This window comes from Pedobacter sp. JCM 36344 (assembly GCF_046546555.1).
In the GTDB taxonomy this organism is placed as follows: domain Bacteria; phylum Bacteroidota; class Bacteroidia; order Sphingobacteriales; family Sphingobacteriaceae; genus Pedobacter.
The window spans coordinates 1-115,343 of the sequence record NZ_JBKHKK010000012.1 but is presented as its reverse complement, the minus strand read 5'-3'; the positions used below and the strand labels follow the sequence as shown (position 1 = coordinate 115,343).

Sequence of the window (115,343 nt, the reverse complement as noted above, 5' to 3'; positions counted from 1 at the left end):
AAAACCGCAGTAGCGAAGTCTACTTCAAGATTGTGGTTATTTGTACTGTATAATTTCATGTTGGCTGTGGTTTGACTAGTCCAGTATTACCGGACCTTTTTTATTTACTTCCGAGACGAATGAAAGACTATTGATGGCTAATCCTTTCAAATGACTCTGCAGTTTTTCTGTGATCTTGTTGGCTGTTTCGGCATCTTTTGTTAGCGCAAATACGGAGGGTCCAGAGCCTGAAATACCAAATCCGATTGCACCCGCGCCCAGTGCCAATTGCCGCAAGACATAAAAATCAGGAATCAGGATGGCGCGCGTAGGTTCTACCAGCACATCTGTCATACTACGTCCAATCAGGTCATAATCCTTCATAAACAGACCACTTACCAAGCCTGCTACGTTTCCCCATTGGGTTACGGCATCTTTCAATAATACTTTTGAGCGAATCATTTGCCGGGCGTCTTTTGTTGGCACGTCTACTTCAGGATAGACAATTGCAGCATGCATATCTTCAGGATGGGGCAGACTAATAATATCTAAAGGTTCATAGCTTCTGATCAGCACAAAACCACCCATTAGTGCTGGCGCAACATTATCTGCATGTCCATAGCCACAGGCCAACTCCTCCCCTTTCATTGCAAAAGGAACTAGCTCCTGATTAGTAAGGAGATTATCAAATAGTGAGTTGACGGCAAATAAACCAGCGACAGTACTTGCAGAGCTGGAACCGAGGCCACTCCCTATAGGCATTTTTTTATGAAGTTCGATATCAAGCCCAAAATCCGGTTTACCAATGTGGTTCAGGTAATGTTGAACACTGGCACTCACGGTATTCTTTTCTGGACTTAGCGGAAGTTTACCTCCGTCACCGGTGATCTTTGAAATTATGATGCCTTTGGTTTCTGTAAGGCGCATCACTACTTCATCGCCCGGTGCATTTACAGCAAAGCCTAAAACATCATAACCGCAAACAACGTTGGCAACAGTTGCAGGGGCAAAAACTTTAATTGAGTTTCTCATTTGAATATTATCTTTTACCTACGTTGATGATGTCGGCAAACACGCCGGCTGCAGTAACTTCTGCGCCTGCCCCAGGGCCCTTTACAACTAACGGTCGGTCCTTATATCGGTTTGTAGTAAATGAAATGATGTTATCGCTTCCAGACAGTGTAAAGAATGGATGGTTCTGGTCTACCATTTGAAGGGTAATAGAAACATTACCATTTTCCATTTTACCGATGTAGCGCAATACCTTTTTATCCGCAGCCGCGGTGTTTTTCAAATTCTCAAAGTAATCGGTGTTGTTCTCCAATTCTTTGTAGAAATCTGCAACAGTATCTGCTGCCATACAGGACGGTGGAAGCATATTTTGTAATTCGATATCTTTTTCTTCCAGGGGATATCCTGCATCGCGAGCAAGTATGAGCATTTTACGCATGAAATCCTTTCCATTTAAGTCGTCTCTCGGATCTGGTTCCGTGTACCCTTTATCTTGCGCTTCTTTGACTACCTCGTGAAAGAGTACGCCTTCTTTATAATTATTAAAAATATAAGATATTGTTCCGGATAGGATCGCTTCAATTCTGGAGATCTTATCTCCACTTAGCATCAAATCTCTTAACGTACGGATAATGGGTAATCCAGCTCCAACGTTCGTTTCGTAAAAGAAATCAACACCATATGTTCTTGCTGCTTGTTTAAACGCAGCATATTGTTCATATTCCGCAGAGTTACCGATCTTATTGCAGGTAACCACAGATATACTCGACTGCAGGATGTCCAGATAAAAATCTACCGGATTCTGACTAGCTGTATTGTCCACAAAGACGCAATTAGGTAAGTTCATGGCCCTCATTTTTTTAATAAAATCAGGCAAACTTGCGGCCATATCCTGCTCAAATAACTCTTGTTCCCAGTTGTTCAAGTTAATTCCATTTGGATTGAGCAACATTTTCCTGGTATTACTGATGCCCATGACTTTAACCTGCAAATCATTGTTATCCGCAAGAAAAGACATCTGATTTTCCAGTTGCTGGAATAATGTTTTACCGATGTTACCTGTTCCAAGGCAAAACACATGCAATGTTTTCTTAAGGTCAGCGTAAAAAGCATCGTGGACAGCATTAACTGCTTTGGAAAGATCTGCCTTTGAAATGATTACAGATATATTATACTCTGAAGACCCTTGAGCAATGGCTCTAACGTTAACTCCATTACGACCTAAGGCATTGAAAAGTTTGCCAGACATACCCGGCGTGCGTTTCATGTTTTCTCCTACAATAGCCAAAATAGAAAGGCCGTTTTCTACCTCAGGATATTCTAGTTTTTTCACCTGCAGTTCCAATTCAAATTCCTTATTGATCAAGCTAAGGGCTTTTAATGAATCTGCTGGTTTAACCGCGAAAGTAATGCTATGCTCTGAAGAGGATTGAGTAATCAACACGATGTTGATCTGCTCTCGAGAAAGCAGAGAGAATAAACGTCCACTAAAACCGGCTTTACCAACCATACCGCTACCGGAAAGGTTCAGAATACTAATTTCATCAATAGAAGAAATCCCTTTTATCGGCAAGTTAGAAGGACTAACGCCATGCCTGATGTAAGTACCCGGAAAGTCGACGTTGAAAGTATTTTTGATCACAATAGGGATTCTTTTTAAGAACGCTGGGATCATTGTTGGCGGATAAATCACTTTAGCCCCAAAATAAGAAAGCTCCATTGCCTCTGTATAGCTGAGTTCTGGCAGCGAGAAGGCTTTATTTACAATACGTGGATCTGCTGTAAGCATACCATCCACATCGGTCCAGATTTGAATTTCCTCAGCATTCAATGCGGCACCCCAAATGGCGGCAGTGTAATCGCTTCCCCCGCGACCCAATGTGGTCACGCGACCCTCGTCATTACTTGATATAAAACCGGTAACGAACAACAATTTACCCTTATTGGTAGTATAGAAATCCTTAATCAGCATTTCAGAAAGGTTGGTATTGACCTTCGCTTGTCCGAAGTTGTTATCTGTTTTTATCAGCTCAGATCCGTCAACGTAGATAGCTTCTGGAAACTCTTGTTTTGCTATGTGGCTAATCATTGCTGTTGAGCAACGCTCACCATAGCTCAAAATCAAGTCTTTAGTTTGGGGGCTTAATTCCCTCAGATTGTAGACAGATTGAAGGATATCTTCCAGTTCGTTAAAAAAGATCTTCAGTTTGGTAAGCACTGGATTTTGTGCAGAGGCAGGTAACAGGGCTCGGATAACTTTGAAATGTTTTTCTTCTACTTCTTTAAGATTGGTGCTGTATTCTTGCAGGTTCATGGCATTCTCCGCCATTTCAAGAAGCTCATTCGTGATGCCACTCATCGCAGACAATACGACGACCGGATACTCTGATTCAGCATTTGGCTTTAACAAAGCGATCAAAGCATTTATGCTTTCTTGCGAACCAACAGATGTACCTCCAAATTTTAAAATATTCATAATATTAGGTTATAAAAAAAACGCCTTCCCTTTTTACAGGAAGGCGCTTCTTATGGTGTTTATCTTTTTCAGTTACCACATTAGTTTGCCTTCCTCCGAGTAATCCCGGTGGTGGTGATAATGGCAGTAATTGTTGAGTTGTTATACATTGTATTTTTTACACTAACTGTGCTGTGGCGTAAAGTAAAGTTATATTATTCTAATAAGCAAATGATTATTAAAATATTTAATTCAGTTGCTGAATTCTTACCTTTGCCCATTATATGCAAGGATTAGTTATTAAATCGACAGGCAGCTGGTATAATGTACATGGTGTAGATGGCAACAATTATGATTGCAGGATCAAAGGTAAATTTAGGATCCAAGGCATTCAAACTACTAATCCAATTGCAGTTGGCGACATAGTAGAGTTTGAAATGGAGCCAAACTCTGACAAGGGGGTAATATTTAAACTCCATGAAAGAAAGAATTACATCATCAGGAAATCCATCAATTTATCTAAGCAGGCGCAGATCATTGCCGCCAATATGGATCAGGCGTTTTTGGTAGTTACGCTCGCTTCACCGAGAACCTCATTGGGCTTTATAGACCGCTTTTTGGCAACAGCTGAAGCATACAGCATTCCGGCGGTATTAATCTTTAATAAACTAGATCTTTTCCATAAAGAAGGGTTGTCAATACTTGATGAGTATAAAAGTATTTATGAGAATCTAGACTATCCATGTTATTCTGTTTCTGCTCTTGCAGGAACGAACATATCATTGGTTGAATCCCTACTAAAGGATAAAACTACCTTATTTTCCGGGCATTCAGGAGTTGGAAAATCTAGCCTGATCAACGCTTTACTTCCCGGTCGGTCTATCAAAACTGGAGATGTCTCGGAGGCAACCGACAAAGGGCAACATACGACGACCTTTGCGGAGATGCACACCTTGCCATTTGGCGGTTATCTTATTGATACGCCTGGTATTCGTGAACTGGGAATCTTCGACATCAGACCAGAAGAACTGAGCCATTATTTCAGAGAGATGCGCGCATTAATTAATGAATGTAGGTTTAACAATTGCAGGCACGTAAATGAGCCAGGTTGCGCTGTCGTGGAAGCTGTAGAAAATGGAGAGATTGAAATCAGCCGCTACGAAAGCTACCTTAGCATTTTTCATGGTAACGAAACAAGAGCATAAAATTTTAAGCATAAGTTAAAGATGCGGGCAGTTATACAAAGGGTTACGGAAGCAAGTTGCATTGTGGAAGGTAGAGTTACAGGCAGCATCAGCCTTGGCCTACTGGTACTTCTTGGCATAGAAGATGCCGATACTCTGGAGGACCTGGAATGGCTTGCTGGCAAGATACATGGCATTCGTATTTTTGGTGATGAAAATAACCTGATGAATAAAGCACTATCGGACGTAGATGGGGGCATTTTGTTAATTAGTCAATTCACCTTGTACGCAGCTACAAAAAAAGGCAACAGGCCTGGATTCATAAGAGCAGCAAGACCAGACAAAGCAATACCAATGTACGAAAGGATGATTGAGCGTTTGTCATCACTGCTTGGGAAAAAAGTAGAGACCGGTATTTTCGGGGCAGACATGAAAGTTTCCTTATTAAACGACGGTCCTGTAACAATCATCATTGACACCAAAAACAAGGAGTAAAGCACCATGACTATTAAAGAAGCTCAAGAAACTGTAGATCAGTGGATAACTACAACTGGCGTACGTTATTTTAACGAATTGACTAATACGGCAATCTTAATGGAAGAAGTTGGCGAGGTGGCGAGAATCATGTCCAGAAAATACGGAGAGCAATCTTTTAAGAAAAGTGATGAGGCTGTGGACTTGGGAGATGAAATGGCCGACGTGTTATTTGTATTGATCTGCCTTGCTAACCAAACAGGTATAGACCTGACCAGCTCACTTGAGAAGAATCTGGTCAAGAAAAATATACGTGATTCGGATCGTCACAAAAACAATCCTAAGTTAAAATAGCTTTTACAGTGCTGCTTTAATCCTTAGGGCAGCCTCTTCTAATTCTTCGTTAGAAGGAGAAAGTTTAGGTCTGCTGAAGTTCATGTCATTCACTTCGTTCATAGGAATTAAGTGAATATGCACATGAGGGACTTCTAAACCAATTACGGCTACACCTATTTTTTTACAAGGGAAAGAGTCTTTGAGTCCTTTCGCAACGATTTTAGCAAATAGCGTGAGTCCGAAATAACTTTCTTCATCCATATCAAAGATGTAATCAATTTCCTTTTTAGGAATTACTAATACGTGCCCCATCACCAATGGATTAACATCCAGGAAGGCAAGAAATTCAGTAGTCTCTGCTACGATATGAGCTGGGAGTTCCCCATTAACAATCTTGGAAAAAATGGTTGACATGTCTTTTAAATTATCTGGTTATTTCTAAAATTTCAAACTCAATTTTCCCGGCAGGAACTTGTATCTCCGTTTTGTCACCTACCGATTTACCTAACAAACCTTGGGCTATTGGCGATTTCACAGAGATCTTACCTGTTTTCAGATCAGCCTCTGATTCCGCCACCAGTTGGTAAGACATGGTTGTGCCATTCTTAATGTTTTTAATCTTTACGATGGAAAGCGCAAGCACTTTGGACAAATCCAATTTTGACTCATCTATTAGTCTTGCTGTAGAAAGTGTATTTCCCAATTTTGCTATTTTCGCCTCGTGTAAACCCTGCGCTTCTTTAGCTGCATCGTACTCTGCATTCTCAGAAAGATCACCTTTATCTCTAGCTTCAGCTATCGCTTTAGATATTTGCTGTCTGCCTATGGTCTTCATTTGATGAATCTCTGCTTTTAGTTTATCTAAACCATCTTGGGTATAATATGTTACCTCTGTCATAGCTATTTTTGTTATTGTTAATTCCTATAAAAAGCAAACAAGACTACATCGGCTATTTCGCCTACATAGTCTTGTTTCAATTAAAACGAAGATAATATGGCTATACCACAAAAGCAAATTAAAGCAGAAAATTGTATCTTGACTCTAAACACGATCCTATATTAATCCCTTATCTTAGGTGTATTCAATTAGTATATAGTACTTAATTTGGATGCGAGAACTTCAGATATTTTACGATAGGAGTCAAAGGTCCAGCCTCCAACATGAGGAGTAAGGATTACATTCTTAGCTCTGATTAGATCAGCGTACCAATCCTGTTCTGCAAGTATTGGAAACTTTTCAACTTCTAATACATCTAGTGCAGCTCCAAGGACTTTTTTCTGATCTATGGCTTTTAAAATAGCTCTGGTATTAACAATTTCTCCACGAGCTGTATTAATAAAGAAAATAGGCTTCCGAAAATGGAATAAATACTCTTCATTAACCATTTGTCTGGTTTCAGAAGTCAATGGAACATGAAGGCTGAGTGCGTCGCTTTGTCTTACAATTTCTTCCATGCTAACCTCCTTTGCAAATTTATCAGAAAAACCCGTCTTATATTTGTCGTACGCAATCACATTTACTTCAAAGCCTTTCAATTTTTTTGCAAAGCTCTTACCCATAAAACCATAACCAATTATCGCCACGGTTTTGCCTTTCAATTCGTAGCCTCGATTAGCTTCCCTATCCCATATACCGTTTCTGATCTGCTGATCTGCGATCCGTAAATTATTCATTAAAGACAGCAGTAAGCCCGTAGCATGTTCACCCACTGCATCCATGTTTCCTTCAGGAGCATTAAGCAATTTTATATTTCTTCCTTTGGCTATCACTTCATCTATGTTATCCAGGCCGGCACCAGCTCTGGCCACAAACTCAAGATTTAAAGCCGCGTCAAAGAAGTCCTTATCCAGTCTGAATTTCGTACGAACAGCGATGCCAACATAATCCTTAATCACTTCAAAGATCTCGGCTTTAGTAATCTGGGGGCGGTCATCAACCTCGAAGCCTAATATTTCTGCTTGTTCTTTGAAAGTAGGATGAAGGTCGTCGACTATCAAAATCTTTTTTATCATGGTGCTGTAACTAAAATTAATTTTTCTACTAAAAAAACGCAGAATAAAGGCTAGAGTTGCATGAGTGATGTTAAATGCTGGGTTAAGGAAATAAAGTCTCCAACACTCAACTGTTCTGCACGTTTATCAAAGAAAACATGGTCGTCCATTTTGTCTTTCGGCACCACTCCTGAAAGTGCATTGCGTAACGTTTTTCGCCTTTGATTGAACCCTGCCTTTACGGTTCTCCAAAAGAACTTCTCATCACATGGTAAGGTTTCCACATCATTTCTGCTCAACCTGATTACACCAGAATTCACTTTAGGCGGGGGATTAAACGTCCCTGGCTTTACAGAAAATAGATACTCTATGTTGTAATATGCTTGTATAAGAACACTCAAGATTCCATAATCTTTTGTCCCCTCTTTCGAAGCACAACGCTCGGCAACTTCCTTTTGAAACATACCAACCATCTCCACCACGCTTTCTCTATTTTCCAATATTTTAAATAGGATCTGAGAGGAGATATTATACGGGAAGTTTCCTATGATGCCATATTTACCGGGGAAGATCTCCGATAGGTTGAGTTTTAAAAAGTCTCCGTTGATCAGTCTCTTACCAAGCTGAGGATATTTTTCCTGAAGGAAATGATAGGACTCCACATCGATGTCTATCAGGTAAGTTTCCAGGTCTGTACGCTCAAGAAGGATGTCTGACAAAATTCCCATCCCTGGTCCCACTTCTAGAACCTGCGTATACTGATCGGTATGAACAAGGCCATTGACAATTTTTGCGGCAATCTTTTTATCAGTTAAAAAATGTTGCCCAAGATGTTTTTTCGCCTTTACCAAACTCATAGCTAGAAGTGTTAAAAGCTGCAAAATAACTAAAGTTTTATCAGTATCGGCCTAACATTAGGTTGAAATTCTGTAATTTGCACCATATTTCTATTTGGACATGAGTGATAAAATTAAAATCGGAATTAGCATTGGCGATGTAAACGGCATCGGATTAGAAGTGATCATGAAGTCGTTAGCGGAACTGCAAATTCTTGATTATTGTACCCCAATAGTTTACGGACATACCAAGGTTGTATCCTATCATAGAAAGGCACTTGGGATGGGTGATTTTGTTTTCAACGTGATCAGCAGTCCGGAAACGGCTAACCCCAAAAAGGTCAATATGATCAACTGCTGGGAGGAAGATGTGAAGATCGATCTTGGTGTTGCCAATGAAATAGGCGGTAAATATGCGTTGACCTCTCTTGAAAAGGCAACTGATGACCTTGTTAGTGGAGCGATTGACGCATTAGTTACGGCGCCTATTAATAAACATAATATACAATCAGCAACATTCAATTTTCCAGGGCACACTGAATATCTTCAGGAACGTAGTGGGAGTAAAGATGTTTTGATGTTCTTGTTAAGTGAAGATTTGCGTGTTGGCGTAGTCACCGGTCATATTCCATTGACAAGCGTAGCGCAGAGCATCACGAAAGACAAGATTATGAAGAAGTTGGTTTTGATGAATGAAAGCTTGAAAAAAGATTTCTGGATTGAGAAACCGAAGATTGCTGTTTTGGGGTTAAATCCGCATGCGGGAGACAGTGGACTTCTGGGATCAGAAGAGGAACAGGTTATTATTCCTGCAATAAAGGAGGCTTTCGATAAAGGAATCATTTGTTTCGGACCATATCCTGCGGATGGTTTCTTTGGAAAGGGGAGCTTCAAGCAGTTCGATGCTGTGTTAGCAATGTATCATGACCAAGGTTTGATACCATTTAAAACGCTGGCTTTTAGCACAGGCGTAAATTACACAGCTGGACTGAAGTTTGTACGCACTTCTCCGGATCATGGAACGGGCTATGATATTGCCGGCAAGAATGAAGCTGATCCAACTTCATTCATTGAAGCTATATTTTCTGCAATTCATATTGTGAAACGCAGAAGAGAACAGGAAGAACTTTTAAAGAATCAGCTTCGTAGTGGAGGTAAACTCGTCGAAACTGCTTTTGATTTAAAAGACGATGCAAATTAGACTACAAAACTATTTGCACTAAATGAAATTAATTCTTACATTTGCGGGCTAAAATTTTGTTATCATTGAGACCATTAAAACAATTTTCGATCCCCTTTACAGGCTTAAAAATTGGCAAACATCAGTTTGATTTTGAGATTGATAACAGCTTTTTCGATGCTTATGATTACTCTTTAGTAAAAAAAGGAGAATTAAAAGTAGAAGTTGAATTAGACAAGCAGGAAACCATGCTGATCTTACAGTTCCAGATAAACGGGACTATAGTTTTAGATTGTGATAAATGTTTGGCAGAATTCAATGCACCAATAAGTATCCACGAAAGGCAGATTGTAAAGTTTGCTGAAGATGGCTTGGAAAGTGATGACTTGGAAATCATCATGCTCAATAAAAAAGAAAGTGAGCTTGATATTGCTGACTTAATTTATGAGTTCATCACCGTAGGGGTTCCTTATATTAAAATATGCGAGCAGAATGGCGATGGCCAGAAATGCGACCAGGAGATGATTGCAAAACTGGAAAGCTTCGCGATCGGATCTCATAGTGAAGAAGAAGAAAAACAAGATGAGGACCCACGTTGGTCAGCATTAAAAAAATTAAAATAATAATTAAATAAATCAGCAATGGCACATCCAAAACGCAAGATTTCTAAAAGCAGAAGAGATAAAAGAAGAACTCACTATAAAGCAGAAACTCCTTCTTTATCTACTTGTCAAACAACAGGAGCAATACACACTCCTCACCGCGCATACAACGTTGATGGTAGCTTGTACTACAACGGTAAATTGGTTATTGAAAACACCGCGATAGCTTAATTTCTGAAAATAGTTTGTGTTTTCAGTCTCTTAAGCTTTAACTTAGAGACTAAAATAACGGCACTTATTGCCTCATACACAAACTGATTTTTACTATGAAAATAGGTCTCGATATAATGGGTGGAGACTATGCTCCTAAAGCAAATGTTTTAGGAGCGATAGCGGCCCATCCACTGTTATCTCCTGGTGAGCGAATTGTGCTTATTGGAGACACAGCTCAAATTAAGCCTTTGCTCGCTGAAAACGGATTTAACCCCGATCACTTTGAATATGTACATACCGAAGAAGTAATCGGTATGGGCGAGCACCCCACCAAGGCCATTGTTCAAAAATCCAATTCAAGTATTTCCGTTGGCTATCAGCTTCTTAAAGAAGGTAAGATTGATTCATTTGCTAGTGCCGGTAACTCTGGCGCTATGCTTGTTGGTGCCGTGTTTAGTGTAAAAACTATTTCAGGCATTATCCGCCCCTGCCTTTCCACGTTTCTGCCAAAATTAAGCGGCGGCGTGGGACTGATGGTTGACGTTGGTGCTAATGCAGATTGCAAACCAGATGTATTGCTTCAATTTGGCGTATTGGGCAGCATGTACGCAGAAAATGTAATGGGAATACCAAATCCAAAAGTGGCCTTGATCAATATTGGAGAGGAAGACGAAAAAGGCAATATGTTAAGTCTTGCGACCTTCCCATTAATGAAAGACGCAGGACTCTTTAACTTTGTAGGTAATGTGGAGGGAAGAGATTTGTTTAACGAAAAGGCAGATGTGATAGTTTGCGATGGGTTTACGGGCAATATCATGCTAAAGTTGGCTGAATCGTTTTACGTACTCACTAAAAAGAGAGGTCTGAAAGATGAGTTTTTTGACCGCTTTAATTATGAGAACTACGGTGGTAGTCCAGTACTTGGCGTAAATGCTCCTGTAGTTATAGGGCATGGAATATCAAGTCCTACGGCTGTTAAAAACATGATTCTTCAGTCTAGAGACATGATTATCAATGGCTTAGTAGGGAAAATACAGGCTGCATTTAACAATTAATAAGAAATGAGTAAAATTCACGCTGCGATTACGGCTGTTAATGGCTACGTCCCGGACTACATTCTGACTAATAAAGAAATGGAGTCTATTGTAGATACGACAGACGAGTGGATCACCTCCAGAACAGGAATTAAAGAGCGAAGGATACTAAAGGGGGAAGGTCTGGGAACTTCTGACATGGCGGTTCATGCCGTTAATGGCCTATTGAAAAAGCGTGGAATCGGAGCCGAAGAGATTGAATTGATCATTTTTTGTACAACAACGCCCGACCTACCCTTCCCTGCCTCTGCCAATATCCTTGCTGATAAAATTGGAGCGAAAAATGCATGGGGATTTGATTTACAGGCTGCTTGTTCAGGTTTTATTTATGGTATATCCACAGCCACTCAATTTATTGAATCTGGCAAACACAAAAAGATTTTAGTTGTTGGGGGAGATAAAATGTCTTCCATTGTCAATTACGAAGATCGTACGACATGCATCATTTTTGGTGATGGATGCGGTGCCGTATTGCTAGAGCCAAACTATGAAGGAAATGGAGTAATAGATTCTATACTGAAAAGCGATGGCTCCGGCAAACAATTTCTTCATCAGAAAGCCGGTGGTTCAGCCCGTCCTGCCTCTCACGAAACTATTGACAATAACGAACATTTTGTATATCAGGAAGGTCAGGCCGTATTTAAATTTGCGGTGACCAACATGTCCAATGTCGCTGCTGAAATTATGGAGAGAAACCATTTGACATCTGAGGATGTTGCCTGGTTGGTCCCGCATCAGGCAAATAAGCGCATCATTGACGCGACTGCTTCAAGAATGGGTATTGGGCCTGAAAAAGTAATGATAAATATTGAGCGTTACGGCAATACAACAAATGGAACTATTCCTTTATGCCTATGGGAATGGGAGAGTAAATTGAAGAAAGGAGATAACATCATTTTAGCTGCATTTGGCGGCGGTTTCACCTGGGGATCAGTATACTTAAAATGGGCATATTAATTATAATATCATAAAAAAGCATAACTTAGTTAATTCTAAAAACACATAGTTTTCATAAAATAACACCAAAAAATGGATATTAAACAAATTCAGGAACTTATTAAATTTGTTTCTCGTTCGGGAGTAAATGAAGTTGCTATTGAGCAAGAAAACTTCAAGATCACTATTAAAACAAATCAAGCGCCTACAATAGTTCAGGCTTCTTTACCAGCTCCTGTTGCTACCGTTGCAATACCTGCAGCTGCAGCTCCGCTGCCAAGTTCTGTTACAGAAACAAAAAGTGCTGAAGGTACTGATGCTGAAGTTGCTTCGAAATATATCACCATAAAATCTCCAATGATCGGAACATTTTACCGTTCATCTAGTCCTGATAAGCCATTTTTCTTGAATGTTGGAGATGAGGTTTCTGTGGGTAAAGTAGTTTGTATTATTGAGGCGATGAAACTTTTCAATGAGATTGAAAGTGAAGTTTCCGGCAAAGTTGTTAAGATCCTTGTTGATAATGCATCACCAGTGGAATATGATCAGCCTTTATTTTTAGTAGAACCAATGTAAAAAAGTTAAGTCTTTCTTACACTCAGGAAGACGCTGGTTTGATAGTGCGCTTAGAAAGACTAGCTAAAAGGAAAAATTATGTTTAAGAAAATATTAATTGCCAACAGGGGCGAAATTGCATTACGTATTATTCGTACCTGTAAGGAAATGGGCATTAAAACGGTAGCAGTTTATTCAACGGCCGATAGAGAAAGCTTACATGTACGCTTTGCTGACGAGGCTGTTTGCATCGGCCCCCCACCAAGTAAGGATTCTTACTTAAGTATTCCAAATATTATCTCTGCAGCTGAACTTACAAATGCGGATGCAATACATCCTGGTTACGGCTTCTTATCGGAGAACGCTAAATTCTCTTCAGTTTGCCGCGATTATGGAATTAAATTCATTGGCGCAACACCTGAACAAATCAATTCAATGGGAGATAAAGCCTCTGCCAAAGAAACGATGAAAATTGCAGGGGTACCAACTATACCAGGTTCTGAAGGCTTGCTTGAAAGCTTCAAAGAAGGAATCAAATTAGCAAATGGAATGGGCTATCCTGTAATTTTAAAAGCAACGGCCGGCGGTGGAGGTCGTGGTATGCGCGTTGTTTGGAAAGATGAAGACTTTGAAAATGCCTGGGATAGCTGTAGACAAGAATCTGGAGCTGCTTTTGGAAATGATGGACTTTATCTCGAAAAATATATTGAAGACCCTAGACATATTGAAATCCAAATCATTGGTGATCAGTATGGAAAAGCTTGCCATTTATCAGAGCGTGACTGTTCCATTCAGCGTCGCCATCAAAAATTAGTTGAAGAAGCTCCCTCGCCTTTCATGACTCCAGAGTTGAGAGAAAGAATGGGAGAAGCTGCGATCAAAGGTGCAATTTCGGTTCAATATGAAGGTGCTGGTACCATCGAATTTTTAGTTGACAAACACCGCAATTTCTATTTCATGGAAATGAATACCAGAATCCAGGTTGAACATCCGGTTACGGAAGAAGTTATCAACTATGACCTCATTAAAGAGCAGATTAAGGTTGCTTCAGGTATACCAATATCAGGTAAAAATTACCTACCTAATATGCATGCCATTGAATGTAGAATAAATGCAGAAGATCCATTTAATAACTTTAGACCTTCACCGGGAAAGATTACCAATTTTCATTCTCCGGGTGGTCATGGTGTGCGTGTAGATACCCACGTATACGCAGGTTATACTATACCTTCAAACTACGATTCAATGATTGCAAAGCTAATTTGTGTTGCGCAAACGAGAGAAGAAGCAATCAGTACTATGGAACGTGCTTTGAGTGAATTTGTGATCGAAGGGATTAAAACAACTATACCTTTCCACTTGAAATTGATGAAAGACCCTAACTTCAGAGCAGGGAACTTTACAACCAAATTCATGGAAACTTTTGAATTTTCAGAATAATAAAAATTTTTTATAAGATTTAAAACGTAAATACCATTCTAAATTAAATAGAATGGTATTTTTGTTTCCAAATAAAACGCATGAGTGACAATAAAGCTAAGGACCTTATAGGTGCTATAAAAGAAAAAGGCAGAAAACTTGAGGCAGAAATGTCGTTCTTCGATCACATAGATGCATTGAGAAAGCATTTGCTTCGCGCTTTAGCGGTAGTGCTGGTATTTACCGCGGGAGCTTTTTATTACACAGATTTCATTTTTAATACGGTGATAATGGGGCCAATAAACCCACGTTTCTGGACCTACCGCATGATGTGTAAAATATATGAGCGTTTTCCATCTATTGGAGAGGAATTCTGTATTAAAACAATTGAGGCAAAAATTATCAATACGGAGATGTCGGGTCAATTTACACTCCAGTTGAATGCCTGTGTAATGGCAGGTTTAATTTTAGGGATTCCATATTTGCTTTTCGAGATCTGGCTTTTTATCAGGCCTGCCTTACATGAAACTGAGCGCAAATCTGCTAGTGGTTTTGTTGCCTTTGCTTCTTTGTTATTCTTTACGGGAATTCTTTTTGGGTACTATATCATTTGCCCGCTATCGGTAAACTTTTTAATCAACTTCAAGGTGAGTCCGGATATTGAAAATACCTTCACCATTGATTCCTACTTATCCACTGTCATGACGCTAACCCTTGGTTCGGGAATCATCTTCCAGCTGCCGGTAGTTATTTACATACTATCGAAAGTGGGCATTATGACTCCTGCTTTTATGCGTTCCAGCAGAAGATACGCTGCAGTGATTATTTTAATCGTAGCAGCAGTGGTTACACCTACCGCAGATCCATTTACGATGTTAACAGTAGCTCTTCCACTATTCCTATTGTACGAGATAAGTATCTATATTTCAGCTAATATTGAACGAAAGAGAAAAAAAGCGCTGGCATCATAAGGCAAAAATTAACTAACCAAAGCTTTACAAAACTTTATACTATTTCTGTTTATTTTTGAGATTATGTCAGTTGAACAAAAGATAAGAATCGCTATCGGGTCAGATCATGCTGGCTTCGAGTATAAAGAAATCTTAAAAGCATTTTTAGCGGACAACTATCAGGTGAAAGATTTTGGAACTCATTCATTAGATTCAGTGGATTATCCTGATTTCGCACATCCGGTTGCTTCGGCTGTAGAAACTAATGAGTTCAACTTTGGCATTCTAGTTTGCGGAAGTGCGAACGGTGTAGCTATTACAGCTAACAAACATCAGCATATACGTGCTGCTATTTGCTGGTTGGATGAATTAGCGAGCCTTGCGCGGCAACATAATAATGCAAATATATTGTGTGTGCCTGCAAGATTTGTTTCTGAAGAGCTTGCCAAACAAATGGCTAATACATTTTTAACTACTGATTTTGAAGGTGGCAGACACGGAAATAGAGTCGATAAAATTGCTTGTTAAAAAAAATTACTTATTATTCATGAAAAAACACATTCTATACCTCGGCCTTGTGGCCCTTTTGAGTTGCAATGCTAGTGCTCAAAACAAAAACGCCATTAAGTTCAGCAAAACTATCACTAAAGAAAATGCATACGAGCATCTTTCAGTGCTCGCATCAGACGAGTATGAAGGGAGAGAAACTGGAAAGAAAGGTGCCTGGATGGCTGCTGATTACATTAGAAATCATTTTAAATCTTTCGGATTAAAAGGGCCTGTAAATGGCAATTACTTCCAAAAAATTGATATGGTTAACTATGACCTCGCACAAATACTTACTGTAGATGGGCAGGCTGCGGAGGCAATCAAAGATTTCTACATTCCAGGTCAAACCGTGGCGAAAGACGGTTTTGCGTTTAATACAAATTCAATTCTCTTTGTAGGTTATGGCCTGAATAAGGATGGCTATAACGACTTCGAAGGGCAGAATGTGGCAGGAAAAGTGGTGATGCTATTCAAATCAGGACAACCAATCGGCTCGCCGGCTACCACTCCAGCTACTGTCCGTGCTGACGCATTAGCCTTGAATGGAAAACTAAAATTCTTAACCGAGAATAAGGCAACGGCAGTCATAGTTGTTGACTTGACGATCGACAACATGTCTTCGAACCTTAAAGCCTATTTAGAATCATCTCCATTGGTGATGAAAACTCAGGAAAATATCGATAAGATGAAAGCTATTCAGGGACTGGTCACAATAAATATCGGCTCTGTAGTCGCCGAAAAAATATTCGCGGCAGCTAGCACCAGTATTGAGGGCATAAAAAAGAAAATCGCAGACAGTGGAAAGCCCGCCTCTCAAGAGATCAAAATCAGCGTAAGCGCAAGTGCTCAGAAGGTTGAGCAACCAGTAAGAGCAGAAAATGTGCTGGGCTTCCTAGAAGGTTCTGATCCTAAGTTAAAAAAAGAAGTAGTTGTCGTAACTGGTCACTATGACCATATAGGGTTAACCACCAGTGGTGAGGATAAGGTAAACAACGGCGCTGACGATGACGGATCTGGTACGACTGGCGTTCTTATGCTTGCGGAAGCATTTGCCAAAGCTAAAAAAGCGGGCTATGGTCCAAAGAGGAGTATTCTCTTTATGACTGTAGTTGGTGAAGAAAAAGGCTTACTTGGTTCTGAATGGTATTCTGAACACCCAATATTTCCACTGGAAAATACCATTACAGATTTGAATATAGACATGATTGGTCGCGGAGATAAAGATCATGAAAGTGACAATAACTTCGTTTACATCATTGGTTCTGACATGCTAAGCTCTGATTTGGATAGGATCGGAAAAAAGGCTAACAAAGATTATGTAAATATCAACCTGGATGAGCGATACAATAACAGAACAGATCCCAATCGCTTTTACTATCGTTCAGATCACTATAACTTTGCGAAACATGGCATACCGGTAATCTTTTATTTTAACGGTGTTCATCCTGAATACCACCAGCCAGGGGATGAAATCGCCAAAATCGACTTCCCTATGCTTGCAAAACGTGCCCAGTTGGTTTATTTCACTGCTTGGGAATTGGCTAACGGCCTTAAACGTCCAATCGTTGATAAAAACGATGACGGTACGCCCAAAAAATAGCATACACCATACATCTGTTAAAACCTGCTAGCAAAGCGGGTTTTTTTTAAACTCCATCACAAATTTTTAAAGGCTGCATCCTTATTGAATATAAGCGCAAATTTTTCTAAGTTTGAACATGACTAAGATTGCGGAAGAATTTTTGATAAAGGCAGATGAGAAAGCATTCGATTTAGGACATCGTAAAACGATAAACCACAATATCGGTAAGTATAACACGGCAGTAGAACGTGGGTTATCCAAATTTGAGAACCTAGAAAATTCTAAGAAAAAAGCGCATGTGATCAAGTGGAGGGTAATGGAGAACCTGGATAAGTTTCTTCCAGAATTTGAAGCGAACTTCCAGAAAAGAGGAGGAAAAGTCATTTGGGCCAATGACGCTGAAGAAGCTCAAAAAGAAATCCTTAATATCATCACAAAAGCGGGAGGCAAGACAGTCATTAAATCAAAGTCAATGACTACTGAAGAGATTCACATCAACGACTTTCTTGAAAAGAACAATATCGAGTCTTTAGAAAGTGATCTTGGCGAGTACATAGTTCAACTTCTGGGACAACCACCATACCACATCGTGACGCCCGCAATGCACCTGAGTAAGGAAGAAATTGCTAAGCTATTTCACGAAAAATTTGGTACTCCTCTAGATTTTACCCCACAACAACTTACACAAAAGGCCCGGGAACTTTTACGCGATAAATATTTGAATGCAGACATTGGAATCAGTGGCGGTAATTTTCTAATCGCAGACACGGGAAGCATTGCACTGACAGAAAATGAAGGGAATGCCAGACTCTGTACAACTTTTCCTAAAATTCATATTGCTATAGTTGGGATTGAAAAAGTCATTCCTTCGATGGCAGATCTTGATTTGTTTTGGCCCCTGCTTGCGAGTCATGGTACGGGACAGAACCTTACCGTCTATAATACCATTCTTAGTGGCCCGAGACGTGGGTTAGAAACTGATGGACCGGAAGAAATGTATGTAATTTTGCTTGACAATGGCCGCACTAATCTTCTTGCTCAAAAAGACCAGCGGCAGGGACTCTACTGCATTCGATGTGGGGCTTGTCTGAACGCCTGTCCGGTATATAAAAACATCGGTGGTCATACCTACAACACTACTTACAGTGGCCCAATTGGCTCTATAATTACCCCCCATCTAAAAGGGATGAAAGAGTTCAAGCATTTGAGCTATGCTTCTAGCTTATGCGGAAAGTGCTCAGAAGTATGTCCGGTTAAGATCGATATCCATAAAATGCTTTTGTTGAACAGAAGGGATGCAGCAGCTAATCACGACAATACTAAGATTGAAGAAATTGGCTGGAAAATATGGAAGTTAGGGATGCTCAAGCGCTCAAGAATGGACATGTTAAGTGGCAAGATTAAGAACTTTTTCCTCAAAAGCATGTTTAGGAAGATTTGGGGCAAATACCGTTCTATGCCGGTTATAGCACCAAAATCATTCTCTAAACTTTGGGAAGAACGCAATAAAAATTCTAAGACAGATTAGCCCTTCTTCGATATTAGAAACGCCAAACGCTGCTTGGCACGATAATAGAACTGCAAGTTCTTTAACCTAGCGTATGAGAAATTTGAGTCTACTCTTCCTACTAACTACATTCATTTTAAGTTGCCAACAGGGTCCAAAACATCCACAGGCAGAATTACTGAGTCAACAATCTCCAACAGCAATGAATCCGATGGAAATTGTTCAATACGCAGACTCCATTGAAGCCAGCATTGGCGATCTTGATAAAGCTGTAAGCCTGATTTATTCTTCCGGAGAAAAATCTTTTCATATAGAAAAATACAGTATTAATGGCAAACCTATGGTCATTGTTAAGCAGAGTGGAAATGAGGGTATCAGTTCGTTTACTGAGAAGTATTATTTTAAAAACGATAGCTTAGTGTTAATAAGACAAGTTGCCTCAAGTAGGAAAAGCTCAAATGATGCTGTTAAAAATGAAAGGGTTTTTATAAGGAATAATGTTCCTTTCAAGAAGGATCTCAGATTTGCAGCCAACCAACAAGCACTTGCAAAGCTACCGTTCCAAGAATATCGCAATACGAAATTACCATTTACCAATTATGCAGACTCCCTTATCGTACTAAATGACGCCCTTGAAGGCTCGAATACCTTTGAGATGGTGTTCGACCAATACATAGCGGCAGAAGCTGGAAGCTATGTATTGTTGAAGAGCAAGTTGCCGGGAGGATATACAGCTAATGTTAAAGTGAATGAACGCGACCCTTTTATCGACAGTTTAGAAATGGATCCTTTAGTTTTTAAAGACACTAAGCTCAGTTTCAAATGGGCTCTTAAAAATAACGAAGCAATTTATGTCCCCGTACCGGTCAAAGTTACTTCAGCTAAGGGGTTGAATAGATAAGTGTTTCCATTGTCAAGACTAACGCAACGGTAGCGTTTTCTAAGCCTTTCCCCCTTCTTAAACCTTCGGCCGTCTTTAATCACGAAAGTTGCATTGATTGGTAACTCCTCCAATCTGGACACATCTTCAGCCTGATCATATTTTTTTAACGCTCGGGATAGCTTTAGGTCTGTACAGCTTGCCGCTGATGGATTAGTCAAATAATTTACAATCGCATGCTGAATATCCACTGGAAATATTTGCTTTTCGATGAATGGAATCATCATCTTTTTGAAGTTATTCTTCCATTCTTCGCCATGGGGTTTGACTTTATTCTTGTGATCATTCCAGGTAAGCAAATGTGCAAATTCATGAACAGTTGTTACTAGAAAGGCATACATATTCAGGTTGTTGTTTACCGAGATCTTATGGCCAACACCTCTGAAAGGATGCCTATAATCCCCTAATTTAGTTGCTCTGGATTTGGAAATTTTAAATTCACACTGGAAATAATCTATCCAACGCGCAATAATTGGTGCGGCGCCGACAGGCATATATTTAGCTAAGATATTCTCCTTTTCCACTAACACAAGTTAATGATTTACTTTAAAAGTTGGTAGGCAATTAAGCTGGCAATGTAAGCCATTACAGTCATGTAAACCAACTGAATAACTGGCCACTTCCATGATTTTGTTTCCCTGTACACAACGGCTACGGTACTCATGCATTGCATAGCAAAAGCATAGAATAACATAAGAGAAAATGCAGTCGCGAAGGTGAAAACCGGCAATCCCGTTTCGGGGTTTACAGCTCCTCTCATTTTGTCTCGAATGGTTGCCACTTCTCCATCATTATCTATACTGTAGATTGTAGCCATAGTGCCTACAAAGGCCTCCCTTGCCGCAAATGAGGTGATTAAAGCAATCCCAATTTTCCAATCGTATCCCAAAGGACGAATACCTGGCTCAATAAAGTGTCCCAAAATACCAGCATAGGAGTTTTCAAGTTTCTCAGCTGATTTATCTCGTTCAAGGGTACTTATCTGGACACTATCTTTCTGAAGTTCAATAGCTGCATATTTCCTATCTATCGCTTCAAATCTATTGGACGGCCCAAAGCTTGCTAACACCCATAAAATGATTGAGATTGCTATAATCACCTTACCCGCTTCAAAAACAAATGTTTTAGCTTTCTCATAAACGGTGTAAAGTACATTACTCCAACGTGGCATTCTGTAGACGGGTAACTCCATAATAAAGTAGGATCGCTCTTTAGCCTTTATCAGAAATTTCATTACAAATGCAACAACAACCGCTGCTACAATACTTATGAGGTACATTCCCATCAAGGTAAGTCCCTGCAAATTTATTATACCCCAGATCATCTTCTCTGGCACAACCAGAGAAATCAAAAGCGTATAAACAGGTAAACGCGCAGAACAACTCACCAGCGGCGCAACCATTATGGTAATGATCCTGTCTTTCCAGCTTTCAATATTTCTGGCACTCATGATCGATGGAACAGCACACGCAAGACTACCAATCATCGGTACCACAGACTTTCCACTTAAGCCGAACTTCCTCATTACCTTATCCAGCATGAAGGTTACCCGGGCCATATAACCTGTATCTTCCAAAACGGAAATAAAAGCAAATAAAATAGCGATTTGCGGAATGAAAATAATAATTCCACCTAGACCGGCAACAACTCCGTCCAATAATAAATCGGTCAGCAAGCCTTCTGGGAGAAACCGATGTCCCATTTCGGCAAGCCATACAAAGGCATATTCAATCCTATCCATAGGATACGATGACCAAGAGAAAATGGAGTTGAAAATAATAAATAATAATGCGATAAATATGATAAATCCCCAGAACTTGTTAGTTAGAATAGAATCAAGCCTATCACTAAAGGCAAACTTCTTTTTTGCGCCGGTGTCGGTAACTACGCCAGACAACACCGTACCTAAATATCGATACCTTGCAATAGTTTCCGCTGCCTGTTGCTTTGAAGACTCAAACTCCCAATCCTTTTTTATCTGCTCAAATGCCTCATGCTGTGATTCAGAAAATAGGTGAAGGTATTCATGTTGATGAAGCACCTGTAATGCGAAATAGTTATTAGTTGTATTTAGTTTAGCTTTGGCTAAATCTATTGCCTCAGGTGCCAGCACACGCAAATCAGCTCCTTCAGCCTGAGTAGCAATCGTACCAGCATGGCTCAACGCTGCTTTTAGTTCTTGGATTCCAAGATTTTTTCTTGCTGATATAGATACAATCTGAACGCCAAGCCGCAACGCAAGTTTATCGATGTTTATATCGATACCTTCATTCTTAGCCATGTCCGTCATGTTCAGGGCCAATACTAAAGGTATTCCTAAATCAGCAACCTGAGTATACAGCAGTAAGTTTCGCCTTAAATTAGTGGCATCGACCACCAGGACAATAAGATCAGGATGACTGGGATTACTGGTATCAGCTAGTATCTGAAAAACAATGCTCTCATCCTTACTCTTTGGATATAAGCTATAAGTCCCCGGAAGATCGATTACTTCAGCTTGTCTATTGTCTGCAAGCTTACAGTAGCCAATCTTTTTGTCGACGGTGATGCCAGGAAAGTTTCCTATTTTTTGATTTAAGCCAGTGAGGATGTTAAAAAGGGTCGATTTACCTGTGTTAGGGTTTCCAACAAGTGCAATTTTTATATCCTTAGCCAACTGATTATTGAATTATGATGATTGAAGCTTCGCTTTTACGCAAACAAAGTTGATAACCTGCAACGCGTATCGCTATAGGGTCTCCCAAAGGAGCAAAGCGCTCAACCTCAACAATCTCTCCTGGCAAGCAACCCATTTCCATTAATTTAACAGACATTTCTAAATCTGTAAAAGCTACAATGGTTCCAGATTCTCCAGGATTTAATTGAGAAAGTTTCATCTCTACACGTGTATTAGTTAGCGCGCAATTTACCCTTAATTTATAATAAATCCAAATAGAAATAATGGCAATTGGTTACTACCTATTCGTTGGGTAAGCCTGATAACTCACCTTTGGGCATTTGCAGCCAGAGTTGAAAATACCGCACCCACTCATAAAGCAAACAGATAATAGGACTAAAATTACACTAAGCTTTCTTTTCATGATAATCAGATTTATGTAGTAATACGTAGCTGCAGACAGCCATCATCACTCCAAGCATGTCACAGACGAAATCCCAGGTTTCTGCCGAGCGATACGGAAAGAACTTCCATTGAATCAATTCGATTCCAACACCAATAAAACTGGTAATAAATACAATTTTGAAAATACTAGAAAAACGAAAATCGTATTTTCCTTTCTCTAAAATCCTTCCAAAAAACAATAGTACAGTTAACACAAAAAAGAAGCCTAAATGAACAAGCTTATCAAACCCTTCAAAAAAAAAGCCTGATCCGGAGGAAGCAGGTATTTTCACACAACAAAGCACCAAAATAACACCCGTCCAGGCAATAGCCCAGCCTTGATACCTCAGCTTTCTCATAAATTTCATTAATTAAGCGCCAACAAGTGCTTTATAAGCATCAGCATCTAAGAGATTATCAATCGAAGAAAGGTCTGTAATTGACACTTTAACCATCCATCCGTCTCCATAGGGATCAGAATTCACAAGCTCAGGTGCATTGTTCAATGCATCATTAACAGACAGAACTGTCGCTGTTACTGGCATAAAAAGATCAGAAACAGTTTTTACCGCTTCAACCGTACCGAACACATTATCTTTAGAAACCTCTTCTCCAACAGTGTTAACATCGATGTAAACAATATCTCCTAACTCACGCTGTGCAAAATCTGTAATACCAATAACGGCTTCATTACCCTCAACTTTTAACCATTCGTGGTCTTTAGTATATTTTAATTCTGATGGAAAATTCATTTTCTAGCTTTTATTTAGTCAAAGGTAATTAATCTGAAGCTTTCTACCAATCCTAATTAAGTGTAATCCTTAAACTGAATCCAAAATTACTGAATGAAGTGTTGAATGTTTGCGAGGTATATGGTTTCGTAATGTTCGAGTCGTAAAATAACCTGATATTAAAGCGTTGATTTAATATATAATCTACACTTGGTCTCAAGGTGATGTTTTTGGCACCTGATGAGATCTCTGCTTCCGTAATATCAGCCCGGTAAATAACCGTCTTATTATCTCTTACTGCTACATCGAGCTTAAAGTCCATATTATTGTCCATCTTAAGCTGACTGAACCAGTCAAAGGGAAACCGAAATTTGGTAGTACGGTAACCGACTCCAAAGACTATATTATTTTCAGACAATTGTGCCAGCTGACTGTTTGCAAGACTTAATCCAAGTAATCTGGATCTGCCCAGTTCAAAATTAGCAGTCAAATTATTTTTTAAACGGGTATCTATCCCAATCAAAGGAGAAAACTGTTCTGCAATAGTAACCTGACTGTACTGATAGCTTGGCAGGAAGTTATTGCTGGGATCCCTAACACTAGATGCCTCATTAGTCTCTTGGTACCTGATCAACGAATTGAAGCCGTTGACGCTGTACACCGACCGATACGAATGTTTGATATCTATCGAACTAAATCGTTCTGACAGGAATGGAAACCTTGTTAAACCCCTGTAATTTACCCTCCAGTTTGGTAATGGGATTTTCGGAAACGTGCTCAGGCTTGAAGATCCTGCATCTTTGCCAGTATAAGCAGCCAGAAATGCTGACACCAGCACATCTTGTGCATTCCTATCATACCCGTCTGCAAAGCCCGCAACAATCCCATTTGAATTGGGATTAGTAGCGCCCAGTCGCCTGGAAATAATCTGCCTGTTTTCCATAAACTGACTGTAGACTTTGGACAATGTCGTTCCGTTATTATCAGAAAATGCAGTTCCTAGGCTGATAAATGACACACTATAATCTCCTGTCGTATATGGGCTTAGATTCTGAAAATCACGAGAAAAACTATCATACCTGAAGTTCGTAGAATAGTTCAATGTCCTATTTTTATTTGCAGTCAGGGTAATACTTAAATCTCTTATGGGCTCAACCAAACTCGTTAAGCTTAGATCCTCGCGCAACGTATTAATATACAATTGGGATTGTAGGGTATCGTTCGTGATCCAACCGCTATTTAGCGCCAAACTCCTGATGTCACGCTGACTTCCTAACACAAATCCCAATCCGGGAGCACCTGTTATGTCATCTAAACCAAGGTAACTTGTTTTGAGCAAATACCCTGGCAAAAAGATCCCCCTAGTTTCTGTATAGGCACCGGCAACATTCTTTACACCCGTTAACAGGCCAACTAAAAATCCAGTCCCTGTCTGCTTTTCAACTGCATTACCCGTTGATTTTCGCACAAACCCGAACTTGTTATACAATCCTGTAAGGTTTAGGCTAGGGTTAACCTGGATAACTCTTGAATTCTGAATCGTGTTTCCAAGGTTGATCAGCGGATCTCTCATGGTAGACAGCGGTTCAGTTTGCCAATTAAAACTCGTTCCATAACGCGTGGTAACATTCACCCAATCAAAGCCTGGGATTTTGTTTAACGGTAGGCTATAAGTTAGATTAATGTTATGAGTATAGTCCGTGTTCCTACCCAGGCGCCTCAGGTTCTGCCAAAGCGTATCTCTTTTCATCCCCTCAATTCTGCCCTCCGGCTCGTCAATAATAGAATAGTTAGTAGCATCTAAATCTAAGGTCATCGAGCGGCTTAAATTCCATGAAATTCCATATACTCTGGTAACCAAAAAGTTTTTGTTATAGGTCGTATTTATAGGGATATAATTGTTTGGGTCATTATTACGCAGGCTGTTTTCAGAATAATAACGGTCCAAATCTATCCTGAAATTGATAGCACTTGGGAGTAAACTGAAGTTAAACTCCTTTAACAACGCGAACTTGTTCGATTTAAGGAGCTTATTAAAGGGCTGATAGTTCTTACTTTGCCCTGCATAATTATATGCCAATGAAGCCCTGTAAGTTTGTTGGATATTATTTTGATTAATGAAATCTCTATGAGCAAACTTAGTGTAAGCATAACTGGCATTCAGGTTCTCTACATCCCAAACTCTTGCTGGCTTTTCAGTATTTGTTCTTTCTTTTCTAACGTTGGTAAAACTGATACTGTTTCTGGTAGTGTAGTCTTGTGCATAGTTTAAAATCTCTTTCCTTTCTGCTTTCGTTGATGCATCAAGTGCATTCCTCAATTCAATATCCGGGGTGCGTGGGTCATATTGTGGCGTGCTGATCTGGTTGGAATAACTTACAAACATAGGTACCCTAATACCAGATTTTTTAGGCAGAAATTTACCCAATTCCATACTCGAAGAAGCATCAAAAAATACGTTCTCAGCACGGTTTCTTTCACTTACTCGCTTTTCTAAGGAGCCAAAGCCTATCGTAGATTTACTGGCAGATACATTCACATCAGCAAAATCTGCTAACTGCGCATTCATCCTTGCAGTTGCTGCCCAGCCTCCACGCTCGTCGAACTCGGTCAGTCTAAGTTCGTTAAACCATACCTGAGCATTTTTATCTGCACCATCGTCCCGACCAGGACTTGCAGCATTCCTCAACGGATTTTTTATACCGAGCATATATACGCGTACCTTACTCATATCCGGCTGACCCTTTATGGTAATAAAGCTACCATTCTCAATGTAGTTAAAAGGAAGATTTACAGGCCAGGGCTGTCCATTCAGCATTGCTTTGTTACGGGCAAGTTTGGCGTTTTGAAACAACTCCAGTTTAATGTCCATCTTATTCTGATCAGGCCAGATTGCATAGGGGTCACTTGTACCAGGGTAGGTAACCTTCAAAGGTAAAGTATACTCGTAGTAGTTATCCTGGTTGTCGGTTCCAATTCTAAGGAATGCACTGACATCATTATCATTAATGGACAAATTACCCAATGCCTCCAGGTGAATGTACATTTCTAGGCGTTTGTAAGATCTGAAATCGTTTACAGCCGTCTTAAAAGCGGCTCTGCCATAACCATCCCTTAAGGATCGAATGTTGACAGATAGTGACTGTTCGTTCTGTCTGGTATCTCCACGATAATTGCTAAAATCTTGCTCCCTCTCAATTCCCGGCGGCACTACATAAGGGATAGGTATACGTTTACCGTTTTCTTCAATATTTACGGTAGCTATTTCGATGCTAGAATTATCACCTCCAACGGGCAGCAAAGATTGATCAACAATTACCTGGGCCGGATCATTATTTACATTATACTGTCTCCATTCACCTCTAACCAACTGTATCTTCCCAAACCTAAGAATAGAAGTATCAGTAAAATTTGTCATGAACATTCTAATAAAACGAATGGATTTGAAATCCTGAATGTTACCTACCTTCTGCTGGTATTGTGCCAAAGGTATTCTTAACTGATACCAGGTGACTGGTTGTGTACTACCATCGGCAAGCTTTACCTGGGATGTGATTTTATCACTCACAAAATTCTGACCAACAATCAGATCTTCAGGTCTCATTGAAACCTTGTATTGATAGTATTCATCACTTTGAGTCATGTTATTATCTCTATTAATATCTTCACCGTCAGGCAAAGAAGTAGATGCAGAATTCTCTACTCCGAAGTCTTCCTGCGATTGCTGGGGCGTTTTTGAATTGCCTTCCAGACCATTATATCGCTGATATCTTTTTAAAATGCCCGCGTTCGCCTGATCCAATGCGTTGCTGCGATAGTACGAATAATCATCAGATGATGGGTCATTGTCTAGCACTGCCGCAGCATCAGGATTGAGCTGAGCCTTAATCTGATTAATTAAGGCTGCAAATTTGGTTTTTTCATCTGCATCTGATAGACCATCCAAACCAACATCCTGTACTCTTCGTGCTGTCGGGTCATTGTCGAATGCTTGAACCACTGGTTGCAACTTCGGCACACGGCCCCATATTGTTTCGTCAAATTTATTAGGATCTCCATTCGCCGGCAACCCGTTTTCCAGAGATTTTCTACCGTCTCTTAAAATATCCTCAGAGATATTCCCTAAATTGAAATACAAATCACCACCTGCAGAGTTGGGCTTGTAGATGTACGGGTCCATCACCCAAAGCTCTATAAATTCAATATTATTTGCTTCAAAGTCATTGGTTTCCATTCTTCTAAACAAACCACCCCATCTTGATCTCGGGTTAGTAAGCGTACCATTTGCGTTGAATCCCGTTGGTGTAAAGTTATATGGACCTCTTAATGTTGGATAAAAAGCAAGGTCTAAAGTTGGCAAAGTAACTGCCTGCCCAGTACTTATTTCTTTGAATGGAAAAACTTCCTGCTCAATGATCTCTCTGACATAGTGGTTGGATAGCTCTGTTCTATTTCCTCTTAAACTCGCAGGAAGATTACTTGCAGACCTGTTGTAAAACGTTGGGTCAATATTATAAAACGCAATTTGCGCCCTGTTGTATCCATAGGCTAAATCATTGACCAGTTGAGATTCAGGGAACATCTGAGGAGTTCCTGAAATCTGCCAGGCAATTGCACTTTTTAAGTCAATGATGGAACGAGAGGCCTCGAAATCGTCAAGATAACTGACGCCTCCTTTTGAACCGCCAATATCAAGCGCTTTAGGATGCCCTGGCACTAATTGAGCAAACTCACCAGAAAAAGTGATTGTTGACGGAACCTTAGTCGACAAGAACGGTAACTTATCCACTAGCTTGGTTAAGAACCTTGATGGAGAACTGTAATTCAAGTCCATTCCCCAAATCGTATTGGAGATCGGCTCTTCACCCAAGTTAACCTTCGGTGTCAATGGCTTTTCAGAAAGACTCATAAAGGTACCGCCAAGATTTAGTTTGTTGTTTATCTTGTAATCCAAACGTGTCCCAAAAAGTGACCGTTGTTGTAATCCAAAAAGCTCGCTGTTTTCTGTAGAAATCCTGATTGGCTGACCAGAGATTAACAGTCCAGTATTTAAAATTCTGACTCTCCCACCCTGGTAATCCACGGTATAATCGACGCCCTCTTGTAGAGGTATTGTTCCTGAAAATACTTTTACAGAACCTTCAGGCACATTGATAGAGTTCAAACTAAACTCAGAAGATATATCTGACTGGTAATTTCCTTTGATTACATATCTGTTCTGCCTGGTGAATAATTGTTGGGCTATCACCTTAGTCGAATCGTAAAGCGCGGGGTAAGTATATCTGTCTATAAATGGTTGTTCCGTTGTCAAAAACTGGGCTGCCAAATCCGATCCAAAGGGTTCTAACAGTGGAAATATGATCCTGCCATTTGCCGGGTCAATAGTGATATATCCATTTTTTGTATTCGTTAAAACCACCGCTGTAGAACCTGTGGTGTTTGTTTGTCCCCCTACATTTCCAAAAGGCGCTCTCCCATTGGTACTATTATTCACACTAAAAGGATCGTTGTCAGTTTCAAAGTCGAAGATCCCATCAGGTTTAAGTTCATTTTGCTGATTTAAGCGGTCTAAACCTACAACTTGTAACCAGAGTTTATTTTGCAACGGCTTGTTAAACTGATCTAGCTTTGCTCCCTCAGTGATGACCGGCCTTTCAATTCCCGACGCTTCATCTATTCTAAAGATATCGAGTTTGAAGTTCTGCGGACTAATCTGGAAACCTCCGATGGTGTAAATATTTTTCATCATCAAGTCCCAGGTCGGCAAATTCGTCTTTGTAGTCTCGTTCTTTAAAAGCTTCGTATAAAGTACTCTGGGCGATGCCTGCTCGAATGGGATGTCTGTAGAAAACTCTCCAACTTGATATTCTACGCCGTTAAAAGTGTAGCGATAGGCGACTGTCAATACCTCATCGGTATTTAACGCATTATTTAACGAGATGTACCCCAATTTAGGATGGAAAGTAAACTCTCTATCTGAGAGCTTCCTTGCATAAGTAAGCTTAGCGAAGTTGTCCGTTCCTCCGTTTCCCTGAAAAAATGAGATGACATCATTAGAGTTCGTCTGTCTTGCCCCAGCAGGTATTCTCTCCAACAGGTTATTTGATGCCCGAGGAAATAATGGGTTACTAAATCCGGACGGTAAGGCAGAATAACCAGCCCCACTAATCTGTGCGGTGTTAAAGGGTGTATTTTCTCCTAAATCGATGAAACCTAACACATCTCTTGAATCTTGGGTATTGCCCGCTTTATTAGTTATCCAGACCTCAATTTTGGTAATGATAATGCCAGAAGTGATTATAGGAGGGTTAGATAATGCTTTATTGTAATTATTCCTGAAATATTGAGCTAGGAAATAGTGCTTATTAGCCTCATAATTGTCCCCGCCTATTCTAAATTCATTTTGCTGCGCTCCATTATTTATTTGAATCTCGCGCGATTGGGATTTCTGCTGCGTAAATACTGTATTCACATTTAATTTTCCGAACTGTAGCTGAGTCTTAATCCCAAATAGCGCCTGTGTTCCAGTGATCAGCGTTGTATTCAATGGAAGACTAACGTTACCAGCTTCTATCTTTTTGATAATATCATCTTCTCCACCAGTATAATCAAGCTTTATCTGATTCTCAAAATCAAACTGAGCCTCTGTATTATAGTTCATATTGATCTTCAGCTTGGTACCAATATTACCAATAACGTCCATTTGGATCCGCTGATTGAAATCAAAGTTTCCCTGAACGCGCTGACGCTCGTTAAATAAAGGATTCTCGTTTTTGTTAATACGGCCTAGAAATGTGAGCTCTGCTTCCCCCCGAGGTTGAATATCAATCGTTGTTCCACCAAAGATACGCTCGAAAGCCCTGCTGTTAACCTTCAAACTTGGAATGATTCCTGTTCTTCTCACTTCTTCAACCTCCTGGTTAGATAAGGTTCTCCAGTTCTCTCTTTTTATTTCACTACCTACCAACCTTTGATATTCGTCGATAGTCAAATACTGAGGAAATGAGATTTGTCGTCCGCCAACCAGCTGACGAATCACATATCTTTTATTCACTGCATCATACTCAACCTCACGTGTCACATTTGCGGGTAGGGGACTAAAAGAATTTGTTAATGGCTTAATTCCTAAACGCTGTTTCTCTTTTAAACTGAAAGTATTTTTAGACGTATCGGTAGTTTTTCCGGGAGTGGCGATTTGTGAAAGAACATTTTGCGTGCCAAAGCAAACGACTAAGAGAAGAATAAGCGTTAGAAGTTTCTTCAAAGTTTCAAAGATTATAGATTCTTGAGCGCCAACTTTATCATTTGCTCCACAGATTGCTCTATACCCCCTGTTTTGACAGCATTATCAAGCGCTTTTTCAGAAGCAGGCTTTGCAAAGCCAAGCATCATTAGGGCTGACAATGCTTCTTCTTTGACAGTATTATTTAATGGCGCTGAAATTAGTGACCCAGATCCTTCTTTCTTTAACTTATCCTGTAATTCCAATACAAGCCTTTGGGCAGATTTAGCCCCGATGCCTTTTATGCGTTGTATCAGCGTAAGGTCTGCGTTTACTATCGCTGTTTGTATTTCATTTGGAGTAATAGATGACAACATCATTCTACCCGTATTTGGACCAATGCCAGAAACCGAAATCAGGTGCAGGAAAAGCCTCCGTTCTCCTTCGTCAGCAAACCCATACAACGTATGTCCATCTTCTTTAACGTGCAGCCAAGTGTAAATTTTACACCTTTCTACGTCCCCCAGTAAACTGTAAGTGTTTAAGGATATATTGAGGTGGTAACCCACTCCACCAGCTTCTACAACAATGTAAGCGGGGCACTTAAAAGTTAACTTACCATCAATGTATTCGTACATATCCTTATTTTTTTACTGTTCTTTTTAAAACGCCTCTACGCTTTACATTAGCTTCCTGTTCTTTACCTTGTACATCCAGCACCGCTATGGTTACCATATTCACAATCTCTCTAACAGAACTCCCCAACTGCACGATGTGAACTGGCTTTTTTAGTCCAAGTAAGATTGGTCCAACCGCCTCTGCTTCACCCAGCTCTTGCAAAAGTTTATAGGCAATATTACCTGATTCCAAGTTAGGAAAAATTAAGGTGTTAGCAGGAGCACCAACCAATTTACTGAAAGGGAAATTCTCCTTAAGCAACTCTGCGTTGATCGCGAAATTGCCCTGCATCTCCCCATCTACAACCATTTCAGGATACTGATCATGCAGTATCTTCACTGCCCTTCTAGTCTTCTCTGGGACATCACCTTCATTGGAGCCAAAAATAGAGTAAGAAAGCAAAGCTATGCGTGGGTTTATGTTAAATTTGCTGACTGCGCGAGCTATCAATAAAGTAAGGTCAACCAGCTCTTCTGCTGTTGGATCTACGTTTACAGTTGTGTCACCAAAGAAAACAGGCCCCTTCTTTGTCATCATCATGTACATACCTGCAACACGATTTACACCTTGTTCGGTTCCTATCACATGCAATGCAGGTTTGATTGTAGTGGCGTAATTTTTAGTCAAACCGGAGATCATGGCATCCGCTTCACCAAATTCTACCATCGATGCCCCAAAATAATTTCGGTCACGAAGCAACTTTGTGGCTTCGAGCGAACTAATACCTCGTCTCTGTCTTTTTTTGAATAATGATGCAGCATACTTCTTGGTACGCTCGCGTTCTTCGAAAGGATCAATAATCTCAACGCCGTCTAGCTCCAATGCGTTATCCTCAATAATGCGTTCAATCACCGCCCTGTTTCCTAGTAAAATAGGAATAGCCACATTCTCATCCTTAACAATTTGAGCAGCCTTTAAAATTTTATAATTGTCGGCCTCAGCAAAAACAACACGCTTAGGATCAGATTTAGCCTTATTGGTAATCGCACGCATGATGGCGTCATCTCCACCCAGCCTGCGTTTCAATTCTTCTGCATACGCATCCCAATCGGTGATAATCTTACGTGCCACCCCAGAATCGATAGCCGCCTTAGCGACAGCAGAGGAGACATTGGTCATTAGCCTAATATCCATTGGCTTTGGAATAATATATTCCTTACCAAATTTGATGTTCTTCTCATTATAAGCCATGTTAACCGCCTCGGGGACAGATTTTTTAGCAAGCTCCGCAATAGCTTTTACAGCAGCTACTTTCATATCTTCGTTGATAGCTGTAGCCCTGACATCTAGTGCCCCCCTAAAAATATACGGAAATCCCAGAACGTTATTCACTTGATTCGGATAGTCAGAACGACCAGTAGCCATAATAAGATCCTTACGGGCGCTGATTGCCAATTCGTAAGCAATCTCTGGGTTAGGATTTGCCATCGCGAAAACGATTGGGTTCTTAGCCATCGACTTCAACATATCCTGAGTAACACAGTCTGCGGATGACAACCCGATGAAAACATCAGAATCTTTCATCGCTTCTTCCAAGGTATACAGCTTTCTTGAAGTAGCAAACTCCGCCTTTATATCATCCAGATTCGGACGCGTATCTCTGATCACACCAGATCTATCACACATCACAACATTCTCCTTCTTTACTCCTAAGGAAACGTATAATCTAGTGCAAGATATTGCTGCTGCGCCAGCACCATTCACTACAATCTTGATCTTGTCCATCTTCTTTTTCTGAAGCTCACATGCATTTAATAATGCAGCTGCAGAGATGATGGCAGTACCATGCTGATCATCATGCATCACAGGAATATTCATTTCCTCTTTTAAACGACGCTCAATTTCGAAGCATTCTGGTGCTTTAATATCTTCCAGATTTACCCCGCCAAATGTCGGTTCCAAGGCCTTAACTATCTTGACAAAATCTTCTACATTCTTCGTATCCAACTCCAGATCAAACACATCAATATCGGCGAATATCTTAAACAAAAGCCCTTTGCCTTCCATCACAGGCTTACCCGCTTCCGGACCAATATCTCCCAAACCCAACACTGCACTACCGTTACTAATAACGGCTACCAGATTGCCTTTAGCAGTATATTTGTAAACATCTTCTTTGTTTTCAGCTATCCTTAAACAAGGCTCTGCTACACCTGGTGAATAGGCTAACGCAAGATCTCTCTGCGAGTTTGTAGGCTTTGTCGGTATAACCTGAATTTTACCTGGGCGTCCTTGCGAGTGGTAGTCTAAAGCATCTTGCTTTCTATTGATTTTACTCATAAAATGGTCAATTGTAAAAGGTCAAAGTTACAATTCTTTTGTTTAGCCATAGAATAAAAAAAGGGCGCTAGATTACACAATTATAATCAGTTAAACAGAAAATTGAATGAAATGAAAAGCGCGTTATTAGCCTCTGGATGGCTTTGATGATGCTTTTTCGTCACCGGCATCATAGATCTTAAGTTTCTGCCCAGGCACAATGCTAGCGCCTTTTAAATTATTCCACACCTTAAGATCCTGAACCTCTATATGATACTTGTTGGCAATCACACTTAGGTTTTGTCCTGACGAAACTTTATGATAGAAAAAAGGACTTTTAGCTTTCGTTTTCGCCTTTGGAGAATGGTACCCGTCATTAGACGCGAGCACAACTTTCATCGCTGACTGCTGATCATCTTTATTGAGCACATCATATAATGCAGCAAAATCTGAAAGGCTGACTTTTGGAAGAATTATCCTTTTGGGGATAGCGACAGAACCATTAACGATCTTCTTTTTGTAAGAAGGATTCAATCCAAATAGTTCCTCCTGCTCTAAGTTCATCGCGTTGGCAATGGTTGCCAGCGATATTACTCGATTTACTTGGATGGTATCCGTGTTTTTAAAAAATGCGGATTTCAGGGAACTGATCTGATGTTTATCCGGGCAACTCATCACATAGACCGCAGCAATAAAAGCCGGAACATAGTTTCTAGTTTCTGTTGGCAAAAAACGTCTGATTTCCCAAAAATCTCTGGAATCAGCTTTTTGTATAGCTCTTTTGACACTGCCCATTCCGCAATTGTAGGCGGCAATAGCCAATACCCAATCGCCAAGTTCTTCATATGCATCTCTAAAGTAAGCAGCCGCAGCATAACTAGCCTGTATAGGATCTTTACGTTCATCAACATAATTATCAATGTGCAGACCATATCCCTTCGCGGTACCAAACATGAATTGCCACAATCCAGTAGCACCAACACGAGAAACTGCATGAGGATTCATAGACGATTCAATAATAGGAAGGTACTTTATTTCGTCTGGAATATTATAACTCTGTAGCGCCTTCTCGAAAATCGGAAAATAGTATTCCGATAAACCAAGCATCTTGCCCATCATGTCTTTTCTAACGCTGTAAACATCAATGTACTTTTGTACAAACTCATTGTAGGCTAGTGGGACCGTCTTTTGAATAGAGTCCAGTCTGGTTTTATAGCTAAAATTATAATTAACAAACCGCGGGACTTCAGACACTACAGGAATGGCAGCTGTGTCAATGGTAACCTCAGGGAATTGTTGTGCTACTACAGGCAGGGTGCCGAAAGCTAAAATGCAATACGATAAAAATTGTACTTTTATTTTCATAGGCACTTTCAATTCTTTTTAAGTTTCTTTTAAAAAAGCACGCGACAGTGAAAGGAGTTCTTCCTCACCGAAGTGCTTGGCCATCAATTGCATACTTAACGGCAAACCATCAATATTATTGCCTAACGGGATGGCTATGGCGGGGATACCCGTCAAAGAGGCCAATACAGTAAATATATCTGCAAGATACATCACCAGTGGATCAGACATATTATCTCCAATATTAAAAGCCGGAGTCGGTGAAACTGGCGTAAGTACCACATCATATCTTGAAAGCATGGCTTCCATTTTCTCTCTGATTAGACGTCTAACCTGCTGTGCTTTTGCGTAATAAGCATCATAGTAACCAGCACTCAAAACGAAGGTCCCCAAAAGAATCCTTTTCTTAACCTCCTCACCAAAGCCTTCAGCGCGAGACTTCTTGTAAAGTTCAGTTAGATTTGTGGCTTCGATATTACGATGACCATAATGCACACCGTCATACCGTGACAAGTTTGAGGAGGCTTCGGCAGTGGTAAGCACATAATAAGCAGGAACCAGGTAGTCCAACAAATCGAAGGATACGAAATCCACTGTATGACCATCATCTTTAAATGATTCAATGGCTTCCAGAATCGATAATCTAGTTTCAGGATCCAGTGCATCGCTCTCCAATGTTTCTTTCAATACAGCGATCTTCCTCTTAGATCCACCGTTTAAAAGAGAAGAATAGGTAGGAACAGACTGTCTCGAAACAGTACTATCGTATTCATCTGCACCTGCTAAAACTTCCAGTAACAGCGCAGCATCACTAATGGAAGAAGTAATGGTGCCAACCTGGTCAAAGGACGAGGCATAAGCAATTACTCCATATCTTGAAATCCTACCGTATGTAGGCTTTAAGCCTATACAGCCACAGAAAGCAGCAGGCTGCCTAACCGAACCACCAGTATCGGTACCCAATGCGGAAAGACACATATCCGCCTGAACAGCTACCGCAGAGCCCCCAGATGAACCTCCAGAAACCTTCGCGTGATCTGCCGCATTCTTTACAGCACCATAGTATGACGTTTCATTTGATCCGCCCATTGCGAATTCGTCACAATTAAGTCGCCCAATGATAACGGCATCTTCTTGTAAAAGCCTTTCAGTAACTGTTGCAGAATATGGTGATATAAAACCCTCAAGCATTTTAGACGATGCGGTGACCTCATGATCTTTATAACAGATGTTATCTTTCAACCCGATAACCATACCAGCCAGTCTGCCAGCGGTACCATTATCGATTTTTTCCTGTATCTCTATTGCCTGCCTGGTAGCAGAAAGAAAAAACACCTCATTGAAAGCATTGAGGTGTTGATGTTCTTCTATTTGCTTAAAATAATAATCTAATAACTCAGGCAGTGTTAGAAGTTTCTGCCTAATAAGTGCTTGTATCTCTTTAAGAGAGTTATACTTCTTCGAATTCAAGAATACAATGGTTTAAAAAATGGTTAATGAAAAACCTATAACGGTTTGTTGGCATCGGTACGTTTACGTTCTGCCGGATCATTTTCATCAATACCATCTTTACCATCCTTAAATTCTTTAATTCCTTTTCCTAGTCCTTTCATCAGTTCAGGGATTTTTCTACCTCCAAAAAGCAAAAGTACAATTACAAGAATAACGGCGATTTCCATGCCCCCTAGAGCGGCTAATATTGTTGTGTTTAACATGATAGTTTAGTTAAAGGTTAGTTTTATCAGTTTCAATTCTACTGTTTTCTATAGGAGCAGTCTGAGCAACTGCCGCGCTTTTTTCAAAATTGATGCCTCCCTTATCAGAAGTTACAGTCTCACTTAACGCGTTTTCTGTTGGATGGTATCGCTCTGCCGTGTTGTTCTCATTCATTACAGTATCTATTTCATCAACAATACCAGATGAATTAATATTACGATGGATTTCCCTCTTCACGCCCTCAGAAGCATCCTTAAAATCACGGATTCCTTTCCCCAGCCCCCTCGCAAGTTCAGGTAATTTCTTACCACCAAACAACAAAAGTACCACTACTAAGATGACCATGATCTCACCTCCGCCCATGTTCAGGAATTCAACTAATGTTCCACTATACATCGCTTTTTCTATTTAATAATCTATTACAAATATAACTATTTAATGCTAACTTTTATTTTGCAATCCAGCCTTCAGGATTCTGGGCATTCATCCCTCGCCTGACTTGAAACTGCAACTGAGGTGTACCCTCATTATCCGCAACCGTGCCAATAGTTTGCTTAGTACTCACCTCATCACCCTGCGAAACACTCACGGATTTCAAGTTTTGATATACCGTGAAGTACTCACCGTGTTTAATCAATACGAAATATTTACCGAACTGGTTTCGTATCGTAGTAACTTTGCCATTAAAAACAGCACGAACTGCAGCTCCTTCAGCTGTTTCAATATTCACCCCGTCATTCATGTAAGAAGCCTGACCTTCCATGTGGCTACCAAAACGTTCTGTAATAGAACCTGCAGCAACAGGCCAAGGCAACGACCCACGGTTGCTTTCAAATGCATTGGATAATTTTGCAGCTTCTGGAGTGGCATTCAAATAACCACCACTAGTACGCGTCTTTACAGTTGGAGCCGGTTTATTGTCTGCCTTCGCATTCGCCGCAGCCAACCGCTCTTCCTCTTCAGCTTTCTTCCGCTCAATCTCGATCTCCCTGGCAATAGCCGTACGAATACTCCTGTCCAACTGCACCTGTAGCTTCCTTCTGGCGGCAATGTCGTTCTTATACTGTTTTTCTTCCCTGCTAAATTTATTCAACACCTTCGCCTGCTGAGTTTTACTTTTACCAAGCTTATTACGCTCATTTTCCTGCTCTTGAAGTAAACTGCTTTTTTCTTTTAAATTCTTATCCAGGAGGACAATCTTATAGCTTAGGTCTCTTTCCTTTCCGGTAATATAGTCTGATTGCTTTCTGCGATAATTGCTAAATTGTTGCAAATAAGTGATGCGCTTATAAGCCTGATTAAAATCACGCGCAGCGAAAATGAACATCATCTTATCATAAGCGTTCCTATTACGCTGAGCAAACCTGATCATACTTGCATACTCTTTTCGCAACTGCTCTAGTTGATCTTTCAAAGTATGCACTGTATTTGTGTTTTCGTGAATCTGGTTGTCGAGATTTTTCATTTCAGAATTGATGACCTCGATTTTGCTCTGCATCAGCCTGATCTTCGCATTCAGCGAGTTGATCTGGCTTAAGGTAAGTCTCTTACTTTTTGCAGCAATATTGGCATTCTTTTGCAAAAGGTCTATCTCCCGCTGCAAAGCTTCTTTTTTTCTTTTCAGCTCGGAACTGCTTTGTGCAATAGCACCAGTTGCAAAAAAGATCAGGAGAAGAATTAATAGTAGTTTAAATAGTTTCATCAATTGTAAAAGTATAAAATCAGTTTACAAGTTCATAGTTCTTAGGTACACTGAAAGGGAAATCCAATGGAATATTCCTGTCAACTTTCGTGTAGTCCATTTGCAAATTAACTCTTTTTGTTCCCGCCATTGAATTAATAGTTAAACTAGTTGGAAACAAACCATCATTTACCTGTTGATAACTACCGTAAGCAACTTTTAATGCTTGCCCGCTTTTCAAATCATTAAGGTTATTCTCACTAACTTTCATAATCTCATTAAACAACACTTTAAAGGAAAGTGTCCCTTCTTCACCATTGATTGCCCAAGCACCATTCTGCTGGCTTATCTCAGATAATTCTGTGGTGAAATCGGGAATTGTGTTCCCTGCAAAAATCGCCTGCAGCATTTTAAAATTTACATTCTTACTGGTATATCTGTGTGCATAATTAAAAGGCTTTTTCAAATAAGTACTTTGCAGGTTGTTTCTAACCTTTATGCTGTCCGGAGTAATAACAGCCCTGGCAACTTCAATACCAATTATAGCCGTAATACTCACCCAAATCTGCTTATCACGCTCCATCCTAATATTCATGGTTACGCCATTCTTGTTTCCGGCGAAATCCAGGTTGGCTTTTGCTTTTATTGCCAATGTATTGAATGAAATATCTTTTGCTTTTAGAAGCTTTAGGTTTAGAGCTTTGTCATTATTTACCGGTGTAACTACTGGCGCTATAACTACTGGTGCAACCACTGCCTTTTTTGCTTTACAAGCACCTAATCCTATAATAGCCATCAATACTATCCACTTAATCTTTCCCGTCATATTCATAAATTCTTTCTATTTCAATCCCTCGTATAGCTCTTTATAAACGGCATTATCTACATCTAATTGCAACGCCGCTTTGATTTGCGTCAAGGCCTCAGCTTTTTGCCCATTTCCTTTATAGGCCATTGCCAGGTAATAATATAAAATACCCTGATTTGGGTAAAGTGCCAATGCCTCATCTGCAGTTTTAATTGCCTCTTTAAATGCATTCAGTTTAATCTGAATGTTCAATATCTGCTCCCAAGCTTTATAAAGTTGCGCAGTAATCTTTAAAACCCCCTGAAACTCTTTTAGCGAACCTTGTAAATCTCCTTGCTGATATAAGACTTCTGCATAAACAGCTTTAATAGCCGCATCGTCTGGATGTGCTTTTACTGCAATATCCGCCAAGCCCTTAGCATCATTCATACGCTGCACATTTTTAGTGCCCGTAAATAGCATCATGATTATTTTAATCTTCTGTTCTGGAGACATCGCGGGGTTTGCAAACGCATTTTGTAATGCCGCATTAGCCTCCACACTATTCTTTTGTGCTTTGTAAGCATCCGCAATTGCCAGATCTAATTCGAAATTATCCGGTTCCAGTACTTTTGCTTTTCGTAAATCTTCCAACGCATTACTTTTTGACAATTTCTTGTCTTCTCCCTCGCCTTTCCCAGTCATCCTTTGCCTTGCTGCAGTTAGCTCCAACGAAGGCCCAAACTTCTTCTCCAGTTCGTCATATCCTTTTGCAGCCTCTTCTGGTTTATCCGCAAGTAGCCAAGCGTTAGACCTGTCGTAGTAATAAGAATCGTTACCGGCATCCAGTCTGATCAATTCGTTAAACACAGTGATTAGCGCATTCATATCGCCTTTGCGCTTATACATCTCCACTAAAAACTTCCAATACCAGATGTTGTTAGTTTCTAATTCAGTAGCCTTCTTTATCGCGAACTCAGCCTCCTGCATTCTATTTTGGCGATAATTTACAGTGGCCAGCTCAAAATAAACCGCTGCATTATTTGGGTCTATAGCCAATATCCTATTGAAACTCTCCGCTGCCTTCACATAATTCTCACTTAGTTTATCCTGCAGGCCGGCGAAAAAAAGTGATTTTACAATCGCGGTATCTAGTCGCACATTAGGTTTTGTCTGAGCAAGCCCATCAACCTGAGCCAAAGCAGAGGCAGCAAAACAAATTCCCAAAAACACAAACCACCTAATTTTCATAATCAACCGCTAAATTACTTGACCAATTCAGACTATTTGCCAGTATGACCATATCCACCCTCACCTCTGGCGGTGTCACTTAAACTTTCCACCGCTTCCCAGGCAATCGTTTCGTGCTTGGCAATCACCATCTGGGCAATACGATCCCCATCTTTAATTACAAAATCGGCGTCAGACAGATTTACCAGTAATACCTTAATCTCCCCACGGTAATCTGCGTCAATGGTTCCCGGTGAGTTAACAATACTGATGCCATGCTTATAAGCTAACCCGCTTCTCGGGCGGATTTGAGCTTCATAACCAACTGGCAACTCAATATATAAACCAGTTGGAACTAAAATACGTTGCAAAGGTTTAATCGTGATCTCCGATTCTATAAAAGCACGCATATCCATTCCGGCAGCATGAGCTGTCTCATACTGCGGCAAAGCGTGTGCAGACTTATTTATAATTTTTATGTTCATATTATATTTTCTAACCTATTTCTTTAATAACAATGCCCTCAACTGGTCCTTTTCGACATAAAAGACACCAGCAATAAAAGCAATCAACAAAGCATTCCCAATATAAATATTCCTGTTAAATACCCAAAAAGAAAGGACAACCAATACCACCGAAATAATTAGATAGCTAACAATACGCATAAGGTCGTAAGGTATCGGGTAATTGCGCTGACCAAGCACATAAGAAATCACCATCATCACAAAATAAGCCAGTAATGACACCCAAGCAGAGCCCATGTAACCGAAAACAGGCACTAATACAATATTAAGCACTATGGTGATGACTGCCCCAACCACAGAAATATACAGGCCATATTTGGTCTGATCAGATAAGCGATACCAAATTGACAAGTTACTATAAATACCCAAACAAACATATCCGAACAACAAAATCGGAACCGCATCCAATCCAACCCAATACTCTTTATCAATAAAGCGTTTAAGGATTTCAATATTTGCTACCAGCGCAACAAAGATCAGGGCCAAAGCAACCACAAAATAGTTCAAAATGATAGCGTAGGTTTGTTTGGCATTCTCCGCTTTCGCATGTCCAAAAAAGAAGGGCTCTGCTCCCAATCGGAACGCCGTAATGAAGAGACTTAAAAATACTGCAATCTTACAAACCCCGCCGTAAACGCCGAGATTAAACGCAGAAACTCCCAGAGGCTCAAGCACCATCTTATCCAGATTCTCATTAATTACAAAAGATAAGTTCGCAACTAACACTGGCCAGGAATAAGTAACCATTTTACTAAACAATACCTTATCGAACCGCAGCTGTAATCTTAGCAATTCTGGAATAAGCAGTAGCAAAGTAAGCACACTAGCAACCAGGTTTGAAACGAACACATAGCCTATCCAGTTCCATTGGTACCATATTGCACACCAATCTCCAACTGTTCCACCCGTTTTGATAAGCATAGGTACCAATAGCAAAAAAGTCAAGTTCAACCCAATGAAAGTTCCAATGTTTAAAAACTTAAGTAAGCTATACCGCATCGGCCTGCCTTCTGCACGTAACTTGGCAAACGGGATCACGCAAATCGCATCTATAAATAACAACCATACAAAGTAATGCACATAGTTTATGTAGTCATTAACCTGATCCGGCTCCGTAGAAAAATGAGCCGCAATAGGCTCTGCAAATACCAATCCTGAGATAAGAAACAGTACCGAGATAAAGACAATACTAAAAAAAGAGTTATTGTAGACCTCTTGCTTTTTGTCTTCATGCTTATTCAGGTACCTAAAAAAGGTGCTTTCCATCCCTAAAGCCAATACGGCATTAACCAAGGAGGCAGAGGCATACATCTTGGTAAAGATAGAATATACTGCAGGTTGGAATACCCCGGTGAAAAATGGGGTCAATATAAAATTGAACATTCTTGACACCACTGTCGTGAGGCCGTAGATCGCTGTCTGCCCAAGAAATTTCTTAATCGCAGACATCGTTATTTTTTAATGACAACAAAATCCTGAAAGTTCTTCAGCTCCCCCGCTTCAAAGTCGCAGCTTTCTACCTTTGCCCTGTCCGGCCCATCATTGCACCACTCCAAAAAAGAATCCAATAACCACTGCTCGCCTTCAGCCTCAATATACACCGAGCCATCTTTTTCGTTCCTAATCAACCCTTTTATGCCAGACTGATCCGCCACATACTTAGTCGTCTCTCTAAAAGTCACGCCTTGTACCTTTCCCTTTATTAATATTTTTATATGTTTTTTATCCATAATATAATTTTAAACACTGTTTACCAGGTTAATTTTCCCAAACGATCTTTCTCCATCAAAAACTCTTTCCAAATCTCATGTAATATCTCAGCGGCAGGCTTGATCTCCTTTAACATCGCCGAAACCTGTCCGATCTCTAATTCCCCTTCTGTAAGATCGCCTTCAAACATACCTAATTTTGCTCTTGACCTCCCCAAAAGTTTAAGCAAGTCTTCCGTGGAAGCTCCGTTTGTCTCTGCCTGAGAAACCGCATCAGAAAAGTCATTCTTTAATAACCTTACCGGCACCAGCTTTTTTAAGCGGAGCTTTGTATCACCTTCTCTAGAGGATATAATGCGCTCTTTAAAATTCAGATGCGCAGACGATTCTTTTGCCACTGCAAAAGCAGAGCCTATTTGTACCGCATCAGCACCCAATGCCATTGCTGCCAACATCGCCTTTCCACTTCCGATTCCACCTGCAGCAATCACTGGAATACTAACGATAGCCTTAATCATTGGCACCAGGCACATGGTTGTCGTCTCTTCTCTCCCATTATGTCCACCTGCCTCAAAGCCTTCAGCAACTATTGCATCTACACCACTTTCGGCAGCCTTTATTGCAAACTTTGTATTGGCAACTACATGAACAACTACAATACCATGTGATTTAAACTTGCTGGTCCACAAAGCCGGATTTCCCGCCGAAGTAAATACGATGCCAACTTTCTCTTCCACAATAATGGATATAACTTCCTCCACTTTGGCGTATAATAAAGGAATATTTACAGCAAACGGTTTATTTGTTGCAAGCTTGCATTTTTGAATGTGCTCCCGCAGAACTTCCGGCGACATAGATCCTGCGCCAATAATTCCCAATCCTCCGGCATTAGAAACAGCAGAAGCCAATTTCCAACCACTACACCAAACCATACCAGCCTGAATAATGGGATATCGAATGCCGAAAAGTGTCGTTATGCTCGTCATTCTTTAATATAATCTCCTGCTGAAATCCACCAAACTAATTTTTCCGTCCTTCTCTTCAAAATTCACAAGATTGATTCCCGGTCTTTTACCAATCTCTAAACTACCGAACCGACTTTGAATTCCTAAATATTCCGCACCGTTAAAAGTTGCCCATTTCAACAGATCACCAACAGAAATCTCAAAGTTTTCCTGCAGTGTCATCATCTCAGAAAATATACTTAACCCATCATTGCTCGCCAAACTATCCGTCCCTAAAGTAATTTTCGCATTAGCTTCCACCAACATAGGAACGTCCGGCAACCTGTTCTCAATATAGAGATTGGCATTCGGACAAAGGCACCAGTAAAGTTGCTTGTTTATGGTATTGGCAAATTCGATATCGTCTTTAGTTGTATAGGTATTGTGTACTAAAAGTGTGCGCTGTTGAGTTGAAAGTTGAGGCAAATAAGTCTGAAGGGAGCTCTTTCCAGAAGGCTCAAAGAAGTTGATGTCTAAGCCGAGCATGAAATACAGTTCCAAAAATCCACCCTCTTTCTCCTGAAAGAATGCATTCTCATCTGCAGATTCCTGATTGTGTATACTTACTATGGTATCTTCCTCTTCTGCAATGCTTTTCAAGGCTTCAAATAGCGGAGCTGAAACAGAATACGGTGAATGTGGAGTTAAAGATGCCGGTATTGGCGCGAAATCATTCTTTAAATTTAATGCCCTTTCAAAGGCAGCTTCGTAGGTTTCCGGATTAAACCCTATAGTTTCAACAAAAGTATGGTAGTAAATCAGGCTCCCACGCTTGGTCATGCGCGATGCAATCTGGTTTGAAATATCCCCAACAGCAACTATACCACAACTGAACATCTCCTTATCTGCACGCAACATCGCACTATCTAATACATATTCATCAGCACTGCGCAGGTCTATTACCTCCTGAACAAAAGCAGGTAACCCCGTATGTTTTGGGATGGCCCCTTTCAAATTGGACAGCTCTAGATGGCAATGCGTATTTACAAACCCGGGAACAATTAGCCCCTCATAATGCTTGATGTCAATATGTTGCCTTAGACTTGCCTCATCGGCAGTTAAGATCTCGGCAATTGTCCCATCGGCTTCCAAACCAACAACACCCTTTTTTATTGGCGAACCAATAATCGGATATATGTAGCTGGCAGATATGTATGAAACCATATACAAAGAAAAGGTATTTCAGTGAAAAAAAACAACGTTTGTTGAGCGAGGTAGTTCTCGCCTAAATAGATACATTTGTATAGGAATGCTGACATATAGACTTTAATTCTTACAGATAACTTATATAATGAACCGCATTGACCGCCTATTTGGAATCTTAGTATTATTGCAAACCAGGAAGTACATTACTGCCGATAAAATAGCTGATCAGTTTGAGATCAGTATCAGAACAGTATATCGTGATATCAAGGCATTAGCTGAGCAAGGAATTCCAATAAGCTTTGAACAGCCTAAAGGATATTTCATTGTGCAAGGTTATTTCTTACCACCCGTTTCTTTCAATACAGAAGAAGCAAATGCCTTACTTATCATGGAAAGGGTGGTTTCGGGCTTTACCGATAAATCGATTCAAAAGCACTATACAACAGCTTTGAATAAAGTGAAGGCTGTTTTGAAGACTTCTCAAAAAGAAAAGCTTGAATTATTAAACGACAATATTAAGATTCAACTTCATGATTCCATGAAGAATGAGTTTGAGCATTTATCTATTTTGCAGACAGCTATATCTTCTCAATATATTATAGAAATAATCTATAACACCAAAAGCTCAGAGAATAGCAAGCGAAAAATTGAATCCATCGGATTGATATTTTACGCTTTTAATTGGCACCTTATTGCCTGGTGCCACTTGCGAGAAGAGTACCGTGATTTTCGTGTTTCCAGAATAGAAAAGATCAAATGTATAGAAAGCCCTTTCAGAAAAACGGATCATATGAAGCTCAGTGATTACATGAAACTTCTTCCTGTTAATTATTAGGATTTACTTTTTATTAGTTATCTTTAGCCTAACATCCAGTTCTGGATTAAAGTTAAATGGCATAAATTTTATTTGAGTTCAGCAGGGCCTAAGGGCGTGCTCGGGTTGTGCTTTGAGTCAGGCCGCCTTCCTACCGCAGTGAGGCCGCCCTTAGGCCGCCTTCTGCCTAGGAATAAGGCGGCCTAAGGGCGCAAGCATGGCGACACAACTGCGGCGTAATGCAAAGCACAACCCGAGCCGATCCTGAATTGTAACCAAGAAGAATATTTAGAGATTATAAATCACGCTGCCATAGGGCTGTCAGTCGTTCTAATTTTCTTTGTGGAATAAACTTAAGAAATTATGAACAGAATCAAGATCTTTTTGACAGAATTAGAGGAGGAAGCCTTAACAACACGTAAAATGTTAGAGCGTGTACCAACCGAAAAATTCGATTGGCAGCCTCATACCAAAAGTATGACCCTTAAAAGATTAGCTACACACGTAGCAGAGTTACCTTCATGGATTGCCATGACAATAAATACAGACGAGTTGGATTTTGCAGTTAACAGTTATCAGCCGGTAGAAATTACGCAGACAGAAGGGCTATTGACTTATTTTGAAAATAACATGATCGAGGCCAGGTCGGTACTAATAGATAAGAATGAGATTGTACTGGATGAACCCTGGACAATGAGAAGCGGAGAAGAGATTTATAGTACACGATCAAAGGCTGAAGTTATCAGGATGAGTATAAGTCAGACGATTCACCATCGCGCTCAATTGGGTGTTTACCTTAGGCTATTAGACATTCCAATACCGGGAAGTTATGGTCCGAGTGCCGACGAGATAAGCTTCTAAGTCGGTAGCACTAAATATTTTGATAGCATATGTGGGTATAATTTGATTTCTTTGTAGAATATTTCAATTTATACCCACATCATGCCTGAGTCTAACATCCGATTAAATAAATACATTAGTGAGAGCGGTCTGTGTTCCCGTAGAGCGGCTGACAGGCATATTGAGCAGGGAAATGTATACATTAATAGTAAGAAGGCAAAGGTTGGTGATAAGGTGATCTTTGGCGATATTGTGACCGTAAACGGTCAGACAATTGAGCCTCAGGCAGCAGAAAATACTGTGCTTATTGCCTATAACAAGCCTGTTGGTATCACCAGTACTACGGAAGCTGGCGTAAAAAGCAATATGGTTGACCATGTAAATCATAGCGAAAGGGTATTTCCTATAGGTCGTTTGGATAAAGATTCTCAAGGATTGATCTTCTTGACCAACAATGGAGATTTGGTTAACAAAATACTTCGTGCTGGCAATAACCACGAGAAAGAATACATCGTAACGGTTAGCAAACCACTTACAGATGCCTTCATCGCCGGTATGGCTAAAGGCGTTCCCGTTCTTGGTGTGATGACTAAGAAATGTAAAGTGGTCAAAGAAAGTAATTTTACTTTCAAAATCACGCTGATTCAAGGATTAAACAGACAGATCCGAAGAATGTGTGAGCACTTCGGGTTTGAAGTATCCAAGCTGGAGCGTGTTCGAATTATGAACGTAAGTTTAAAAGGTATCCCTGTTGGAGAATGGAGAGAACTTACTCCGGCAGAACAAACAGATATATACAATATGGTGGCCAAGTCCAGCTCATTAGAAGGCGCTTCTGCGGCACCTAAGAGAGTGGTTAAAAAAATTAAGCCTTCTAAGTTTGAAGAGGATTTGATGGAAAACATTACGCCTAAACGGGCGTCAAGCAGGACTCCTGGTTTCAAAAGTGCTACAGGTAGAAGCGCTGCTGCAGGAAGATCATCGGCCTCTGTGAGCAGAGCAGATAGACCTGTTGGCGGCAAAGGTAAAGCAGGAGCTAAACCTGCTGCAGGGGCAAGGTCTTCATCTTCCGGAAGTTCAAAATCTGCTACAGGATCATCAGATTGGAATAAAAGCGGCGGTCCGAGTAAGCGACCAGTAAAACCAGGAAATGGAAGATCTGGCGCTCCAGGGGCAAAAACAAGAAGTCCGAAACGTTAATACTTATTTTTGGTACCTTTGCGCCTAAATGCTTGCTACAAAGAAAATTGATATTCGTGCGTTAGATTTACCGCAGCTGCAACAACACTTCGTTGCCATGAAGGAACCTTCCTACAGAGCCAAACAAGTTTATCAATGGCTTTGGGAAAAATCTGCACGCTCATTTGAAGAAATGAGTAATTTATCGAAAGACTTAAGAGTTAAACTAGATGAGCAGTATGCCATCAATGTTGTGGAAGTCAATAACTCTCAATTCAGTAATGATCATACCATTAAGAATGCGTTCAGGCTCTATGACGGAAACATTGTCGAAGGTGTTTTAATACCTCTCGAAGACCGTATGACGGCATGTGTAAGCTCTCAGGTTGGTTGCAGTTTGACCTGTAAATTTTGTGCTACTGGTTACATGGATCGCAAGAGGAACCTGAATGCAGATGAAATATATGATCAGGTTGTATTGATTGATCAGCAGGCAAAGCAAAACTATAAGGTGCCGCTCACAAACATTGTATACATGGGAATGGGCGAGCCGCTATTGAACTATGCCAATGTGATGAAATCGATAGAGCGAATCACTGCGCCAGATGGCTTGAACATGTCATACAAGCGTATCACTGTATCCACTGCCGGCATAGCTAAGATGATTAAGAAACTGGGCGACGATGGTGCAAAGTTTAACCTCGCACTCTCTTTACACGCCGCCAACGATAAGAAGCGAAATGAGATTATGCCTATCAATGAGGCAAATTCCTTAAAATCTCTGGAGGAGTCACTAAAATACTATTTCTCAAAAACCAAGAATCCTGTAACCTACGAATACATCGTCTTCCACAATTTTAATGATGAGATTGAGGATGCAGTAGAACTTGCAAGGTTCTGTAAGCATATTCCCTGTAAGGTTAATCTAATAGAGTACAATCCTATTCAGTTTGCCGACTTTACCAACGCTGATGGCGATAAGATTGATGCTTTCTCCAATTACTTGAAAAGTCAGGGAGTTAACACCAACATCCGAAGGAGCCGCGGAAAAGACATCGACGCGGCCTGTGGTCAACTTGCTGTTAAATCGGAAAACTAACACCCTTATGTTTTTTTAGCAGAGCTTAGCGGATGCATCTGTTAAATCGCCTATTTCAAGATTTTATTGGCTTACTATATCCCAACCTATGTAGCGGTTGCTCAAAGCCAATTTATTATGGGGAATCCATGATTTGCACATCATGTCTATTTGAAATTCCGTATACAGATGATCATTTAAACCCAGACAATCGAGTGGCTAAACAGTTCTGGGCTAGAATTCAGTTCGATGCGGCTATGGCGCTTTTACATTTTAAAAAAGGCACCCGTGTGCAGAGTATGCTTCATCAATTGAAATATAAAGGCAAAACAGAATTAGGTCAGCTTCTTGGTACAATGATCGGTGACAAGCTGCTTCTGTCTACACAATTTAGTGAAATTGATCTGATTATACCCGTCCCTATGCATAGAAAAAAGCTTTATCAACGAGGGTATAACCAGAGTTTGTGCATTGCTGAGGGTATCGCACAAGTTTTAGGTTGCCCGGTAAATGATAAGGCCCTCCTAAAAGTAAAGGAAACAGCAACTCAAACGCATAAAGGCAGACTGTCCAGAAACGAGAACATGACAACCGTGTTTGAAGTTTTCCAGCCAGCTGAGCTACAGGGAAAGCACGTCTTACTAGTAGACGATGTGATTACTACCGGAGCAACAATTGAAGCTTGCGGTATCGAACTTTGGAAGGCTGGCATTGGAAATTTAAGTATTGCGGCAGTTGCTTTTGCCGACTAAGTAATCTAAGTTTGTTCATGCGATTAATTATTTCGTTTCTAGCGGTTTGCATGCTTGCTTCTTCGGCCTGCCGCAAGAGTGATGAAATCACTACATCTAAAGACGTGAAGCTTTCCTTCTCAGCGGATACCATTTTATTTGACACCGTCTTTACTACCGTAGGCTCTGTTAACAGGCGCATAAAAATATTTAATGACAATCAAAAAGCAGTCAACATCAGTAACATCAGATTAGGAGGAGGTAAAAATTCCTTGTTTAGTCTCATCATTAACGGTGTCTCAGCAAACGAAAAAAGCAACGTACAGATAGGCGGAAAGGATTCTATAAGTATTTATGTAAAGGCAACCATTAACCCAAACAACCTTAATCAGCCATTTATAGTAGAGGACTCCGTACTATTTAACACCAACGGCAATGATCAGTTCATCGTTCTGATTGCCTACGGACAAAACGCAATATTTGTTAACGGAGAAACAATTAAGTCAAATACCACCTGGAAAGCTGGCCTACCGCATATCATCAATAAATCGGTCACTGTAGCTGAGGGAGTCACATTAAACATTTCTTCAGGCACCAAAGTCTATTTTCATGGAAATTCAACAATGAATGTGAGAGGAAGTCTGCGTGTTAACGGATCGGAGTATAATCAGGCAGTTTTTTCAAGCGATCGTACGGAGGGATTTTATGAAAACGAAGCTGGGCAATGGCTGGGAATCCGGCTTTTCGCCAGTAGCTTCAACAATAAAATAGAATACGCCATGATAAAGAATGCGGTCGTTGGCATCACTGCAGACTCCTTAACCTCCGATGGCAGCACAAAACTGCTGCTTGCAAACACTACGATCAAGAACATGACTGTAGCAGCTTTTGTGGGCTATGGTACGGATCTGATTGGATTTAATAACCTGCTTTATAATAGCGGCCAGTTTTTAGTGTACGGTGTTGGTGGAGGGCACTATAACTTAAAGCAAAATACGTTTGCAGGCTATAACAATGAATTTGGGAGACGAAGCCCTGCGGTGTATTTTAGTGACCTATCCAATTCTTCGTCTTCAGATTTAGCTGTGGACCTGATCAATAATATCATATGGGGTGTTTTGCCTGAAGAACTTCAAATCGAAAGAAAAACCACAGCCTTATTGACAGTTAACGTTAACAACAACATTATTAAAACTAGTTTGCAGACCTATAGCAATCTTAACTTCCTGGGTATCGATCCTAAATTTGCAGACGTCATTGGAGGTAATTTTCGACTTCAGTCTGGGAGTCCTGCAATAAATAAAGGCTTAGACTTGAGTTCGGACCCTTTTTATGGCTCATATTTAAAGAGCGACCTCAACAATTCAGCAAGATTATTCCCTTCAAAATTAGGATGTTACGAGCATTAAATAAAAAATTGAATTTGCTTGCAACAATTAATAAAACATCACGTTTATATTGGTGAGAGCGTTAATTTAGATGGTAAGGGTCGATATTTTCTTCAAAGAGGTATCGGCCCTTTACTTTTAAAAAAAAAATTAATAATAATTTGGAAATTGAAAATAATTTCGTTCCTTTGATTCCGAGAGCGTTAATTTAGGGGTCGATAATTTCATGCAAATGATTTATTGGCCCTTTTTTATTGCCTTCCTATTTCTTAATTGTCTGGAATTGTTGATAGATCACGTCTTTGATCTCGTTAGGTTTAAAAGGCTTTAATACGTGCCCATTCATTCCCGAGGCCTTAAACTTAACCTGGTCTTCTTGACGTGCAGACGCTGTTAACGCAATAATCGGAACCCTTTTGAAATAGTCGCCTTCTAATTCTCTAATGATGCTGGTCGTTTCGTAACCATCGAGTCCGGGCATCTTAATATCCATGAATATCAGATCAAATTTTTTATTCATAATCTTTTGAATCGCCTCCTGACCACTGATTGCAAACTCTAATACAAAGCCCATTTTACTTAGTATTTTGTTTGCGATAAGAATGTTGATCTCATTATCGTCAACTACCAGAATAGATTTACCTGCAAAAGACGCATTCGGCTGGCTATCTTGCACAAGCGTAAAATCAGTGGAAACTTTGCCGAAGCTTAGGGTGAAAGAGAAGGTGCTACCCTTTCCTTCTATGCTTTCTACAAGAATCTCGGAGTTGTACAGCTTTAATAATTTTTTAGTAATTGCGAGACCCAAACCTGTACCTCCGTATTTCCTAGAGATATTTGTTTTGGCTTGCGTAAAAGTTTCAAAAATGTAAGAAAGTTTATCTTCTGGAATTCCTATTCCTGTATCTTTTACTTCGAAGAGGATTTGAACACTTGCGTCATTTTCTTCTACTAACTGAATGTGTAGATTAACTTTACCATGACCCGTAAACTTAATGGCATTACCCAAAAGGTTCATCAGTACCTGGTATAATCTCGTCTTATCTCCCAGAACTAATTCAGGGATGTGTGCGATAGAAAGTTCAAGTTTATTGCCTTTCTTAGCAGCGCTAACCTGAAGGGAACTGACAATGTCTGTAGCCAGAGATTTGATATCTAGAGGCACTGATTCCAATATTAAATTACCGGTTTCTATTTTGGTAAAGTCAAGAATATCATTGATAATGTTCAACAAGTTCTCTGCAGAAAACTTCAATATATTAAGGTCATCTATCTGGGATAACTTTGGGTCGTTTTCTAACAACAAATGGGTCATCCCTATCACAGCATTTAGAGGTGTCCTAATTTCATGACTCATCACAGACAGGAACATCTCCTTGGCTTCGCTCAATTGTAATGCCTGCTCTTTAGCTTCTATTAGATCCCGCTCCACCTGCTTGCGCTCAGTGATATCAGCTATAAGATCGATTTGCCTGATTACTTTTCCTTTATCATCAACAACAGGAGTTGTGGCTACCGATAACCAAATCAGCTTGCCTTCTTTAGTAACAGCTTTTACCTCGATGCTATAAGATTCATTATTTTTTGCCTTGTTTCGGGATTCTGCAAGCAAATCGCGCTGGCTCTCTTCATTTGCGATGATGTTACCTAGCCACTCTCCTTGAATTTCAGCAAGCGTATAACCAATTAGTTTCTCCAGACTATTATTTATCCAGGTTGTGTTCCCCTCCCGGTCAGAAATATTAACTCCCGTATCGGTTTGACTAGCCACTAGAGAGAGCAATTGAACCTCCTCATCTGCCTTTTTCTTTTCTGTGATATCAATAATGATCTCTACCTCAATATCAACTTCACCTTCCTCATTCAACACTACGGTATTGTAGATAGACAACCATATTGGTGTTTTATCTTTCCTGTAAGAAAGCAGATCAACGGTGAAGGACTGATTTTGTTTAATCATCTCTCTAGCTTTTGCAAGAAGATCGAGGTCTGTGTTCGGACCTACTATCAAATCACCCAGGCGCTTTCCTTTAAGATCTTCTAGAGTAAAGCCAGTGATCTTCTCAAACGCCGCATTTACCCAGGTAACATGATTATTAGAATCGTTGATGACCACGGCGTTGTTCACCTTACTGGCTACAAAAGAGAGTTTCATCAGTTCATTCTCCACTCTTTTGCGCTCTGTAATATCTCGACCATAGGTATACCAACGACCACTTTTAATCACCATATTCCAACTTAACCACCTCACTACCCCTGTTTTGCTAACGATTCTAAAATCAACGCTAAACTTCTTGAGCTTATTTCTAAGGCCATTTTCTAACAGTGTTAATAATCGTGTCTTATCTTCGTCGTAACAGAATTCCCACATCGTAAGACCTATAGCTTCCTCGGCAGAGTATTCCAGAATGGGCGTGACCGCATCATTTATGAAAAGAATCTTACCAGTATGGTCTAGAATACAGTGAATCTCCGGAGAAACGGTGGAAAGGTTCAGCAGCTCCTCAAAACGGTTAGTTTTTACTTCAAGGTCCCTACTCTTTTTTCGAAGGGAAAGATGAGTAATGATCTCACGGGCCAGGATTCTTAAGCCTTCTTTCTGATCTTCAGTTAAAGAACCTGGTTTGGTGTCATATACACTGATGACACCTAACTTAAATCCATTGTCATCAATTAGTGGTGCTCCCGCATAGTAACGAATATTAGGGCTCCCCTGAACCCGCGGATGGTTTATAAAACGTTCATCCAACAAGGTGTCTTTGACCTCCATTATCCCATCATGTTGAATGGTATAATGACTAAAGGAAATATCTCTTGGCTGAGTGTGGGCTGAACAGCCAACGATAGCTTTTATGAAGAGCATGTCTTCATCAACCAATGAGATAAAGGCGCTGGGCATGTTGCACACCAAAGCCGCCAGTTTAACGATATTGTTAAATTCCAACTCTTCAGAGGTATCTAATATATCATACTGCCGCAGTGCTTTGATGCGATCATCCTCGTTGGCTGATGAATTTGTGCTGCTTCTAGGTAACATTAGGTAATTTAAGCTAGGTGCTTATTTGTATAATGGGAACTTGCTTACTAACGAAATTACCTGCTCTTTAACCTGCTGTAAGTTTCCTTCATCTTCAGGATTTGTTATTACCTGATCGATCAAATCTACGATCTGTTGCATTTCCGCTTCTTTGAAACCTCTGGACGTGATAGCTGCTGTCCCAACACGAATACCTGAAGTTACAAAAGGACTTTTGTCATCAAAAGGAACCATATTTTTGTTAACGGTAATATCGGCTTTTTCAAGCGCTTGTTCGGCAACTTTACCGGTTATATTTTTATTACGTAAATCGATTAACATCAAATGGTTATCTGTACCTCCAGAGATTATCTGATAACCTTTGGCTACAAATGCCTTAGCCATTGCCTGTGCATTTTCCTTAACTTGAGTGATGTAAGCCAGGTACTCATCGCTTAATGCTTCACCAAAAGCAATAGCTTTTGCAGCAATAATGTGCTCTAAAGGGCCGCCTTGAGTTCCAGGAAACACAGCCATATCTAATACTGAAGACATCATTCTAAGTTCACCTTTAGGTGTTTTTAAACCAAATGGGTTTTCAAAATCCTTACCCATCATGATCATACCGCCACGAGGGCCTCTCAATGTTTTATGTGTTGTTGTGGTTACAATGTGACAATGTGGAAGTGGATTGGCCAGCAAGCCACGAGCAATCATACCCGCAGGATGTGAAATATCCGCCAACACCAATGCGCCGATTTTATCAGCCACGCTTCTTATAAATGCATAATCCCATTCTCTGGAATATGCTGAAGCACCGCAAATAATCAATTTCGGCTTCTCTGCAAGAGCAATCTCTTCCAATTTCGCATAATCAATTAGACCGTCTTCCTTCTTAACTCCATAAAAAAAAGGATGATACAATTTGCCTGAGAAATTAACAGGTGACCCATGCGTTAAGTGACCGCCGTGTGAAAGATCGAAACCCAGTATTTTATCTCCAGGTTGAATAACCGCCAGCATCACTGCCGCATTAGCCTGCGCACCCGAGTGTGGCTGTACATTTGCCCATGCCGCGCCAAATAATTTCTTCGCACGTTCTATAGCAATAGTTTCTATTTCATCTACCACCTGGCAGCCTCCATAATACCTTTTGCCAGGAAGCCCTTCAGCATATTTATTAGTTAAACAAGAACCCGCAGCTTCCATTACCTGCTTGCTTACAAAGTTTTCTGAAGCGATTAGTTCCAGCCCGTTTTCCTGACGGTCCAATTCCCTGTCAATCAAATCAAAAATTAAAGTATCTCTAGTCATTTAGTGAAGTATATTTTTGTAAAATTAATGTTTTTCCTTCTTAATTTGATAACAAAATAGCTTACTTTGTGCTTCTATCCGACAAAAAAAGCTACATGGAAGATCTTAACGGTCCACTTTTACCAAACATCAACTTGCCTGCTGATCTTAAGCAGTACAAGGAGGAAGATCTAGAGCAAATAAGTCAGGAATTACGCCAGTATATCATTGACGTGGTGAGTGTAAATGGAGGCCATTTTGGCGCCAGTCTTGGTGTTGTTGAACTTACCGTTGCCTTGCACTATGCACTAAATACTCCATATGACAAGTTGGTTTGGGACGTTGGTCACCAGGCTTACGGACATAAAATTCTTACTGGTCGCAAGTCAATATTTCATACCAATCGAATTCTCAACGGTATCAGTGGCTTTCCAAAAATAAGCGAAAGTGAGTACGACACTTTTGGTGTTGGCCACTCTTCAACTTCCATATCTGCTGCTTTAGGAATGGCAGTAGCCTCTCACATAAAAGGGGAAACTGACCGTCAGCATGTTGCCGTAATTGGCGATGGCGCGATGACAGCCGGACTTGCTTTTGAAGGACTAAACCATGCAGGCATAGAAGACTCCAACTTATTGGTGATTTTGAACGACAACTGTATGTCGATCGACCCAAATGTTGGCGCACTAAAAGAATACCTGACTAGCATCACTATCTCTAAATCATACAACCGTTTTAGAGATGACATTTCAAGTGTACTGATCAAACTTTCAGAGCTTGGCCCGAATGCGCATAAGTTTGTTAAGAAGATTGAAAAAAGCATAAAGGGGACCTTGCTGAAACAGAGCAACCTTTTTGAGGCATTAAACTTCAGATATTTTGGCCCTGTTGATGGGCATGATGTGGTCAGGTTAGCACAGGTTATTAAGGAGCTAAAAGATATACCCGGGCCTAAGCTTTTACATTGTGTAACTGTTAAAGGAAAAGGGTTTGCGTTGGCAGAGAAAGACCAAACGAAATGGCACGCGCCAGGCTTATTCGATAAGATCACCGGTGAGATTAAGAAATCTGTAAGCAACAAGCCTCAACCTCCAAGATATCAGGACGTATTTGGACATACTTTAGTTGAACTAGCAGAAGAAAACAAGAAGATTGTAGGTATCACCCCTGCCATGCCTTCAGGCTCTTCCATGAATATTATGATGAAGGCGATGCCTGAACGCTCTTTTGATGTGGGTATTGCGGAACAGCATGCGGTTACGTTCTCTGCAGGACTTGCCACCCAAGGACTTATTCCTTTTTGCAACATTTATTCGAGCTTCATGCAGCGGGCATATGATCAGGTTATCCATGATGTAGCGATTCAAAACTTAAACGTTGTGTTCTGTTTAGACCGTGCTGGATTAGCTGGTGCGGATGGAGCTACACACCACGGGGCATACGACCTTGCTTTTATGCGTTGTATTCCTAATATGATTGTGTCTGCTCCTATGAATGAAGAAGAACTGCGCAACCTGATGTACACTGCTCAGCAGGATAACATGGGCCCGTTCGTGATACGCTATCCCAGAGGAAACGGTGTGATGGCCGATTGGAAACGTCCATTCAAAACTATTGAAATTGGTAAAGGCCGTAAGATCTGTGATGGAGAAGATGTGGCCATTCTAACCATTGGTAACGTCGGTAATTTCACTGTTGAAGCTTGTAAAGAACTTAATAGTGAAGGTATCCATCCTGCGCATTATGATCTACGCTTTGTTAAGCCACTCGATGAAGTATTGCTTCACGACTTATGTAAACGGTATAAGACATTTGTTACTGTAGAAGACGGCTGCCTTCAAGGTGGCATGGGTACTGCTGTATTGGAGTTTATGGCAGACAACAATTACAATGTTCAGGTGATTAGGTTAGGTATTCCTGATGACTTCATTGAGCACGGTGAGCAAGCAGAGCTATGGGCTTTATGCAATTACGACACAAATGCAATAATTGATGCTGTACGAAAAACAGCGGTTAGCAGAACGACGAAAATAATGGCCTGCTAAAAGATTAGGGAACAATCTTTAGATAATTCCCTAATCTGGACTTGATTTAGTTTATGCCCATAAGTTCGAAGGATAAACTCCTTCATCTGCAAGCTTCTGCAGTTCAGCTTTCACTACAGGTGCATCTTCCTTAAAAGTTACACCAAACCAGCTTGCTTTGGTAGAAATCATTTTTAATACACCCTTCCCAGAGTTAATCAAGGTATCAGCAACTTCCGGAATTAGAAATTCTGCTTTCAGATCAGTATTCAAGTTCGCGTCTAGAAATTTATAATATTCACCTTCACTCCAGTTTACAAAAGCGGGGGTGAAACAGAAGAAATTCATGCTAACTTTTGTATCAAGTGGCAATTCTTTTTCTTCTTCTCCTTGCTTAGTTATCGCCTTACCATCTTGCTTAAAAATTTCTTTACGCTCAATAATTCCAGTGATGTTACCTTCACTGTTCACACTGATCTCGCCTCTGGTAACAGAGCCATTATCGCTGAGCGTGTTTTTGAGTTCGTATCCTAGGCTTGCGTATTTCCCATCTTCGGCGTCATTCGAAAGAAAACTGTAGGCAAGTTGAAATGCCTCATAACCGTAAAAGTCGTCGGCATTAATAACTGCAAATGGCCCATCTAAGGCGTCCTTGGTGCAAAGTAGCGCATGCTGTGTGCCAAATGGTTTAGTACGATCCACAGGAATTTCCCTTCCGCCTTTAAACTTATCAAGGCTTTGGTAAACGTAATCTAACTCAATCTTACCCATAAGCTTTGGCTCAATGGCTGCTTGGAAAGATTCTGCAAACTCTTCTCTGATAATGAAAATCACTTTACCGAAACCAGCTTTAATGGCATCGTAAATTGAATACTCCATTATAGTTTCTCCCGATGGTCCAAACGACTCCGTTTGTTTGTTTCCACCATAACGACTAGCCATACCGGCTGCTAAAATTACTAACGAGGGCTTTATTCCAGACATGTTAAAAGATTTTGTTTAATAGCTAAATATATATGGTTTTGTGCACATTTAATAGCGGTTTTAGCATAAAAACAAACCAGTTAACTCAATGTTTTAATGATCTCTGTAGCCTTAAAGAAGATCAACTATTTTACTAATTTGAAATGTTTAACACATGTAGTCATTGATAACAATCTGATTATATATCATTCAACGGAATAAATAAATAATTTTTTGAAAATGAACCTGATAAGAGAGATCACTCCAATGACTTAAAGCGATTGCTTTTAAAGAGTATAGGGAAAATAACTTTAGTAAGCGAGTTTTCGTCTGATAAGACTAGTAAGTCTGAAGCTATTTGCTCGAGGTAGTGGTCCAAAAGATGGCATTTTTGAATAATCTGGTATAAGCCTGATTATCAAAAAGCTCAGGCGAATGCCCCATAAAGATGTAGACATTCTTTGCTTTCATAGCCTTATTCGACCATACTACCGGATGATCTCCCATTTTGATGCTACTTTTGGGTAAGTAACTTTGCTCATTAACACTAGCCAAAACACTGATGTTCGCAGATAACCGGGGACTTTTATTATAGATGTACCATTCTTCCTTTGCGATCAAAAATTCCTTTGCAACACCATGCATCACAGGATGCCCTGGTTCCTCCACTTTGACTGTGCCGCTTGCAAAATCGGAAATATAATTTTTAAATAGAATTCCTCCCATAAAATCCGAGTACCAATTCCACAATGGAAACCCATCAAATTCGCCCAGCAACGTCGCGTGATGAAACCCTATCCAGCCTCCTTTACCCTTTTCTATATACTCTTTAAATGCATCTTCAGCGAACTTACCCCAATTATATGGTGGATAGTCCAACTGGATAATCAACTGGTATTTTGAAAGTGCTTTTTCATTGAGGGACTCAGGATTAGCGATATATTCTACTATGAAATTGCTATCTACGGCTAGTTTGTTCAACCATTCCTTTGCCGCCTTTGTGTAGCGCACATGGCGACCGCCATCCTCTCCTATTGCCAAAGCCCTAAACCTTGGTTTTAGTGAGGAGCTGGGCTGGGCTTTCATTTTATCCAAACTGATCACATTGTCTGCCTGGATAAGGGAATTAATCTCCTCCTTGGTATTAAACTTAAAGGTAAGCTCAGACCAGCCCATGAAAAACACCCATTTAGGTTGTGCCTTAAGTAAATTTGCAGTAGGCAGTTTTTGACACTCCCCAATAGCAATAGGTTTTCCTTTTCCTGCTTTGACCATTATTTCATACTTCTCCTTACTGAAGCCTGTTTCGTCATCGTATATATCTAAGGCTGCAATGTCCCAATATGCATCTCCAGGATTATAGTTGACGACATCCTTTGCCAGGCTTGGAAAATCTTGAATATCCCATACCCAAATCAAGTTCGTTAATCCCTTAGTCTTTACGAAATAATCATGAGTTAGCTGATAGAGCTTCCTCGTGCCTAAGGCGCCAGGGCGACCGCCCCACCAAAAAACACTTTGGTTCATCTCGTGGAGAGGCCTGAAAAGAACAGCTATTTTCTTATCTTTTAGTTGTTGAAGATAAGTGGCAACCTCATCCATCATTCCTTTCCACCGAATATTTATAGCTGTTCCATCTGTGATCAATGCGGTCCATTGTGCATCATTCAACTTACTGAGGACTCCATCTTTATTCCAGCCACAAGGCTGATCCAATGCTGGATTGCAGGCATGCCACATCAGGTTTATCACTACACCCTTACTTGCCTGCCTAACTGCCTCATCAATAAGTATCTGCCTATTTGCAATATTTTCCTGTTGAAAAAGAAAGTCACCGCTCCAAAGAGCAGGGTACTTCCCTGTAATCCTGAAAACTTCATCTGTCCATGTGGCTGGCTTTCGGTTGGGCTCTCTATTGTGGATCCCAAATAAGGTTTGATGGCCTGAAATCCTGGAGAAGACCTGTAAAGGATTGATTGTTGTCTGACTGCTACTTGAATTTGAAAAACTTAAAAGTATAGCCGGTATCAGAAGATACTTTAAACAAGTCAGCAAAGAAAATTTGGTCATAAAAGGGAAAATTGTTGAGCTATAAAAACACCGAGCCATCTTTCAGCAATTTAATCATTTTTTAACATAATAAGACAGAGGTCCCAAAATGAAAAAAGTCCCGATGAGCTAACTCAACGGGACTTTCAACTATCGTAATTAAAGGCTAAATGCCTTTACACGCTTCTATCAATAGAGATTTGTTATACTGTGGACTCTTAGTTCCTAAGAAATCATTCTCACCAACCGTTGTAGACATATCAGCAGTAGTGATTGGCCTATTACCAACAGTTTTAATGGTATTACCCCAATATGCTCTGAAGTCATAGCTAGTTCCAACTTTTAACAAAGTAGTTTTAATTGAGCCATTAATAACGGTACCAAGTAAAGTATATTGAGAATCGGGAGTACCAACTGCTTTGTAATAAAGATCAAATCGAGGAACAGTAATCTGACCTTGAGGGCATTTAACATTTAACAACAGCGTGACCAAATCAACAGGTGTTGCCGGATTAGGAAGGGTTACAGAAAGCGCAGTACCATCGCAAGGATTAGTAATGTTACCTGCAGCAATTGCAGTAGTTCCTTGTCTAACAATATAGCTCACTGCAAAAGGAGGAAGATTCTTAAAATCAACCTTTGTACCATCAAATAAAACCTGAGACTTAGTATAATCCAATCGTTTTGTACCGTCCAACGTTAAAATCTCAATACTTACCACAGTACTGTTTGCACCTAACCAAGGAGCTATAAACGTAACCTGAACTATTTTACATGCCTTTTTAGAGAACACTTGACCTACTATAAATTTCGTTAAGTGGTCTGTTGTAAATGGAATCGCTAATTTTCCACCTCCATCAACAATTGCAGCAACCTCAGTTTCATACTTGAACTGACCAGTTGAAACCTGATAGCTGTATACAGAAAGTACATCACCGGCCTTAACAGGCGTTGTTGATCCGTCCAATTTGAAGGTAGGGTCTACCTGGATAGACACGTTGATTGGCGTACTAAACTTTTTAACCTCAACACCACCAACATACATGGTGATGTCAGTAAAACCCGCCGGAGAGAAGAAAGCCTCACCAACTGTACCGTCTTTACCGATTACGTTTGGAGCACTTAAATCTCCACCTGGAAACAAGGAAACCAACTCTGGATCACCAGCATCAAAATTGATCGCCTGCGCAGTAAGTGCACCACCGGTTAAAAGCGTACCATTGGCATCTCTAAAGGTTGTACCAGCTGGTATAGCAATTGACGTAGTTTGAGGAACACCAGCAGTTGAAGGCGTAGAAAATGAGCTGATTGTAGTCGTTGCACCGCCAGTACCTAGTGGAAAATCTTTAACAACTACTGAAGTGTAAGGAGTAGGAACCGCTGTTTTCACCATAGTGATTCCTTTAATTTCCTGACTAAACTGATTAACAGCAATGGTCATTGGAATATTTTTCTCTTCGTATCCAGGGATCTTTACAATGACATTAAAAGAAAGTGTTTTTGAAGCAGTTGGAATTTCTTTTGGATGAACACCCAAAGTGATGACACCGTTTGGAGCGTAGATTTTCTTTGTTCCAGAAAAGTCATAGATACTTCCTGCATCAGTACCTGTCACAGTAACATCTATATTACCAGGTAAGGTACCACCATTCGCATCAGTTAATTGAAGCCCCGCTTTATAAGTAATTACTTGGGCGTCGAATAGTACGTTTACTTCGTACGCCGGGTTACGACAACCGTTGAACACGAAGGCAGTAACCAATAAGAAGCTTAATAATTTAGTAAAATTTTTCATATATTTTTTGTTAAGTAGATTAAAGACCAAAGTTTAAATTAACCTGTATTACCGGCATAAAGCGATAGTATGACATGTTTTTCTGCAATTGCTGCTGATTACTTGTATTTTGTATTAGGTAATTAGTTCCAGTTAATGTAGCATCAGGTGCACCGAGGTAATAGGTACCTACAGCAAACCCAACATTAAATCTCTTCGAAGGGAATACATTTTCAAAACCAAAGCCAAGATAAGGAGCAACTTTATTCCATTCTACATTACCGTACAATTGCCCAAGATCAGAGCTAGGAATTAAGATGTCACCATACTTATAAGTTCCACGGTAGCTTACAACTACATCACCTTTCGCTTCCCAGAAATAACCAGCACCAGCAGTTACTACTACTTTACGGGACAAACTAGTCTCCTGCAAAAATGGATGCCAGTCGAACATTAAATGAGCATTCGCAAAATTTACATCGAAATCAACATCAGTAGGTTCAGATCGAACTTTGTAAACACCACCACCACTTATAGGCAGAATACTTGCACCTCCACGTATAGCGAACTCAGGAGTTGGAGCGTATTTCAAGTCCAACCCGGCCCCTTGAGTTGCTATTGTCATACTTAAAGTTACCTTCCTGCGATTAGTAGAATCAGTTTTAGGATTAATCTGGGCGTTAACCTGAGTAAAAAACGCTAAAAATAGGCACAGACTTAAAATTGTAGTTGTTCTTTTCATATTTTTCGATTTGGAGAGTATAATATTTATTGTTTGTTAATTTATTTTAATTTTTCTGTTAATTAATACCACAATTAAGGGTTTTAATATAATCTAAGTAGCTGTATCTGAGCGCTAAGGTAATCACAATCGCGTTATTTTCATGAAAAATCTTAAAATATTTTGAAATCGTCTTGAATGATCTTTACAGTTAATAATTATTTCAGATTTTAACAAACACTTGTTGTAAAGTTAAAAACTTAATCTTTATATCTTACAACACAGGCCAGTTTCTAAGGTACAAGATATTCCATCGAGTACTAAACAACCCACAGTAAACCCGTCAATCAGAGTTTACTTTAATAGGCATTATCTTCTCCGCGGAAAACATTTATGATAGTCATAAAAATTATCTTAACGTCGAGCATTCCAGTCCAATTTTCGAGGTAGTAAATATCATGCTCCACTCTTTTCTCCATAGCCCCATCCTCCTTGGTCTCCCCTCTAAAACCGCTCACCTGAGCCCAGCCAGTGATCCCCGGCTTCATAAAATGGCGCACCATAAACTGACTGATGATCGCCTTATATTCCTCGGTATGACTTAGCATATGTGGTCTTGGACCCACAACGCTCATACTACCAAAAAGCACGTTGAAAAATTGAGGTACTTCATCGATGCTATATTTTCGCAAAACTCTGCCTATTGGTGTTATCCGGTCATCATCTTTTGTCGCCTGCCGATTATCACTCGAACTGTTTAAACGCATGCTCCTAAATTTGTAACACCAAAAAGACTCATCATTCCGGCCACTTCTCTGCTGTTTAAATAAAACAGGCCCCTTGCTTTGCAACTTGATAATGATCGCTATTACAGGGAATAGCCAACTTAGTAAGAGTATGATAACAAGTAAACTGAACACAATATCGAATACACGCTTTTTAAAGCGGTTTCCCATAATTTCAAGAGGCTCATTCCTTAAGGTAATGATCGGAAATTCGCCTCCCATATAATTAATCGTGTAAGGAGCCGCCAGGGTGCCAGCGATATCAGGTATAAATTTTAATCGCAGCAAATGTTTATCCGCCTCCTTTACCAATTCATGGATTGACGACATCTTATGAGGAGGTACAGAAACATACATATCTTCGACTCCATTTATAACAGCTAATTCCATTTCAGCAACAGCAACATCAGTTGCTGCGCTATTGTCCAGACTGTAAACGCAGGGATGATCAGCAATAAAGCCATAAAACTTTACGTTCTTCTGCTTTTTTAAATAATCGGCTATTCGCATTCCGGTTGCGTTATTCCCCATTACGGCGATCTTTTTCGTTACATGAAACTTATTAACCATCAAAAATTGTATAGCCGTTCCTACAAATCGGTTTAAAATAAATGCGATACTTAATAAACCATAAAATATCAAAAGAAACGTACGGGAGAACTCATTATCTCGAAGAAAAAGGAGATATAGAGAGAAAAGAATAAAATGTATAAAAATACTTCTGAGCGTGCTTCGGTAAATCCGCTCTACCCTTCGCGAACCATATTCTGTATAAAGTCCAAAAAGCAATGCATTAAATAGCCAAATTAGGTTACAAACTACTACATAATGCTGTAGTAGTTCATAAGAAACAAACTTTCCTATATAATTGGTAACGTAATAAGCAAGAAAGTAAATAAAATTGAGCATCAGAACATCTGTAACAGGCAGGATAAATCTGAGCAGGTATAAATATCGGGTCTGCATAACGAAATATGTTATAATTCGCCGGCAAATCTAATAAAAAAGGGCGCCTTTTTGAGCGCCCTTAGATTTTATTTATTTAGCATGGTCAAGTCCTTTAGCTTAATCCCAGGCTTCGTGAAGACAAAATAAACATCCTTCCTACCACTCGTAGTAGTAAGCTCAGCGATGCCATCAGTATTTTCGCCAACGGTAGTTTTACCGACAACCGTTCCATCAACCGACCCAAGGCGAACTTCAACAGTCCCATTTACCCCCTTTTCTGCAGATGCGAATTGTATTCTCTGAATATCAGTCAAATCGATGTTACTTAGCATGAGGTAAGAACCTTCGCTTTTCGCAGTTGCTACGGACCTATTCCCATTAAAATCAATCTGGCTATTCCTGTCTGTATTGTTAACCAAAACCGTTGGGTTACGCAATACCAACACATGCTCGCCGGTTTGACGTGGCACCAATGCAGAACCCTTATCCTGATAAGCGGCCCTAAAAATAAAGCTACCCTTATTAGGAGATCCAGGCTTTATATTCGTAGTGTAGCTTCCAACAACAGGCAAACTTTTTTGAACTTGCTTCGTGTCACCCACACTCAAAATATAACTTACTATAGCGTTAAGTTCAGAAGCAGGTATGTTAGCATGGGCTGGCATCATTGCATCGCCCCAGACCCCTGATCCTCCATTGGCAATCTTTTTCACCAAAGCAGCCTGGGCGGTGTTGCTTCCTTTGTACTTAAGCGCCACGGAAGTGAAAGATGGGCCTAATGATTTGGCATTCAGCATGTGACATGCATTACAATCGCTTTTCTTGATCAAGCCTTTCGCAACCTCATACTGTGCGGAGGCATCAAAGCTATTTTGCTTCTGCGCAACAACAGTCATGTCATAGCCTTCAGATAAATAATTGATCGATACAGAAACCGCAGCAGGAGAAATGCGTTTGTTAACCAGACTACCATCTTCCTTATCAGCAACGCTAACTGCATAAGCAACTGTACTTCCCGGGAAGTAGAAACTCGAATTACCATTAGTAAAAGCAAGCTTCACAACCGGCACGGCATTACCTGCCGTAATCTCTACAGATTTGCTGTTCTTCGCTCCCGAAGGATCCGTAACCGTAAGCGTCGCCTTGTAAACGCCAGCAGCAACTAAATTAATCAACGGACTCTCCTTTGTGCTACTTTGTTTTAGAACCCCAGCTTTAGTAATTTTCCAATCGTACTTCAATGCATCACCATCCGCATCATTGGTACCTTTTGAAGAAAGTTGAACCGTCATAGGCAAAGCTCCGGCAACTTTATTGGCCGAAACCTGTACAGATGGCTTACGATTTCCACCATTGTACTCAATCTTAATTAGTTCCGCTTCTGGTAAGTCTTTGAAGTATCCGTTTCCGTATTCCAGAACATATAAACTACCATCAGGACCAAATTTCATATCTATCGCACCGTGAAGGGTTAGGTTAGGTAAAAAACGCTCCATAGAAAGATATTTACCTTCCTCATCAAAGGTTACCGACATAATCCAGCCACGTACCCAATCAGTGATTAACCACTTACCTTCATAATATGCTGGAAATACTCCTTTTACACCTTTAAAATTATCCTGATGAAAAATCGGTCCGCCAACAGCACTTCTACCGCCACTACCCAACTCCGGAAACTCTTCACTAACAGCATATGGGTACCATATAAATGGATCTACTGTGGGTGGCAAAACATTCAGCCCAGTGTTGTTTGGGGAGTTGTTAACTGGCTTCAAAGGATCCCACAAAGCGCCTGACTCTTTGGTCGCAAAATTATAGTAACGGTAAGCTTCTTTGCCATTAAAGTATGGCCAACCATAATTACCGGCCCTTTTGGCAATATTGAACTCGTCATAAGAACGGGGACCTCTCAATTCAGACGAATTTGAGCCATCCGGGCCAACCTCACCCCAAAACAACCAATTAGTCTTACTATCAATAGTAAGCCTCCACGGATTTCTGTTACCCATTGTATAGATCTCAGGTCTGGTTTTAAGTGTCCCTTTCGGGAATAAATTACCTTCAGGAATGGTATAAGTACCATCCGCTTCGGGGTGAATTCGTAATATCTTACCTCTCAAATCATTGGTGTTACCCGAAGATTTCTGTGCATCACGACGACTTTCTCCAGGGCGCTCATCGATCGGTGTAAAACCGTCGGAAGAACGGGAAAATGTATTGTCACCAGTACTTAGCAATAGGTTTTTATCCTTATCAAACAACATACCTCCACCGACGTGACAGCACTCCTCTCGCTGAACTACAACATCCATTACCTTTTTCTCGGTAGACATGTTCAGCTTTCCGCCATTCCAGACAAAACGGGATAACCTGTTAACCGATTCGTTTTTGGGTGAATAATACACATACATGAAGTGATTTTTTGCATAATCCGGATCAAGAATCATGCCCTGCAAACCATCCTCACCTTCATCGTGCTCACCAGTCTTGCTTACATATTCTCTGCTTACAGAGAATTCTGCAATTACTTCCAGCGTGTTGGTTGCAGGATCATATACTTTCATTTTACCCTTGCGCTCAGCATACAACACCTTGCCCCCTGCTAAAATCTGGAACTGTATTGGCTCCTCCAATTTCTGCTGTAATACTACTTTCGTAAATCTGTTTTCATCAGGCTTTTCGGTAGTCTGCGCCACCGCTACACTTCCTGAAACCAATAGCATGCCAACGGCCGACAATAGTCTCATAGAACTCCACTTGCTCATATTTTTTAGTTTTGCTTTTCAATAATATTTCTGAAATTCACAACGCTGGCAGCAACATCGCCTTTGTTATTGTCCCAGTTGTACTCGTATTCTGCAGAGATCGCACCTTTAAAGTTTTGTCTTTTAAGTTCAGCAATCACACCAGGAATATTGGAAACACCCTCTCCCCAATGTACATCATGGCCGTCTTTTCCTTTAACATGAAGATCTTTCATATGAGAATGCAATACATGGCCTTCTAATAATTTTAGACAAGCTATCGGATCTAAACCAGAGCGCACCCAGTGACCAATATCAGCACAAGCGCCAATGCGTTTGCTTTGTCCTTTGATGGCATTCAACACGATCTCCGGATTCCAGTAGTGTGATGGATTTGGGTGGTTATGTAACGCCAAGTTGATCTGATATTTGTCGCACAATGTAGAGATAAACGGAATGAACTTCTCATCAGGCTCAGAAGTAATGGTTTCGATTCCCATTTCCTTTGCAAATTCAAATAGTTTAACCCAGTCCGCCTCAGATCCTGCTCCGGTTACACCAAACGCCACCATCTTCACATTCATGGTTTTCAACTTATCTAAGACTGCCTTTCTAGTAGCGGCATCCATCTCAGGACCCATTTTACCAGCAATGCCCCCGCCTATTGTCTGACCAGGGAAAGCTTCTACGTAACGCAGATCGCAGCTATCAATTTTTCTAACGGCATCAAAAAATGTGAAACGATTAAAAGTGTAAGCCTGTGAACCCAGTTTCCATCCCAGCTTGGTTTCAGGATGTTTTGCAGAGCTATTTGTAGTACCTGAATTCATGCTTTTGCAGGCAGCAAACGCGAGCGAAACCAACAGCACAAGGCCAAGTTTAGTAATTGTTTTTAGTTTAAAAGATTTCATATTGTTGTGTTAAAGTTTAAAGTTATTTCTTTGATAAAGTCTCTGATACAGAAAAGGGGCGGTCGTCTTCCGCTGTTCCACGGTGTTTAGCGGGAGCCGGTCCCATCACAAAACCCAGCACACCTCCGGCGGCTATGTCTTTGTACCTGATAAAGTTTTTGGAGAGCGGTTTTCCATTTAATTTGGCGGACTGAATATACACGTTTTCCTTGCTATTTTTCTTCGCATCGATGATAAATCTTTTTCCGTCCTCCAAAGTGATGCTTGCCTTTCGAAATACAGGGCTACCAATGACATACTCATCCGTACCCGGACAAACACTGTACAGTCCCAAGGCACTGATCACATACCAAGACGACATTTGTCCCTGGTCTTCATCTCCTGGAAAACCTTTTTCAGTAGCGTTGTATAACTTGTCCATGACTCCTACAGTGGGGTAAGTACTCCCATAAGAAAGTCCATAGTTTGAATCCGTTCCTTGCAGTGTGTTGACATACTTTATCAGATCCTGTTGAGCAAAGGACAAGGCAGGTAAAGTAAGACCCGCTAATAAGATTATAAAGATTAGTTTCTTTATCATTTCTTTTTTGAGGGGTCATAGACAGCTACACCAACCCTGGAATCTGCGCAGCCATAATAAAGCATGTATTTATTTTTATAATAAACCAGCCCCTCTATAAACACAGTGCCCGCAGGGTACTGTCCACTTTTCTCAAAACTTTCTGTTGGCACCATAAAAGGCTTGTCCAGTCTGGTGATGTACTTTGAAGGATCCTCGGCACTAAACAACATTTGTCCGGCACAATATGAGTTCGCCGTATAACTTGGATCACTATTGGCACCAGAAAGATTCTTACCATTGTAGAGCAACACAATCCCTTTAGAAGTCAGAATAGCTGGAGGACCACATTCCGTGAGGTGGCTATCAAAATAACCTTTCCTTGGCGAGGCCAGTTCTTTCAAACTGCCATCAGTATTGACCACTGGTGCCCAGTCAACCAGATTCTCCGAAGTCGCCGCATACACATGGCTTTCTCCCCAATACATCCAGTACTTGCCTTTATATTTAGTGATCACCAGCTTACCATTCTTCAAAACTGTTAGCACGGATGCTGATTTAGAAGCGATGTCGTGGAATTTACCATTATACGCATCCTGAAATATTGGTCCGTGTTTTTTCCAGTTGATCAAATCTTTAGAAGTGGCCGAACCCAATCTTGGCGTTTTCTTGTTCCACTGGGTGTATAAAACAAGGTATGTTCCATCTGTTGTAACTGCTACACGAGGGTCCTCACAACCACCTGTCCATTCAAATTCCTGCTGATCATCGTTGCCAGGAAACAGTACAGGTGTCCCGCGCCGTTTCATCACTGTACCATTCGTGCTTTCCGCCAAACCAATGCGGGAGGTACGGTAACCAATCCCTACTCCAGATTTATCTTCCGCACGGTACAATACATAAATCTTCCCATCCTTGACCGTTGCTGCCGGGTTAAACGTATCATTACTCTCCCAATCCAGTTGCTTTTTCTGCATCGGATCATAGAAGCTCGTAGTTGATACCGGCGAGATCACGGGATTGACATTCACAGGGCGAACAAAAGGCCCCATAGCCCAAACAGGCAACTTAGCAATAGGTTTGGGTGTCTCTGAAACTAGCGCCGAAGGCTCCCTTACCCCTACCTGTGCATATCCTGATGAAGTTGCAATGCAAAACTGGATAAACAGAAAAAGCGAGTATATTGATTTTGATCTTTTCATATAATTTCTTAATTAAGGCCCCAATTTTTATTTGGAACACTTCCCATTACCAGTTCCAGCTTACCACCATTTACAATGTCACTATGGTCTAGGTAAGATTTAGTATAAAGCTTACCGTTCAGTTTGGCCGATTGAATATAGATGTTAGTCGAACTATTTCCTTCTGCCAGCACTGTAAAGGTCTTTCCTTTGTAATAGGCTGGATCCAGCTGAAGCTCAATTTTATTGAATACCGGACTCGTCAGTTCATACCGAGTACTTCCAGGGCTGATTGGATGAAAACCACTGGCCGCTAATACATACCATGCACTCATCTGTCCTACGTCCTCATTACCCACCAAACCGATCACCGAATTCCGATAACCCTTGCTGCAAATCGCACGAGTCCATTTCTGAGTCAGCCATGGAGCTCCCAGTTTATTAAACAAGAAAGGCACATGGTGCACGGGTTCATTCGCATGGTTGTAGTAGTCATTCCAGAGCATGTCCTCCGGCACCTTATCGAAAAAATTAGTCAGATCGGCAAGTGTTTTGTCGCGTCCGCCCATTAAGATAATCATACCATCGACATCCTGTGGCACAAACCATCCCTGTTGATAAGGATTGGATTCCACAGAACCGTAACCCTGGGTCATCCTCCCAGCCTCAGGCCACGCTTCCCAGGTTCCATCCGCTTTCTTTGGTCGGAACCAGCCTTTTTCCGCATCCCAGATATTTTTATAAGAACGGGAACGGTCGAAGTACTTCTTCTGATCAGCGGTTTTTCCTAAGGCTTTTGCCATTTCGGATACGCACCACTCAAAATAAGCGTATTCTAAGGTCTGTGAAATGCCTCCCGCGTTACCTTTTTCCCCATTGCCAAACTTCTCTACACTATTTACAGCAAGCTGATACCCTTTGTTGACATCAAACTTCCTGATTCCTTTGGCGTAGGCATCTGCCATTACGGAAACTGCCGGGTTACCGATCATGCATCCGCTATAGGCATTCAAAAACTCCCAGCGCTCCAGGTAGTCTAATTTTTTTTCATTAGCTAAAGTCACCAATGAATTCAGCATATCATTTACCAAAGCCGGATTGATCACTGTTTGCAGCGGCATCTGACTCCTAAACACGTCCCAGCCACTAAAAATGGTACGTTTCGTAAAGCCATTGGCCTTGTGAACCTTCCCATCGCCCCCTGGATAACTCCCATCGGCATCCTGAAAAGTCCGCGGGTCAATTTGCGTATGGTACATAGCTGTATAAAAAACAGCCTTTTCTGTTTCTGTACCACCTTCAACTTTAATTTTCGAAAGCGATTGATTCCATAAGGTCTTTGCATGAGCCCTTACTCCATCGAAATCAAATCCCTTAATATCTGTTTCTAAATTGTTTTTCGCTCCAGCAACGCTCACAAAAGAAATTCCTGATTTAACAAGTACCTGCTCCTCTTTGGAGGTCTCAAACTCTGTAAAAAAGCCAAGATGTTTGCCTTCAGCAGTCTTAACCATATTCATCACCTTTGCATCAGCAATTACTTTCTGATAACGGTCACTGGCCACATCTTCTCTTTTGCGAGACCAATCCGCAGGAATCTCTGCACTCCAAACGCCGTATTTTCTTAAGGGTTTACTAAATTGAGCATAGAAATAAACGGTATAATCTGCTTTGCCCTCTCCATTACCCCAGCCACCACCATCAGGCGTACACTTCATAAAGCCTTCGATCGTGTTTTTATTTACTACAGTTATTTGCTGAATGGAAGAAGTTCCGCCAACACGCCTTGCGAGGTCTATCTGTATTCTGGAAACTTTATTTTTTGGGAAAGTGAAGCGCAACATCCCACTTCGTCTGGCTGCCGTAGCTTCTGCTTTAATGTGGTCTTTGCTCAACATCACCGAATAATATCCTGCTTCTGCTTTTTCTGAAGATTTGTCGTACCCTGAACGATAGCCATTTTGAGGGGATTCTGACTTTCCGGAAACCGTGTAAAGCTTGCCTGTCGCAGGCATCACTAAGAAATTACCAAGATCGCCGTACCAACCAACCCCACTCATTTGAGTAAAAGCAAAGCCTTCAATAGTGGTATGCTCATCACTATAACCTGATCCGTTGTCTCCGCCTGTGATCGTATTGGGACTTACCTGTACCATGCCATAAGGAGTTGTTGCACCAGGAAACGTTTTACCAAGACCGTGTAAAGACCCACCTGCCTTTTCGCTGGTGCTGGCTCCAATCATTGGATTTACATAATCTGCAGGTGTTTTTGAATCCGGCAAATCCAAAGCAGATAATGCCGCAGCCGCAATTACACAGATAAAAATCTTGGGGTAGCTCATTACATTTGGTTTCAATAGTGTATTTAATACACTATAAACATAGCAATATGTAAAGCAAAATGCAAAAATAATGCGTTGTCATTTATAACAATTGCCGTTTTGGCCTATACCAACCCCTTAATAAAAATCGTAGCACCTTAAGCCGTTGAACTTGTTGTAACTCGAACTACCCGGGAAATACTTTTCATAACCCACGCTAGCCTCTGTGCTCCCACTTGTATTGGTATAATTGATCTTTGAAGTTGTAGCATCATGACTAATCCCCAGCCTAAGCTTCTCTCCATTCTTGCCATTCTTAAAAATATCGAAGATGAAGGAAACCACCAATGCATCCGGTGTATTCTGAGCACTGGTTCTATACCATAAACCCATGTTTACACTTCTGTACTTTAGCTGTGCACCCACACTAAATGCCTGCGAAGCACCTTGCTGGTAGTAAACTACAGATGGAATCACGTACATGCCATCATCTTCGTAATAACTGTATTGTGAAAGCAATGAGACCTTTAAACTTGCATATCCCACAATTCGCATCGGTAATTTGGACTGCACCTCGGTAAAACTTTCGTCGGGTTTATTGATATGATAAATAGATGCCCCCGCCATAAAGTTCCGAAACACCATATTTACCCCCGTTCCTGCATCGAAATAAAATCGATTGGAAATATCAGGCAATTGCGCAGAGGTGCTACTCCCAGGTATAAACCCTGTGCTTGCGTCAATCTGATCCGCAAAAACCAACTTATCCAAATCAATATGCCTGTTCGTAAATCCTGCATGAATTCCAAAGGAGGTCACAAAATCATCACCACCCACACTGTAGGAATAGGTTGCAGCGATATTGTTTTTTCTTAGGTAAGCAATCCCCTCACTGCTTCGGGTAAATTGCAATCCTACTCCTCCGCCGAAATGGGGAATGTTCAGATCAGCAGAGGCACTCAGATAGGATAAATCTCCGCTAAGTCCCGACCATTGATTACGGTAGATCATGTTCATACGAAAATCCCCCTCGAACTGACCCGTCAATGCCGGGTTCAAATACAATGGCGCATTATAAAACTGTGAGTAAACATGGTCTTGAGCACCTGCACTTATCCACAAACAACACAATAAAAAAATTAAAGATCTCACCCTCACTGCTACCTGATTAAATTTATAGTCCCTGTACGCTTTGGCGCTCCAGAATTCAAGCTCACACCTTTCCATTCTGTTCCATTTCGCATCTGCAAGTCAATCTTCCAATAATATACTCCCTGTGGCATTCGCTGCCCCCTGTACGTACCATCCCAACCTTCCAGAGGTTTACCATCATCCAGCTTGGTTGTTTCCCAAAGCACCGCAGCCCATTTATCAAAAATGCTCATCCTCCAACTCAAAATACCAGTGCCTTTCGCTTTAAACTCTCTAAAGTCTAGATTATCGCTACCAGGGATAAAGGCGTTAGGCACAAATAACGAACCTGGCTCACCATCCACCAATATTTCGATAACGTAACTTGTTGAGCAACCTCCAACATTGAATGTCGTCAGTTTTACTTTGAAAGTTCCCAAAGCGCTAAAAGCATGTAATGGATTCTTTTCCGTTGAAGTTGTACCATCTGCAAAGTCCCATAAATACCGGATCGCGCCGACCGTCGCATTTGTGAACTTTAACTTTAAGCCTGGATATGCCAGCGTTCTGTCTACCATGAATCTGGTAGCGGGTTGATCAAAAACAGTGATCGTTTCGGTGGTCGTTGCGCTTGTGCAATTATTTATTGCGGTCAGCTTAACAATATATATTCCAGGTTCTGTAAAGGTGTGCGTAACCTTTTCGGGAGCGTTGGTCGAAGTTTGCGTCGGAGTACCATCTCCCCAATCATAAACATAGGATAATGCTTCACCGCTATTATTGGTAAATGGAACAACCAGCGGGCCGCAACCCTGCTTGTCTTTAGCTTCAACCACAAGCTCTGCGAAAATGTTGTTTGGCGCAATGCTAATGGTATGCTGACTCGTGTGCTCCCCGCACTCATTTTTTGCAGTCATCTTAATGGTAAAAAACCTGGTAACACCCACTGCATTGTAAGTATGTATCACATCCTGCTTGTCATTAAAGGTCTGAAGAGCACCTCCATCTCCAAAATCGTAGGTATAGGTGGTGGTCGAAGAGGCCGGGGAGGTATTGACAAAGGTTACCGGCAAAGGTGAACAGCCAAGCGTACTCCCTGGCGAAAAGATAGAAACCGGTGTCGTACGCACCATAACCGTTGATCTGTACGTAACGCTCTCTCCACAGGCGTTTTTCGCATCCAAGGTCACGTTGTAAACCTTTTCCCCGCCTCTCGCATCCTGCAAAAAATTAACCACACCAGGATCAGCAACCTCTGAAGTCTGGCCATTTCCAAAATCCCATCTAAAAGTTACCCCGCTGCTGATATTCGATGTGTTTGCGAAAGTAACCTGCAATGGTCCGCAGCCTGAAAGTTTATCCTGCGTAAAAGCAGCCCTTACATTTGCAGGGGTACTAAAAGTGTGAACGGTTTCGTCCATCGTACAACCCAGGCTACTCGTTACAACCAGCCTGATTTTTATGGTGGTGTTATCTGTACTGATAATGTATCCCGGGAAGTTAATTCCTGTCCCAAGCAATACCTCTGAAGCATTACCCGATTGCACATACCAGGTGTAGGTACCATTTCTGTCAGGGTATGGAACTGCTTTAATATTGAAGGCATCAATCGCGAAAGGTGCACAGGCTTCTGCCGATTGGAATCCATATTCTGCTTTTGCTAAGGGCTTGATCGTAATCGTAAGAGCGTTACTCAACAGTTCGGCGTATCCGGCACAAATAGTCGTCTTCACTACACGGCGGTATAGGGTATTAACCTTCAATAACGGTGGCGTGTAGGTTGGTCCGGTAGCACCTGAAATGTCAGACCAGGCAGCTCCTCCATTATCACTCATCTGCCAGCGATATTGGTAAACTCCATCTCCACCAGTTGGTGTACTACCGGTTATTGTTTCAGCAGATCCTCCAAGGCAGATGCTTTGACCGCTACTGATGGTGTTATTCCCCAAGGCATCCAGCACTATAATTTTAATAGAATTACTAACCAGAACGCAAATTCCACCCCTGGTAATCCTGTGATAGGTCGTGGTGGCATTGACATTACCAACCAGATTCTTTCCGATCTCGCCCGGCAGTATAGTCCAGGTATTCCCGTTGTCCAAACTCCGCTCCCATTCGTAAGTATATTTTCCATCACCACCTGTTGGTGTTTCACCAGTAATCGTTACTTCCTGGCCCATACAAATTGGAGCCGCGGAAGCAGAAATATTGGTATTCGCTAGCTGCAGAAGGTTCGTAATAATAATATCGTCAGCGCTGGCACAACCCGCAGTGGTACTAATCGTCCAGCGAAAGGTATAAGTCTGACCGGCCTGAAGGCCTGAAACTGTTGTATTGTATTTTGTATCGTTCGAAAACGTTACCGCTGGCCCGCTCACTAAAGTCCATTTACCAGTTGCCGTTCCTTCAGGAATGTTGCCCTCCAATGGGTAAGCTATGTTACTACAGATGGTCTCATCAGGGCCTGCGCTTGCAACGGTACCCAAAGGATTTACGGTAATTACAATAACTTTAGGGGTTCCCGGACAACCTGCTTCAGAAATTGGTATAATGCGGTAAGTAACCGTTCCGGCTGTTGTACCTGAGTTTTTTAATATGTCAATAATTTCTGAAAGCGTTGCCGGAATACTTGAATTGGAAGTAAAACCAGAAATGGAATTTACAGAGGCGGTGGCTGTGTAAATGTATTTTACATTGTAAGCCGCAGGCAAGTTAGAACTGATGGTAATCGCAGCCGATTCACCGGAGCAGATAGAAAGCTTCAGGGCGCTTGCAGTAATGATAGGTTTTGGAGTTACCGTAACCACCAGATCAAAAGGCTCACCTATACAACCTGCAGATGATGGCGTAATCCTATAGGTAACCGTAGCATTGGCCAGAGGACTTGTACTGACCAGCACGTCATTAATTGTGTCACCAGATCCAATGGCGTTCATTCCGGTAACACCCCCTGATTGCTTAGCTGTCCAGGTAAATGTACTTCCGGCTATGCTGCTCACATTTGTATAGTTGACTGCATTCCCAGAGCAAACGGTTTGTATAGCGGTACTGGTCATCAAATTTCGCGGCCTTATATCTATGGAGGCAACATCAAAAACTTCATTACAAGGTGCCGCAAGGCTAGTACTGATCTGCCACTTTAAATCCACATGCCCGGCCTCTCTCTCTGCAGTCGTTGGCTGATATACTGCATTGGCAGCATTACGATCTGGTGTAAACATCCCCAGACCCCCAACCCATCTTGGATTGTAACCATTTACCAACGTTGCAGCCAATGGAACATTTGCATCATAACATACAGCGGCATAATCACCGGCTTCAATCACAGGGGCTGTTCTTAAATCCATAACTTGTGAATCACTAATAGTCCCGCAATTATTCTGATGCGTCACCTTGATGGTATAGACCTTAAATTCTTTAAATTGAATCTTCGGGAACTTACTGTGCAAATTTGTGCCGTTTACAAAATTGAAAGATCCCCCTGTTATATCCCAGGTGTAGGTATCTGATGTCATAATCGCATCCGGTGTACCATTGAATGAGGTCTTCGTAATCCCATTATTCCCATTGAAATCAAAGGTACCGTAACTACAAAGCACCACATCAGCTGATAGCACTGCCGTAGGCGGGGTCGAAACCATTACCGTTTGTTCCGGAGTAGCAATTGCGCCGCACTTTTGCGCATTAATGGTCAGTTTAATCTTGTACACTCCCGCAGCGTTAAATTTGATCTGTGGAGGAGTTGCAGAATTTAGTACCGTGCCCCCCAACAAGGTATAAGTTGCAGGCAAAATTGACCAGTTGTAGGTATTCGTTCCGCAATCAACATTATTGTCAACTATTGAAGTGTTTACAGGTGTAATTATCGTTGAATTGCATATTGTAAGACCGGTGCTGCTTCCCATTAAGGTAAATGAAGGTTTTGCGGGCTCCTGAATACAGATGGTTCTGGTAATCGGAACTGGCGGACAAGAGGCGTTGCTGGTAGATTCCAACGTAACGGTGTGCATACCGGGTGTAAATTGATAGCTTAAATTATAGGACAGCGGTTTATCGATCGCTTCCGGTACTACCTCTCCGTCAACGTACCAGGTAAAAGTTGCTTTATTTGGCTGGCACTCTGGGCCATCTGAATCTGGATTAACCCCGAGTGTTGAACTATTGACAAATGAGGATGGCGAATTGCTACAAAGCGTTTCGGGAATGTTAAACTTGTTGGTGGGCCTCAAGCTTACTTTGGCATAAGTTGAGATGGGCGTACCCACTGTACCACAATATTGATTCTGAGCAAAAATACTAATGCCAAAAGCATTATAAACTGTTGTGCTCCCCAAACTTATACTATTTCCGCAAGCATCTCTAATATAGCTGTGCTTTACTTCATTGTTGGCGGTGATAATGTCTTTAAACGTGTACACATTATTGGTGTTGTCGCCCCAATCCACACGGTAAGTTGTCCCTGGATAATTATTTCCAATCCCCTCAGTTCCGTTTACGATTACATTAAAGGAAAGCGGTTCATCACCGAGACAAACGTCTGTTTTACCGGCAGTACCAAAGGCGGTGATCGCCCGGTTATTTACGATCAGGTAAGCTTTTGTTCCTATTGTACCTCCTTTTTCTGCCCTGGCAAAAATGGTGTAATGCGCCTGCTGAGCAGTAAATGTTTTTGCCGATTGGTTGAAGTTAATGACCGGAAACACCATTCCTGTAAGTTCATTTGTGACTAGCGCAGAAACCGCGGCCCCTGGGGTAGACTGGTTTTCCAGATTGAAGTTAAAGTCAGCCCTACCCGAGCAGAAACCAAACAGCTCCGGCAAAGAAGGAGTTAGTAAGTTCCGGTTGTAGATTTTAGCAGTCAGAACTGCCCCCACTTTGATCTCAAAAGCAATGGACGCCGTACTTGTATTAGCTGGGCTGTTTGATTTTATTCGGAGTTTATATCCGGTACCGGCGGGAGTACTCGGAGGAATCACTCCGTTTACGAAGGTGCTATAGAGTCCTTTGAATGTCCCGATAAGCTTCTCGTTGTTGAAGCTCCCCGACGCGTCCGACAAGTAAAGTTCAAAGTCATTATCCGGCCGGATGTTTGTCGCCGCATCAATAGAAAATAAGGCGGCAATAGAAGAACCGGGAGTGTAAGGCCCTGGATCAACAGAAGTTATGGCGACGCCCTGACCAAACGACGAGGAAAGGCCAAAAAATAACAACAACATTGTTATAACAGAAAAACGTATTGTCATAGGGAGACAGATTGACGCCTAAAGTAGATTAAATAATCACCATATATTAAAAAACAGCATTCCTAAAGGTTGTATATCAATCCAAGCCCTAATACGCGTTGCTTTCGCCGCGCACAACGTTAATAATCGTCATAAACACGATCCTTAGATCCAGGTTACCGCTCCAGTTTTCAAGGTACCATATGTCCATGCGGACGCGGCCTTCCATAGAACCTTCTGCTTTGGTTTCCCCGCGGAAACCATTTACCTGTGCCCAACCTGTAATTCCGGGCTTTGTATAGTGGCGCACCATGAACTGATTAACAAGCGCTTTATATTCTTCCGTGTGACTCAGCATGTGTGGGCGGGGACCAACCACGCTCATTTCGCCAAACAATACGTTAAAAAATTGGGGTAACTCATCTATACTCGTCATGCGCATGAACTGGCCGAAAGGGAAGATGCGACTATCCCCCTTTGAAGCCTGGACCATGTCACAAGACGAATTGATGTCCATGCTTCTGAACTTGTAACACCAGAAGGGTTCGTCATTACGTCCGCTACGCTGTTGTTTAAACAAAACTGGGCCCTTACTTTGAAGCCTGATGATGAGTGCAATGATTGGGAAAAGCCAGCTTATTAAAAAAATAATTACTAATAAACTGAAAATGACATCAAAGGCGCGTTTCTTAAAGCGATTACCTATATCTTCCAGGGGTTCGTTACGTAACTTAATAACGGGAAACTCTTTACCTAAATAATCAATTGTATATGGAACAGCCAGCGTACCGGCAATATCAGGAACCAACTTGATCCGGAGGCAATACTTATCAGCTTCGCGAACGAGCACATGAATTTTACCCATCCGCTCAGGAGGCACTGAAACATACATTTCTTTCACACCATCAGTAGCTGCAGCTTCCATCTCAGCCACTGCTACATCAGAGAGCAAACCTGTTTGGTAATTGTAACCATTATCGTTATTTCCTATGAAGCCATAGAAACTTATATTTCTTTGGTTTTTGAAATATTCAGCAAGCTTTCGTCCGGTTGGATTCATACCCATAACCGCTACTTTGGTACTTGCGTTAAGCTTATTTATTAACACAAATTGCAATACTGTACCTACGAAACGATTAAGTGCAAAGGCAAAAGTTAAAACCAGATAGAATACAAGAATAAACGTTCTGGAGAATTCAGCGTCACGCTCATACAGAAGATAAAGGGAAAATAATATAAAATGTGCGAGAATACTTCTCCAGGTGCCACGGTAAATACGTTCTAGTTTTCTGGCACTAAACTCTGAATACAAACCAAAAAACAATGCATTAAATAACCACAATAAATTACAGATCACCGCATATTGTTGAAATAAAGGGTAGGAAACCCATTTTCCCATATAACCGGTAAGGTGATAGGAAGCCCAGTAAACCAGGTTCAACATGAGCAGATCTGTTATCGGAAGGATGTACTTGAGCAGGTATAGATAACGCGTTTGCATATGTTTAATTCAAATATAGTATTTATATGTTAAGGTATATTTTTCAAAAGGAATTATTGAACAAATAAAACCAAATGGAATAAATAAAGGTTGTAGATATATTAACAAAGTCTTAACATTCAATTAATAACCAATATAAATCTAAGCATAATGGAACTAATCATCCTAACTATTGCAACGTTATACATCGCATTTTGGATATGGCTCTATTTTGAAGCTAAAAGAGCAATCATAGTAGAATAATAAACGTAATCGGCTAATAATGTGATAAAGTGGGTAATAATCGTCGCATAAAATGTACTGTTGTGAGAAGTAGATTTTACGTTTAAATAAATACATTTGCTGCCATAAGTTTAAATATAACTATTAATGAAAAAAGCGCTTATTACAGGTATAACTGGTCAGGATGGAGCTTACCTTGCAGATTTACTATTAAAGAAAGGTTATGAAGTTCACGGCATTAAACGCCGTAGTTCTTTGTTCAACACAGATAGGATTGACCACCTTTATCAGGATCCTCACGAAAGTAATGTGAAATTCGTTTTGCACTATGGTGATTTAAGCGATTCCACTAACCTGATCAGGATAATTCAGCTGGTACAACCAGATGAGATTTATAATTTGGGTGCAATGAGCCACGTACAGGTAAGTTTTGAAACTCCTGAGTACACAGCAAATGCTGATGGTATCGGTACGCTACGTATTTTGGAAGCCATCAGAATCTTAGGCCTTGTTGAAAAAACTAAAGTTTACCAAGCCTCTACATCAGAGCTATACGGACTTGTTCAAGCAGTTCCACAATCTGAAACCACTCCCTTTTACCCAAGATCACCATATGCGGTAGCTAAAATGTATGCCTACTGGATTACAGTAAACTATCGTGAAGCTTATGGCATGTTTGCTTGTAATGGTATCCTGTTTAATCACGAAAGTCCATTACGTGGAGAAACATTCGTTACAAGAAAAATTACCAGAGGAACGTCAAAGATCGCTTTAGGATTACAAGACAAATTATACCTTGGAAACCTGGATGCGCGCAGAGACTGGGGTCATGCAAAGGATTATGTAGAAGCGATGTGGTTGATTTTGCAACAAGATACACCTGAAGATTTCGTTATTGCAACCGGGGTAACAACAACCGTTCGTGATTTCATTAAAATGGCATTTCTTGAAGTAGGCATTGCTTTAGCGTTTTATGGAGAAGGTGCTGAAGAACGTGCTAAAGTTGTTTCTTGCAGTAATCCTGAATTTCAGGTAGAGATCGGCAAAGAAGTGGTAGCGGTAGATAGGAAATACTTCCGTCCAACAGAAGTGGAACTCTTGATTGGTGATCCAACAAAATGTAAAGAAAAACTGAACTGGACACCTAAATATGATCTTGCCGCTTTGGTAAATGATATGATGAATGCCGACGTGGAATATTTTAAGAAGGAAAAAATGTTAAAGGCAGCGGGCTATTCCGTTAAAAATCAGTTTGAATAGATTATGGAGAAACAATCAAAAATATATGTCGCAGGCCACAACGGAATGGTGGGATCTGCGATTGTTAGAAAGTTAAAGAGCGAAGGCTACACAAACATCATAACCCGTTCTTCTAAAGAACTAGATTTGCGCAATCAGCTGGCCGTAAGTGAGTTCTTCCAAAAAGAAAAACCCGAATATGTATTTCTGGCAGCCGCAAAAGTTGGCGGTATACTGGCCAACAACGTTTACAGAGCAGACTTCCTATACGAGAACCTGATGATCCAGAACAATGTGATCCATTCTGCCTACCAGAATGAGGTTACCAAGTTGATGTTCCTGGGCTCATCGTGCATCTATCCCAAGCTAGCGCCTCAGCCTTTGAAGGAAGAATATTTGCTGACTGGTGAACTTGAGCAGACTAATGAACCTTATGCCATTGCTAAAATCGCCGGGATCAAGCTTTGCGACGCCTACAGGACTCAATATGGATGCAATTACATTTCGGTGATGCCTACCAATCTATATGGTCCGAATGACAATTACGATCTACACAATTCACACGTATTGCCTGCCTTGATCCGCAAGGTGATCACCGCAAAGAGCAACAAGGAAGAAACAGTAACCATTTGGGGCACTGGAACACCTAAAAGAGAATTCCTGTATGTTGATGACCTTGCTGATGCCTGTTTTTACCTGATGGAAACGTACAACGAATCAGGACTAGTGAATGTAGGGGTTGGAGCGGATGTTTCCATAATGGAGCTTGCACAGTTAGTTTCAAAGACAGTAGGTTATAAGGGTGAAATCCTAACTGATACCACAAAACCGGATGGCACGCCAAGAAAACTGATGGATGTAAGTAAACTAAATGCGCAAGGTTGGAAAGCGAAGATTTCCTTAGCAGAAGGTATTGCAAAAGTTGTAGCGGACGTAAAAGACAAAGACTGGGCTGCCGTAGCGCCGGCCTTGAATTTTGCTGCATTATTCACAGGTTTGCTTCATTCCATCTAAATTGATATGTTTGTATTATATGCAATTAACTTGTAACTCATTAAATGAACAGCAATAACTATGTACTGATTATGGCAGGCGGCGTTGGTAGCCGTTTTTGGCCTAAAAGTCGCAACCACTTTCCAAAACAGTTTCTTGACATTCTGGGCATCGGCAAAACCTTGCTCCAGCTTACCTATGAGAGATTTTTGAAGTTATGCCCAGCGGAAAACATCTTTATCGTTACCAATAGTCAATATGAAGATATCATACTGAGTCAATTGGAAGGCATCAGCAATGCCCAGTTAATTTGTGAGCCCAGCAGAAACAATACCGCACCTTGCATCGCCTACGCCTCTTTCAAATTAAAGGGACTAAACCCTGAAGCGAATATTGTAGTCGCCCCTTCTGATCATTTCATTCTATACGAAGATATATTTTTAACAAAGATCAATCAGGCCTTAGCCTATACGGAGAAGTATGAAGCACTGGTTACGCTTGGCATTGCTCCTACCCGGCCTGATACCGGATATGGTTACATCCAATACGAAAGCGCCGAGGATGGAGGAGTACATAAAGTGGTACAATTCAAAGAAAAGCCAACGTTGGAAAAAGCAAAAGCATTTTTAGCAGAAGGAAACTATGTCTGGAACGCCGGGATCTTCATCTGGAAAGTTGGATCCATTCTCAAAGCTTTACAAACACATTCTGATGAAATCTACAAGCTATTCTCGAAAAACGAAAGTGTATACAATACCCTGGAGGAAAGAGCTTTCATTGACGAACATTATCCCCATTCTCCAAATATATCCATTGACTATGCGATTATGGAACAGGCAGACAATGTATATACTATTCCAGCAGAGTTTGGATGGTCAGATTTAGGCACCTGGGCTTCATTATATGAAGCGGCGCCAAAAGATGAAAACAACAACGTCATCTCTGCCCAACAAATTAATGTCACGGAAACCACCAATAGCATTATACACATCGGTAAAGATAAACTGGCGGTAATTAGAGGACTAGACAACTTTATCGTAGTTGATGAAAGCAATGCACTATTAATATATCCAAAATCTGATGAGCAGGAGATTAAAGAAGTTGTGAAACAAATGAGTATAAACTTCGGAGACAGCTTTATTTAAACCAGCGTCTTCTGTAAAACCACAAATGATGTTATATCTGATAATGTACATGAGCACAGCTTGTGAAGCTTTGCCACAAAAAGAGCTTGATGCTATTTTAGCGGAATCCCGGTCATGGAATAAGGCCCATGAAATTAGTGGCTTTTTAGCGTACGTGGAAGGAAAGCTAAGGGGAGAAAGTCGCTGCCAGTTTATTCAAATCCTGGAGGGGCCAGAAGCAGAAGTTACGTGTATCTTTCAAAAGATTAAAATAGACCGCCGTCACATGCACCTTACAGTGATTAAAGAAGGGGCCATTTTAAACCGAAACTTTGATGCCTGGGAGATGGGATTTGAAAAGATCGACCTTAATACCAATTTTGACCTGCATGAATTCTTTGATCTAGATACTCAAACACTCGCTAATCACGGCAATATAAATAACAATATGTTGCTTGACTTTATGAAGGCTTTTAACAAGATCACCCCCTCCTCTTAACTATTTCTTAAAACTCACCAATTCAATATCATAAACCAAGGTTGAATTAGCGGGTATTTCGGGCTTTGGAACATATTTACCATAGCCAAGCGACGAGGGCACGTAGATAATGATCCGGCCTCCTGTTCTTATCTTATTGATCCCAATCTGCCAGCCTTGCATTACATTCAAAAAGTTAAAGGCCTTATTGGAAACATCATCAAACTGCTTCCCATTTAACAACGATCCTTTATAATTTACGGTTACTGTAGATGTATAAATAACAGGATCGCCCGCTCCAGGGTTTATAATCTGATAGTAAACTCCGGATTTGTCTCTCGTAGCTTCAGCGTTGATACTTCTCAAATAGTTTCTGATTAAGGCGTCTTCATCTGGCAGAGGTTGATCTTGATCAGATTTTTTACAACCCATAGAAAATAGGAATGTAAATGCAATTGCGCAAAGGATAGTTTGTTTGGTCATGTGCTGGGTTTCTTACCGTGTATCTATTCCACATAATAGGGAAATAATTATACAAAACTACACAACTTTTCACAATCTTCACACTTTTTGCACATTTATTCACATGTTTTCACATAATTTACAAGGATCCCATTATCCCCTATCTGTAAAAACCAACCTACTTTATTAACTTCAGCAAATACTGACCATAACCACTCTTGACAAGCGGCGTGGCTACCACTCTAAGCTGCTCTGCGTTGATGAAACCCATGCGGTACGCTACTTCTTCAATTGAGCCAATTTTCAAGCCCTGACGCTCTTCAATCACCTGAACAAACTGTCCGGCTTGCATTAAAGAGTTGAACGTACCCGTATCTAACCAGGCAGTACCCCTGCTCAATACACCAACCTTCAATTTACCTTGCTCCAAATAAACCTTGTTCACATCAGTGATCTCGTATTCACCACGAGGGGAAGGCTTAATGTTCTTAGCGATTTCCACGACAGAGTTGTCATAAAAATACAATCCTGGAACAGCATAGTCAGATTTAGGCGCTGTAGGCTTCTCTTCTATAGAGATCGCTTTTTTATTATTGTCAAATTCAACGACACCGTAACGTTCCGGATCAGAAACCTGGTAAGCGAACACCACACCACCTTCCGGATCAGAACTATCCTGTAATAATTTAGACATCCCTTCACCGTAGAAAATGTTATCACCGAGAACCAAAGCTACCTTGTCATCGCCAATAAAATCAGCACCGATCACGAACGCCTGGGCAAGTCCGTTGGGTTCAGCCTGTACGGCATAAGAAAACTTACAACCGATCTTGCTACCATCGCCGAGCAACTTTTCGAAGTTCGGCAAGTCATGAGGAGTAGAAATGATCAAAATCTCGTTGATTCCCGCAAGCATCAATGTAGACAACGGATAGTAGATCATCGGCTTATCATAAACCGGCATCATTTGTTTACTCATTACTAAAGTAAGTGGGTGCAAACGTGTTCCACTACCACCAGCGAGAATTATACCTTTCATATTGTTAATTTTTCTATACACGTCACTAAACTATCTCTCCAATACGGCACTTCCATACCGAATACCCCTTTAATCTTGCTCTTATCCATTACCGAGAACTTAGGCCTTGTAGCTTTCGTTGGATATGCAGATGTAGGAATGGGATTAACCTTAACCTGCGTTCCGCTGATGTCGAATATTGCTTTCGCGAAATCATACCAGGAGATAGCACCTTCATTGCTGTAATGATAAACACCAAATTCTCTTTTGCCAGATTCGATGATATCAAGTATTGCCCCTGCTAAATCTACAGCATAAGTAGGTGAACCAATTTGATCTGCGATGATGTTCAACACATCCCTTTCAACCCCAAACTTCAGCATACTCTTTACAAAGTTGTTTCCGAATTCAGAATACAACCAGCTGGTGCGCAAAATATAATGCTCCCCTAAGTTAGCAATGATGTCTTCCTCCCCTTCCAGTTTAGTTAAACCATACACACTAATTGGCTCAGCCAGGTCATCCTCTTTCAGCAGCTCCATGATGTCACCCTGAAAAATAAAATCTGTAGAAATGTGAACCAGGACGGCGTTGAACTCCTTACAAAGCAGCGCGATGTTTAAGGCCCCAGTTTTGTTTACTGCCCTACAAATGTCAACTTCATCTTCCGCTTTATCCACAGCGGTGTAGGCAGCACAGTTAATAACGTACAAGGGTTTTACCTTTGCGAATAATTCTTTTAAACCTGCAACATCGAGGATATTTCCTTCACTTTCGTCAGGAAATTCCAAGAAGTCAATATTTCTTTCAGCGGCAACAGCTTTCAGGCATTGCCCCAACTGTCCCGATGCACCAAGTACAAGTGTTTTCATTTTATATATCTTTCGTCATTGTAAGGCCCTCGTCCCGACGGCGAAGGCCGGTACCTCAAACCGCTCCAATCCTACCAAGCGCTAAATCTTTCTCGCTTAAACTTCTTGCGGCTTCTGGGATACCCCAATCGATCCCTAAACTTGGGTCATTGTATATAATTCCACCTTCAGAAGCCTTATTGTACGTATTATCACACTTATACGCAAAGACTGCTGTTTCGCTTAATACAGAAAACCCATGCGCAAAACCTCTCGGTACGTAAAACTGCAAATTGTTCTCCCCTGTAAGCTCCACAGCAACCCACTGACCATAGGTATCAGAACCTTCGCGGATATCCACTGCCACATCCAGTACACTTCCTTCGATAACACGGACAAGCTTAGCTTGCGCATGTTCTCCTTTTTGGAAATGCAATCCCCTGATCACGCCATACGTAGAAGCACTTTGATTGTCCTGAACAAAATGACCATTCTGTCCGGTTAATTCCTCAAACTTAGGTTCGTTAAAACTTTCGAAGAAATAACCCCTGCTGTCTTTGAATACTGAGGGCGCTATGATAAAGCATCCTTTTAACTTAGTTTCTGTGACTTTCATTTACTAATTCTTGGGAGATAAATACGTCAATTAAGAGCATGATACCTATTTATAATTTTTTTGTTAATTTAATATTAATAATCAATTTTAATTATTAGGTTAGGAATTCAAATAAAACGAACCAAATTGATCATGAGCTTAATCACCCTATCAATCACCACACCTTTCGTTCTCTCCTGGATTTGGCTTTACATCGAAGCTAAACGAGCATTTATTGTCGAACAAGATTCTCCCTTTTAACAGGGGAGAATCTTGCAAATCACCTATCTTTCAGCGTATTGGTTCTCGTAATAAGATTTGTAGTTACCTGAGGTAACGTTATTCAACCATTCTTCATTTTCAAGATACCAATCAACCGTTTTCGCTAAACCTTCTTCAAATTGTAAGCTAGGTACCCAATCCAGTTTCTCCTGTAATTTAGTAGAATCGATGGCGTAACGCAAATCATGACCAGCACGATCGGTAACATAAGTAATTAGCTTTGCAGAAGAACCCGCCTCCCGACCAAGCTTCTCATCCATAATGCCACAAAGCAGCATAATCAGGTCGATGTTTTTCCATTCATTGTGGCCACCGATGTTATAGGTTTCCCCAGTTTTAGCCTGATGAAATATTACGTCAATCGCACGGGCATGATCTTCCACCCATAACCAGTCGCGCACATTCTCCCCTTTACCATAAACAGGTACCGGTTTATTATTTTTAATATTATTGATTGCCAAAGGAATTAACTTCTCCGGAAAATGGTGAGAACCATAATTGTTAGAACAATTAGAGATCACTATATCCAAGCCATAAGTATCGTGGTAGGCGCGAACGAAATGATCTGAACTTGCCTTAGAGGCAGAATAGGGACTATGCGGATCATAGGCTGTAGATTCTGTAAACATCCCTGTTTCACCTAAAGCACCATATACCTCATCAGTGGAGACATGATAAAAACGTTTCTGCTCATAATCCCCTTTCCAGTATTCCCTTACCGCATTTAGTAAATTCACGGTTCCAATAACGTTGGTCATCACGAAAGCAGTAGGGTCAGTAATGGAACGATCCACATGAGATTCTGCTGCCAGATGGATGACCGCATCGAAATTCCCCTTTTCAAAAATGCCATTCATTTCAACAGCATCGGTGATGTCGGCCTTTATGAACGAATAATTAGGCTTATCCTCTAGATCAGTAAGGTTAGCTAGATTACCGGCATAAGTTAATTTATCAAGATTAACAATATCATACTCGGGATATTTGGTTACAAACCTGCGGACTACATGAGAACCTATAAAGCCAGCACCACCAGTTATTAAAATCTTTTTTGTCATGTCTACTTATTATACGTTTGAAAATCTTTATGGTCTTTCGCGAACAACACAGATTCAGGCAGAGATTTGAAATAATCGTATGTAATTTTTAAACCTTCTGCCCTGCTTACTTTTGGCTCCCAACCTAATATTGCCCTGGCTTTGGCGATATCGGGTCTTCTTTGTTTCGGATCATCAACCGGAAGATCCCGTAATACCAGCTTTTGTGAAGTTCCGGTTAACTTGATAATCTCTTCACCAAATTGCTTGATGGTGATTTCATCCGGGTTACCGATGTTCATTGGCTGGGCATAATCACTTAGAAGCAGTCTATAGATCCCTTCTACCAAATCGTCGACATAACAGAAAGAACGAGTTTGAGAACCATCACCAAAAACGGTTAAATCCTCGCCCCTTAAAGCTTGTCCGATAAAAGCAGGCAATACACGCCCGTCGTTCAGTCGCATTCTTGGCCCATAGGTATTGAAAATCCTAACAATTCTGGTCTCCAAACCATGGAAGGTATGGTAAGCCATTGTTATAGCTTCCTGGAAACGTTTTGCTTCGTCGTACACCCCCCTTGGCCCTACCGGATTTACGTTACCCCAGTATTCTTCAGGTTGTGGATTTACATTTGGATCACCATACACTTCAGATGTGGAAGCGATCAGCATCCTTGCACCTTTATTTTTCGCTAGGCCCAAAAGGTTGTGTGTACCCAATGAACCTACCTTTAGTGTTTGAATAGGAATCTTCAGGTAATCAATTGGACTTGCCGGAGAGGCGAAGTGCAAAATATAGTCTAAGGGACCAGCTACATAAACAAACTTAGAAACATCATGATGAGCGAATTCAAAGTTTTCTAAGGGAAACAAATGCTCAATGTTTTGTAAATCACCGGTAATCAGGTTATCCATTCCGATAACATGGTAGCCTTCTTTAATAAATCTATCGCAAAGGTGAGAGCCAAGAAAGCCTGCAGCACCTGTAATTAAAACTCTTTTACGTGTCATAGGAATAATAAATTATCTAACGCCGATTGATGTCACCTTAAATCCAATAGCTCTCAATTTTTCAGCATCCAAAATATTTCTACCGTCGAAAATCTTTGCTGGTTTTAACATGCTATCATAAATACGTTGCCAATCATAACCTTTAAACTCATCCCACTCTGTTAATACGGCAATGGCATGTGAATTTTCGCAGGCTCTGTAAGGATCTTCAAAAACCTTAACATACTCCGCATTCTCTTCAGGAGTACGAGTATGCAAATAATTCAAATCACCGAATACCTGAGCTTTTGTCACTTTGGGATCATACACCCTGATCATCGCCTGCTCATTTAGCAGCTCATCAGCCACATAAATTGCGGCAGATTCGCGCGTATCATTGGTGTCTTTTTTAAATGCCCAGCCAAGAAAGGCAATCTTCTTTCCTGAAACCGTATTATAAAGATTCCTTACAATGTTCAGGGCAAAGCGTTTCTTTTGGTGATCATTCATGATGATGACCTGTTCCCAGTAATCGGCAACTTCCTGCAAACCGAAGGAGCGGGAAATATAAACCAGGTTTAAAATATCTTTTTGGAAACAGGAACCACCAAAACCGACAGATGCTTTTAAGAACTTAGAACCGATACGGCTATCCGTACCAATCGCTCTTGCAACTTCGTTGATGTTAGCTTCTGTTTTCTCACACAACTCAGAAATGGAATTGATTGAAGAAATCCTTTGCGCTAAATAGGCATTAGCAACTAATTTAGAGAGCTCTGACGACCATACGTTAGTGGTTAAAATACGCTCGAGAGGAATCCAGTTTGCGTAAACATCCACTAAAGCTTGAACTGCCTCTTGACCTGATTCCGTTGAATCACCACCAATCAATACCCGATCAGGAGTCAATAAATCTTCGACTGCAGTACCTTCAGCTAAAAACTCAGGATTAGACAACACTTCAAATTTGACTCCATTGCCTGTATTTGCCAATATATCACGAACAGCTTCGGCAGTACGAACGGGTAAAGTAGATTTCTCGACAATAATCTTATCAGATGTAGAAACACGTGCAATTTGACGGGCACACAGTTCGATCCATTTTAAATCTGCACCCATGCCTTTACCGGCACCATATGTCTTAGTTGGAGTATTTACAGAAATAAAAATCATTTCGGCTTCAGCTATCGCTTTATCAACATCTGTTGAAAAAAACAGATTCCTACCTCTCGCTTCAGCAACCACTTCACTAAGTCCTGGCTCATACACTGGAATATTGTTTACATCCTCATCATTCCATGCAGCGATTCTTGCTTCATTCAAATCGACGATGGTTACTTTAATATGGGGACATTGTTTAGCAACAACAGCCATTGTTGGTCCTCCAACATACCCTGCACCAATGCAGCAAATATTAGTGATGTTTTTCATTTAAGAGTTTTAAGGTTATATGCAATAATAATTAAACACTAGCAATCTTTCATAAAGTATTTACAACTAGTGGTATTAAATTGTAAAAAAAAGAGCACTTAGTGTCAATAGTACACAAATATAGTTATTTACCTCTTTATGAAATTACAAATTTATGTAAGCTGCCGAAATACACAGCTTACTTTCAACTAAGTTAATTTTAACACAAATGGAAATAATTATTCAAGTTCCCTTTATTAAATGATTTGTAGTCCATTTTTAGTAAGCCACTGATTCTAAGCCGTAGCAAATACTAAAGTGATCGGCTCGGATGAAATAGGGATGAAAGAAAATGGCAAGTTAAAATAGTTCTGAACTTGGCAGAGCAAGTTTGCCAATTATATTACTGCTTCTAAAAACAGGGGATCTAAAACAGCTGAAGCTAATTTTCCTTCCAGAAAAAAAACATCAAACACAGGAACTATCAATTCACTTTTCTTTACCACATTGACATCCCCTCACATAACAACAATTCTGAACAGCCCATCCGAATTATTAAGATCAAACTCAAAGTCTCAGGTATGTTCAAATCTGTAAAGAAGGACAGAACTACGTAATCATTCGTTCTAATACAGATACATTCAAGAAAAATCAACAGGCTATTATTAATGCTTTCTTTACTATTGCTTCCTCAAAACACAACCTAAATGGTTACTCAAAAATGATGAATACTTAGTGTGATTTTTACACATCACCTTATCCTGAGGCAATTTTTTATATATTCGTATTGCTATCGTTACAATACTTAGTCCTGTATACCAAGAGGTTTGAAAAGTATTGACTAAGGCGTTACTAAAGAAAACATGTATCTATCACAAAACAGAAATTTTGGTTATTTAGCGCTAGTGGGAATTATATTCACTATGCAAAGCAATAAAGTCAGTGCTCAGGTACGCTCACTTAAATCGTTTTTTGAGGTTCAAGCGATTGCGTCTAGCACGAAAGATATTCCTTTCTGGATGAGATCAAATCAGTATGGCTCCGTGCCAATTACTGGACTTTCATCAGCTTTGACAGCAAATTTCATGAAAGAATATGAATCGTCTGCCCAGCAATACTCCTCAAATCAACCAAAGTTATTTGATTGGGGGTTTGGTTTCGAAAGTAGGGTAAATGTTGGACAGCAATCTACCGCAACAATAATTGAGGCCTACGGAAAAGCGAAGTTTAATATTTTTCAACTTAAGGTAGGTAGAACCAAGGATGTAATGGGTTTAAATGGTGATACCATATTAAGTTCAGGTAATTTTGCGCAATCGGGAAATGCTTTAGGAATTCCAAAAATCGAATTATCAATTCCTAGCTATTGGAGACTCCCATTCTTTAAGGGATTGTTTTCATTGAAAGGTAGCTTTAGCCATGGATGGGTTGGATCTGCCCGAATTTTAGATAGCATTGAATCGCTGCCTCCGAGCAAAGAAGTCTTCTACATTAATAACAACATGCCAAAGACTTTTTTTCACCAAAAATCATTATATATACGATTAGGTAAGGCAAATTGGAACCTGAATCTTATCGGTGGATTTAATCATCAAGTATTTTGGGGAAATGAAAGGTCAGCTTATGGATCAAATTTTAAACTATCTCCATTAGAAACTTTTTTTTATGTTGCAACGGGAAAAGCCTATGGTAGTCTGGGCGTGCCGAAATCGAAGATTGGGAATCAGATAGGGTCAATAGACGTCGGGGCTGAGTATAAATTTAATAGTTTGAAACTATTAATCTATAGGCAAAATTTCTATGATGTAGGGGCTTTATCTAAACTCGCGAATATCCGTGATGGACTTAACGGAGCAGCAATTGAGAATATAAAGATGCATCCATCTAACGGATCCCTTCAATGGAAGAAAATGCTTATTGAGCTTTTCTATTCCAAAGATCAAGCAGGCTATCCCTGGTCTATACCAACGAAGTCTGGAGATGAAGACTATTATAATAGTTTTTATTATAAGGAAGGCTGGTCTTATAAAGGAAGTGGTTTAGGCAATCCTTTAATATCAAAAAGAGACGATGTAAGGGATGGGCAGGCAGAACGTGAAATCGAATATTTTTCAAATAATCGTGTCATTGCAGTCCATTTAGGCTTTGAAGGTGAAATATACAATTGGAGCTTTAAAACAAAGCTAACACAGTCATGGAACTATGGAACATTCGGTACAAGCAAATATGGCAGTTCTACGGGTTCGATTAGGAGTGAGCAAAATAACAACATTTTTAAATCTGTAGCGCAGTCTTCGTATTATTTAGAAGCCCTAAAAAATATAGGCAATAAATATCAGTTAGGCTTTGTAACAGCCTTTGACAATGGTCATCTGCTGAGGAACTCCTTTGGCCTGGCAACCAAATTAAAAAGAAGCTTTTAAAAAAATTTTATGAATACTGGTGATGGCAACGTTAAATTTTTAAGCAGTTTAAGCTGAACTGTAGGCAAGTTAATAAACCGAAATATACTTATTTGGTTAGAATATTGGTTTGCAGCAAAAACAAAGTTTCCAGTAGGATCAACAGCGAAGTTTCTCGGACCCACCCCCCCTGTATCAAAGCTGGACGAATACGTTAATTCACCCGTTACCTTATTTACTGAAAAGACCGCGATTTGGTTAGCGTCTCCTCTATTTGAGGCAAGCAAGAAGTCTCCAGAAGGCATTAAATGCAAATCAGCTGCACTATTAGCGCCCATGTAATCCTTATTCATTAAAGGTACTTCCTGCTTTAATTTCAGGATCCCATTGTTCCACTTAAAAACATATATGTTAGCATTTATCTCTCCAATGACATACACGAATTCTCCATCATTTGAAAAAATTAGATGCCTTGGGCCGACACGCTCCTTAAAAATAAACTGGTTGACGCTGGAAGTTTGAACACTTTCATGGATTGCGTTTTTATTATATTGAAATACTGATATTGTATCTGTTCCCAAGTTCGTCACTAAAAGAAACTTATTATCTGGCGAAAGAATTACAGCATGGAAATTTGACTCACAATTTGCTTTAGGTAATTCATTGACCACTTGGCTCTTTGTACCTAATATTCCAAACGAAATGAATGGACGTACAGATAAACTTCCTGACCCATAATTTGCAACAAATGCATGATTTAAATCTTTATCAGCAGAGATATAACAAGGAGATGATCCATTGGAACTATACTGGCCTAAAATCTTTGGAGCTGATAAGTTACTAATATTCAGAACTGTAATTTTATCATCATCCGTTCCGCTTTCATTGACTGCTAGAAGCAAATCTCCTGATGTTAAACAGTATGAGGGGTTTGCCACTTGTAAGGTGCTTATTATTTGAATGTCAATCGTATCCGAACAAAACTCAAAAAAAGACAAACCTATATCCGAAGTTGGACTCGTATAACAACCAATAACGAAATTTAGCTTCGTCATCTAGTATGTATTCCTTTAATTGAATTCAAATGCATTGCGTACTGATCAATAATAATTTCCCAATCATATAGATTTTTAATCTTATCTAGATTGCAACCCAACATATTTTGATAATTTAAATCTTCTTTCCTAACTGACAATAATGAAGTGGCTACATCTTGCTCACTTTTGAAATATATGGCGTCAGCCCCCAATATATATTTATTAAATGGATTATTGTTTGCGCAAATTAAGCTCCTTGATGCCATTGCTTCGAGCAAGGACGGATTCGTTCCACCAACAGTATGTCCATGAAAATATAGATTTGAATAAAATCGGAGATTATTAAGAACCTCAATATCGTAGATTCCTCCTGTGAATTTTATATTCTTCACCTTCGCAAACTTTTGCTTAAGCATATTTCCATAAGGCGTTTTATGATTACCAATTACTAAGAAAGGCCGGCTCATCCCTGCAGCTTGAACACCGTCAAGAATTATTTCAATGCTATTTTCAGGCTCCAAGCGAGCAATTAGCATATCGTAAGAATGTGGCTGAATGCTATATTCTTCTAAACAATTTACGGCAGGACTCTCAAATAAAGTTGCACCATATGCAATGAAGGTCGAGCTTTTTTTGTATTTGTCAAACATGTAATCTTGAATACCGATAGAATCAGAAATTAAGTGGTCACTGTATCTTGTACCTAATTTCTCAGCATACTTCAAGAATTTTCTTACTCGGTTTGAGTATTTGGTTCTTTTCCACTCTAAACCATCCATATTAGTAGTCACTACGCTTTTTTTAGGAAGTAACCATCCCCAAATTGAACTGCTTGTATAACCTAACTGTAGGATTATGTCGCACTTACGTTTTCGAACATCTAGAATGCAATTGAAATCATAAATAAATTGTCCTGGTGTACCGAGTTTTTCTTCAGGATTGTAACAATGTACAATTTGTACACCGTTCCATGAATTATCTTGATACGGATGGTCATGTCCGTTATAGACTATTACTTCAAAACCTCGCTTAACAAGTCCCACTGCTAAGTATTCAGCGCATTGCTCAAAGCCTCCATAATGGTTTGGAATACCTCGGGTACCAATTATCGCTACAATCATTTCGTATTAAATTTTAAGTCGTCAATTAAGATATCGGAAAACTTACCTGCTATAGATGTCCAGTTGAATTTTGCGTCAACTGCTTGCTTTATTTCCGCAAAAGGATAATTACAATCGTTAAGGGCGATTGACAAAGTTGCAGCAAGCTCTCCAGGAGTATTGGGATTAAACAAATATTTAAAAAAGGTGAATTCTGACATGGCCGTCTGATTTGAGCATACTACCTTGCAATTATTCACAGCAGCTTCGATCGGGGGTATTCCGAAGCCTTCAGCTAAAGATGGGTAAACGAAGCATTCCGCCTGCTGATAAAATGCATGCAAATCACTCCACCCGATCCCTTCAAGGAAAAATATATTAGGCTTAATTGCTTCTTCGATAAGCGCATGAACATCTTTATAAGCATCAATTTCGATACTTTCTTTTTTACTTCCAATTAGTACCAATTTATAACCTTGTTCGTACAATTCTAATTGTAAGTATGCTTTTAATAATCCAATGTGATTCTTTCTAGGTTCGTATCTACTCACAAAAAGAATATATTTGTTGATGCCATATTTCTCGGCAATATCAATCTTCGAAGACTCACTCTCCGACACGGCATTTGGAGTGACATGAATACGGTTCAAAGCGATTGAGAATCGGTTATGAATATCAAGTTTTGAGTATTCAGAAACAGTCAGTATAACTTCCGAACGCTTTGCCGAAAGTAGAAAAAGTATTTTTCTACTTATCCGATAAGACCACGGAAAATGTTGTTTAAAATCCAGAAATAATAGATCATGTACCGTATTTATGAACTTGCAATTTTTTACAAAAGGTACAATGTATTGGAAGTGTGCATAATCGTAACCACCTTCTTTAATTATTTTCGGATATTCGACAAACAGTCTTTTAATCCGTGAATGCCCTTGAAGTTTTACAAACTTAAACCTGGTGTCAGGAAATAAAACCTGAAGATTCTCAACGTCGTGAGCACATAGTGAAACTTCAAACTCCTCAAACTTTACAAGCTCAGTATAAAGACCATGAATGTACGTTGCCGTGCCTTGAAAAGATTGATCAAAAATATGCGAATCTACTAAAATCCTTATTTTTTTACCTTTCATTTACTTTCAATTATTGCTTTTTTGACTCCAGAAATTAGTTTTGATCCGCTTACAGACGGAGTTAAATATGCGCCTTCCCCCACCTCGTTCCATGCATATATCAACCCAATTTTTTCAGTGCTGGTCTTTGATGAATTTATCCGCAACCATGATATTAATCCTTTTACGGACCTATAGGTAGAAAGTCCAGAATACCCAACGAAGTACGGCTTCGTATCATATCTATTTTCATTAGTTGCCCATGGTCGCGGGTCCCAATTCAAAGTCGTTACTGGTAGATACTTTAACTTTGACATACTAGAAATTTTTGTCCATAAATGGAACTCATTAATTCGCATACTATCTATCGGCACCTGTAATTTCTTTGACTTCAGTCCTGCATTATGGTAATTATATCCTGTAATTAAATCCACGCCGACCATTTCGGCTAGACGTATTTCTGATTTTTCAGCCGATAAACACGTTGCAATAGACACTCCGTTAAGTCCATTTTTTATCGCTTTAGCTCTAATTGAAGCAAAGGCTGCTCGAACCGAGTCTATAGATCCAAAATCGTCAACCAATAATTTGACGGAAAAAATAATCAACAAGGGCTTACCGTCAACTTTCAAATAATTACCGGACATGAAATGATCTATCCACACCGGCTCAACTGTTTTCCATTCCTTTTGTGATATACTAAACCCCTGATGATTAACTATGGTTAAGCAATATTTGAATCCAGTGGAAACCTTCGACTTTTTAAAAAGTGCAAGTGCGTTGTTTAATGGTTCTGCTTTATAATTATCTGAGCCTGAGTTGTACCAGCAAAAACTAAAGAATGAAAGGCCCGCATTACGAGCCATTTTGACTTGCTCATCAAAGATCTTTTGAGTGCTAGTAATCCAACCCCACTTTGGCATTCTATTTTTATAAGTAGTTCTTAAAAGCGGTGTGATATGGTATGGATAGGCTCCTGTCCATCCATCAAAGTAGTAAGCACCTAAAATAACGGGTGTTGGCTGTCCTCTAACTAAAGTTCCAGAAAATATAAGTATGAATAAGATTATTAATTTGAACATATGTCTCTTAGAATTTATGACCTATTAATAATGCACTTTTTATATAGCCACTGAAATATTTAGATTTTATCTGGGCAGACATGTCCTTCTGTAAATCAGAATATCTATATATTCTCATCTTTGTCATTGCCGTCACTAACAAAGCTTTTACTATTTTTAGGCTAAATCTTAACTTGCTCATTCCAAGATCAACCAACACCTCAGACTGACCGTGTTGAAAGGCGTAGGAAAGTATGTATTCCTGTTCTAATTTTTCGTTAATCTTATGATAAACAACGAGGTTTGGTTCATAATTAATTTTATAGCCTTTAGATTTAGCTCTATTAAGATATTCCACTTCCTCCCCACCAGCTAAATTTTTCCCTTTTCTTCCAAGATTTATATTATAACCGCCAACTTCGACTGCTACACTTTTCCGCATGGTATAGTTTGCGCCCATCACCTTTGATACATCCATAGGCTGGTTTCCAAGATCAAACACACTAGATAGATAATAAAACTCTGGAGCCAACCAGTGAGGTATTTGAACTTTGTATGGAAGGACTTTACCGCCAACAATATTACAATCGCTTTCCGAATAAAGGGCTTTACATATTTCGAAGTAGTTAGAATTAAGTTCTATATCATCGTCCAAAAATAAGAGTATTGTATTCTGCGATTCTTTAATAGCCCGATTGCGAGCATATGATAAACCTTGATTTGCTTCAAGAACATACCTCACGTTTGTGAAGTTACGTACAGTTTCTTTTGTATTGTCAGTAGAATTATTGTCTATTACTATCAATTCATATTTTCCGTTATCAGGCATTATACTCAAGATAGACACTAATGATTCTTTAAGAAGGTCACAGCGATTGTAGGTGCAAATAATAACACTAAAAGTTAACATCTGATATCAGCTAATTATTTATAATTTTTAAAAAAAAATTTAAGCTCTGAAAGACCCAAATACATAGCACCAAGTAGAGATGTGAGAAATCCAAATTGAGCATTTTCAGAAACTATATTGTTTAACCTTATTTTCTCTATAAGTCTTAAGGGCGATTGCTTGACAGTTTGAAGTATCCATTTTAATTTTTCAAAGCTATTCGTAGGATCCGGAATACGGTTTTGTTTGAAAAATATCTTAGCCCATTGTAAGTACTCCACATTAGCTAACACTTTCCTAGTAACAATTGAGCTATCAGTCACAGAAGCGGAAATATTCTTAGTGCTTAATCTCCAATAAACTTTCGCATATGGTATTGTTTTTATTGGATCGAGACCAGCAAACTTTATCCAAGTCGCATCGTCAGATCCCCACGCCAAATCAAACCTTTCAAACCCATTTCTACTTTCAAAAAGGCTGCGCTTGAAAATATACTCAACTATTGTACTTGACAATTTCAATTTAATTTTCTCCGAAAAAATATTAACGCCATGCATGTTTTCTGAAAAGGGCTTGCATTGATGCGAAACGTCACCCACTTCGTTTATTATGTCAATATTAATATGCAACAGCGCTACAGATTGATCCTTTTCAATAGTTGAATAGAACGACTCGACACAATTTTCTGACATTATATCATCATCAGAAAACAACCATAGCCACTCCTCATCTTGAGTCATTTCAATGCATCTATTCCATTGACCAACCAAGTCACCCCCCCCCATATTTGCTGAAAACGTTTTGTAGACGATATTTAACCTATCGACGTATAAGTTTACAATAGGTTCAAGGTCATAAAGACTTGCGTCATTTCCGATATATAAAGTAAATCTTTTACAAGTCTGATGAACTATCGATTCCAACGCTTGATTTAAAAAATCTGGTTTATAAGCCGGAATGATGATAGCGAGATTATTAATTTGCATAGTCATATTTATTTGCCAATTCAAGAAGTTGATTTTTATAAAAGTCGTAACTAGTTCTATAATTAAAATTCTCTATTACCATCAAACGTGCACCTAAAGCTAGTTTTTTTTGCAGTTCTTTATCATTGGAAAGCTTAACTACTTGTTGATAAAAATCATGAGCATTTTCTGCATGTAAATAGTGTAAACCGTCAACGCCAGGAATTCCTTCTATACCTACATTATTGGTGATGACAGGAATTCCAGACTTCATTGCATCTAAAACTTTTATTTTGATGCCTGCACCAAGCATCAGTGGAACGACAGAACAAAAACAGCCACTAAAAATGGTGGTCGGATCCTTCACGAAACCTTTTAATACAACATTATTATATTTTGAGAACTCGGCTTTAGTAACGTCATTCAAACCTCCACCTACAACAATAAACTTCAAGGCACCCAAAAAAAGATTATCCAGTTTTTCCCAAACATTTTCTAAAAACCAACGAAGAGCCTGCACATTCTCAACCCTGCCTAGAGCACCAAAATACATTATATCTTTTTTTTCTATGACCGGATTGATTTGATAAGAGTCATAAAATGGGGATATGACATATGTATCTTTGACTGAAAACGTTGGTTCGTTTATCAACAGCAACCGATCCTTTTCATTCAGAATGACAACATGATCAAAGCTATTTAAATGCTTGATTTCCATTTTTTTATATTGATCAATGTAAATTTTAGAAAAATACTTATTACTATGTTTCTGTTGAAAATAGCGCTCTACCGATTGGAAGGTTACGTCATGACACGAGGCAACGGTTTTACTTTCGGGAAAGACCGTCTTTATCTCGTCTATCCAATAAATTATACGTGGAAATTCAACTATTATCATGTAAGGATTTAATCCAGCTAGCTTCAAATTATTTATACCTCTTACAAGCCTCTCTTTCGCAAAATTATCTGTAATATAGTACTTTGGGGAGAAGGCTTTCAGGAATGGGTATAAAAATTTAAATCGGAAATAATCATAACTTTTAAGTATTAGTCCTTTAGTAGCAAATACAGAGTAAATTTTTACTTTACTAAATTGACTTATCATCTTGGAATAATCACTATCATTGTCTCCTAAGTAACAAATTGTTATATCAAAACATCCTTCCTCTATAAATTTGGTAGTGTAAAAATTAACTGTTTTAGCTCCGGCATTACCAACGTTTTCGTGAAAAGCCAATGGAGAAATAATCAAGATAGAAGTCCTAGACATGTGATTCGTTAAGAGGTTAATTTCATGGGAATCTCAGAGATTATTTCTGATTCCGACTCCTTGAAATGAACGATAAAAACAATAATTAATATAAAGAGCATAAATAAAAAGTTTTCAAAATAAAATCCTAGTAATGACTCACTTGCACCAGCCCATGCAACGAAAACTAAAACAGCGCTAATTAAAAGTTTATAATTCCGATTCTTTCCCAAAGCCGAAACTGAGTTGAATACTTTCACAAAGAAAACAACATAAATTATAAGTCCTATATAACCGTAATCATATAAAATAGTAAACAAGGAGCTATGAGAAGTGGCATTAAAAGCTTCGTTTTCATAATTAACAAATTCTCCTGACCATTTCAAAGATTGACCACTTCCATAATGTCCATATTCACCCAGGCCTATAAGATCTAACATTTTGAAATTGGAAAAGTACAGAAACGACAATCCCCAGATAACTGCCCGGAAATTCCCAGATTTTATATCATCAGCTGACCTAGCAATTGCATCCAATCCAAGTAACTCGCTAATATAAGGTACTAGGAACAGAAATATAAGAGGTCCTGCAAGCAAAAGCGCTAAGAATAAAGGCTTAGATGCCTTTAGAAAGGCACCTTTGAAAAAAACCATTACAATGGTTAGGATAATAGGCAGAATCAAGGCTATGCGGGTATCAATCAACAAAAGCTTAATGAAGCACAAAATTACAGAAGCAAACATAAAAGTATTCCTTTTTTTTTGCACGAATAAGAAAAACAGCAAGACTAATACTATAATTGCTAAATTAAACGCATAATTATTAAAGCTAGTTGAAAGGGGGAACCGAACCCTATTTGTTTCTATGCCGATATTTGATAAAACTACTGCAGCATCAATGCTATCGTCAACCAATCCAGATTGTCTTGCTTTAATACCAAGTATATATAAAGCAAAATTTAAAGCAAAGTACAAGATGGAAGGAAGTAATAACAGATAATAGATACTTTTGTAAAAATTTAATTTATAGACATTTTTCTGTTTATATCCAATGGAGACTATGATGAAAATAAAACTTATAAAGAATAAGACTCTTAATACTACAGCAGACAGATTCTCAAAAGTCATCGTCGTATAGTTGCTTCTAATCATTCCTATAATTAACATACATCCAAAAACCGCAAAATAACTGTTGCTTTTAAAAAAAGACTTGACTGCAACCGAGGAGTAATATCTTGGGTATAAACAAAGAATTGTTATTAAAGGGAGAAAACGGAATTCAACTCCAAGAATAACTTCCAGATGAATTAAGAAAACAAATATTACAAATGTAACAAACTTCATTTCGTTTCTGAGTATCTATCCATTAGCACTTTTGTATAACTAAAATGCATCATATTAAATTTCTTACCATTATCCTCAGCCTCTTTCAACATCATCTCAAGCACATCGCCATGTACATTATTAACATATTGAGCTGGGTTATTAGCAGGAACAAGAAATTCGAAGAAAGCCGGATGCAATGTTTTTAATTGTGGAACCAAATCTGTATAAAACTGCTTATCAGAGTTTGTCCAAAATAACTTAGCATCAGGAGATCTGCCGTCAAATCCCCAAAGAAAGACATTGTTTGAAAAATAACAAGCTAAAGGCAACAATAATAGATTAAGAACATTACCCATTTCTGGTAGCTCAAATTTAGTTTCAATGACATTAAAAACCGTCTTAACACTACCCATCGGAATTGGAATTAGTCGATCATGGAAGTCAGAAAATTCTTTCAATAAAAATTTATAGTGAATCTCAGGAAAAACAAAAAGCGTGTCAGTTGTTTCCGACAATCTTTTTTGTAAGTCCTTTCTAAAACTAATGGCAAAATCAGAAATTCCAAAGTGATAAATAGCGTCTCCTGCGACAATGAAATGAGGCTGGATATGCCTCCATAAGCTTGCGTCTTTTACAATTGTATTACTTACGATTCTTATTCCATCGCTCCAATCAATGGTATCAGCTTTCTCAAGCGACGGACCAGTTCCAAGTATATATGCCTTTGAAAACTTAAGTCGCAAGTCATCTTTGCGCTTTTCCAACACCTTTCTTACTTTTACTCTATTCAGCAATATTTCTGTCTCATTCTGCAAAGTCAAAATTCGGTGATATTCCCAACCCTCGTCGTAGTTTGTTTGGTGATTCAATATAAAAACATGTTTATATTTGAACCTAAGCAACCTATGAGGGGGCTTATTAATGAAAGCAATCAATTTATAATTTAAATAGTCAGCTAAAGTCAAATCTGAATCTCCAACTACCTCAAAAGCTATCTCAAAGAATTTTAAGCGTTCAATAATTGCGTCAGTAGTCTCGACGTTAGCTTCTGCCTTATCTAGGTCAGTTAACACAAGCTTTAAGGATTGCTGATTTTTTGTCTGGTTAAAGGTTCGAAACCTTGCAATTCTTAATAATGATTTAATAAAATTTTTCATGAATAAAAATATATTAGAAAAAATGAACCGACCACAAAAAATGCAAGAGCTAAAAGAAATCCTTTAGCCTCGAATTTTAATAAATTTATTTTGTAAGTCTTTATAGAGATCCAGGCTGCATACCAGCAATAGAAGCTCAGATAAGAAACTATTAATGAAACTGGAATTGCAGCAATACCAAAGTATTTATACGACAAAAACAAAGTTACCACATAAATACCTGCGCTAACTCCATCTGCAATATGCGACTTAATGACGTTTCCCACCACTTGCAATTGCACATGCATCGCTCCATACCTGTGTAACATAAATGCAAAGCCCATTAGTACCCATGTTTTAGAATCAACAAATGAAGTCTGGCTTTTAAAGATCTTCAAGGCAATCGGGAATAAAAAACCACATGCCAAAACGCCTAAAACAAACACCAAATAGCTCATCAGCATACCCTTTCTGGCATTCTCCAATAATTCCTCATTCTTATTTTTAGCCCTCAATTGCGAAAGAAAAGGAATTTTACTATAAAAGGGAGCCATAGATAAATCTCGGATCATATAAACGATTCTGAACGCCAATAGATAAGGCGCCAATACGGAGGCTTTAGTAAACTGAGCCATCGCTATATTCGTAGCATGATTAGTTCCCAAAGAAAACAAAGAAGAAAATCCTGTTTTAACAGAAGGAACTAAAATCTCTCTTTTTTTGTCTTCAGGCGTAATTAAGAAAAGATCTTGTTTATTGATTGATTGAGCCTTAAAAACTTTATCTATTACCCTTTTGTCTCTTAAACAATTAAAAAGTAGCCAAAATTGGTAACAGCAAACTAGATTTAATAAGCTTGGTTGGAAAAAATACAGCACAATAAACGCAGATATGACTGCTGCAATTGCACTTAACGCATCTAAAGTTCTAAGAAAAATTATTTTGTTTAGTCCTTCTAATACAGAAATGTAAACGCCACAATACATTCTAACTGTTGTCGTGATCAATAAGAGCCCCCAAGCAAGCCAAGCATCAGATTGCTCATTAATTTTAGATATAGGGTTCATCAATGAAAGTGTCCCAATGCTTCCCAATAGCACAAGAAAAATCAAAGCTATCACCATGTAGTACTTCCGAAAAATTGTATATAGAGTCCAAATTAGTACCCAATGAGGCTTACCATTGCTTTCACTGTTAGCTTCAAAGATATTTTTTCCACCAAAAGCATAGGCCACAAGTCGAACTAGAGTAACTCTAAACCCTGTGTCCAAGAGAAGTTGAAATACTAGGATACTATCAAACAAATACCAAACCGTAATACGTTCAGGATTTATTTTATTTAACAAAACAGGTAATACAAGTACAAAGCTTATTGCTCTCGCAAAAAAACCAAACCAGGTTGCAATCGTTGGTGTATAATACTTATCAATCCTTTTTCTGAAGAAATTATCCTTAGCTGTGACCGTCATTCGCTTGATATAAAATATTGTTATTCTAGGTCTTTCAAAACATTACTTATCCCGCCATCAATCTTCAAGTTTGCGCCATTAATAAATCCTAACTTATCCTCCGCTAGTAGCAGTGCTAATTGTGAAACCTCTTGAGGTTTACCAATTCTCTGGCTTGGGTGCATTTCATTTAATAACTTGACTTTTGCTTCATCGTTGCCGAAGCCGTCTCTAAGCATCTGGGTATCAATTGCGGCTGGACTGATTGCATTTACTCTTACTCTTCCTTGGAGATCTACTGACATCGCTTTAGTCAGTCCGACTAATGCACTTTTCGAACTTGCATAGGCAACAAACCTCTTTTTTGTCAGCTGCTGATGAATGCTAGCTATGTTTATTATTGATCCAATAGACTTGTCTAACCGGGCCAAGAAAAATTGACTAAGCATTAATGGTCCAGTCAAATTCACATTTAATGTATGATTCCAATCTGCTAGTTGAATTTCAGAAAGACTTCCTAAGATTTGTACTGCTGCATTATTAATAAGCAAAAACAATTCTGGTATTTCCATATCAAAGGTGTTCTCCATTATTTTCTTATATGCAGGATCTGAACAGTATCTATTAAGATCGAATTGAAAAAATTTGTTGCAATGTGGGGTCTCCGAATCATTTATATCTAACCCAATAACATTATAATCATTTTCTTGAAATGTCTTTGCTAATTGTCTGCCAATGCCACCTAATACGCCAGTAATTACAACAGTTTTTTTATTACTCATATTATTTTATACCTAAAAAACCAAATAAAATATCAATTGCTTTATAACTAGCTCGCAAAACCGCTTCCTTAGTGTTTGATCCATTATGTGTCCCGAAGATACATTGCTCAAATCGACGTAATTCACTATCTAAGGAAAGTGGCTCAACTTCAAAAACATCTAACCCAGCTGCACTTACCTTTCCTGTTTTCAGTGCTGCAATTAATGCGGGCTCATCTATTAAAGGCCCTCTTGCAACATTGATGAGCTTAACTCCATCTTTCATCATCTCAATAGCATCAGCGTTTATCATGTGGTAACTGGATGGTGTTAGCGCACAAGTAACAATAACAAAATCCGCATCACCAAGAAATTCAGGGAAAAGAATAATTTGATCTACTCCGGCCTCGGTTGCTGACAGTTTACTAAACGGATCGTAGGCATTAATTTTAACATCAAAACCCTTCAACCGTCTAGCTACCCCTAAACCGATATCTCCTAAGCCAATCAAAGCAACAGTCTTGTCTGTTGAAGACATACCGGGTGGCTTTATCCAATTTCCCGCACGCACCTCACGGTCGACCTTATAACTGTCTCTTAGCAAACCAGTGAAATATGCCATCGCCATATCTGCCACCTCATTACCGAACATTCTTGGCGTATTTTCTATGGGAATGCCCAGCTTCTCACATGCTTTAAAATCAACGTTATCAATACCAACTCCCCACTTAACTGCTGCGCGGAGTTTCCCTGCCTTTCCAGCCGTAAAAACCTTTTCGGTAGCAGGGTCATCCCCAATTATCCAAGCATCAACAGTAGGAACCAATTGAATTAGCTCCTCCTCGGTTAAAACCTGGATGACTTCTGGAGTAACGAGTTCAATATTTCTCTCTTCAAATATATATTTAAGCTGATCGATAGCTTTAAGCATGGGTGGGCAAGTAACAAGTACTTTCATTATTATAGATTATTAAGGTTTTTAAATAGTAATTCGGCCATAATGAAATTCAACTCGACGTCAATATCTTGGGCTTCAGCTTCCGGAAGCTCGTACATGAAGGGTCTGTCACCTATTCTATTATGCTTTCTCTCTAAAATTGCTTTTGTAAACAGATAGAAACAAGAATTCTCCTCAAAAATGGGAGGCAAGTCTTGTGTTCTTAACAAGATATTAGAGTTGTGATTTATCGGTCTAGCCAGACTGTCCCAAAATCTTACGTGCCTTCTGGTTACTGAAAACAACGAGTCATACAAAGGATACAGTTCCAAAAACTTAGCTATTGCTTCACTTAAAGTTTTTGTGCTGAGTAATGGATTAGTACTATGAGTCTGCAGATAAAATTCTGATGGCACCTGATTAATCGTATTTAATAGAACATCATTCATAGGAATAGATCCGTCTCTTAAATTTTCAGGACGTTCAAGAACTAGAACAGTAGGAAAGCTTTTAGCACATTGATCAATCACAATCGGGCTATCAGTATCTACGACTACCTGGTCTATCTGGCTGCAGTCCAAAAGAGTCTGAACTACATGATGAAAAAGAGGTTTACCCGCAAAATCTCGGTAATTTTTGCCCGGCACCCGCTCACTAGAGTGACGCATTGGCACGACGGCTGTAATTCTATTTCTTTTCATATATATATAAGTCGTTACTCTGAATAATCAATTTTTTGCCCAAAACCCATTTTACTTTCATCCACCCGTTTCTGAAATAACTTTTTCCGAAAATTATTCGGGTAGTACATCCTCATCCTCAGTGTTTCATCTGGTTTGGATTTCATATTATAGCCAAGATATGTTCCCCAGAATTGAAGCGTACGAAACATTATAATAGATAGAATTTCTTGAAAAAATCTTCTATCATGCACTGCATGAACTGCGTCGGACCAGATATTTGAATTAGTCAACCTAATGAAACTCCACAGCGTAAATTTCTCTTTTGGATATATACTCTTTAAGGCAATTGCTTCTCGCATATATCTGTTTTTAATACGGGAAGGCGTTTCTTCATGAACGTGTACAATCGCTGCAAAAGCTTCATAAGCAATAACGTACCCTTTTTCCTGAATCTTTGTTGCCCAATCTAAATCTTCCAAGCCCGTCAGTTGTTCATCATAAGGAAGTTCTTCCCAAAGAGATCTTCTTATAACTGCATTGGCATTATTACAGAAGGAAATATTTTGTTCGTAATTTGAGTGCGCAGGGAACCATTTTTTGAATAATAGCAATTCTGAATATTTAGAGACTTCATTCCCCACTTGTCTTCCATAAACAAGTGCCACTTTTTCATTTTTGAATGGTGCAGTCATCTTTTCAACCCAATCGTCATATATAGGGTATACATGAGCACTTGCAAGTATTAAAAACTTTCCCTTAGCTTTTCTACATCCTATATTTAATGCCCTTCCAAAAGAGAAATCTTCTGGCATAATACTAACAATAACTGCTCCCAACTCACTGGCAATACTTACGGTATTATCTGTAGAACCGGAGTCTACAAGTATGATTTCAACTTCATTGAAAACTGACTGCTGGCGTATCCCTTTAATCAGCTTACCAATATGCTTCTCTTCGTTAAATGAGCGGATGATAATGCTAAATAAGGGATTAATCATTTTTGATTTGAACTAGTTTAAGATTTGAATAAATTCTTGATGCGAGTAAGTGCTCCTACATCTTTCTGTTCATTTCCATAAGTACCATAGCCATAGGCATAACCATAACCATAACCATAACCATAGCCATAACCGTAACCATAGCCATATGAATTCGAAGCTTGAATATCGTTGACAACGATTCCAATATTCTTCATTTTACTATTCTTGTATAAATCTTCAACAATGTTTAACTGCTGTTTAAAAGAATAATTTTGTCTAACAAGATACATACAGACATCTACGTGTTTGCTCATTAATTGTGCATCAGTAACAATACCAATTGGAGGTGCATCAATAATAATATAATCGAATCTCTTCTTTAATTCGTCTAGAAGAAATGTTGTCTTGTCATCTAGCAACATTTCTGCAGGATTTGGAGGAACAGGACCTGAACTTAATATGTATAAATTATCGTTGAGTGAAAGGGGGTTAACAATGTCATCAATCGATAACTTTTGATCAATTATGTAGTTGGTAAATCCGATGGTGTTTGATATACCAACCTTAGCTGATAATCCTGGCTTTCGCAAATCCAATTCCATTAACAATACTTTCTTGTTTGAAAGAGCCAAAATATTACCAAGGTTTATAGCAACAAACGATTTTCCTTCACCGGACATACTTGATGTCAATAGAACTACCTTTTCACTTTCATTTTTGAAATAAAATGACAAGTTAGTTCGTAATGCCCTAAATTGTTCGGAGACAGCAGATCTAGAGCTGTTTGCCACAACTAGATTATCATTTTCTTCGTTATGGCTTATCTCCCCAATTATAGGAACATCCGTTATTTGTATTATATCATCCTTTGTTCGCACTTTATCGTTTAAAAGGTCTTTAATATAGATTAAACCAATCGGAATTGCCAAACCTGCAATGATGGCAAGGATAAAAAACATCTTCCTTTTAGGACTAAATGGGTCAACTTCTGATTTAGCCGGATCTATGGTCTTGGAATTAGCAATCGTAGAAGTCTTCGAAATAGCTGTTTCCTCGCTCTTTTGCATTAGGAAAATGTACAGCTCCTGTTTTATTTGCTGCTGCCTAGCTAAATTCAAATAATTTCTTTCAATCTGAGGTACATCTCTGACTTGAGATTCTGCTTGATTCATTTGGCTGCGGATCTTGTTCCTGGTAATAATCAAGCCATTCAGTGTGGTTGTTAAATTCGACTCAATATCTGCCCTTGCGTTTGAAATCTCTTTATCTATCAGTATAATCTGTGGGTTTTCTTCTGTTACTCCAATCAAGCGACGTGCTCGTTCGAGGGATAATTCATTATATTTTTGTACTGCGCCATTAAACACAAAATCTGCAGGAATCAAAGAACTTGGTAAAACTCTCTTATTTTTTGAATCATCTTTTAAAAATTCCTTAAGACTTTGCAAAATACTTACTTGAGTTTCAACCTTAGATAGTTCGTTCATAAACTCACTTGTATTTTGAACCAACAGCTTAGATTGTTCCGACATATCTGCCAAATTATTTTTCTGTTTGAATCCTTGAATATTACCCTCAAGATCTCCTAGCTCCTGACCTATGAAGCTCAGTCTATTTCTAATAAACTTAACCGTGCTGTCTGCAACTTCGTTTTTATCCTTTAGATTTGCTTGTACATATTTTTCGATTAGCTTGCTCAAAATATCCTCACCTTTCTTCGGTATAGGATGGGATAATGATAAGTCGATAATAGTGATTAATTTGTTTTTTACCTCCACATTAAGATCCTCGGAAAGACTCGCAACCTTAGCATCGACAGAACTAATGCTGAAACCGTATCCCAAATAAGATATAGGCTCGTTAGAGTTCCGTACAATCTTGATCACCCCTACGTCAGGCATTTTGAATGCCTTATTAAATTGTACCACTGTATCAAGTTCGCCAGAGCTAATTTTCAGGCTACTATTTTTTAGAATATTAACCTCTACTTTTGTAGATTTTATCGTATCCACAGCATTAATAAGTTGGACAGCAAATGGAGATTTATATAACTCAATCTTGGTAATGCGCCCTTTTCTGAAATAAGTGATATTTAGGTTCATATCAATGACTACCTGCTGCATCAAAAATCTAGTTTTAAGAATTTCCGCTTCGTTATCTACAGTACTTTTAGTACCTAATAATCCACCTAAATCTCCGAGGAGTGCATCACCACCCATCAAGCCAGCTCCCTTTTTTTCATCTGTAACCAATACCCTAGCTGAAATTTTATAGATAGGCGTCTTGTATCGTAAATAAACGAAGGCAAGCGCAAGGCATACCAAAACAGAAAGTACAATCCAATACCAATTAGATATCAATTTTCCTAATAATTGTTTTATGTCTAGACCTTGTTCAATATTCTGGTTTAAGTTCTCTTTATTGGTATTCATTTTTCTTCTGGTAATAAATTAAGTATTACAGTCTAGTGAACAAAACAACAAGAACTGATAAGGCAGAACCTATCACAGCAAAAGTTTGCGTTCTAGCCTGATTTAATGAAGCAGCCTTGCCTTTGTTTGGTTCCACATACAAAACGTCATTTTGACGTAAGTAATAATATGGACTTTTGAAAATATCAGAGGAATTTAAGTTTAACCTCGCGACTTCTTTTTTACCGTTTGCATCTCTAATTAGAAGCACATTTTCTCTTTTTCCGAATATGGTTAAGTCACCTGCAAGACCTAAGGCGTCTAATATATTTACTCGCTCATTCGGTATGACATATGAAGCAGGTCGAGCTACCTCTCCCAATATAGTAATCTTAAAATTTGCAAAACGCACCTGCACGTTAGGCTTTTGAAAAACAATTGACGCTCTATCTCTTATTAAATCCTTTGCTTGGAAAGTGGTTAAGCCCGCAATCTTAATTTTACCGACTACAGATATGTCAATTTCTCCATTTTTATCTACTAAAAAACCAGCATTTGCTGGTGTGGCAGACAATGAAGATTGCATTGAGGATGAATTTATTGCCTGAGAACCGGCCTGATTAACGATCATCGAAGTCGTAGGATCCGTTGTGAAAATTGAAACCGACATGATATCATCTGACTGAATAATAGGTTCCTTGAAAACACTTGATTTATCCAGAACTGATTGCTCATCAAGCGGTATGTCTTTAAAGTAGGGAACATTTTTTGTAGTCTCGCAAGAGCTAAAAGCTAACATGGCTAACACAAGTATAAGGCGGAGACATTGGGCTGATAGTAAACGGTTCATAACAATAATTTAAATTCTCAAATGAAATAGATTACAAATATTTTTTTGGCTAACACATAAAGTGTTTTAGGAACTCATTTGTGAGTAACTTTAAATTGGAAAAAGCTGCTTGTTTAAAAATCTATAGGAACCAATTTTGTTATATAGATATCCATTTTGAACACATTTTTTCAAGGCTTCCATGTGCTTAAAATGATGTAAATCAGTTCCTGCTAAATCATAACACTTTTTTTCTAAAAGATATTCTGCGGTTCTTTTGACTTCTCTCCCGTAGTAACCTGTTACAGAAAGTAAATTTAACTGAAACAAAACCCCCATATCCTTATACCTGTGAAATCTCCTATACTCTTGGTGATAAAAGTTATATCTTTCTGGATGTGCTAAAATCACCTTATAGCCCTTAATCTGCAAATCGAAGATAAATTTCTCAATATTAGGCGCTTCATTTAAATAAGACATTTCCACCAAAATGTAACTGCCCGGCAGGACCATTAATCCCTCTTTAACTTCGAAATTTTCATCAATCATATGCTCAGCTGCGGCAGCAATTTCAACACTAACATTTGCTTTCCTTAGAGCCACTTTCGTAGCCTCCAACGCTAGAAAAATTGTCTCATTCGTATTAGGATAAAGTTCCTTAAAAATATGGGGTGTACAAATGAACTTCGAAAACCCAAGCTCATTTAATCCCTTAATCAATTTAACTGATTGCTCCACATCGGGAGATCCATCATCAATCCCAGGTAAAAGATGAGAATGCATATCTACACCGAGCCATTCGATGTTAGTCACTAAAGTTTTCTTTTTAAAAATAGAGAACATTGTTTAAGTTTGGGAATTTGTTTCCAATATTATCTTAATTCAAGGAGCAAAAGGTCTTCCGTCCTTTAACACAAAAGTAGAAAAAATTAGGATGGTAAACAATTTAATACTCAATATTTCACGGTTTTCTCACATAATTTCTCATTAAATTAACAATTCCTTTATAAAGTGTAATTAATACACTAAGACTATCATTATTTTGCATTATTTAGTCGAAAATATTATGACAAACTATATTTATTTTGCAAATTTACATGTAAGACTTACTTATTAAGTACTACAAACTAATCTTGAAATTAGGGTTTTCAAGAAAACAACAAATTAAATTAATTATTGATTATGAATAATGTTTCTGACAATAGCTGGATTGACAAGACTGTATCGTATAATCAGTGTCCAAGATGTAAATCAGGAATACTGGATACTCGCATCCCAAGAGGAGTAATCGTAAAACACATATTTTTTTGGCTAAAAGTAAAAAGATATAGATGCAGTAATTGCTCAGCAAAGAAATATATTAGTAGTAACTAGCCCCGTAGAAATTGATTTATAAGTGGATACGAAAATCACCTATTTGAGAAATCAACTTGAAAAGTGGCTGAGTTCTCTCATCACCTAAAGTGATTTCACGATTTGTTAATTCTTCTACACCTTCTACAAATTGTCCAATAGTATCATTATACACATCATTTTCATTAAGCAAAATCTGGTATGCACAGTTCCAGACGGCTATACAATACATGTAGCTATTGTCGCTATAGCCAAAAGTCAAATCTCTATACCCTATCGGATCATCATTACGCTGGGCAGTCACAACTGCCCAAGTTGCTTTTGCTTGTTCATAATCGTTATCCCCCTCATTTAAACTTTCTATATCTATGTTATTTATATAAGCATAATTAAGCAAGCACCTTGTGGTATGAATCATGTGTTGTACAATTTGATGGATGTGGAAATCATGATGCTTTCCCAGATATTCTAGGTGGTCTAGCTTCTTCTCCTCCTCTAAAACGGAAACTTCCGCCAATTGGCATGCAAATTTTAGCATGTCATCATATATAAATTTTATCATCCAGATAGGGGAGCACCTCAAAATAACTTCTTTAATAATCATATTTGCTTATCTGTAGGCAATCTCCACGTAATAAAATTAGGAAACCAACTAATCACTCAACTATTTCTTCAGTGTATCACTTTCCCTTAAGTTGAGTATATTCTCTTCAATGGGAACAGCATATTGAATTCAGTACCAATATTTAGATCACTTTTGATTTGAAAGGTGCCACCCAAGACTTCAATCTGACGTTTTACCATGAACAGCCCCATGTTTGGATTAATCAATCCATCGTTCAAATACTTATGTAGTCCTAATATGCTAAAACTGATGCCCGAATGCGTCAATTGCCCTTTACCAATAAATACTACTTCTAAATAATTTCTCCTGATTATGGACTTAACATAGATATCCGTCACGGCACCTTCTCTACGAAGTCCGATTGCCATAGACCTCGATGCTTTTTTTCTTTAACGAACCGTCAAGGCAATCATTGACATCTTTAAGCAACTTATAAAAATAAACGTTTTCGTGCTCCGGAACAACCTGCTCCTTTACACTCAGTATCACGTTTAGTTTGCGGATTTTCTTGTCTAATAAGCAAACGGATTGCTTTAGATGGCCTACAACCTCCAGTTGTTGTGTTGAAATGTCCAGGGATTCCAGGATGTCACTCAGCCCGATAATATTGGCCACAGGGGCGCGAAGATTATGCCACCTAACTTAACCAACATTCCTGAACCATCTAGGGTAGGAATGATGCTATTCTCAATCCACCTAATGCTTCCGTTTTTATGAATGATCCGGCACTCATGTATAAGGGACTCCCCTTTTTTATTTCGGCGCTGACCGACATTAAGCATATGCCTGTCTGCAGGATGTGTGATTTTGAGCCACAGGAGCTTACTTAAATTGGCGCGAAAGAGAATAGATTCCTTTTAGATGTTAATATCACTAACTTATACAAATGGAATCAGAATCTGCCCTTTTTATCAATGAAAGCAGAATAATGGATCTCTCGGTTAACCCATATCTAAAATTTAAAAATACGTCAAAGAACTTTTCTGCCTACTTCACAGCGGACAACTTAACAAGCAACAACTCCTACTCTACCCTACCACTATCTCACCCAGGTAAGTACTCGTGCTTACCATATCACCCGCAACATCCACATACTGCATCCAACAATGCACCGTATCACCTGAAAACTCCGCTGGCAATTTCAATTCTGCCTGCTCTGCTTCTCGATCAGCTATTCCTACAAACGAGACAAATTTGTCTTTTGTAGGGTTATATATAACAAACGTTGCTTTGTCATCACTTTTATTATAAATTGAGGCATTGAAATTTTGCCATTTAATATTCAGTAGTGAATCGATCATCGACAAGATTTCAAATACAAATGATGCTAGTAATTCTCCTTTGCTTAATACTACGTTTTTGTAATTAATGCTGATCTCATTTCCATTAACGATCAGGGCTTCTTTAAAAATCAAAGCGAACACTTGATTTATCGGAGTTTTACTACCAGTGAAGACTTTAAAACCAATCGCTATGATAGATTTGATAGGTTTAAGCCAGCTACTGATCATCGCCATAATTTTCCGCTGCCGGATCTGTTTTTCCGAAGGGTTGTCAACCCGGATATCCGGAACGCTTCGAATGTAGTCAACTCCACGTCTAGTCACTCCCACTACATTTCCTATTTTTCCAGAAAATCGGCCATGTACGCCATTTTTATACTTTCCCATTGTATTCAGTTTTAAATTGTTCAATTTGTGCCGCATCCAACTGAATGTCGGCATAGATGCCTAAGAGAAATAAGGCATTTTCGTTTACTATTTCCAACGATTGAGCGTCGCCATCCCAAGTGTAGTATTCCAGCTCAGTTTCAAGAAATACATCTTCTAATCCTAGGATCTGCTGATAAGCTAGGTTCCAGATCACCATCCCGTAGCATTCAATCAACCACCCCAATGAATTCAGTATATCCGCATAGCCTTCATATTTCAGCTCTCCAATAATGGTCAACCAGGTCAATATCGATTGCTCCATAACATCCTCGTCGGCAGCGATCTCTTTCCATACCAAGTCATTGGTATTCGTATAGCTGATGATGTGTTGCTCAATCTTACGGATGATATTCATCAGGTAAACAACCGGCTCGTCTTCTACGAGGTTCAATATGGCCATGTCGGCCGACCAATCCACTAAACCATCTTTACCATAGGTTCCGATGCTTTCTGCAGGAACTACTCCCTTTAAGAACGATAACTCTCTTTCATGTGCCAGCAAGAAACAATGCTCCATCATGGAGCGGATA

At 39.7% G+C, this 115,343-nt stretch carries 99 protein-coding genes (1 of these 99 running past the window's edge); 27 read left to right on the top strand and 72 right to left on the bottom strand.

All coding sequences use genetic code 11. The features are described from left to right. The 3 genes in view from thrC to thrA are tightly spaced (at most 16 nt apart) and all read right to left on the bottom strand, a layout consistent with a single transcriptional unit that may run on beyond the window. Positions 1 to 59 carry the start of a threonine synthase gene (gene thrC, locus ACHFIZ_RS12955; RefSeq protein ID WP_410886499.1) on the bottom strand. Its footprint begins 1,246 nt before the window's first position, so only the first 59 of its 1,305 coding nucleotides appear in the window; it begins with the start codon at positions 57 to 59; the stop codon falls past the left edge of the window. A 16-nt stretch (positions 60 to 75) separates the two neighbouring features. After that, positions 76 to 1,011: a homoserine kinase gene (locus ACHFIZ_RS12950; protein ID WP_410886497.1), complete on the bottom strand. Its 936-nt coding sequence runs from the start codon at positions 1,009 to 1,011 to the stop codon at positions 76 to 78. A gap of 7 nt (positions 1,012 to 1,018) precedes the next feature. Beyond that, positions 1,019 to 3,466 (bottom strand): bifunctional aspartate kinase/homoserine dehydrogenase I, encoded by a 2,448-nt coding sequence (gene thrA / locus ACHFIZ_RS12945; protein WP_410886495.1) that lies wholly within the window; start codon positions 3,464 to 3,466, stop codon positions 1,019 to 1,021. 263 nt (positions 3,467 to 3,729) lie between these two features. On the opposite strand from thrA, the gene rsgA reads away from it, so the two are divergent. From rsgA to ACHFIZ_RS12930, 3 genes are read left to right on the top strand one after another with little or no spacing between them, the layout of a single operon-like run. Next, positions 3,730 to 4,650, top strand: coding sequence for a ribosome small subunit-dependent GTPase A (gene rsgA / locus ACHFIZ_RS12940; RefSeq protein ID WP_410886493.1), 921 nt, complete (start codon positions 3,730 to 3,732; stop codon positions 4,648 to 4,650). 21 nt (positions 4,651 to 4,671) lie between these two features. Next, complete coding sequence (dtd, locus tag ACHFIZ_RS12935; protein ID WP_410886491.1) at positions 4,672 to 5,124, top strand: D-aminoacyl-tRNA deacylase; 453 nt, start codon at positions 4,672 to 4,674, stop codon at positions 5,122 to 5,124. 6 nt (positions 5,125 to 5,130) lie between these two features. Beyond that, positions 5,131 to 5,457 carry a nucleotide pyrophosphohydrolase gene (locus tag ACHFIZ_RS12930; protein ID WP_410886489.1) on the top strand — a complete coding sequence of 109 codons (327 nt, stop codon included), beginning with the start codon at positions 5,131 to 5,133 and terminating at the stop codon, positions 5,455 to 5,457. A 3-nt stretch (positions 5,458 to 5,460) separates the two neighbouring features. On the opposite strand, the gene ACHFIZ_RS12925 is transcribed toward ACHFIZ_RS12930, so the two are convergent. The 4 genes from ACHFIZ_RS12925 to rsmA all read right to left on the bottom strand — a co-directional run bounded on the left by ACHFIZ_RS12925 (position 5,461) and on the right by rsmA (position 8,288). After that, positions 5,461 to 5,853, bottom strand: a complete 393-nt coding sequence (locus tag ACHFIZ_RS12925; protein WP_410886487.1) for an HIT family protein — start codon at positions 5,851 to 5,853, stop codon at positions 5,461 to 5,463. 10 nt (positions 5,854 to 5,863) lie between these two features. Then, a complete protein-coding gene (greA, locus tag ACHFIZ_RS12920; protein ID WP_410886485.1) occupies positions 5,864 to 6,337 on the bottom strand; it encodes a transcription elongation factor GreA in 474 nt (157 codons plus the stop codon). Positions 6,338 to 6,525: 188 nt separating this feature from the next. Next, entirely contained in the window at positions 6,526 to 7,452 is a 927-nt protein-coding gene (locus tag ACHFIZ_RS12915) for an NAD(P)-dependent oxidoreductase (protein WP_410886483.1), read from the bottom strand. A 50-nt stretch (positions 7,453 to 7,502) separates the two neighbouring features. Further along, the gene (gene rsmA / locus ACHFIZ_RS12910) at positions 7,503 to 8,288 is read right to left on the bottom strand and encodes a 16S rRNA (adenine(1518)-N(6)/adenine(1519)-N(6))-dimethyltransferase RsmA (protein ID WP_410886481.1); all 786 of its coding nucleotides are present in this window, start codon (positions 8,286 to 8,288) and stop codon (positions 7,503 to 7,505) included. 100 nt (positions 8,289 to 8,388) lie between these two features. On the opposite strand from rsmA, the gene pdxA reads away from it, so the two are divergent. The 12 genes from pdxA to ACHFIZ_RS12850 all read left to right on the top strand — a co-directional run bounded on the left by pdxA (position 8,389) and on the right by ACHFIZ_RS12850 (position 19,755). Beyond that, complete coding sequence (pdxA, locus tag ACHFIZ_RS12905; RefSeq protein ID WP_410886479.1) at positions 8,389 to 9,468, top strand: 4-hydroxythreonine-4-phosphate dehydrogenase PdxA; 1,080 nt, start codon at positions 8,389 to 8,391, stop codon at positions 9,466 to 9,468. Between the two features lie 65 nt (positions 9,469 to 9,533). Then, positions 9,534 to 10,070 carry a YceD family protein gene (locus ACHFIZ_RS12900; protein WP_410886477.1) on the top strand — a complete coding sequence of 179 codons (537 nt, stop codon included), beginning with the start codon at positions 9,534 to 9,536 and terminating at the stop codon, positions 10,068 to 10,070. A gap of 18 nt (positions 10,071 to 10,088) precedes the next feature. After that, positions 10,089 to 10,280 (top strand): 50S ribosomal protein L32, encoded by a 192-nt coding sequence (gene rpmF / locus ACHFIZ_RS12895; RefSeq protein WP_410886475.1) that lies wholly within the window; start codon positions 10,089 to 10,091, stop codon positions 10,278 to 10,280. Between the two features lie 95 nt (positions 10,281 to 10,375). Beyond that, positions 10,376 to 11,317: a phosphate acyltransferase PlsX gene (gene plsX / locus ACHFIZ_RS12890; RefSeq protein WP_410886473.1), complete on the top strand. Its 942-nt coding sequence runs from the start codon at positions 10,376 to 10,378 to the stop codon at positions 11,315 to 11,317. Between the two features lie 6 nt (positions 11,318 to 11,323). Beyond that, a complete protein-coding gene (locus tag ACHFIZ_RS12885; protein WP_410886471.1) occupies positions 11,324 to 12,313 on the top strand; it encodes a beta-ketoacyl-ACP synthase III in 990 nt (329 codons plus the stop codon). Positions 12,314 to 12,385: 72 nt separating this feature from the next. Then, a complete protein-coding gene (gene accB / locus ACHFIZ_RS12880) occupies positions 12,386 to 12,868 on the top strand; it encodes an acetyl-CoA carboxylase biotin carboxyl carrier protein (protein ID WP_410886469.1) in 483 nt (160 codons plus the stop codon). A gap of 78 nt (positions 12,869 to 12,946) precedes the next feature. Then, on the top strand, positions 12,947 to 14,287 hold the full coding sequence (accC, locus tag ACHFIZ_RS12875) for an acetyl-CoA carboxylase biotin carboxylase subunit (RefSeq protein WP_410886467.1): 1,341 nt from the start codon (positions 12,947 to 12,949) through the stop codon (positions 14,285 to 14,287). 80 nt (positions 14,288 to 14,367) lie between these two features. After that, positions 14,368 to 15,237, top strand: coding sequence for a twin-arginine translocase subunit TatC (gene tatC, locus ACHFIZ_RS12870; RefSeq protein WP_410886465.1), 870 nt, complete (start codon positions 14,368 to 14,370; stop codon positions 15,235 to 15,237). Between the two features lie 63 nt (positions 15,238 to 15,300). After that, positions 15,301 to 15,744, top strand: a complete 444-nt coding sequence (gene rpiB / locus ACHFIZ_RS12865) for a ribose 5-phosphate isomerase B (RefSeq protein WP_410886463.1) — start codon at positions 15,301 to 15,303, stop codon at positions 15,742 to 15,744. Positions 15,745 to 15,763: 19 nt separating this feature from the next. Further along, the gene (locus ACHFIZ_RS12860; RefSeq protein ID WP_410886461.1) at positions 15,764 to 17,365 is read left to right on the top strand and encodes a M28 family peptidase; all 1,602 of its coding nucleotides are present in this window, start codon (positions 15,764 to 15,766) and stop codon (positions 17,363 to 17,365) included. Positions 17,366 to 17,483: 118 nt separating this feature from the next. Next, positions 17,484 to 18,875 (top strand): LutB/LldF family L-lactate oxidation iron-sulfur protein, encoded by a 1,392-nt coding sequence (locus tag ACHFIZ_RS12855; RefSeq protein WP_410886459.1) that lies wholly within the window; start codon positions 17,484 to 17,486, stop codon positions 18,873 to 18,875. A gap of 73 nt (positions 18,876 to 18,948) precedes the next feature. Next, positions 18,949 to 19,755, top strand: coding sequence for a hypothetical protein (locus ACHFIZ_RS12850; RefSeq protein ID WP_410886457.1), 807 nt, complete (start codon positions 18,949 to 18,951; stop codon positions 19,753 to 19,755). Here the strand turns inward: ACHFIZ_RS12850 and ACHFIZ_RS12845 are convergent. The 20 genes from ACHFIZ_RS12845 to ACHFIZ_RS12750 all read right to left on the bottom strand — a co-directional run bounded on the left by ACHFIZ_RS12845 (position 19,704) and on the right by ACHFIZ_RS12750 (position 44,943). After that, complete coding sequence (locus ACHFIZ_RS12845; protein ID WP_410886455.1) at positions 19,704 to 20,318, bottom strand: SprT-like domain-containing protein; 615 nt, start codon at positions 20,316 to 20,318, stop codon at positions 19,704 to 19,706. The two genes, ACHFIZ_RS12850 and ACHFIZ_RS12845, sit on opposite strands and share 52 nt — an antisense overlap. Before the next feature lie 17 nt (positions 20,319 to 20,335). Further along, positions 20,336 to 22,450 (bottom strand): ferrous iron transport protein B, encoded by a 2,115-nt coding sequence (gene feoB, locus ACHFIZ_RS12840; protein WP_410886453.1) that lies wholly within the window; start codon positions 22,448 to 22,450, stop codon positions 20,336 to 20,338. Between the two features lie 4 nt (positions 22,451 to 22,454). Next, positions 22,455 to 22,670 (bottom strand): ferrous iron transport protein A, encoded by a 216-nt coding sequence (locus ACHFIZ_RS12835; protein WP_410886451.1) that lies wholly within the window; start codon positions 22,668 to 22,670, stop codon positions 22,455 to 22,457. Positions 22,671 to 22,857: 187 nt separating this feature from the next. Continuing rightward, on the bottom strand, positions 22,858 to 23,253 hold the full coding sequence (locus ACHFIZ_RS12830) for a VanZ family protein (RefSeq protein WP_410886449.1): 396 nt from the start codon (positions 23,251 to 23,253) through the stop codon (positions 22,858 to 22,860). A 12-nt stretch (positions 23,254 to 23,265) separates the two neighbouring features. Continuing rightward, positions 23,266 to 23,646 carry a glycine cleavage system protein GcvH gene (gene gcvH, locus ACHFIZ_RS12825; RefSeq protein WP_410886447.1) on the bottom strand — a complete coding sequence of 127 codons (381 nt, stop codon included), beginning with the start codon at positions 23,644 to 23,646 and terminating at the stop codon, positions 23,266 to 23,268. Positions 23,647 to 23,698: 52 nt separating this feature from the next. Continuing rightward, positions 23,699 to 30,889, bottom strand: a complete 7,191-nt coding sequence (sprA, locus tag ACHFIZ_RS12820) for a cell surface protein SprA (protein WP_410886445.1) — start codon at positions 30,887 to 30,889, stop codon at positions 23,699 to 23,701. Between the two features lie 11 nt (positions 30,890 to 30,900). Beyond that, a complete protein-coding gene (gene ruvA / locus ACHFIZ_RS12815; RefSeq protein WP_410886443.1) occupies positions 30,901 to 31,485 on the bottom strand; it encodes a Holliday junction branch migration protein RuvA in 585 nt (194 codons plus the stop codon). A 4-nt stretch (positions 31,486 to 31,489) separates the two neighbouring features. Continuing rightward, entirely contained in the window at positions 31,490 to 33,805 is a 2,316-nt protein-coding gene (locus tag ACHFIZ_RS12810; protein WP_410886441.1) for an NADP-dependent malic enzyme, read from the bottom strand. Between the two features lie 126 nt (positions 33,806 to 33,931). Continuing rightward, positions 33,932 to 35,149, bottom strand: coding sequence for a transglycosylase SLT domain-containing protein (locus ACHFIZ_RS12805; RefSeq protein WP_410886439.1), 1,218 nt, complete (start codon positions 35,147 to 35,149; stop codon positions 33,932 to 33,934). 18 nt (positions 35,150 to 35,167) lie between these two features. Next, positions 35,168 to 36,598 carry an Asp-tRNA(Asn)/Glu-tRNA(Gln) amidotransferase subunit GatA gene (gene gatA, locus ACHFIZ_RS12800; protein ID WP_410886437.1) on the bottom strand — a complete coding sequence of 477 codons (1,431 nt, stop codon included), beginning with the start codon at positions 36,596 to 36,598 and terminating at the stop codon, positions 35,168 to 35,170. A gap of 35 nt (positions 36,599 to 36,633) precedes the next feature. After that, positions 36,634 to 36,843: a twin-arginine translocase TatA/TatE family subunit gene (locus ACHFIZ_RS12795; RefSeq protein ID WP_410886435.1), complete on the bottom strand. Its 210-nt coding sequence runs from the start codon at positions 36,841 to 36,843 to the stop codon at positions 36,634 to 36,636. A 10-nt stretch (positions 36,844 to 36,853) separates the two neighbouring features. Next, on the bottom strand, positions 36,854 to 37,240 hold the full coding sequence (tatA, locus tag ACHFIZ_RS12790) for a twin-arginine translocase TatA/TatE family subunit (protein ID WP_410886433.1): 387 nt from the start codon (positions 37,238 to 37,240) through the stop codon (positions 36,854 to 36,856). A 52-nt stretch (positions 37,241 to 37,292) separates the two neighbouring features. Continuing rightward, positions 37,293 to 38,546, bottom strand: a complete 1,254-nt coding sequence (locus ACHFIZ_RS12785) for a murein hydrolase activator EnvC family protein (protein ID WP_410886431.1) — start codon at positions 38,544 to 38,546, stop codon at positions 37,293 to 37,295. A gap of 19 nt (positions 38,547 to 38,565) precedes the next feature. Continuing rightward, positions 38,566 to 39,351: a DUF4292 domain-containing protein gene (locus tag ACHFIZ_RS12780; RefSeq protein ID WP_410886429.1), complete on the bottom strand. Its 786-nt coding sequence runs from the start codon at positions 39,349 to 39,351 to the stop codon at positions 38,566 to 38,568. A 15-nt stretch (positions 39,352 to 39,366) separates the two neighbouring features. After that, positions 39,367 to 40,563, bottom strand: a complete 1,197-nt coding sequence (locus tag ACHFIZ_RS12775) for a tetratricopeptide repeat protein (protein ID WP_410886427.1) — start codon at positions 40,561 to 40,563, stop codon at positions 39,367 to 39,369. A 32-nt stretch (positions 40,564 to 40,595) separates the two neighbouring features. Further along, positions 40,596 to 41,027: a dUTP diphosphatase gene (dut, locus tag ACHFIZ_RS12770; protein ID WP_410886425.1), complete on the bottom strand. Its 432-nt coding sequence runs from the start codon at positions 41,025 to 41,027 to the stop codon at positions 40,596 to 40,598. Positions 41,028 to 41,042: 15 nt separating this feature from the next. After that, positions 41,043 to 42,515 carry a lipopolysaccharide biosynthesis protein gene (locus tag ACHFIZ_RS12765; RefSeq protein ID WP_410886423.1) on the bottom strand — a complete coding sequence of 491 codons (1,473 nt, stop codon included), beginning with the start codon at positions 42,513 to 42,515 and terminating at the stop codon, positions 41,043 to 41,045. A 2-nt stretch (positions 42,516 to 42,517) separates the two neighbouring features. Next, positions 42,518 to 42,796 (bottom strand): acylphosphatase, encoded by a 279-nt coding sequence (locus ACHFIZ_RS12760; protein WP_410886421.1) that lies wholly within the window; start codon positions 42,794 to 42,796, stop codon positions 42,518 to 42,520. A 20-nt stretch (positions 42,797 to 42,816) separates the two neighbouring features. After that, the gene (locus ACHFIZ_RS12755; RefSeq protein ID WP_410886419.1) at positions 42,817 to 43,761 is read right to left on the bottom strand and encodes an NAD(P)H-dependent flavin oxidoreductase; all 945 of its coding nucleotides are present in this window, start codon (positions 43,759 to 43,761) and stop codon (positions 42,817 to 42,819) included. Positions 43,762 to 43,764: 3 nt separating this feature from the next. Further along, entirely contained in the window at positions 43,765 to 44,943 is a 1,179-nt protein-coding gene (locus ACHFIZ_RS12750; RefSeq protein WP_410886417.1) for an amidohydrolase family protein, read from the bottom strand. A gap of 127 nt (positions 44,944 to 45,070) precedes the next feature. Between ACHFIZ_RS12750 and ACHFIZ_RS12745 the strand changes: the two genes are divergently transcribed. The 6 genes from ACHFIZ_RS12745 to ACHFIZ_RS12720 all read left to right on the top strand — a co-directional run bounded on the left by ACHFIZ_RS12745 (position 45,071) and on the right by ACHFIZ_RS12720 (position 50,976). Continuing rightward, a complete protein-coding gene (locus ACHFIZ_RS12745; RefSeq protein ID WP_410886415.1) occupies positions 45,071 to 45,760 on the top strand; it encodes a helix-turn-helix transcriptional regulator in 690 nt (229 codons plus the stop codon). A 342-nt stretch (positions 45,761 to 46,102) separates the two neighbouring features. Then, positions 46,103 to 46,600 carry a DinB family protein gene (locus tag ACHFIZ_RS12740; RefSeq protein ID WP_410886413.1) on the top strand — a complete coding sequence of 166 codons (498 nt, stop codon included), beginning with the start codon at positions 46,103 to 46,105 and terminating at the stop codon, positions 46,598 to 46,600. A gap of 81 nt (positions 46,601 to 46,681) precedes the next feature. After that, positions 46,682 to 47,779 (top strand): 23S rRNA pseudouridine(2604) synthase RluF, encoded by a 1,098-nt coding sequence (rluF, locus tag ACHFIZ_RS12735; protein ID WP_410886411.1) that lies wholly within the window; start codon positions 46,682 to 46,684, stop codon positions 47,777 to 47,779. A gap of 28 nt (positions 47,780 to 47,807) precedes the next feature. Continuing rightward, a complete protein-coding gene (gene rlmN / locus ACHFIZ_RS12730) occupies positions 47,808 to 48,857 on the top strand; it encodes a 23S rRNA (adenine(2503)-C(2))-methyltransferase RlmN (RefSeq protein ID WP_410886409.1) in 1,050 nt (349 codons plus the stop codon). Positions 48,858 to 48,985: 128 nt separating this feature from the next. Continuing rightward, the gene (locus ACHFIZ_RS12725) at positions 48,986 to 49,588 is read left to right on the top strand and encodes a ComF family protein (protein ID WP_410886407.1); all 603 of its coding nucleotides are present in this window, start codon (positions 48,986 to 48,988) and stop codon (positions 49,586 to 49,588) included. Between the two features lie 17 nt (positions 49,589 to 49,605). After that, complete coding sequence (locus tag ACHFIZ_RS12720; protein ID WP_410886405.1) at positions 49,606 to 50,976, top strand: hypothetical protein; 1,371 nt, start codon at positions 49,606 to 49,608, stop codon at positions 50,974 to 50,976. Positions 50,977 to 51,217: 241 nt separating this feature from the next. Here the strand turns inward: ACHFIZ_RS12720 and ACHFIZ_RS12715 are convergent, their stop codons facing one another. Together ACHFIZ_RS12715 and glyA are read right to left on the bottom strand one after the other, a co-directional pair. Next, positions 51,218 to 53,992 carry a PAS domain S-box protein gene (locus ACHFIZ_RS12715; RefSeq protein WP_410886403.1) on the bottom strand — a complete coding sequence of 925 codons (2,775 nt, stop codon included), beginning with the start codon at positions 53,990 to 53,992 and terminating at the stop codon, positions 51,218 to 51,220. Positions 53,993 to 54,013: 21 nt separating this feature from the next. Continuing rightward, on the bottom strand, positions 54,014 to 55,285 hold the full coding sequence (glyA, locus tag ACHFIZ_RS12710) for a serine hydroxymethyltransferase (protein WP_410886401.1): 1,272 nt from the start codon (positions 55,283 to 55,285) through the stop codon (positions 54,014 to 54,016). 95 nt (positions 55,286 to 55,380) lie between these two features. On the opposite strand from glyA, the gene dxs reads away from it, so the two are divergent. Further along, positions 55,381 to 57,309: a 1-deoxy-D-xylulose-5-phosphate synthase gene (dxs, locus tag ACHFIZ_RS12705; protein WP_410886399.1), complete on the top strand. Its 1,929-nt coding sequence runs from the start codon at positions 55,381 to 55,383 to the stop codon at positions 57,307 to 57,309. Positions 57,310 to 57,360: 51 nt separating this feature from the next. Here the strand turns inward: dxs and ACHFIZ_RS12700 are convergent, their stop codons facing one another. The 13 genes from ACHFIZ_RS12700 to ACHFIZ_RS12640 all read right to left on the bottom strand — a co-directional run bounded on the left by ACHFIZ_RS12700 (position 57,361) and on the right by ACHFIZ_RS12640 (position 80,098). Continuing rightward, complete coding sequence (locus ACHFIZ_RS12700) at positions 57,361 to 58,272, bottom strand: NDP-sugar synthase (protein WP_410886397.1); 912 nt, start codon at positions 58,270 to 58,272, stop codon at positions 57,361 to 57,363. A 333-nt stretch (positions 58,273 to 58,605) separates the two neighbouring features. Beyond that, positions 58,606 to 60,321 carry a glycosyl hydrolase gene (locus tag ACHFIZ_RS12695; RefSeq protein WP_410886395.1) on the bottom strand — a complete coding sequence of 572 codons (1,716 nt, stop codon included), beginning with the start codon at positions 60,319 to 60,321 and terminating at the stop codon, positions 58,606 to 58,608. 145 nt (positions 60,322 to 60,466) lie between these two features. Beyond that, positions 60,467 to 62,095: a hypothetical protein gene (locus ACHFIZ_RS12690; protein ID WP_410886393.1), complete on the bottom strand. Its 1,629-nt coding sequence runs from the start codon at positions 62,093 to 62,095 to the stop codon at positions 60,467 to 60,469. Positions 62,096 to 62,114: 19 nt separating this feature from the next. After that, positions 62,115 to 62,816 carry a hypothetical protein gene (locus ACHFIZ_RS12685; protein WP_410886391.1) on the bottom strand — a complete coding sequence of 234 codons (702 nt, stop codon included), beginning with the start codon at positions 62,814 to 62,816 and terminating at the stop codon, positions 62,115 to 62,117. 338 nt (positions 62,817 to 63,154) lie between these two features. Next, the gene (locus tag ACHFIZ_RS12680; protein WP_410886389.1) at positions 63,155 to 64,546 is read right to left on the bottom strand and encodes an undecaprenyl-phosphate glucose phosphotransferase; all 1,392 of its coding nucleotides are present in this window, start codon (positions 64,544 to 64,546) and stop codon (positions 63,155 to 63,157) included. A 68-nt stretch (positions 64,547 to 64,614) separates the two neighbouring features. Next, entirely contained in the window at positions 64,615 to 67,293 is a 2,679-nt protein-coding gene (locus ACHFIZ_RS12675) for a PQQ-dependent sugar dehydrogenase (RefSeq protein ID WP_410886387.1), read from the bottom strand. A gap of 5 nt (positions 67,294 to 67,298) precedes the next feature. Next, entirely contained in the window at positions 67,299 to 68,183 is an 885-nt protein-coding gene (locus ACHFIZ_RS12670) for a sugar phosphate isomerase/epimerase family protein (RefSeq protein WP_410886385.1), read from the bottom strand. A 22-nt stretch (positions 68,184 to 68,205) separates the two neighbouring features. Further along, entirely contained in the window at positions 68,206 to 68,763 is a 558-nt protein-coding gene (locus tag ACHFIZ_RS12665) for a glycoside hydrolase domain-containing protein (protein WP_410886383.1), read from the bottom strand. Beyond that, complete coding sequence (locus tag ACHFIZ_RS12660; RefSeq protein ID WP_410886381.1) at positions 68,760 to 69,944, bottom strand: glycoside hydrolase family 130 protein; 1,185 nt, start codon at positions 69,942 to 69,944, stop codon at positions 68,760 to 68,762. Before ACHFIZ_RS12660 ends, ACHFIZ_RS12665 begins: the two co-directional genes overlap by 4 nt. A gap of 8 nt (positions 69,945 to 69,952) precedes the next feature. Beyond that, on the bottom strand, positions 69,953 to 72,265 hold the full coding sequence (locus ACHFIZ_RS12655; protein WP_410886379.1) for a GH92 family glycosyl hydrolase: 2,313 nt from the start codon (positions 72,263 to 72,265) through the stop codon (positions 69,953 to 69,955). Positions 72,266 to 72,382: 117 nt separating this feature from the next. Further along, positions 72,383 to 73,471: a PorP/SprF family type IX secretion system membrane protein gene (locus tag ACHFIZ_RS12650; protein ID WP_410886377.1), complete on the bottom strand. Its 1,089-nt coding sequence runs from the start codon at positions 73,469 to 73,471 to the stop codon at positions 72,383 to 72,385. Then, positions 73,405 to 78,591 (bottom strand): PKD domain-containing protein, encoded by a 5,187-nt coding sequence (locus ACHFIZ_RS12645; protein WP_410886375.1) that lies wholly within the window; start codon positions 78,589 to 78,591, stop codon positions 73,405 to 73,407. The genes ACHFIZ_RS12650 and ACHFIZ_RS12645 overlap by 67 nt, the downstream gene beginning before the upstream one ends. Positions 78,592 to 78,706: 115 nt before the next feature. Further along, the gene (locus ACHFIZ_RS12640) at positions 78,707 to 80,098 is read right to left on the bottom strand and encodes an exopolysaccharide biosynthesis polyprenyl glycosylphosphotransferase (protein ID WP_410886373.1); all 1,392 of its coding nucleotides are present in this window, start codon (positions 80,096 to 80,098) and stop codon (positions 78,707 to 78,709) included. Positions 80,099 to 80,467: 369 nt separating this feature from the next. On the opposite strand from ACHFIZ_RS12640, the gene gmd reads away from it, so the two are divergent. From gmd to ACHFIZ_RS12620, 4 genes are read left to right on the top strand one after another with little or no spacing between them, the layout of a single operon-like run. Next, positions 80,468 to 81,580, top strand: a complete 1,113-nt coding sequence (gene gmd / locus ACHFIZ_RS12635) for a GDP-mannose 4,6-dehydratase (protein ID WP_410886371.1) — start codon at positions 80,468 to 80,470, stop codon at positions 81,578 to 81,580. Between the two features lie 3 nt (positions 81,581 to 81,583). Next, positions 81,584 to 82,573, top strand: a complete 990-nt coding sequence (locus ACHFIZ_RS12630) for a GDP-L-fucose synthase family protein (RefSeq protein ID WP_410886369.1) — start codon at positions 81,584 to 81,586, stop codon at positions 82,571 to 82,573. A 44-nt stretch (positions 82,574 to 82,617) separates the two neighbouring features. Then, complete coding sequence (locus tag ACHFIZ_RS12625) at positions 82,618 to 83,697, top strand: mannose-1-phosphate guanylyltransferase (RefSeq protein WP_410886367.1); 1,080 nt, start codon at positions 82,618 to 82,620, stop codon at positions 83,695 to 83,697. A gap of 25 nt (positions 83,698 to 83,722) precedes the next feature. Further along, the gene (locus tag ACHFIZ_RS12620; RefSeq protein WP_410886365.1) at positions 83,723 to 84,175 is read left to right on the top strand and encodes a BLUF domain-containing protein; all 453 of its coding nucleotides are present in this window, start codon (positions 83,723 to 83,725) and stop codon (positions 84,173 to 84,175) included. Here the strand turns inward: ACHFIZ_RS12620 and ACHFIZ_RS12615 are convergent, their stop codons facing one another. The 7 genes from ACHFIZ_RS12615 to ACHFIZ_RS12585 all read right to left on the bottom strand — a co-directional run bounded on the left by ACHFIZ_RS12615 (position 84,176) and on the right by ACHFIZ_RS12585 (position 90,822). Beyond that, positions 84,176 to 84,637, bottom strand: a complete 462-nt coding sequence (locus ACHFIZ_RS12615) for an FKBP-type peptidyl-prolyl cis-trans isomerase (protein ID WP_410886363.1) — start codon at positions 84,635 to 84,637, stop codon at positions 84,176 to 84,178. A gap of 157 nt (positions 84,638 to 84,794) precedes the next feature. Further along, the gene (gene rfbA / locus ACHFIZ_RS12610; protein WP_410886361.1) at positions 84,795 to 85,655 is read right to left on the bottom strand and encodes a glucose-1-phosphate thymidylyltransferase RfbA; all 861 of its coding nucleotides are present in this window, start codon (positions 85,653 to 85,655) and stop codon (positions 84,795 to 84,797) included. Next, positions 85,652 to 86,506 (bottom strand): dTDP-4-dehydrorhamnose reductase, encoded by an 855-nt coding sequence (rfbD, locus tag ACHFIZ_RS12605; protein WP_410886359.1) that lies wholly within the window; start codon positions 86,504 to 86,506, stop codon positions 85,652 to 85,654. Before rfbD ends, rfbA begins: the two co-directional genes overlap by 4 nt. Positions 86,507 to 86,561: 55 nt before the next feature. Beyond that, complete coding sequence (gene rfbC, locus ACHFIZ_RS12600; protein ID WP_410886357.1) at positions 86,562 to 87,101, bottom strand: dTDP-4-dehydrorhamnose 3,5-epimerase; 540 nt, start codon at positions 87,099 to 87,101, stop codon at positions 86,562 to 86,564. A 263-nt stretch (positions 87,102 to 87,364) separates the two neighbouring features. Then, entirely contained in the window at positions 87,365 to 88,420 is a 1,056-nt protein-coding gene (gene rfbB / locus ACHFIZ_RS12595; RefSeq protein ID WP_410886355.1) for a dTDP-glucose 4,6-dehydratase, read from the bottom strand. A gap of 2 nt (positions 88,421 to 88,422) precedes the next feature. Next, positions 88,423 to 89,412: a UDP-glucuronic acid decarboxylase family protein gene (locus tag ACHFIZ_RS12590; protein WP_410886353.1), complete on the bottom strand. Its 990-nt coding sequence runs from the start codon at positions 89,410 to 89,412 to the stop codon at positions 88,423 to 88,425. Between the two features lie 12 nt (positions 89,413 to 89,424). After that, entirely contained in the window at positions 89,425 to 90,822 is a 1,398-nt protein-coding gene (locus ACHFIZ_RS12585) for a nucleotide sugar dehydrogenase (protein WP_410886351.1), read from the bottom strand. Between the two features lie 902 nt (positions 90,823 to 91,724). Here ACHFIZ_RS12585 and ACHFIZ_RS12580 point away from each other — a divergent pair. After that, positions 91,725 to 93,224 (top strand): capsule assembly Wzi family protein, encoded by a 1,500-nt coding sequence (locus tag ACHFIZ_RS12580; protein ID WP_410886349.1) that lies wholly within the window; start codon positions 91,725 to 91,727, stop codon positions 93,222 to 93,224. Here the strand turns inward: ACHFIZ_RS12580 and ACHFIZ_RS12575 are convergent. The 23 genes from ACHFIZ_RS12575 to ACHFIZ_RS12465 form a co-directional block, all read right to left on the bottom strand. Then, the gene (locus tag ACHFIZ_RS12575; protein ID WP_410886347.1) at positions 93,221 to 94,258 is read right to left on the bottom strand and encodes a lactonase family protein; all 1,038 of its coding nucleotides are present in this window, start codon (positions 94,256 to 94,258) and stop codon (positions 93,221 to 93,223) included. The genes ACHFIZ_RS12580 and ACHFIZ_RS12575 overlap by 4 nt on opposite strands. Further along, complete coding sequence (locus ACHFIZ_RS12570) at positions 94,255 to 95,361, bottom strand: DUF1972 domain-containing protein (RefSeq protein ID WP_410886345.1); 1,107 nt, start codon at positions 95,359 to 95,361, stop codon at positions 94,255 to 94,257. The genes ACHFIZ_RS12575 and ACHFIZ_RS12570 overlap by 4 nt, the downstream gene beginning before the upstream one ends. After that, a complete protein-coding gene (locus tag ACHFIZ_RS12565) occupies positions 95,358 to 96,470 on the bottom strand; it encodes a glycosyltransferase family 4 protein (protein WP_410886343.1) in 1,113 nt (370 codons plus the stop codon). Before ACHFIZ_RS12565 ends, ACHFIZ_RS12570 begins: the two co-directional genes overlap by 4 nt. Then, entirely contained in the window at positions 96,467 to 97,531 is a 1,065-nt protein-coding gene (locus ACHFIZ_RS12560) for a glycoside hydrolase family 99-like domain-containing protein (protein ID WP_410886341.1), read from the bottom strand. The genes ACHFIZ_RS12565 and ACHFIZ_RS12560 overlap by 4 nt, the downstream gene beginning before the upstream one ends. A 7-nt stretch (positions 97,532 to 97,538) precedes the next feature. After that, positions 97,539 to 98,420: a glycosyltransferase family 2 protein gene (locus ACHFIZ_RS12555; RefSeq protein WP_410886339.1), complete on the bottom strand. Its 882-nt coding sequence runs from the start codon at positions 98,418 to 98,420 to the stop codon at positions 97,539 to 97,541. 14 nt (positions 98,421 to 98,434) lie between these two features. Beyond that, complete coding sequence (locus ACHFIZ_RS12550; RefSeq protein WP_410886337.1) at positions 98,435 to 99,385, bottom strand: glycosyltransferase; 951 nt, start codon at positions 99,383 to 99,385, stop codon at positions 98,435 to 98,437. After that, a complete protein-coding gene (locus ACHFIZ_RS12545; RefSeq protein WP_410886335.1) occupies positions 99,375 to 100,634 on the bottom strand; it encodes a glycosyltransferase in 1,260 nt (419 codons plus the stop codon). Before ACHFIZ_RS12545 ends, ACHFIZ_RS12550 begins: the two co-directional genes overlap by 11 nt. An 8-nt stretch (positions 100,635 to 100,642) precedes the next feature. Continuing rightward, positions 100,643 to 101,956 (bottom strand): hypothetical protein, encoded by a 1,314-nt coding sequence (locus ACHFIZ_RS12540; protein WP_410886333.1) that lies wholly within the window; start codon positions 101,954 to 101,956, stop codon positions 100,643 to 100,645. Then, positions 101,953 to 103,095 (bottom strand): hypothetical protein, encoded by a 1,143-nt coding sequence (locus ACHFIZ_RS12535; protein WP_410886331.1) that lies wholly within the window; start codon positions 103,093 to 103,095, stop codon positions 101,953 to 101,955. The genes ACHFIZ_RS12540 and ACHFIZ_RS12535 overlap by 4 nt, the downstream gene beginning before the upstream one ends. Further along, positions 103,092 to 104,543, bottom strand: coding sequence for a hypothetical protein (locus ACHFIZ_RS12530; RefSeq protein ID WP_410886329.1), 1,452 nt, complete (start codon positions 104,541 to 104,543; stop codon positions 103,092 to 103,094). Before ACHFIZ_RS12530 ends, ACHFIZ_RS12535 begins: the two co-directional genes overlap by 4 nt. Before the next feature lie 20 nt (positions 104,544 to 104,563). Continuing rightward, positions 104,564 to 105,304 (bottom strand): SDR family NAD(P)-dependent oxidoreductase, encoded by a 741-nt coding sequence (locus tag ACHFIZ_RS12525; RefSeq protein WP_410886327.1) that lies wholly within the window; start codon positions 105,302 to 105,304, stop codon positions 104,564 to 104,566. 1 nt (position 105,305) lies between these two features. After that, entirely contained in the window at positions 105,306 to 106,241 is a 936-nt protein-coding gene (locus ACHFIZ_RS12520; RefSeq protein ID WP_410886325.1) for a phosphoglycerate dehydrogenase, read from the bottom strand. Between the two features lie 2 nt (positions 106,242 to 106,243). Continuing rightward, positions 106,244 to 106,921 (bottom strand): cytidylyltransferase domain-containing protein, encoded by a 678-nt coding sequence (locus ACHFIZ_RS12515; protein WP_410886323.1) that lies wholly within the window; start codon positions 106,919 to 106,921, stop codon positions 106,244 to 106,246. A gap of 14 nt (positions 106,922 to 106,935) precedes the next feature. Further along, complete coding sequence (locus ACHFIZ_RS12510; RefSeq protein WP_410886321.1) at positions 106,936 to 107,901, bottom strand: glycosyltransferase family 2 protein; 966 nt, start codon at positions 107,899 to 107,901, stop codon at positions 106,936 to 106,938. Positions 107,902 to 107,918: 17 nt separating this feature from the next. After that, positions 107,919 to 110,315: a GumC family protein gene (locus tag ACHFIZ_RS12505; protein ID WP_410886319.1), complete on the bottom strand. Its 2,397-nt coding sequence runs from the start codon at positions 110,313 to 110,315 to the stop codon at positions 107,919 to 107,921. 25 nt (positions 110,316 to 110,340) lie between these two features. Then, positions 110,341 to 111,144, bottom strand: a complete 804-nt coding sequence (locus tag ACHFIZ_RS12500; RefSeq protein ID WP_410886317.1) for a polysaccharide biosynthesis/export family protein — start codon at positions 111,142 to 111,144, stop codon at positions 110,341 to 110,343. 90 nt (positions 111,145 to 111,234) lie between these two features. Continuing rightward, positions 111,235 to 111,966, bottom strand: coding sequence for a tyrosine-protein phosphatase (locus ACHFIZ_RS12495; RefSeq protein ID WP_410886315.1), 732 nt, complete (start codon positions 111,964 to 111,966; stop codon positions 111,235 to 111,237). A 547-nt stretch (positions 111,967 to 112,513) separates the two neighbouring features. Then, the gene (locus tag ACHFIZ_RS12490; protein WP_410886313.1) at positions 112,514 to 113,014 is read right to left on the bottom strand and encodes a hypothetical protein; all 501 of its coding nucleotides are present in this window, start codon (positions 113,012 to 113,014) and stop codon (positions 112,514 to 112,516) included. 152 nt (positions 113,015 to 113,166) lie between these two features. After that, complete coding sequence (locus ACHFIZ_RS12485; RefSeq protein WP_410886311.1) at positions 113,167 to 113,469, bottom strand: hypothetical protein; 303 nt, start codon at positions 113,467 to 113,469, stop codon at positions 113,167 to 113,169. Then, the gene (locus tag ACHFIZ_RS12480) at positions 113,450 to 113,716 is read right to left on the bottom strand and encodes a hypothetical protein (RefSeq protein ID WP_410886309.1); all 267 of its coding nucleotides are present in this window, start codon (positions 113,714 to 113,716) and stop codon (positions 113,450 to 113,452) included. The genes ACHFIZ_RS12485 and ACHFIZ_RS12480 overlap by 20 nt, the downstream gene beginning before the upstream one ends. Further along, on the bottom strand, positions 113,695 to 113,907 hold the full coding sequence (locus ACHFIZ_RS12475) for a PAS domain-containing protein (RefSeq protein WP_410886542.1): 213 nt from the start codon (positions 113,905 to 113,907) through the stop codon (positions 113,695 to 113,697). Before ACHFIZ_RS12475 ends, ACHFIZ_RS12480 begins: the two co-directional genes overlap by 22 nt. A gap of 222 nt (positions 113,908 to 114,129) precedes the next feature. After that, on the bottom strand, positions 114,130 to 114,771 hold the full coding sequence (locus ACHFIZ_RS12470; protein WP_410886307.1) for a DUF6266 family protein: 642 nt from the start codon (positions 114,769 to 114,771) through the stop codon (positions 114,130 to 114,132). Beyond that, positions 114,758 to 115,343: hypothetical protein (locus ACHFIZ_RS12465; protein ID WP_410886305.1), on the bottom strand; the 586-nt coding region annotated here is incomplete at its 5' end. The genes ACHFIZ_RS12470 and ACHFIZ_RS12465, both read right to left, overlap by 14 nt.

What these genes read in the sequence shown, in the direction of transcription:
- ACHFIZ_RS12950 (WP_410886497.1), bottom strand. Translation starts at nt 1,011, where the DNA reads ATGAGAAACTCAATTAAAGTTTTTGCCCCTGCAACTGTTGCCAACGTT.
- thrA (WP_410886495.1), bottom strand. Translation starts at nt 3,466, where the DNA reads ATGAATATTTTAAAATTTGGAGGTACATCTGTTGGTTCGCAAGAAAGC.
- rsgA (WP_410886493.1), top strand. Translation starts at nt 3,730, where the DNA reads ATGCAAGGATTAGTTATTAAATCGACAGGCAGCTGGTATAATGTACAT.
- dtd (WP_410886491.1), top strand. Translation starts at nt 4,672, where the DNA reads ATGCGGGCAGTTATACAAAGGGTTACGGAAGCAAGTTGCATTGTGGAA.
- ACHFIZ_RS12930 (WP_410886489.1), top strand. Translation starts at nt 5,131, where the DNA reads ATGACTATTAAAGAAGCTCAAGAAACTGTAGATCAGTGGATAACTACA.
- ACHFIZ_RS12925 (WP_410886487.1), bottom strand. Translation starts at nt 5,853, where the DNA reads ATGTCAACCATTTTTTCCAAGATTGTTAATGGGGAACTCCCAGCTCAT.
- greA (WP_410886485.1), bottom strand. Translation starts at nt 6,337, where the DNA reads ATGACAGAGGTAACATATTATACCCAAGATGGTTTAGATAAACTAAAA.
- ACHFIZ_RS12915 (WP_410886483.1), bottom strand. Translation starts at nt 7,452, where the DNA reads ATGATAAAAAAGATTTTGATAGTCGACGACCTTCATCCTACTTTCAAA.
- rsmA (WP_410886481.1), bottom strand. Translation starts at nt 8,288, where the DNA reads ATGAGTTTGGTAAAGGCGAAAAAACATCTTGGGCAACATTTTTTAACT.
- pdxA (WP_410886479.1), top strand. Translation starts at nt 8,389, where the DNA reads ATGAGTGATAAAATTAAAATCGGAATTAGCATTGGCGATGTAAACGGC.
- rpmF (WP_410886475.1), top strand. Translation starts at nt 10,089, where the DNA reads ATGGCACATCCAAAACGCAAGATTTCTAAAAGCAGAAGAGATAAAAGA.
- plsX (WP_410886473.1), top strand. Translation starts at nt 10,376, where the DNA reads ATGAAAATAGGTCTCGATATAATGGGTGGAGACTATGCTCCTAAAGCA.
- ACHFIZ_RS12885 (WP_410886471.1), top strand. Translation starts at nt 11,324, where the DNA reads ATGAGTAAAATTCACGCTGCGATTACGGCTGTTAATGGCTACGTCCCG.
- accB (WP_410886469.1), top strand. Translation starts at nt 12,386, where the DNA reads ATGGATATTAAACAAATTCAGGAACTTATTAAATTTGTTTCTCGTTCG.
- accC (WP_410886467.1), top strand. Translation starts at nt 12,947, where the DNA reads ATGTTTAAGAAAATATTAATTGCCAACAGGGGCGAAATTGCATTACGT.
- tatC (WP_410886465.1), top strand. Translation starts at nt 14,368, where the DNA reads ATGAGTGACAATAAAGCTAAGGACCTTATAGGTGCTATAAAAGAAAAA.
- rpiB (WP_410886463.1), top strand. Translation starts at nt 15,301, where the DNA reads ATGTCAGTTGAACAAAAGATAAGAATCGCTATCGGGTCAGATCATGCT.
- ACHFIZ_RS12860 (WP_410886461.1), top strand. Translation starts at nt 15,764, where the DNA reads ATGAAAAAACACATTCTATACCTCGGCCTTGTGGCCCTTTTGAGTTGC.
- ACHFIZ_RS12855 (WP_410886459.1), top strand. Translation starts at nt 17,484, where the DNA reads ATGACTAAGATTGCGGAAGAATTTTTGATAAAGGCAGATGAGAAAGCA.
- ACHFIZ_RS12850 (WP_410886457.1), top strand. Translation starts at nt 18,949, where the DNA reads ATGAGAAATTTGAGTCTACTCTTCCTACTAACTACATTCATTTTAAGT.
- ACHFIZ_RS12835 (WP_410886451.1), bottom strand. Translation starts at nt 22,670, where the DNA reads ATGAAACTTTCTCAATTAAATCCTGGAGAATCTGGAACCATTGTAGCT.
- ACHFIZ_RS12830 (WP_410886449.1), bottom strand. Translation starts at nt 23,253, where the DNA reads ATGAGAAAGCTGAGGTATCAAGGCTGGGCTATTGCCTGGACGGGTGTT.
- gcvH (WP_410886447.1), bottom strand. Translation starts at nt 23,646, where the DNA reads ATGAATTTTCCATCAGAATTAAAATATACTAAAGACCACGAATGGTTA.
- ruvA (WP_410886443.1), bottom strand. Translation starts at nt 31,485, where the DNA reads ATGTACGAATACATTGATGGTAAGTTAACTTTTAAGTGCCCCGCTTAC.
- ACHFIZ_RS12810 (WP_410886441.1), bottom strand. Translation starts at nt 33,805, where the DNA reads ATGAGTAAAATCAATAGAAAGCAAGATGCTTTAGACTACCACTCGCAA.
- ACHFIZ_RS12805 (WP_410886439.1), bottom strand. Translation starts at nt 35,149, where the DNA reads ATGAAAATAAAAGTACAATTTTTATCGTATTGCATTTTAGCTTTCGGC.
- ACHFIZ_RS12795 (WP_410886435.1), bottom strand. Translation starts at nt 36,843, where the DNA reads ATGTTAAACACAACAATATTAGCCGCTCTAGGGGGCATGGAAATCGCC.
- tatA (WP_410886433.1), bottom strand. Translation starts at nt 37,240, where the DNA reads ATGTATAGTGGAACATTAGTTGAATTCCTGAACATGGGCGGAGGTGAG.
- ACHFIZ_RS12785 (WP_410886431.1), bottom strand. Translation starts at nt 38,546, where the DNA reads ATGAAACTATTTAAACTACTATTAATTCTTCTCCTGATCTTTTTTGCA.
- ACHFIZ_RS12780 (WP_410886429.1), bottom strand. Translation starts at nt 39,351, where the DNA reads ATGACGGGAAAGATTAAGTGGATAGTATTGATGGCTATTATAGGATTA.
- ACHFIZ_RS12775 (WP_410886427.1), bottom strand. Translation starts at nt 40,563, where the DNA reads ATGAAAATTAGGTGGTTTGTGTTTTTGGGAATTTGTTTTGCTGCCTCT.
- dut (WP_410886425.1), bottom strand. Translation starts at nt 41,027, where the DNA reads ATGAACATAAAAATTATAAATAAGTCTGCACACGCTTTGCCGCAGTAT.
- ACHFIZ_RS12765 (WP_410886423.1), bottom strand. Translation starts at nt 42,515, where the DNA reads ATGTCTGCGATTAAGAAATTTCTTGGGCAGACAGCGATCTACGGCCTC.
- ACHFIZ_RS12760 (WP_410886421.1), bottom strand. Translation starts at nt 42,796, where the DNA reads ATGGATAAAAAACATATAAAAATATTAATAAAGGGAAAGGTACAAGGC.
- ACHFIZ_RS12755 (WP_410886419.1), bottom strand. Translation starts at nt 43,761, where the DNA reads ATGACGAGCATAACGACACTTTTCGGCATTCGATATCCCATTATTCAG.
- ACHFIZ_RS12750 (WP_410886417.1), bottom strand. Translation starts at nt 44,943, where the DNA reads ATGGTTTCATACATATCTGCCAGCTACATATATCCGATTATTGGTTCG.
- ACHFIZ_RS12745 (WP_410886415.1), top strand. Translation starts at nt 45,071, where the DNA reads ATGAACCGCATTGACCGCCTATTTGGAATCTTAGTATTATTGCAAACC.
- ACHFIZ_RS12740 (WP_410886413.1), top strand. Translation starts at nt 46,103, where the DNA reads ATGAACAGAATCAAGATCTTTTTGACAGAATTAGAGGAGGAAGCCTTA.
- rluF (WP_410886411.1), top strand. Translation starts at nt 46,682, where the DNA reads ATGCCTGAGTCTAACATCCGATTAAATAAATACATTAGTGAGAGCGGT.
- rlmN (WP_410886409.1), top strand. Translation starts at nt 47,808, where the DNA reads ATGCTTGCTACAAAGAAAATTGATATTCGTGCGTTAGATTTACCGCAG.
- ACHFIZ_RS12725 (WP_410886407.1), top strand. Translation starts at nt 48,986, where the DNA reads ATGATTTGCACATCATGTCTATTTGAAATTCCGTATACAGATGATCAT.
- ACHFIZ_RS12720 (WP_410886405.1), top strand. Translation starts at nt 49,606, where the DNA reads ATGCGATTAATTATTTCGTTTCTAGCGGTTTGCATGCTTGCTTCTTCG.
- ACHFIZ_RS12715 (WP_410886403.1), bottom strand. Translation starts at nt 53,992, where the DNA reads ATGTTACCTAGAAGCAGCACAAATTCATCAGCCAACGAGGATGATCGC.
- glyA (WP_410886401.1), bottom strand. Translation starts at nt 55,285, where the DNA reads ATGACTAGAGATACTTTAATTTTTGATTTGATTGACAGGGAATTGGAC.
- dxs (WP_410886399.1), top strand. Translation starts at nt 55,381, where the DNA reads ATGGAAGATCTTAACGGTCCACTTTTACCAAACATCAACTTGCCTGCT.
- ACHFIZ_RS12700 (WP_410886397.1), bottom strand. Translation starts at nt 58,272, where the DNA reads ATGTCTGGAATAAAGCCCTCGTTAGTAATTTTAGCAGCCGGTATGGCT.
- ACHFIZ_RS12695 (WP_410886395.1), bottom strand. Translation starts at nt 60,321, where the DNA reads ATGACCAAATTTTCTTTGCTGACTTGTTTAAAGTATCTTCTGATACCG.
- ACHFIZ_RS12690 (WP_410886393.1), bottom strand. Translation starts at nt 62,095, where the DNA reads ATGAAAAATTTTACTAAATTATTAAGCTTCTTATTGGTTACTGCCTTC.
- ACHFIZ_RS12685 (WP_410886391.1), bottom strand. Translation starts at nt 62,816, where the DNA reads ATGAAAAGAACAACTACAATTTTAAGTCTGTGCCTATTTTTAGCGTTT.
- ACHFIZ_RS12680 (WP_410886389.1), bottom strand. Translation starts at nt 64,546, where the DNA reads ATGCAGACCCGATATTTATACCTGCTCAGATTTATCCTGCCTGTTACA.
- ACHFIZ_RS12675 (WP_410886387.1), bottom strand. Translation starts at nt 67,293, where the DNA reads ATGAGCAAGTGGAGTTCTATGAGACTATTGTCGGCCGTTGGCATGCTA.
- ACHFIZ_RS12670 (WP_410886385.1), bottom strand. Translation starts at nt 68,183, where the DNA reads ATGAAATCTTTTAAACTAAAAACAATTACTAAACTTGGCCTTGTGCTG.
- ACHFIZ_RS12665 (WP_410886383.1), bottom strand. Translation starts at nt 68,763, where the DNA reads ATGATAAAGAAACTAATCTTTATAATCTTATTAGCGGGTCTTACTTTA.
- ACHFIZ_RS12660 (WP_410886381.1), bottom strand. Translation starts at nt 69,944, where the DNA reads ATGAAAAGATCAAAATCAATATACTCGCTTTTTCTGTTTATCCAGTTT.
- ACHFIZ_RS12655 (WP_410886379.1), bottom strand. Translation starts at nt 72,265, where the DNA reads ATGAGCTACCCCAAGATTTTTATCTGTGTAATTGCGGCTGCGGCATTA.
- ACHFIZ_RS12650 (WP_410886377.1), bottom strand. Translation starts at nt 73,471, where the DNA reads ATGGAAAGGTGTGAGCTTGAATTCTGGAGCGCCAAAGCGTACAGGGAC.
- ACHFIZ_RS12645 (WP_410886375.1), bottom strand. Translation starts at nt 78,591, where the DNA reads ATGTTGTTGTTATTTTTTGGCCTTTCCTCGTCGTTTGGTCAGGGCGTC.
- ACHFIZ_RS12640 (WP_410886373.1), bottom strand. Translation starts at nt 80,098, where the DNA reads ATGCAAACGCGTTATCTATACCTGCTCAAGTACATCCTTCCGATAACA.
- gmd (WP_410886371.1), top strand. Translation starts at nt 80,468, where the DNA reads ATGAAAAAAGCGCTTATTACAGGTATAACTGGTCAGGATGGAGCTTAC.
- ACHFIZ_RS12630 (WP_410886369.1), top strand. Translation starts at nt 81,584, where the DNA reads ATGGAGAAACAATCAAAAATATATGTCGCAGGCCACAACGGAATGGTG.
- ACHFIZ_RS12625 (WP_410886367.1), top strand. Translation starts at nt 82,618, where the DNA reads ATGAACAGCAATAACTATGTACTGATTATGGCAGGCGGCGTTGGTAGC.
- ACHFIZ_RS12620 (WP_410886365.1), top strand. Translation starts at nt 83,723, where the DNA reads ATGATGTTATATCTGATAATGTACATGAGCACAGCTTGTGAAGCTTTG.
- ACHFIZ_RS12615 (WP_410886363.1), bottom strand. Translation starts at nt 84,637, where the DNA reads ATGACCAAACAAACTATCCTTTGCGCAATTGCATTTACATTCCTATTT.
- rfbA (WP_410886361.1), bottom strand. Translation starts at nt 85,655, where the DNA reads ATGAAAGGTATAATTCTCGCTGGTGGTAGTGGAACACGTTTGCACCCA.
- rfbD (WP_410886359.1), bottom strand. Translation starts at nt 86,506, where the DNA reads ATGAAAACACTTGTACTTGGTGCATCGGGACAGTTGGGGCAATGCCTG.
- rfbC (WP_410886357.1), bottom strand. Translation starts at nt 87,101, where the DNA reads ATGAAAGTCACAGAAACTAAGTTAAAAGGATGCTTTATCATAGCGCCC.
- rfbB (WP_410886355.1), bottom strand. Translation starts at nt 88,420, where the DNA reads ATGACAAAAAAGATTTTAATAACTGGTGGTGCTGGCTTTATAGGTTCT.
- ACHFIZ_RS12590 (WP_410886353.1), bottom strand. Translation starts at nt 89,412, where the DNA reads ATGACACGTAAAAGAGTTTTAATTACAGGTGCTGCAGGCTTTCTTGGC.
- ACHFIZ_RS12585 (WP_410886351.1), bottom strand. Translation starts at nt 90,822, where the DNA reads ATGAAAAACATCACTAATATTTGCTGCATTGGTGCAGGGTATGTTGGA.
- ACHFIZ_RS12580 (WP_410886349.1), top strand. Translation starts at nt 91,725, where the DNA reads ATGCAAAGCAATAAAGTCAGTGCTCAGGTACGCTCACTTAAATCGTTT.
- ACHFIZ_RS12575 (WP_410886347.1), bottom strand. Translation starts at nt 94,258, where the DNA reads ATGACGAAGCTAAATTTCGTTATTGGTTGTTATACGAGTCCAACTTCG.
- ACHFIZ_RS12570 (WP_410886345.1), bottom strand. Translation starts at nt 95,361, where the DNA reads ATGATTGTAGCGATAATTGGTACCCGAGGTATTCCAAACCATTATGGA.
- ACHFIZ_RS12565 (WP_410886343.1), bottom strand. Translation starts at nt 96,470, where the DNA reads ATGAAAGGTAAAAAAATAAGGATTTTAGTAGATTCGCATATTTTTGAT.
- ACHFIZ_RS12560 (WP_410886341.1), bottom strand. Translation starts at nt 97,531, where the DNA reads ATGTTCAAATTAATAATCTTATTCATACTTATATTTTCTGGAACTTTA.
- ACHFIZ_RS12555 (WP_410886339.1), bottom strand. Translation starts at nt 98,420, where the DNA reads ATGTTAACTTTTAGTGTTATTATTTGCACCTACAATCGCTGTGACCTT.
- ACHFIZ_RS12550 (WP_410886337.1), bottom strand. Translation starts at nt 99,385, where the DNA reads ATGCAAATTAATAATCTCGCTATCATCATTCCGGCTTATAAACCAGAT.
- ACHFIZ_RS12545 (WP_410886335.1), bottom strand. Translation starts at nt 100,634, where the DNA reads ATGTCTAGGACTTCTATCTTGATTATTTCTCCATTGGCTTTTCACGAA.
- ACHFIZ_RS12540 (WP_410886333.1), bottom strand. Translation starts at nt 101,956, where the DNA reads ATGAAGTTTGTTACATTTGTAATATTTGTTTTCTTAATTCATCTGGAA.
- ACHFIZ_RS12535 (WP_410886331.1), bottom strand. Translation starts at nt 103,095, where the DNA reads ATGAAAAATTTTATTAAATCATTATTAAGAATTGCAAGGTTTCGAACC.
- ACHFIZ_RS12530 (WP_410886329.1), bottom strand. Translation starts at nt 104,543, where the DNA reads ATGACGGTCACAGCTAAGGATAATTTCTTCAGAAAAAGGATTGATAAG.
- ACHFIZ_RS12525 (WP_410886327.1), bottom strand. Translation starts at nt 105,304, where the DNA reads ATGAGTAATAAAAAAACTGTTGTAATTACTGGCGTATTAGGTGGCATT.
- ACHFIZ_RS12520 (WP_410886325.1), bottom strand. Translation starts at nt 106,241, where the DNA reads ATGAAAGTACTTGTTACTTGCCCACCCATGCTTAAAGCTATCGATCAG.
- ACHFIZ_RS12515 (WP_410886323.1), bottom strand. Translation starts at nt 106,921, where the DNA reads ATGAAAAGAAATAGAATTACAGCCGTCGTGCCAATGCGTCACTCTAGT.
- ACHFIZ_RS12510 (WP_410886321.1), bottom strand. Translation starts at nt 107,901, where the DNA reads ATGATTAATCCCTTATTTAGCATTATCATCCGCTCATTTAACGAAGAG.
- ACHFIZ_RS12505 (WP_410886319.1), bottom strand. Translation starts at nt 110,315, where the DNA reads ATGAATACCAATAAAGAGAACTTAAACCAGAATATTGAACAAGGTCTA.
- ACHFIZ_RS12500 (WP_410886317.1), bottom strand. Translation starts at nt 111,144, where the DNA reads ATGAACCGTTTACTATCAGCCCAATGTCTCCGCCTTATACTTGTGTTA.
- ACHFIZ_RS12495 (WP_410886315.1), bottom strand. Translation starts at nt 111,966, where the DNA reads ATGTTCTCTATTTTTAAAAAGAAAACTTTAGTGACTAACATCGAATGG.
- ACHFIZ_RS12490 (WP_410886313.1), bottom strand. Translation starts at nt 113,014, where the DNA reads ATGCTAAAATTTGCATGCCAATTGGCGGAAGTTTCCGTTTTAGAGGAG.
- ACHFIZ_RS12485 (WP_410886311.1), bottom strand. Translation starts at nt 113,469, where the DNA reads ATGGCAATCGGACTTCGTAGAGAAGGTGCCGTGACGGATATCTATGTT.
- ACHFIZ_RS12470 (WP_410886307.1), bottom strand. Translation starts at nt 114,771, where the DNA reads ATGGGAAAGTATAAAAATGGCGTACATGGCCGATTTTCTGGAAAAATA.